The following is an 89,685-nucleotide window of genomic DNA, read 5'->3' on the forward strand; positions in this document are numbered from 1 at the left end:
CCCACCCCCCCCCCCCCCCCCCCCCCCCCCCCCCCCCCCCCCCCCCCCCCCCCCCCCCCCCCCCCCCCCCCCCCCCCCCCCCCCCCCCCCCCCCCGGCCCTGCCGCTTCGCGGCTTCGTCGGGCGATGGGCCAACTGTTCATCGTGCTGCTCGGCCGCCACCTCGGCTGGTTCGCCCTCTCCTGCCGCTCGGGTGGCTCGCTCGGGGTGTCACTGCCCGCGCCACTCCTGCTCCTGGCACCCGGAGCAGGGATGGCGGTCGTCCGCTGCAGGCAGTGCAAGCACCGTCAGGCCTTCCGTACCCGCACCGGTCGCACCGGCCCCGTGCTCTCCCGCTCGATGAGCCGTGGCAACGGCACCTGCACCGTCGCCGCGGGACCGTCGTCGAGCAGGGCCAGGAGCTCGCGGGCCGCCGTGCGGCCGAACGACACCGTGTCCCGGGACAGGGCCGTCAGCCACGGATGCACCATGCGGCACAGCGCCGAGTCCTCCCAGGCGACCACCGAGACGTCGTCGGGGACCGCGAAGCCCAGGGAGGACGCGGCGGCGACGCCGGCGACGGCCATCACGTCGTTGTCGTACACGAGCGCCGTCGGCGGCTCCGTGGACTCCAGGACCCGGCGGGTCACCGCGGCGCCCTCCGCGTCCGAGTAGTCCGTCGTCACCGAACGCACCCCCGAGAGGCCGCGGCCCGTGGCCTCGACGCGCAGCGTACGGATGCGGCGCTCGGTGTGCGCGAGCCCCCGCAGGCCGGCGATGTGCACGATGCGGCGGTGACCCAGCGCGTGCAGATGGCCCACGACCGACGCCATCGCGCCCGCGTCGTCCGCCCACACCGTGGAGAGTCCGGGGTGCCCCGCGTCCGGGTCCGGCACCCCGCCCGTCACCACCGCGGGCAGCCCGAGCGCGTCCAGGAGTGCGGGGCGGGGGTCGTCCGTGCGCGGGTCCACCACCAGGACGCCGTCGACCCGGTGTTCGGCCCACCAGCGGCGGTAGACCGCGCACTCGGCCTCGACGTCCTCCACCACCTGGAAGAGCAGGCCCAGGTGCCGTTCCGCAAGGACCTCCTGGATGCCCGAGATCAGCTGAAGGAAGAACGAGTCGACGCCCAGGGTCGCCGCCGGGCGTGCCACGACCAGGCCCACCGTCGCCGACCCCTCGCCGGAGAGGGCGCGTGCCGCCGTGCTGGGCCGCCAGCCCAGCTGTTCCGCGACCCTGCGCACCCGGTCGCGGGTGATGTCGGAGACGCCGGGCCGGTCGTTGAGCGCGAAGGAGACGGCGCTCTCGGAGACCCCGGCGCGGCGCGCGATGTCCTTCATGGTCGGCCGGCGCGCCGGTGACCGCTTGCCTTGCACCCGTTGCCCCTTTCCTGGCTCCCGTTTCCTGGCCCACGGATACTAATGCGCTTGAGCTGTCCGACTCTAAAGCGCATTAGTCATCTGCCGCAAGGCCTCCAACAGGCCGCTCTGACCTGCAAAGTTGGTCGGATGATCGACCGATCTTCGATTTCTTTCCCGCGAATCCATTGACTTTGCGCCACCGTTCCATGCAGGGTCTGCCTCGGCGTGGATTGCCCGGCTTGGACGGTTGCAGTCACCGCCGTCTCACGCTGGGCCGAGCAAAGGAGCCGTTTCACCGTGCGTATCTCCCGCATCCCCCGCAGAGCGGTCGCCGCAGGCGCCGTCCTCGCCGTCCTGCTGCCGTTGAGCGCCTGTGGCGACGGAGGCGACGACGGCGGTTCCACGGACGCGTCCGGGAAGATCGAAGGCGACATCACCTTCCAGACCTGGAACCTGAAGGCCAACTTCAAGCCCTACTTCGAGGGTGTGGTCGACGAGTTCGAGAAGAAGTACCCCGGTACGAAGGTCAACTGGGTCGACCAGCCCGGCGAGGGCTACGCCGACAAGATCAGCGCCGATGCCGCGGCGGGCACGCTCCCGGACGTCGTCAACGTCTCGCCCGACCTGGTCGCGCCGCTCGCCAAGGCGGGCATCGCCCTCGACCTCGGCAAGGCCGCGGGGAAGTACGAGAAGGAGTACCTGCCGGGCGCCTGGAAGAGCCACCAGATACCGGGCACGGACGGCACGTACGCCTTCCCCTGGTACCTCAACACCGGCCCGCTCTTCTACAACAAGCGCCTCTTCAAGGACGCCGGCCTCGATCAGGACAAGCCGCCGAAGACGTTCGGCCAGCTCTTCGACAATGCCCTGGCGCTGGCGAAGAAGAGCGACGGCAAGGTCGCCACGCTCGCCAACGTCCCCACCGTCGAGGACTTCGGCCGCTACGGCGTCCCGCTGATGAACAAGGAGGGCACCGGCTTTACGTTCAACGACGCCAAGGGCGTCGAACTCCTCACCAAGTACAAGGAGTTGTACGACGCCAAGGCGCTCGACGGGCAGGCGCTGACCGCCACCCCGGAGTCCACGGGCAAGAAGTTCCTCACCGAGGCCGTGGCCATGAACCCGGGCAGCGCGCTCGACCTGGAGAAGTTCAAGAAGGACGCGCCGAAGCTCTACGAGAACATCGGCATCACCCCGCAGATCAGCAACACCGGCAAGGACAACATGTACGTGATGGGCGTGATGGTGAACGCCCGCACCAAGCAGACCCCGGCCGCCGTCGCCTTCGCGCACTTCGTCACCGACGCCCGGCACCAGATGGAGTTCGCCAAGAAGGTCGCGATCTTCCCCAGCACCAAGGGCTCCCTCGACGACCCGTACTTCACCAAGCAGGACGGCAAGGAGGAGACCCGGGTCCGCGTCGCCGCCGCGAAGTCCATCAAGACCGCGGTGAACTACACGCCCGTGCTGTTCAGCGAGCAGATGAAGGTCGAGCTGCGCAACTCCGTCGCCAAGGCCCTGCAGGGCAAGGAGAGCCCCAAGGAAGCGCTTGACAACGCTGTCAAGAACTGCGACCGGCTGCTCCAGCAGAGCTGACCGCAGAGCTGAGCGGCCCAGCGCAGAGCTGAGCCGCGCCGAGCCACGACCCGGGAACACCAGCCATGAAGAGTCCCACCGCCACCAAGGCGACCTCGTCCGACATCAGCACCGCGGGCCCGGCGCTCAAGCGCCTGCCCGCCGGCGGCCGCAAGGGCGCGGACGGCACCCGCATCCGGCGCCAACTGCCCACCAGCCCCTGGCTCTTCGCGGCCCCCGGGCTCGTGATCGTCGCCGTGTTCATCCTCTATCCGTTCCTCAGCACGCTCAACAACTCCTTCACCGACAAACGGACGTTGATGCCCGGCGGGTACGTGGGCCTCGCCAATTTCCGTGAGCTGCTGCACGACGACATGTTCTGGATCGGCCTGCGCAACAGCACGATCTACGTCCTCGTGGTCGTTCCCGCGCTCGTCCTGCTGCCCCTGCTGCTCGCGATGCTCGTCCAGAAGCACATCCCCGGCATCACCTTCTTCCGGTCCGCCTTCTACACCCCGGTGGTCGCCTCGATCGTCGTCGTGGGTCTGATCTGGGTGTGGATGCTCGACGAGCGCGGCCTGGTCAACGCGGTCCTCGAGGCGGTGGGCGTCGGCAAGGTCGGCTTCCTCAGCGACCAGTGGCTGCTGCTGTTCAGCGCGATGGCCGTCACGGTCTGGAAGGGCCTCGGCTACTACATGATCATCTATCTCGCGGCGCTCGCCAACGTGCCCCGCGAGCTCCACGAGGCGGCGGCGGTCGACGGCGCGGGAGCGTTCCGGCGCTTCCTCACCGTCACCGTGCCCGCCGTGCGCTCCACCATGGTGCTGGTCGGCGCGCTCTCCTCGGTCGCCGCCTTCAAGGTGTTCTCCGAGGTCTATCTGATGGCGGGCCCCACCGGCGGCCCGGCCGGCGAGGACACCACGCTCGTGATGCTGGTGCAGCGCGTCGGCACCGGCCTGACCGGGCGGGTCGGCTACGCCTCGGCCATCTCGGTCGTCGTCTTCGTCGTCACCGTCGCGCTGATGCTGCTCGTGCTGCGGGCGGACCGGAAGGAGGACGCGTGAGCATCTCCGAGAACCAGGCCCGTCCCAAGGACGGCACGCGTCCCGCGCCAAGCGGGCGCCCCAAGGCCCGCCGCGGGCGCCTCACCGACGAGCACGGCCGCCGGATGCCCGTGTGGGAGATCGTCCTGCGCTACGGCCTGCTGCTCGCCGTACTGGCGTTGATGATCGGCCCGTTCCTCTGGCAGCTGTCCACGTCCCTGAAGGGCCCGCACGAGAACATCTTCAGCTCCCCGCCGAAGTTCCTGCCCTCCGACCCGACCTTCCACAACTACGAGCGGGTCGCCGACACCATCCCCGTCTGGGACTACGCGCTCAACTCCCTGAAGGTCGCCGCCGCCAACGTCGTCACCAACTGCGTGGGCGCGACGCTCGCCGGTTACGCCCTGGCGCGGCTGCGCTACCGCGGCCGCAAGGCAGCCACGGTCGTCTTCATCCTGGCCATGCTGGTGCCCGTCGAGGGAATCATCATCGCCCAGTTCACGACCATGCGTGAGCTCGGCCTCAACAACACCCTCATCGGTGTGCTGCTGCCCGGCTGCGTCTCCGCGCTCAACGTCCTGCTGATGCGCAACGCCTTCCTCAACGTGCCCTACGAGATCGAGGAAGCCGCGTTCGTGGACGGCGCGAACGTCTGGCAGCGCTTCCTGCGCATCGCGCTGCCCGCGGTCAAGGGCACCCTCGCGGTCGTCGCGATCTTCGCCTTCATGGGCGCCTGGGACGACTTCCTGTGGCCGCTGATCGTGCTCAGCGACCCGGACCGGTTCACGCTCACCATCGGCCTGAACTACCTCCACGGCACCTTCGCCAACGACGAGCGCCTCGTCGCCGCGGGCACGGTCATCGCCGTGCTCCCGCTGATCGTCCTCTTCGCCTGCCTGCAGCGGTACTTCTTCCGCGGTGTGGGCGAGGGCGCGGTCAAGGGCTGAGCGGCACCACCCCGAACTCCGAAGAACCAGGATCCGCACTTGCCTTCCGCATCGCCTTCCCCGTCGCCTTCGGGCACGCCGCGCTTCGGCGCCAACTACACACCCGGCCAGGGGTGGTTCCACCACTGGCTGGACTTCGACATCGACGCCGTACGCGCCGACCTCGACGCGATCGCCGGGCTGGGCCTCGACCACATCAGGGTCTTCCCGATCTGGCCGTACTTCCAGCCCAACCGCACCCTGATCCGCCCCCGCGCCGTCGACCAGCTCGTCCAGCTCGCCGACGCCGCCGCCGAACGCGGCCTCGACGTCAACGTCGACGGACTCCAGGGACACCTGTCGAGCTTCGACTTCCTCCCCGCGTGGACGCAGACCTGGCACCGGCGCAACATCTTCACCGACCCGGACGTGGTGTCCGGGCAGGCCGAGTACCTGCGCACCCTCGCCGCCGCCCTCGCCGACCGGCCGAACTTCATCGGCATGACCATCGGCAACGAGATCAACCAGTTCTCGGCGGGCCCGCACCCCGACCCGGACCGCATCACCGAGGAGCAGGCCGAGACCTGGCTGCGCACGGTGCTGGCCGCCTGTGAGGAGGGTGCCCCCGGCAAGCTGCACCTGCACGCCGAGTACGACGCCGCCTGGTACCAGGACGACCAGCCCTTCACCCCCGCGCAGGCCGCCCGCCTCGGCGCGGTGACGGCCGTGCACTCCTGGGTGTTCAACGGCACGGCCCAGCGCCACGGACGGACGGGCACGGCGACCCGTACCCATGCCGCGTACATGATCGAGCTCTCCAAGGCCTGGGCGCTCGACCCGGGCCGCCCCGTCTGGCTCCAGGAGGTCGGCGCGCCCGCGCCCCTGATCCCCGCCGAGCACGCCGCGGCCTTCACCGAGGACACCATCGAGGCGGCGCTCGACTGCCAGGACGTGTGGGGCGTCACCTGGTGGTGCTCCCACGACGTCTCGCGCGACCTCGCGGATTTCCCCGAGCTCGAGTACAGCCTCGGTCTGCTGACCAACGAGGGGAAGGTCAAGCCCGCGGGCGCCGCGATCAGCCGGATCGTGCGGGAGTGGCGCGGCCGGACGTACGCGCCCGCGGTCCGTACGACGGCGCTGGTCGTCGAGGACGACACGACGAAGCGTACGGAGTGTGCGCCCGGGGGAGCGGTGTTCGAGGCGTTCGCCCGCCTCGTCGCCGACGGGGTGCGGCCGACGGTCGTCCTCGCGAGCCGGGGCGCCGACGCGGAACATCTCGCTGCGCGGGGCATTGGCGACGTCGTGTTGCCCTCGGACGTGGGGTAGGCGCCCGTCCGCCGACCGGCACGGGCCTCCGCCCAGGGCCCCGCTCCTCGAACGCCGGAGGGGCTGATATCCCCAACCTCAGTCCCCAATCCCCAGTCCCCTGACTACTGACAGATTCACCGACCGACCCTCCCGGGAGACCCCTCATGCATGACGACCGCACCCTGGTCGAAGCCCGTCTCAAGCGCGTTCTGGACGAGCGCATCAGGCCCGCCGTGTATCCCGTGTCCGTGCCGCTCGACGTGGCGGTGTGGGACGCGCCCGGCGAGCCCGTTCCGGTGAGTGAAGGGCTCGCCGCCGAGCCGTCGCCCACCGCGGTCGGCGAGCGGTGGGGTGCGCCCTGGGGGACCAGCTGGTTCCGGGTGACCGGGACCGTGCCGCAGGAGTGGGCGGGCAGGACCGTCGAGGCGATCCTCGACCTCGGCTTCGACGAGAACATGCCGGGCTTCCAGTGCGAAGGCCTGGTCTACCGGCCCGACGGCACGCCCGTGAAGGGCCTCAACCCGCGCAACCAGTGGGTGCGGATCGCCGCCCCCGCCGAGGGCGGCGAAGAGGTGCGCCTGCACGTCGAGGCCGCGTCCAACCCCGTCATCCTCGACTACCACCCCTTCCTGCCCACGCAGCTGGGCGACAAGGAGACCGCCGGCAGCGAGCCCCAGTACAAGCTGGAGCGCATGGACCTCGCCGTCTTCGACGAGACGGTGTGGCAGCTCGTCATCGACCTCGAAGTCCTCGGCGAGCTGATGCAGGAGCTGCCCGAGAACTCCGGGCGGCGCTACGACATCGTCCGCGCGGTCGGCCGCGCCCTGGACGCCGTCGACCTGCAGGACGTGAACGGCTCGGCCGCCGCCGCGCGTGCGCTGCTCGAAGGGGTGCTCACCACGCCCGCCGAGCCCTCCGCGCACCGCATCAGCGCCGTCGGCCACGCCCACATCGACTCGGCGTGGCTGTGGCCGCTGCGCGAGACGGTGCGCAAGGTGGCGCGTACGACGTCGAACATGACCGCCCTCATCGAGGACGAGCCGGACTTCGTGTTCGCGATGTCGCAGGCCCAGCAGTGGGCGTGGATCAAGGAGCACCGCCCCGAGGTGTGGGCGAAGGTCAAGAAGGCCGTCGCCGACGGACGGTTCGTGCCCGCGGGCGGGATGTGGGTCGAGTCGGACACGAACATGCCGGGCTCGGAGGCGATGGCCCGTCAGTTCGTGCACGGCAAGCGGTTCTTCCTCGACGAGTTCGGCGTCGAGAACGACGAGGCGTGGCTGCCCGACACCTTCGGCTTCGCCGCCGGCCTGCCGCAGATCATCAAGGCGGCCGGCTCCAAGTGGCTGCTCACGCAGAAGATCTCGTGGTCGCAGACCAACCGCTTCCCGCACCACACCTTCAACTGGGAAGGCATCGACGGCACCCGCATCTTCACGCACTTCCCGCCCGTCGACACCTACAACTGCTCGATGAAGGGCAGCGAGATCGCCCACGCGGCGAAGAACTTCAAGGACAAGGGCGTTGCCCGGCACTCCCTCGCGCCCACCGGCTGGGGCGACGGAGGCGGCGGCACGACCCGCGAGATGATCGCCAAGGCGGGGCGCCTGCGCGACCTGGAGGGCTCGGCGACCGTCCAGTGGGAGACCCCCGCCGCCTTCTTCGAGAAGGCCGAGGCCGAGTACCCGAACGCCCCCGTCTGGGTGGGTGAGCTCTACCTCGAACTGCACCGCGCCACCCTCACCAGCCAGGCCGGCACCAAGCAGGGCAACCGTCGCAGCGAGCACCTGCTGCGCGAGGCGGAGCTGTGGGCCGCTACGGCCGCCGTCCGCGACACCGAATTCGCCTATCCCTACGAGCAGTTGGACCGCATCTGGAAGACGGTGCTGCTCCACCAGTTCCACGACATCCTGCCCGGCTCGTCCATCGCCTGGGTGCACCGCGAGGCCCGCGCGACCTATGCGGCGCTGGCCCAGGAACTGAACGGCATCATCGACAGGGCGCAGCGCGCGCTGGCGGGCGAGGGCTCCGGCGCGCTGGTCTTCAACTCCGCGCCGCACACCCGCGATGGCGTCCCCGCGGGCGGCGCCCGCGCCGCGGCGGTCGAGGGCCAGTCCGGCATCGCCTCGCGCGCGGACGGCGGTTTCGTCCTCGACAACGGCCTGCTGCGGGTGGAGATCGACGGGCGCGGCCTGGTCGTGTCCGCGTACGACCGGGTGGCCGACCGGGAGACCGTCGCCCCCGGGCAGCCGGCGAACCTGCCGCAGGTCCACGCCGACTTCCCCAACATGTGGGACGCGTGGGACGTCGACGAGTTCTACCGCAACACCGTCACCGACCTCGTCGAGGCGGACCGGGTCGAGCCGGGCGACGGTGCCTCCGTCCGGATCGTGCGCACCTTCGGCGGCTCGCGGCTCACGCAGGTGCTCTCGCTGGAGCCGGGCGTGCGGCGCCTGGACATCGACACCGAGGTCGACTGGCACGAGACGGAGAAGTTCCTCAAGCTCGCCTTCCCGCTCGACATCCACGCGGAGCGGTACGCGTCGGAGACCCAGTTCGGGCACTTCTACCGCGCGACGCACACCAACACGAGCTGGGAAGCCGCCAAGTTCGAGGCGTGCAACCACCGCTTCGTGCACATCGAGGAGCCGGGCTGGGGCGTCGCGCTGGTCAACGACTCGACGTACGGCCACGACGTGACCCGCGCGGTCCGCACCGAGGACTCCGGTACGACCACCACGGTCCGGGTCTCCCTGCTGCGCGCCCCGCGCTTCCCCGACCCGGAGACGGACCAGGGCGTGCACCGTTTCCGGCACGCGCTGGTGCCGGGTGCGGCGATCGGTGACGCGGTGCGCGAGGGCTACCGCATCAACCTGCCCGAGCGCCGCCTCACCGGCGGCTCCGACGTGTCGCCGCTGGTGACGGTGGACGACGACGCCGTGGTCGTCACGGCCGTCAAGCTCGCCGACGACGGCAGCGGAGACGTCGTCGTCCGCTTCCACGAGTCGCGCGGCGGCCGGGCCAGGGCCACGCTGACGGCCGGGTTCACGGCGGGCTCGGTCGCGGTGACCGACCTGCTGGAGCGGCCGCTCGACGGGGTGGCGGCACCGGAGCTCGCGGGCGATGCGGTGACGGTGCCGCTGCGGCCGTTCGAGCTGGTGACCCTGCGGTTCACGCGGGGCTGACGTCCGGCGCCGAGCCCCCTCACCCGTCGGTCCGCAGCCACACGCGCAGCGGGCCGACGGGTTCGAACCCCTGACGGACGGCGGCCGCGAGGTCGTCGCCGCCCTCGTACCCGACGACCGGCACACCCGGCCACAGCCGGTCCGTGGCCGCCAGGCAGGAGCGCCAGGCGGCGTCCAGGTCGTCGTCGGCGGCGAAGAGGTTGGAGACGCCGACCACGGAGGCGGCGGGGTAGGCGACGGCGCCCGCCGTGATGTCTCCGCCGACGGTGGCCGCGAGGAAGATCGCGCCGTCGTCGAGCAGGGCGGGCCGGAACAGTCCGTCGCTCGTCCCGTCCCCGTTCCACGCCTTCTCCCAGGCGACGAGCGCGTCGGCCCCCTCGACGGCCTCCCAGCCCCCGTCCCCGGGTTCCCGCCGGTGTGCTGTGGCGGCACGGTGGATCCACTGCGCCTCGAACAGCACCTCGAAGCCGGCCGCGGAGAGGTCGAGCGAGCCGAAGCTGTCCTTGACGGACGCGCCCGGTGACGTGACGTCGATACGGGGCGGCACGTCCTCGGGTGTCACGTCGGGCGAGAGCGTCACGGCGTCGGGGTACAGCGGGGGAGTGCGCACGGAACTGGCCCACAGGTCCCCCTCGACGGTCCCCGCCACTCCGTGGGAACGGCAGACGGCAGCGCACCACTCGGCGTTGTTGCGTACGGCCGAGGTCAGGGACGGGGTGTTGCGCGGGTCAGTGATCACCAGGGGATGGTGCCAGAAGGGCCCTCCGCGTGGCGCCTGCTTTTCTCCGCCTCCCCCCGACCTCAGGCGGATTCGAGGACCGGACGGATCTCGATCGTCTCCGGGGTCGTCCAGCCACCTCCTCACCCGCACAGCCGCGAAGTCGCCCGCACAGCCGTGCCCTCACCCGCACAGCCGCGCCCTCACCCGTCCAACTGCGACCGCAGCCACTCCTCGACCTCGCCCACGTGTGCCGCCGCCGCGGCCCGTGCCGCCTCCGGGTCGCGGGCCAGCAGGGCGCGGTGGATGCGGGCGTGCTCCCTGCGGGTGCGTTCGAAGGCGCCCTCCTCCTGGTAGCCGCGCCACACCCGGGCGCGGAAGGTGCGCGAGGAGAGGCCCTCCAGGATCGCGGCCATCGTGTCGTTGCCCGCCGCGAAGGCGATCGTGCGGTGGAACGCCAGGTCGTGGGAGAGGATCTCCTCCGGGTCTTCGGTGGCGTTCATCGCCTCCAAGTGTTTCTCGACGTCGGCCAGTTGGTCCGCGGAGATCCGGGCCGCCGCCAGCGCGGTGGCGGTGGACTCCAGGACGCGGCGCACTTCCAGGAGCTCGACCAGTTGCGGTCCCCGGGACAGGTCCGCCACGACCCCGAAGGTCTCCAGGAGGTCGCCGGCCTCCAGTTGTGTCACGTAGATGCCGGAGCCGTGCCGGGCCTCCAGGACGCCGAGCACGGTGAGTGCGCGGATCGCCTCGCGCATCGAGCTGCGGGAGATGCCGAGCTGAACGGCCAGGTCCCGTTCCGTGGGCAGGCGCTGGCCCGGCTCCAGGCGGCCCTCGCCGATCATCGCCTTGATCTGCTCGATGGCCCGCTGCGTCACGGTGCCCTTCTGCGGGGCGGACTGGTCTGGCTGGTCCACGTAACGCTCCTCCACTGGCCGAGTGCGCCGCAGTCTAGCCAGAGATGTGGTCCGACCACTACGGCCGGAAAGCGCGAAAAGTTGACGACGAGGGGTGTTGTGGGCGCCAAGTGGTCTGATAAATATTCGCGTCATCAGGTCCCTGGGAACCGCTCGATCCCCCTTGATTCCCCTCGACCCCGTTCGCTCTCCACCGGTGAGGAGCCGTCAGATGCCCGGCAGGAATGTGCGCAACAGGCCCAGCAGGACGGGCACGTCGCGGGCGGTGCGCGCCGCGGCGGCGGCCGCCTGCGCGTCCCTCGTGCTCGCGGCGTGCGGCAGTACGAAGGACACCGCCGCATCGGGTGGTGGCGGGGGCGGCGAGGGCAAGGTCGGGGTGGTCCTTCCCCTGCTGACCTCGCCGTTCTGGCAGTCGTACAACGACTACGTGCCGAAGATGGCGAAGTCCGAGGATGTCGACGCGATGAAGACCGTCAACTCCAACAGCGACCCCTCGCAGCAGATCACCGACATCAATAACCAGCTCAACCAGGGCGTGAAGGGCCTCGTCGTGGCGCCGCTCGACAGCGCCGCGATCTCCGCGGGCCTCGACCAGGCCGACCGCAAGGGTGTGCCCGTGGTCGCCGTGGACGTCGCGCCCGAGGAGGGCGAGGTCGCGATGGTGGTGCGGGCCGACAACGTCGCCTACGGCGAGAAGGCCTGTGACTACCTGGGCGGTCAGGTCACGTCCGGAAAGGTCGTGCAGATCATGGGTGACCTGGCGTCCGTCAACGGCCGTGAGCGCTCCAAGGCCTTCCGCGACTGCGTGAAGAAGAAGTACCCGAAACTGAAGGTCCTGGAGATCCCCGCCAAGTGGGAGTCGGACACGGCCGCGGCCAAGCTGGACACCCTGCTCAACTCCAACCCCGACATCAAGGGCATCTACCTGCAGGCCGGCGGCGTGTACCTCGCGCCCACCCTGCAGACCCTCAAGTCGAAGAAGATGCTCAAGAAGGCGGGCGAGGAGGGCCACATCACCGTCATCTCGAACGACGGCATCCCGCAGGAGTTCGACGCCATCCGCAAGGGCCAGATCGACGCGACCGTCTCGCAGCCGGCCGACGCCTACGCCAAGTACGGCATGTACTACATCAAGGCCGCGATGAACGGGAAGAAGTTCCGGCCCGGACCCACCGACCACGACTCCGAGATCGTCAAGCTGCCCAACGGCGTGCTGGAGGACCAGCTGCCCGCCCCGCTGGTCACCAAGGAGAACGTCGACGACGCCAAGCTGTGGGGCAACACGGTCAAATGACTACCCCGACGACCAAGCCCCCCACCGGCCGGGCCGGCGCGACCCCGCTCGTCGAGGCGTCCGGCATCGTCAAGCGGTACGGACCCACCGTCGCGCTGCGGGACGGCCGCCTGACCGTCCTGCCCGGCGAGTCGCACGCCCTCGTCGGCCGCAACGGCGCGGGCAAGTCCACCCTCGTCACCGTCCTCACCGGACTCCAGGCCCCGGACGAGGGCACCGTCCGCTTCGACGGCGAGCCCGCGCCCCCGCTCACCGACCGTGACGCCTGGCGCCGCAAGGTCGCCTGCGTCTACCAGAAGCCCACCGTCGTCCCCGAACTGACGGTCGCCGAGAACCTCTTCATCAACCGGCAGCCCGAGGGTCGCGGCGGCTTCATCAGCTGGCGCAGGCTGCGCACCGAGGCGGCGCGGGTCCTTGAGACCTGGGACGTGCACGTCGACCCCGAGGCGCGCACCGCCGACCTGAAGGTCGAGGACCGCCAAATGGTGGAGATCGCACGGGCGTTGAGCTTCGGCGCCCGCTTCATCGTCCTCGACGAGCCGACCGCGCAGCTCGACAACCGCGAGATCGAGCGCCTCTTCACCCGCATGCGCGCCCTGCAGGAATCCGGCGTCACCTTCCTGTTCATCTCGCACCACCTCCAGGAGGTGTACGAGGTGTGCCAGACCGTCACCGTGCTGCGCGACGCCCGCTGGATCACCAGCGCACCCGTCGCCGACCTGCCGCGCGGCGCTCTGGTGGAGGCCATGGCGGGTGAGGTCATCACCGAGCAGGCCGAGGCCGAGCGGGCGGTGGCGCGCACCGGGGCCCCCGCCGACGCGCCGGTCATGCTCGACGTGCGGGGCCTGACGAGCGAGTCGTACACCGGTATCGACCTGAGCGTCCGCAAGGGCGAGGTCGTCGGTCTCGCCGGGTCCAGCGGCAGCGGCAAGATCAACCTCGCGGAGAGCTTCGCCGGACTGCACACCCCGACCGCGGGGTCAGCCCAACTGGACGGTCTTGCCCTGCCGTTCGGCGACGTGAGCGCCGCCCTGCGCGCCGGGGTCGGCTGCGTCCCGCGCGACCGCCACGACCAGGGCCTCGTCTTCGGCATGACCATCGGCGACAACGCCACGATGAGCGTCCTCGACCGGCTCGGCCGCCACGGCTTCATCGGCACCGACACCAGGCGCCGCTTCGCCGACGACCTCATCCAGCGCCTCGACATCCATGCACAGGGCCCCGACCAGCCCGTCTCCGACCTCTCCGGCGGCAACGCCCAGAAGGTCGTCATGGCCCGGGCGCTCGCCACCGACCCGCGCCTGCTGGTCCTGATCAACCCGACCGCGGGCGTCGACGTGAAGTCCAAGGAGTCCCTGCTCGCCCGCATGGACCACGCCCGCGAGGACGGCACCGCCGTCCTGGTCGTCTCCGACGAACTGGACGACCTGCGCCGCTGCGACCGCGTACTCGTCCTCTTCCACGGCCGGATCGTCGCGGAGCACGCGGCGGGCTTCCACGACCACGAGCTGATCGCCTCCATCGAAGGGGTCACCGAACAACAAACTGAGGGAGTTGACCGAGACCGTGGCTGACATCAAGGCCCCGACGGCCGCACCGGCCACCCGGGACGCGGGACCCGCCAAGACCGACAACGCACGCGCCCAGGCGCGTGCCGTCCTGTTCCGCCGCGCCCGTGAACTCGCCCTCGTGCCCGCCCTGTTGCTGCTCATCCTGCTCGGCGCGCTGGTCAACGACTCGTTCCTGACCGAGCGCAACCTCATCTCCATCCTCGGCGCATCCGCCGCGCTCGCGATGGTCGTCCTCGCCGAGTCGCTCGTCCTGATCACCGGCAAGTTCGACCTGTCCCTGGAGTCGGTCGTCGGCATCGCCCCCGCAGTCGGCGCGCTCCTCGTCCTGCCCGCCGCCCAGGCCGGCTTCGGCACGGACCTGCCCGCCTTCGTCGGCATCCTCGCCATCCTGCTCGTCGGCGCGGCCATCGGCGCCTTCAACGGCATCCTCGTCGTGAAACTCAAGCTCAACGCGTTCATCGTGACGCTCGCCATGCTGATCGTGCTGCGCGGCCTGCTCGTCGGCGCCACCGAGGGCAAGACCCTGTTCGGCATGCCCGACGCCTTCTACACCCTGGCCACCTCCACCTTCCTGAGCATCCCGATGTCGGTGTGGCTCGCGGCGGCGGCCTTCGGCATCGCGGGCTTCGTCCTCAAGTACCACCGGGTGGGCCGCGCCCTGTACGCCATCGGCGGCAACCCGGACGCGGCGCGCGCCGCCGGTATCCGCGTGGAACGCGTCATGCTCGGCGTGTTCGTCGTCGCCGGGGTCCTCGCCTCGGTCGGCGGACTCATGCAGACCGGATACGTCGGCGCCATCAACGCCAACCAGGGCCAGAACATGATCTTCACCGTGTTCGCCGCCGCGGTCATCGGCGGCATCAGCCTCGACGGCGGCAAGGGCACCATGTTCGGCGCCCTCACCGGCGTCCTGCTGCTCGGCGTCGTACAGAACCTGCTCACCCTCGCCCAGGTCCCGTCCTTCTGGATCCAGGCCATCTACGGCGGAATCATCCTGGTCGCCCTGATGATCGCCCGCGTCACCACGGGCCGCGCACAGGACTGACCGCCCGGCGCTCCGTCCTGCCCGCGGCCCCGCCCCTTTCCGGAAAGGCCTCCTGTGTCCCCGACCCCCGCCCGCATCACCGCGGTAGACACCTTCGACATACGGTTCCCGACCTCCCGGGAGCTGGACGGGTCCGACGCCATGAACCCGGACCCCGACTACTCCGCCGCCTACGTCGTGCTGCGCACCGACGCCGGGGACGGCCTGGAGGGGCACGGCTTCACCTTCACCATCGGCCGCGGCAACGAGGTCCAGGTCGCCGCGATCCAGTCCCTGCGCCACCACGTGGTCGGCCGCCCGCTCGACGAGCTCTGCGCCGACCCCGGCACCGTCAACCGCGACCTGATCGGCGACAGCCAGCTGCGCTGGCTCGGCCCCGAGAAGGGCGTGATGCACATGGCCATCGGCGCCGTCGTCAACGCCGTCTGGGACCTCGCCGCCAAGCGGGCCCGCAAGCCGCTGTGGGAGCTGCTGGCCGACGCCACGCCCGAATGGCTCGTCTCCCAGGTCGACTTCCGCTACATCGCCGACGCCCTCACCCCCGAGGAGGCCCTCGGTCTGCTGCGGGCCGGCCGGACCGGCGCGGCGGAGCGCACCGCGCTGCTCAGGGAGCACGGCTTCCCCGGCTACACCACCTCGCCCGGCTGGCTCGGCTACAGCGACGAGAAGCTCACCCGCCTCGCCCGCCAGGCCGTCGCCGACGGCTTCACCCAGATCAAACTGAAGGTCGGCGCGGACCTCGCCGACGACATCCGCCGCTGCCGCACCGCCCGCGAGGCGATCGGCCCCGGCATCCGCATGGCGATCGACGCCAACCAGCGCTGGAACGTCGACGAGGCCGTCCGCTGGACGCGCGCGCTCGCCCAGTTCGACCCCTACTGGGTGGAGGAGCCCACCAGCCCGGACGACGTCCTCGGCCATGCCGCGATCCGCGCCGCCGTCACCCCCGTCAAGATCGCCACCGGCGAGCACGTGCAGAACCGCATCGTCTTCAAGCAGCTCCTCCAGGCCGGCGCCATCGACATCCTCCAGATCGACGCGGCACGCGTCGGCGGCGTCAACGAGAACCTCGCGATCCTGCTGCTCGCCGCCAAGTTCGGCGTCCCCGTCTGCCCGCACGCCGGCGGCGTCGGCCTCTGCGAGCTCGTCCAGCACCTGTCGATGTTCGACTACGTGGCGCTCGCGGGCACCACGGAGAACCGCGTCATCGAGTACGTCGACCACCTCCACGAGCACTTCACCGACCCGGTCGTGGTGCGCGCGGGCCACTACGCGGCCCCGACCGCACCGGGATTCTCGGCGACCATGCGGGCCGAGTCCGTCGCCGAGTTCACCTACCCCGGCGGCACCTTCTGGGCCGCCGACCTCGCCCACCGGACGCACGAGAAGGGAGCCGCGGCATGACGCTCGCGCAGGACACGGTCGCCCAGGACTTCGAGGGGCTCACGGCCCTGGTCACCGGCGGCGCCTCCGGCATCGGCCGGGCCACCGCCGAACTCCTCGCCGCACGCGGCGCCCGCGTCGCCGTGCTCGACCTCGACCCGGGCGGCGTGGCGAAACCGCTGCACGGCTACACCGCCGACGTCGGCGACGACGTGTCCGTGCGGGCGGCCGTCGCGTCGGCCGCCGCCGACCTCGGCGGCCTCGACGTCCTGGTCAACAACGCGGGCATCGGCGCGCAGGGCACCGTCGAGGACAACGACGACACCCAATGGCACACCGTCCTCGACGTCAACGTCCTCGGGATCGTCCGCACCACCCGCGCAGCCCTGCCCCACCTGCGGGCCTCCTCCCGCGCGGCCGTCGTGAACACCTGCTCCATCGCCGCGACCGCGGGCCTCCCGCAGCGCGCCCTGTACGCGGCGTCGAAGGGAGCGGTGCTCTCCCTCACGCTGGCGATGGCCGCCGACCACGTGCGCGAAGGCGTACGAGTCAACTGCGTCAACCCCGGCACCGTCGACACCCCGTGGGTCGGCAGGCTCCTGGACGCCGCCCCCGACCCGGACGCCGAACGGAGCGCACTGGCGGCCCGCCAGCCCACCGGCCGCCTGGTCTCGGCCGACGAGGTCGCGGGCGCCATCGCTTACCTGGCGAGCCCCCTGTCCGGCGCCACCACCGGCACCGCCCTCGCCGTCGACGGCGGCATGCAGGGCCTGCGCCTGCGGCCGGTGGGCCGGTGAGCGGCCTGGCGCGGCGGCGCCTCGGACCCGGCGGCGTCGAGGTGACCGAGCTGTCCTTCGGCGCCGCCGGCATCGGCAACCTCTACTCGCCGATCACCGACGCGGAGGCGGCCACCGCCCTCGACCACGCCTGGAACGCCGGCATCCGCTACTTCGACACCGCCCCGCACTACGGCCTCGGCCTCTCCGAGCGCCGCCTGGGCCAGGCCCTGCGCGGCCGGGACCGCTCCTCGTACGTCATCTCCACCAAGGTCGGCAGGATCCTGGAGCCGGTGGACGAGGTGTCCGGAGACGACCTCGCCGACGGCGGCTTCGCCGTGCCGAGGACGCACCGCAGGATCTGGGACTTCAGCGCGGACGGCGTGCGCCGCTCCATCGAGTCCAGCCTCACCCGCCTCGGCGTCGACCGCGTCGACGTCGTCTTCCTGCACGACCCCGACCACCACGGCGAGGAAGCCTTCCGCGAGGGCTACCCGGCCCTGGAGAGACTGCGCTCCGAAGGTGTCGTCGGCGCGATCGGCGCGGGCATGAACCAGGCGGAGATGCTCACCCGGTTCGTCCGCGACACCGACGTCGACGCGGTGCTCTGCGCGGGCCGTTACACGCTCCTCGACCATCAGGCCCTCACCGAGCTGCTGCCCGCGGCGAGCGTGCGCGGCGCGTCGGTCGTCATCGGCGGCGTCTTCAACTCCGGGCTGCTCGCCGACCCCAAGCCAGGGGCGCGGTTCGACTACACCGAGGCGCCGCCCGCACTGCTGGCGCGCGCCCGTGCCCTGCACACCCTCGCCGGGCGGCACGGCACCACGCTGCGGGCCGCCGCGCTGGCCTTCCCGTTCGGCCATCCGGCGGTCGCCAGCGTGCTCGTCGGCATCCACGCGCCCGAGCAGGTCACCGACGCCGCCGAACAGTTCGCGGCCGAGGTGCCCGCCGCCTTCTGGCAGGAGGCACGGGAGGAGGGGCTGCTGCCCGCGGAGGTGCCGGTGCCCGCAGAAGGCACGCGGGTACCGGCCCCCAGAGACGGGCGGGACGACATACCGGGTGCCGTACGGGGAAAGGACGGCCTGTGAGGACCGGAAGGGACCGCCTGTGAGGATCGCCCTGCACACCAAGGTCCGCGCCGACCGCGTGGACGCGTACGACGCCGCGCACCGTGAGGTGCCCGCCGAACTGGTCGCGGCGATCCGTGCCGCGGGCGCCTCCTCGTGGACGATCTGGCGGAGCGGCACCGACCTCTTCCACCTCCTGGAGTACGAGGACTACGCCAGGATGCTCGCCGAGCTGGACGGGCTCCCGGTCAACATCGCCTGGCAGGCCCGCATGGCGGAGCTCCTCGACGTGGTGCACGACTACTCCGCCGAGGGCGCCGGCGCCGGCCTGCCCGTGGTGTGGGAGCTGCCGTGACGGGGCCCCTCGTCGACGCGCACCACCATGTGTGGGACCTCTCCGTCCGCGACCAGGACTGGATCACCGGCGACGCGCTCGCGCCGATCCGCCGGGACTTCTCCCTGGCCGACCTCGCGCCCGAGGCCCGTGCGGCGGGGGTCGGCGCGACGGTCCTCGTCCAGACCGTGACCGTTCCGGAGGAAACGCCGGAGCTGCTGGCCCTCGCGGCGGACAGCGACCTGGTGGCCGGTGTCGTCGGCTGGACGGACCTCACCCGCCCGGACGTCGCCGACACTCTGGCCGCGCTGCGTGAACTCCCCGGCGGACAGCACCTCGTGGGCATCCGCCACCAGGTGCAGGGCGAGGCGGACCCGGAGTGGCTGCTGCGCCCGGACGTCCGCAGGGGCCTCACCGCGCTCGCCGCGGCGGGCCTCGCCCACGACCTGGTCGTCCTGCCCCACCAGCTGCCCGCCTGCGCCAAGGTGGCGGCGGAGCTGCCCGAACTCACCTTCGTCCTGGACCACGTGGGCAAGCCGCCCATCGTGACCGGGGCCCTGGAGCCCTGGGCGTCGGCGGTCCGCGCGTTCGCCGCCCGCCCCAACACCATGTGCAAGCTCTCCGGCATGGTCACCGAGGCGGACCACAGGACGTGGACGGTGGACGGCCTGCGGCCCTACGCGGACACGGTCCTGGAGGCTTTCGGGCCCCGGCGGCTGATGTTCGGCTCCGACTGGCCGGTCAGCACGCTCGCGGCGCAGTACACCGAAGTCCTGGACGCGGCACGGCTGTTGACGGGCTCCCTGGGCCCGGACGACCTGGGTGAGGTCTTCGGCGGCACGGCCCGGCGCGTCTACGGCTTCTGAGCCGGCGTGTCGAGCCGGGTCGGCGGCAGGAACTCACGGATGTACGTGCGCTCCCAGCAGGCGCCCGTCCCGCGCAGCTCGCGCCAGGTCGTGTACCGGTAGCGGTAGAGCCGGGCGCGGACGTACGCGGGCGGGGCGTCGGGCGGGAACGGTGAGCCGCGCAGGAGCCGCAGCGTGTCGCGGTCGCCGTCCAGGAGTCGCTCCACCAGCGGTCCGAACCACGACCCGGCGTACGCGGGGGAGAGCGCGGCGAACCACATCATCCAGTCGAGCCGCAGGTGGTGGGGCGCGAACTGGCGCGGCCACCGCCGTACGTCACCGGGCTTGCCCTTGAACTCGTACGCCCGCCAGTCGGACTCCTCGCGCGGCACCGGATCCGCCGTGCCCTCGACGACGATCTCCTGGCGGACACGGCCGACGCTGCCGAACGCGCCGTACGCGTTGACGAGGTGCAGCGGGTCGAACGAGCGGTTCATGACCTGGCGCCGGGACAGCAGATTGCGCACCGGACGGTAACTCAACGCCAGCAGTGCCACGGCGGCGCCGGTGACCACCACCTCGTACCAGAGGGGCGTGGTGCCCACGTCGGGCGGCGTGCCCCAGGAGGAGAGGTCGAGGGCGGAGGCCGCGAGCACGATGGTGAGCCAGTTCAGCCAGGCGAAGTTGCCGGACAGGACCAGCCACAGCTGGGTCGCGATCATCAGTGAGGCGGCGACCGTCGCTCCCGGCTGCGGCGCGAACAGGAGGAAGGGCACGATCAGTTGGGTGATGTGGTTGGCCGCGACCTCGATGCGGTGCACGGGCCGCGGCAGACGGTGGAAGAACCAGCTGAGCGGGCCCGGCATCGGCTGCGTCTCGTGATGGAAGTCCAGGCAGGTGAGCGTGCGCCAGCACGCGTCACCGCGCATCTTGATCAGCCCCGCGCCGAACTCCACGCGGAAGAGCACCCAGCGCAGGAGGAAGAGCACGAGGACCGGCGGGGCCACCCGGTCGTTGCCGAGGAGGACCGCGAGGAAGCCGACCTCCAGGAGCAGTGACTCCCAGCCGAAGCCGTACCACGTCTGCCCCACGTTGACGATGGAGAGGTAGAGGACCCAGGGGACGAGCCACAGCAGCATGGCTCCCCACAGCGGCAGTTGGGCGTCCGCCCCGGCGAGCAGCGCCAGCGCGACCACGAAACCCGTCCAGGCGCAGAGCGCGAAGAACCGGTCCGAGTAGTGGAGCTGGAAGAGGCTCGGGGCCCGCAGGAACGGGACCCGCTCGACGTACCGGGGCACCGGCAGCATCCCGCGCTCGCCGATGAGCGCCCGGAACTGCAGGGCGGCCCCCAGGAAGGCGACGGCGTAGACGCCGGCGAGGGCCCGCTGGAAGACCAGCCGGCTCACCCAGTACGCGTCCGCCGTGAACCACTCCACCCACCCATTGTGCCGCCGGTCGGGATCTTCACCCGGCCGGGCAGGCGGTGACAGTGGGTGACCGGCGTCGGCTTGCGGGCCCGCCGCAACCCCTGCAGACAATGACAAAACGCCCCGAGCGACCGGGGGCGCACGGCACGGCAACGGCGGGAGAACCGGTGCGCACACCCACCAGGACCCACGCGATCGTCCTCGCGGTGTCCGCGGCCCTCGTGGTCGCGGGCTGTTCCGGCGACGGCGACAAGAAGGCGGCCGGCGGCGACGGTGAGCTGTTCATGCAGCCGGTCGCCGCACAGGGCCCCGACCCGTTCACCGAGTCCACCGCGAAGAGCGACGCGTCCCCGCCGCCCGTCACCCGTTCGCCGCATCCCTCGCCCACCGGATCCGCCACCCCACAGGGAACCCGGACCGTCTCGGGCGGCACCCCCGGGCTGTACGGCGGCACGCACGCCGTCGGCAGCTGCGACGTCGGCCGGCAGGTGCGCTTCCTCTCCGCGGACCGGGCCAAGGCGCGTGCCTTCGCGCAGGCGTCCGGCATCGAGGTGGCCTCCGTGTCGAGCTTCCTGCGCGGGCTGACGCCCGTCGTGCTGCGGGCGGACACGCGCATCACCAACCACGGCTTCCGGGCCGGCTCCGCGACGAGCTTCCAGTCGGTCCTGCAAGCGGGGACGGCCGTCCTCGTGGACGACCGCGGCCTGCCCCGCGTGCGCTGCGCGTGCGGCAACCCGCTGAAGCCGCCGGTCGCCCTCAAGGGCTCGCCCCGGCACAACGGACAGGCGTGGAGCGGCTACCGGCCGACGACGGTCGTCGTGGTGACCCCGGCGCCGCGGCCGATCACCAACATCACCATCGTGAACATCGTCAACAACACCTGGATCGAACGGAAGATCGGTGACGAGGACGCGGACCAGGACCGGGCGACCAAGCCTCCGGCGCCGCCCAGGCCGACGCCCACGAAGCCGACCCCGCCGACCTCCACGCCGCCCACGAGCACGACGCCCACGGACCCGGACGAGTCGGAGTCCGACGCGACGGACCCGGGCGAGACCGAGCCGGACGAGACGGGCTCAGGCGACACCCCGGGGCGGCCCACCGGCCCCGGCCAGGACCAGGACCCCGACGGCTCGTCGACCGAGTGCCCGAGCGGCAGCGGGACGCCGAGCGACCCCGCATCGCCGCTCCCCGACGGCTGCCCGCCACCGGTGCCGCCCCCGTCGACGGACACGCCGTCGGCGCCCGATCCGCCCACGGAGCAGGACCCGGACAGTCTCGTGCCCGACGACCCGAACCTGTCCGAGAACCCGCTCACCGACAGCGATCCCGGCACCTTCGACAGCTGACGGGACCGGGCCCGACCGGGACGGCCCAGGACCGTGCCGAGGCCGTCAAGCGCCTGGGCCGAGGCGGCGCTGCGCTTCGGCGAGATCGGCCGCACCCTGCTGCGGCTGCTCGACCTCCGCACGATCAGCAGGGAGGAGGGGGACCAGATCATCGAGACGGTCCCGCCGCACTGCCGGGGCATCGTGGCCTACCTCCTCGCCGGGGAGAGCGCCGAGATGTGCACGGAGGTGGCCGTGCGCGTACAGAGCGAGGTCGCGGAGACGGCGCAGTGCCCGCCCGGTGGGCGGCGACGGCTCCGGCGCGTACCGGGCCCCCGCGGCACCGGGAACCCGGTACCGTCCCGCTGTCCCGCTGTCCCGCTGTCCCGCTGTCCCGCTGTCCCGCTGTCCCGCTGTCCCGCTGTCCCGCTGTCCCGCTGTCCCGCTGTCCCGCTGTCCCAGTGGGCACGGCCCGCGGTGGGACAGGCCGCTGCCGCCCGCCCGGGGCCCGGACACGGCGCCGGGCAGGCCCCGCACGGCGCTTCCCCCACATGCGGGCACGGGGGCCTCCGCCTAGCGTGGGCCCATGGAGCACGACCCGGCGGGGCACTGCCGCTGTGGACAGCCGGCCGGGGAACCGGCCGGCTGTTTCCTCGCGCTGTACGGGGCAGCGCTGCGCATGGGCCGTTTCGACTGGGATCTGGACACGGGCCGGATGCAGATGGACGCCACCGCTCACGAGGTCTTCGACGTGCGCCCCGACGAATACGACGACCGGCCCGAGACCCTGGCCGTCCGGGTGCCGACCGGCGAGGCACACCGTCTGGACCTGACGGTCTCGCACGCCCTGAAGGACGGCAGCGACACGTACGGCGTGTACTTCCGCATCCGCTGCCGGGACGGCGCGCTGCGCTGGACCCACACCCAGGGCTGCATCGAGCGGGACGCCACGGGCCGTCCGCGCCGCATCGTGGGCCTCGTCAGGGACGCCACGCGGGAGCTCGGCGACAGCCCGGCCGCGCTGTGCGAGCGGGCCGACGAGGAGGCTGAGCGGCGCCGTACGACCAGCATCGTGCAGGGCACCACGGCGGCCCTCGCGCACGCCCGCACGGTGCGGGACGTCATCGACGTCCTCAGGGACACCCACGGCCTCGCGCACCTGGGGGCGTCGAACCTCGTCATGGGGCTCGTGGAGGCCGGACGGATCAGGCTGGTCGCCGAGGGGCCCGTGGGGAGCTACGTGCCCGGCACGCGCCTGACCGGCGTCGACGAGGAATATCCCATGAGCGAGGTGGTCCGCACCCTCGCGCCGCGCTACATCGACACGGCGGACGACTTCGCGGAGTCCTACCCGCTGCTGTGGCCGCACATCGACGAGCTGGGCATCACCGCGGCCGCCTATCTCCCGCTGATCGCCCAGGCCCGCCCCATCGGCGTCCTCGGCCTGCTCTACCAGGACAAGACCGGCTTCACCGACGAGGAGCGCAACGTCCTGGTCGCGCTGAGCAGCAGCATCGCCCAGAGCCTGCAGCGCGCCATGTTCTACGAGCAGGAGAAGGACCTCGCCCAGGGCCTCCAGCAGGCCATGCTGCCGCGCTCCATCCCCGGAGTGCCCGGCGCGGAGATCGCCGTCCGCTACCGCTCGGCGGCGCTCGGCCGGGACATCGGCGGCGACTGGTACGACGTGATCCCACTGCCCGGCGGCCGGCTCGGCGCCGTCATCGGGGACGTGCAGGGCCACGACACGCACGCGGCCGCCGTCATGGGCCAGCTCCGCATCGTGCTGCGTGCCTACGCGGCCGAGGGCCACACGCCCGCCACCGTCATGGCCCGCGCCTCCGGCTTCCTGCACGAGCTGGACACCGACCGCTTCGCCACCTGCCTGTACGCGGAGGCCGACCTGTCCACCGGCGTCGTGCAGTTCGTCCGGGCCGGCCACCTCGACCCGATCCTCCAGCTCACCGACGGCTCCTGCCGAAGGGTGCCGGTGGACGGCGGCCTGCCGCTGGGCCTCTCCGCCGAGTTCGGCCGCCTGGAGTACCCCGTCACCACCCTCGAACTCGACCCGGGCCAGACCCTGTTGCTCTGCACCGACGGCCTCGTGGAGGAGCCGGGCGCCGACCTCGACGACGGCCTGCGGGCTTTGGCGGAGCTCGCCGTCGATGGCCCCCGCGATCTGCAGAAGCTCGCCGACCGGCTCTGCGGCATCGTGGACGGCCGCGGCGGGGACGACGACGCCGCGCTGCTCCTGATGCGCCGCCGCATGATCGACGCTCCCCAGTCGGGCGGCCGGCTCCAGCAGCACGTCGCACCGAGCGACCCGGAGGCGCTCGCCGAGGCCCGGCACATGATCCGGGCGGCGGTGCGGGCCTGGGGCGCGGGCGAGCGCGCCGACGAGATCGAGCTGGTCGCCGACGAGATGATCACCAACGCCCTGATGCACACCGACGGTTCGGCCATCGTGACCCTGCGGGTCCTGAGCGGCACCGACCGGCGGCTGCGCGTCGACGTCGAGGACTCCTCCAGCGCCCTGCCGCGCCGCCGCGACGCGGGCGAGTCCGGGGTGTCCGGCCGAGGACTGCTCCTGGTGGACCGGCTCGCGGACGCGTGGGGCGTGGACGCGCGCGGCAGCGGCAAGTGCGTGTGGTGCGAGTTCGTCGTGCCCGCCAGAGAGAGCCGGGGTTGAGGGGAAGCGATGCCTGAACTGCCCGAAGTCGAAGCTCTGCGCGCGTTCCTGACGGACCATCTGGTGGGCCGCGAGATCGTGCGCGTACTGCCCACCGCGATCAGCGTCCTGAAGACGTACGACCCGCCGCTCACCGCTCTGGAGGGCCGCACCGTCACCGCCGTGCAGCGGTACGGCAAGTTCCTGGACATCGACGCCGACGGGACGCACCTCGTCACCCACCTCGCCCGCGCGGGCTGGCTGCGGTGGCACGACCGGCTCCCCGACGGCGCCCCTCGCCCCGGCAAGGGCCCGCTGGCGCTGCGCGTGGCCCTGGAGACCGGCGAGGGCTTCGACCTCACGGAGGCGGGCACGCAGAAGCGGCTCGCGGTGTACGTCACCGAGGCGCCCTCCCGGATCCCTGGCATCGCACGGCTGGGCCCGGATCCGCTGGCCGCCGACTTCGACGAGGAGCGGTTCGCCCACCTCCTGGCGGGCGAACGGCGGCAGATCAAGGGGGCGCTCCGCGACCAGAGTCTGATCGCGGGCGTCGGGAACGCGTACAGCGACGAGATCCTGCACGCGGCCCGCATGTCCCCGTTCCGGCTCACGTCGAGCCTCACGAAGGAGGAAGTCCATGGGCTGCATGTGGCGCTGCTGGCTACGTTGAACGAGGCGGTGGAGCGCTCGCGCGGTGTCGCGGCGGGCCGTCTCAAGGCGGAGAAGAAGAGCGGCCTGCGGGTGCACGGCCGCACCGGCGAACCGTGTCCCGTGTGCGGTGACACGATCAGGGAGGTGTCCTTCGCCGACTCCTCGTTGCAGTACTGCCCGACGTGCCAGACGGGCGGCAAGCCGCTCGCGGACCGGAGGATGTCGCGGCTGCTGAAGTAGCGGCCGCGACGCTCACCCGCGCCGCAGGCGACGCTCACCCGCGCCGCAGCGTCAGGAGCGCCTTTCCGTCGGCCGTGCGCACCTCGTACCGCGCGGTCCGCGCGAGGTGCAGGGCCGCGGCACCCTGCGTCCGCACGGCCCGCGCGGGGTCCCGCCAGGTCGTCACGGTCTGCTCGGAGCCGTCGGTGCCGACGGCGACCAGCTCGCAGACCCGTCCGGCGGCGGCCGTGCCACGGACCGTGAGCCCGACCTCGGTACCGGTGGCGCGGTCCCGCGCGGTCAGGGTGGCGGAGACCCCGCTGCGCGCGTCCCGCGCGCTGATCCGTACCGGGCCGGGGCCGTGTGCCGTCAGGAAGGCCGCGGCGGGTGCGCCGACGGCCAGCACCACGGCGACGGCGACGGCACCCAGCCGTCGCCCGCGCCGCAGACGACGCAGGCCTCCGCTCTCCCGTAGAAGGCGGTCCAGGAGGCTCGCGGAGGGCGCGGCGAACCGCTCCACGGGGGACGGTGTCGCACACCCGTAGATCTCCAACTGGCAGGTGGTGAGGCGCAGTTCGGCGAGGGTGAGGAGGCAGGCGGGGCAGTCCGTGAGGTGATCCTCGAAGCGGAAGGTATCCGCCTGGTCGAGGACGCCGAGCGCGTAGGCACCCGCGTCGCGATGCCGCTCCAGGGGCCTCATGGCGTTCCTCGTCGTTCCGTGTCGGCGCGGGTTCCGTACGTCCTCCGGTACGCACGGGACGGCCGAATCATTCAAGGGCGGGCAGGGGATCAGGGGCCGGCGGGGCGTCAGAACAGATGGATGGCCAGGTGCCCCAGCGGCAGCCCGAGCCGCCACGCCGGGGTCCACACCTTCGGCCCGTCCTCCTCGCCCTGCCCCGCGCCGCCGGGCACCGCGTCCAGGTCCGGTGCCAGCAGCTCGGTCTCCTGCAGCCAGCGCCAGGCCCGGTCGGCGAGTTCCAGGTCGGGCGCGGGACCGCTCGCGGACGCGGCCTCCCGGGTGCGCAGCTCCATGCCCTCGCGGACCCAGTCCTGCCAGGGCTGGCCGTACGCGGTCAGGGTCAGCCAGGTCTCCAGCTGAGAGATCACCCGGATACCGGACAGCTCGCCCTCGCTGTCCGACAGGAAGATCGTCAGGGCGAGGGCGTCACGCCCTGCCCGGTACTCGAAGGAGGTGGGCGGCATCAGGTCGCCGGTGCGCAGCAGCTCGTCGGCGATGTACTCGGCGTACAACCACGCCATCGGGACGGCCAGTTCGTCGCCCTGAGGGCCGCCCGTGTTTCCTCTGCTTCCGTGTCGCATCCGCTCCGCCTTCCTCCGGTCCGCGCGCGTCACCGGTCTTTGGCCCCCCAATCCGGCACACGGTGAGGACAGCCGATTACCCGGAGGGGGTGCTGAGCAAGGCGCTTTGCGGAGCCTTGACCCGGCCCCCGGTTTCACCGCAGGTGAGCCGCCCCGTGTTGTTCGCGTCACATGCCTCGTTGAGTGACTCCTTTTCAGGTACTGCGACGGTAATGGTCCTTGATTTGCCGTTAGCTCCGCATATGGATTCGTCTGGCCGAATATCACCCCCATCCACGGAGTCCGACCATGACGCAGCGCGCACGGACCACACGGCACACACCGACCTCATCCACCCCACCGAGCCCACGGCGCAGCCCGCGCCCGCGTCCCGCGGCGGTCGCTGCGGCGGCTCTCCTGATCGCGGGCGTCGCGGGTGCCGCGGCCTGCTCTCCCCAGTCCGCGGCGGACCGCACGGATCCCGCCCAGCGGCACGCGCCGAAGGACGCGCACGGCCGCGACTCGGGGCCGGCGCCCGCGCACTCCCCGGCCGGCGGGGGAGCGGCGCAGAAGCGCGGCTTCACGCTGGTCGCGTCCGGTGACGTCCTGCCGCACGCGTCGATCATCCGCCAGGCCGCCGCGGACGCGGGCGGCGACGGCTACGACTTCGCGCCGATGCTCGCGGGCGCCAAGCCCGTCGTCGCCAAGGCCGATCTGGCGATCTGTCACATGGAGACGGTCTACGGGGCCGACGGCGACTACAGCGGCTACCCCAGCTTCAAGTCGCCGCCCCAGGTGGCCCGGGCCCTCAAGGCCACCGGCTACGACTCGTGCTCGACCGCCTCCAACCACACCCTGGACGCCGGTTCGGCGGGTGTGCGCCGCACCCTGGACGCGCTCGACAAGGCGGGCGTCAAGCACGCGGGCTCGGCCCGCTCGGCCGCCGAGGACAAGACCCCCGCGTGGCTGCGGGCGGGCGGCGCGAAGGTCGCGCAGCTGGCGTACACCTACGGCACCAACGGTTACCCGGTGCCGAAGGACAAGCCCTGGTCGGTCGACCTCATCGACCGCGGCAAGATCGTCGCGGACGCCCGGGCGGCCCGCAAGGCGGGCGCCGACGTCGTGGTCGTCAGCCTGCACTGGGGCTCGGAGTGGCAGGACGAGCCCGACCGGCAGCAGGTGAGCCTCGGCAAGCAGCTCACCTCGTCCCGCACGGCCGGCCGCCCGGACATCGACGTCCTGCTGGGCACGCACGCGCACGTGCCGCAGGCCTACGAGAAGGTGAACGGCACCTGGGTCATCTACGGCATGGGCGACCAGATCGCCGGCGACATGATCAACCACGAGGGCGCGCACGACCCGCGCGGCAACCAGGGCTCCATCGGCCGCTTCACCTTCGCCCCGCCCGCGCGCCCCGGCGCCCGCTGGGAGGTGAAGAAGGCCGAGTTCATCCCGATGTGGTTCGACACCGATCCCGGCCGCGTCGTCAACCTCAACAGGGCGCTGGACCGCGGCGCCGCGGTGGGTGACGTACGCGACCGGATCCGCCGCGTCGTCCTCAGCCGGGGTGCGGCCAAGGACGGCCTCGTCATGGGGAAGTAGTCCCGCCGGCGGGTGACTCGATCCGCAGCAGCCAGCCGCGTCCCGGGGCCACCGGGACCGGCTCGCCCGCGGTGAACTCCCGCTCCGGCTGGAACCCTTCGATCGCGGGCGCGTACGCCGCGACCGGGACCGACTCCGTGGCCAGGACGACCTCGACGGGCTCCGCCGCCCAGGACGCGAGCGCCGTCGCCGTCCCGCCGGGGCCCCGCCAGGTCGTCGCGAGCACGTCGTCCCGCCCGGTCCGCACCGGCGGCCCGCCCGCCCACCACCCGGTCATCTCCGCCTCCGGCAGCCGCAGCAGGTCGACGGCACGCCACAGCGGCCGTACGTCGGTCATCGGGGCCCGCGCCGTCATGCCGAAGACCAGGCCGCGCCAGGGATTGCCGCCGCCCTGAAGCATCTCGCCCATCAGGCCGAACGGGATGCCCGACATCTCGACCAGCCAGTAGGCGGGGTCGGCGCCGTCCGCGCGGTCCCCCTCGCCGGTGCCGTCGTAGTCGAAGAGCTCGCCGAGCCAGAGCCGGTCGACGTAGGGCAGCAACTCCGCGTAGAGGTTGGCGCTGGAGGCGAAGCCGTCCGGCTCCCTGAACTGGTTGCACGAGTGCAGGTCGACGAGCGGCGCGGATTCCCCGGACCCGGCGAGCGCCTTGCGGACCCGCTTCATGGTGGTCCTGTCGTACGCGACATCGTCCAGGTAGAGCCCGTCCACGCCGACGACCCGGCGCAGCCGCTCGATGCCGCACACATAGGAGTTGTGCCACCGCGAGTCGCCGGACGTGACGACCGCGACGTCGCCGATGTCGGGGGCCACCCAGCCCGGCACGTAACCGCTGCCCATGTGCTCCCGCAGCCAGGCGTGGCCGCCGCCGGGCCCGGGCGCGAAGATCTCGTCGCCGAGCGCGGCGAGTACCGGCAACTCCGGGGTGTGCCGGGTGAGTTCGCGCACCGTGTCGTACACCTTCACACGCACGCCGAGCCGGTGTGCCTCGTCGGTGTAGGCGCGCAGTGTCTCCGCGGCGAGCAGCGGGTCGTTGATGTAGGGGTTGGGCGGCGTCGCGTGGTGCAGGTTCACGACGTTCGCGCCGTACGCCGCCACCTCGTCGGGCGAGGCGTACGCGTGGAAGTACCGCTCGGTGAGCTGGCGGGCCGGGTCGAGCGGCTTGAACGGGGTGAGCAGCAGCCGGAACTCGAAGCGGCGGCTCTCGCCCGCCCGCAGCCGCAGCGGCCCGCTGAACGCGGTGAGCCCGCGCACCCCGCCGGCCGTGCGCAGCCGCACGCCGCCACCCCCGTCGCCCGCCCAGGAACGGGGGGTGACCAGGGGCTTCTCCCGGTAGTAGTTGGTGTTCAGCGGCCGCGCGTAGTGCTCGTCGCGCAGCGAGAGCTGCAGACCCGCCGCGGGCTCCCCGAGCCACAGGGCGTCCTGGTTGCGGGTCGGGGTCTGCCAGGTCCAGTCGTACGTCGCCGGGCACGCGCGGCCCGTCAGGCCGAGCCCCATCGCGTACCGCGCCACGTCCTCGCGCAGCGGCACGTCCAGCGTCACGTCGAGTTCGGTGTCGGCGGTGGCCTCGACGGTCGCCCGCACGACGAGGAAGCCGTCGGCCTCCAACTCGCCCTCGGTGCGCAGAAGTACGTCCGCTCCGGTGGCCGTCGTCGACCAGCGCACGCGCGCGGGTCCCGGCTGGTCGAGGGTGAGCGGCCCGTGCTCCAGAGGGCGGCCGACGCCGAACGTGACCGGTGCGGCCAGCAGGGGGCGCTCGGGCCCGTCGGTGCGGGTCCCGGCTGGGGTGAAGGTGGTGGCGAGCCGGTGCGGGAGTCCGTCGGGGCCGAGTTCGACGGTGCGGCCGAGGATCGCGAGGCGCTGCCCGTCGACCTGCACGGGTGTGAAGGGCGGGACCACCTCGTCGTCCTGGGCCAGCGTCGAGTCCAGCCAGCGCAGCCGGGCGAGCCGCTCCGGTTCGCCCGCGCCGTGGTCGGCGACGACGGCTTCGCCGACGTCGAGCAGCAGGGGCAGGACGCGCTCCGGGGCGCCCTGCGCACGGACGGCGATCTCCGCCTCGTACCGGCCGGGACGCGCCTCCTCGGGCACGTCGATGCCGATCCACAGTGCGCTCACCCCGCCCGCACCGACCTCGACGTGCCGCCGGAAGGTCTCCCCGCGCGCGTCGGTGCCGCCGGTGCTCAGGCACCGCACGGGGAAGGGCAGGCCGCGCACGTCGGCGCGCACGTCCGTGAGGTCGGCGAGCGCGTACACGCCGACCTGCACCGCGTAGAACTCGCCGCGGTCCGCCGCACCGGTGAAGGGGGCGCCGGCAGGGGCGTGCGCCCAGCGTGCGGGCAGCCTTCCGTACCGGCCGAGGGGGTGCGCCCGGTCCTCGCCGAAGAGCACGAACGGCTCGTCCGCGTGCGCTTGTCGAACGGCCAGACACTCGTCGGCGGTCGCCGCGAAGCCCATCGGCGCGAACGAGTCGACGGCGCTCGCCGCCTCGTAGCGGAACGCCTCGGCGCGCGGAAGCCGCTCCCAGCCGCCGCTCGACCCGCTGTGGACGGACCCGTCGAGCCCGGCCCCGTCGAGGCCGCAGCGGTGCGCCCAGCCGGGGTCCGCGCTCCGGGTGGGCGGGCGGTAGGCGGCCTGGGGGTAGTACGGCTTGCCGGTGTGCGCGTACGGCAGGTAGTGCACCGCGTAGGCGCCGGGGCCCTCCACCGGCTCGAAGGCGATGCGCCCGCGCTCCTCGGTCACCTCCACGGCCACCGTGTTGTGCACCCGCAGGCCGGACGGGGCGAGGACGATCACGTCCACATCGCCCACGACGGAGCGCACGTCCAGGTCCTGGCGGCGCCACGGAAGGTCGGCCGCCACCGCGGGCGCCGCCGCCGTCACGTCCACCAGCAGGCGATGATGTCCGTAGACGTCGTGATCCCAGAGGCCGACACCGCACTCCAGCTCCGGATGGCCGGCCCGCGGTTCTGTCTCACCCATCTGTGCTCCCCAAGGGCGCTGTTTATTAGGTAAGTTTCTCAATCGCTCCGGGTCACCCTGAGAGCAACCGATCTTGCTGTCAAGGGGGAGGGACCCATGAGTGGCGACCCGTTGAGTGGCGATCCGTCACTGCTGCGGCGGCTCAACGCGGCGGCCGCCCTGCGCGTGCTGCGCGAGCGCGACGAGATCACCGCGCCCGAGCTCGCCGCGCTGATCGGCGTCTCGAAGCCGACGGCCCAGGACCTGACGGCCCAACTCCTGCGCCAAGGGCGCCTGGTGGAGCTGCCCTCGGGCAGCGGCGGCGGGGTCGGCAGGCCGGCCCGCAGATTCCGGTTCCGCGCCGAGGCCGGACACGTCATCGGGGTGGACATCGGCGCGCACAAGGTCCTGGTGATCGCCGCCGACCTGCTCGGCCGCACGGTTGCCACCCGGCGCGTCGCCGTCACCCCCGAACTCCCCGCGGCCGAACGGCTCGACGCCGTGCGCTCCGCCATCACCGGCTGCCTCGCGGCGCCGGAGGCCGCCGGGGTGCGCCCGCTCGCCACCGGCGTCGGCACCAGCGGCATGGTCGACACCGCGGGGCGGGTGGCGGTGAGCGACTCGCTGCCCGGGTGGAGCGGCCTCGACCTCGCCAGGGAACTCACCGGCGCCGCCCGCGGCCCCGTGGTCGTCGGCAACGACATCCAGCTGGCGACCCTGGCCGAGTGCACCGGCGGAGTCTCCGTCGACGTGCGCGACTGCGTCTACCTGTACGTCGGCAACCGCCTCGGCATCGGCCTGTGGCTCCGCGGCGAACTGCACCGCGGCCACCACGGGGCGGCCGGCGAGATGGTCGCCGGGGACGGCTGGGAACTCTCCTACCAGCGGCTTCTCGACTGGTTCGCAGGGCACCAGGGCGCCGAGCGGCCCACCAGGGAGAACGCGGCACGCGCCGTCGTCACCGCCGCGGCCGCGGGCGACGGCGGGGCCCGCTACACCCTGCGCGCCTTCGCCGAGTGCCTCGCCGACAGCCTCACCCGACATGTCGCCGTGCTCGATCCGCGCGCGGTCGTGCTCGGCGGCGGCATCTCCCGGGCGGGCCTCCTGCTGAGCGAGCCGTTCGCCCGGCGCCTGGCCGAACGCTGCCCGTACGCGCCCGAGATCCGCACCTCCGTCCTGGGTGAGGAATCGACCGCAATCGGGGCAGCCCGTCTCGCACTGGACCACTTGGAACAGATGGAGCAGACCGACCGCGCCGCGCAGAAAAGTCCAACCCCTTAACTCTCACAAGTGGTTGACGGGCGCGAGCGGCCCTTCCATGATGTGGCTCACTTTCGGCAAGTTGGCTTCTTAACTAAGTCCTTCCGAGGACGCCCCGAGATGCCCGCTGTCGGTGCCCCCATTCCGTCGTGCCGCCAGGCCAGGGAGAACGAGTGACATCCCCTGCAACGCGACGCAGGCCACAGGCCGCGTCACCGCCCGCGTCCGTGTCGAAGTCGACGTCGAAGCCCCCCTCGGGGGACCCCGGTGCGAAGCTGCGCATGCGCGCGCCACTGCGAGTCCGGCTGCGCAACAACTGGGTGATGCTCGCCCTCATGACCCCGGGCGTGCTGTTCTTCATCGGGTTCTTCTACGTGCCGATGCTGGGCAACATCATCGCCTTCCAGGACTACCAGCCCTTCATCGGCTTCAAGGACAGCCCGCTGGTCGGCCTCGCCAACTTCCAGGAACTGTTCGCCGATCCGGCGTTCTGGGAGTCGGTCCGCAACACCCTCGCCTTCGCGGCCCTCCAGCTCATCTTCTTCTTCCCGGCCCCGCTCGCCCTGGCGCTGCTCATCAACAGCCTGGTCAGCCCGCGCGTCAAGAAGTTCGTGCAGAGCATCGTGTACCTGCCGCACTTCATCTCGTGGGTCCTGGTCGTCGCGCTCTTCCAGCAAGTCCTCGGCGGCGCGGGACTGTTCAGCAACTACCTCCGCGACCACGGCATGTCGGCGCTCGACGTCATGAGCGACCCCAGCACCTTCCCGCTGCTGATCACGGGACAGGTGATCTGGAAGGACATCGGCTGGGGAATGATCATCTACCTGGCGGCGCTCGCCGGCGTCGACCAGAGCCTGTACGAGTCGGCGGCCGTCGACGGCGCCGGACGCTGGCGCCGCATGTGGCACGTCACGCTGCCCGCCGTGCGCGGCGTCACGATCATGCTGCTCGTCCTCCGCCTCGGCGACGTGCTCTCCGTCGGCTTCGAGCAGTTCCTGCTGCAGCGCGACGCGGTCGGCGCCCGCGCCGCGGAAGTCCTCGACACGTACATCTACTACCACGGTGTCGTCTACGGCGACTGGGGCGTCGGCGCCGCGGCCGGCCTGGTCAAGGGCGTCATCGGGGCCTTGATGATCTGGGGCGCCAACAGGGTCGCCCATGCCTTCGGAGAGCACGGGGTGTACAGCAAATGAGCAGCTTCGGATTCCCCCTGCGCACCCCGCGGCACCGCGAGGAGCGACCCGCCTGGGAGGAGCCGCCGACGAAGATCGGCTCGGCCGCCAAGGCCGTCGTCATCACGGTGATCTGCGGCGTGATGATCCTGCCCTTCCTCACGGTGCTCTCCACGAGCCTCGCCTCCCGCAAGGAGATCACCGAGTCCGGCGGCTTCGTCCTCTTCCCCAGCGAGCCGACCCTGGAGGCGTACCGCACGATCCTGTCCGGCGGTATCGTCTCCCGCGCGGTGATCGTGAGCGTCCTGATCACCGTGGTCGGCACGGCCCTCTCGCTCCTGACGACGATCGCCCTCGCGTACGCCCTGAGCAAGCGCGGGGTGCCGGGCAGCAAGCCGATCCTGCTCCTGGTCCTGTTCACGCTGCTTTTCGCGCCGGGCATGGTCCCGATGTACGTCGTCGTCAAGGAGCTCGGACTCCTCGACTCCTACTGGTCGTTGATCCTGCCGGTGCTGATCAACGCCTTCAACCTCGTCGTCCTGCGGGCGTTCTTCATGAACATCCCCGACGAGCTCTACCAGGCGGCCCGCATCGACGGCGCGGGGGACTGGCGGATCCTCACCCGCATCGTGCTCCCGCTCTCCAAGGGCGTCGTCGCCGTCGTCGGGCTCTTCTACGCGGTGACGTACTGGAACGCCTTCTTCAACGCGATGCTGTACCTCAACGACTCCGGCAAGTGGCCCATCCAGCTGGTCCTGCGCACCTACGTCGTCCAGAACAAGTCCATGACGAGCGACCAGCTCGGCATCGCCCACATGCCGCCGCAGCAGTCCCTGTCCATGGCCGTGGTCATGATCGCGCTGCTGCCGATCCTCGCGCTCTTCCCCTTCCTGCAGAAGTACTTCACCAAGGGCGTGCTCACCGGCGCCATCAAGGGCTGACCCCGCGCCGCACGTTCCTCATCACACGACCTCTTTTGCGGAGATTCCCCATGCCTGGCATGTCCCGACGCAGCTTCCTCAGCCTCTCCACCGCCGTCGCCGCGGGTGCGGCCGTCACCTCCCTGACCGGCTGCGGCTCGTCCGCCAAGAAGACGGGTGAGGCGGCGTCGTCGAAGGTGAAGCTGCCTTCGCACGTCCCCTTCAACAAGATCAAGCCCGATCTCGCGCCGAACGCGAAGGGCCTCTCGGCGGGCTTCCTCTCCTACCCCAAGGACCTGGTCCGCAGCGTCGCGAAGACCCCCGGCGACGGCTCGGAGATCACCATGCTCACGGAGATCTGGACGCAGCCGCCGACGCCCAAGGGCTCCAACGCGTACTGGAAGAGGCTCAACAAGGAACTCGGCGTCGACCTCACCGCGATCCTCGGCACCGACCCCGGCTACGAGGAGAAGTTCTCCGCGACGATCGCCGGCGGCGACCTGCCCGACCTGCTGTGGATACCGCCCAACCAGGGCATCCAGCACGTCGCGGAGCTCTTGGAGGCCAAGTGCGCGGACATCACGGAGTACGTGTCGGGCGACGCGGTGAAGACGTACCCGAACCTGGCCGCGATGACCCCGGCGCACTGGAAGACGGCGGTCGTCAACGGCAAGATCTGGGGCGCTCCCGTACCCTACCCGGCACTCGGCCAGGTCTACGCGGGCAACCCGCGGGTCTGGGACAAGGCCGACGGCATCCGCTCCGCCGGTCCCGAGGAGTTCCTCGCCAAGTGCAAGGAGGTCACCGGTGGCAAGGTCTGGGCCCTTGAGCCCATCTACGTCAACGCCGCCAGCGTACTGAGCCAGTGTTTCGGCGCACCGAACAAGTGGCGCCAGAACAAGGACGGTTCGCTCACCTGGTTCCAGGACACCGACGAGTACGAGGAGACTCTGAACTTCGTCCTGAAGCTGAAGAAGGCGGGCGTCTTCTACCCGGGCAACCCCAAGATGGCCGACGCGTACATCAAGATGGCGCAGGGCACGATCGGCGCCACCGTGCACGCCAACCCCTTCAACGCGCGCAGGGACATCCGCGTCCAGGACCCGGGCGTCGCCGCGGAGATCCTGATCCCGTTCGGCGCCGGCGGCAAGAAGCCCAACCACCACTACCACCTGGGCACCATCGGCTACACCGCCATCAAGAAGGGCGACGAGAAGCGGGTGCGGATGCTGCTGCGCGTCCTGGACTACCTGGCAGCGCCGTTCGGCAGCAAGGAGCGCGAGTTCCTGGAGTACGGCACCGAGGGCGACGACTTCACGTACGACAAGAACGGTTTCCCCGACCGCACCAAGCAGGGCAAGCAGCAGGTCGAGGGCCTCTCCAGCGGACTGCAGACGGTGACGACGTCGCCCTTCGCCCTCATCGCGTCGACGTTCCCGGGCACGGAGCGGGCCCAGGACGTCAAGGACGTCTACGCCGCCGAGCAGAAGCTCCTGGAGACCGCGGTGCGCAACCCGACGGTCGGCCACTACTCGGACGCGTACACCCAGCACTACGGGCGCATGTCCACCGAGGCGACCGACCTGGTCAACGACATCGTCAGCGGGCGCAAGAAGCTCAGCGAGTGGCGGCCGTTCTGGGCCGAGTGGAAGAACAAGGGCCTGGAGCAGATGGCCCGCGAGTTCCAGAAGTCGATCGAGCAGAGCTCCTGACGGACGTCAGGCCCCCGTGCCCCGGTCGGCCTTGGCGAGCTCCGACTTCCGGTAGGAGTACCCGAAGTAGACGCCGAGGCCGATCAGGAACCAGACGGCGAACCGCACCCAGGTCTGCCACTGCAGGAACGTGATCAGCCAGATGGAGAAGACCACGCCCAGCGCGGGCACCACCGGCATCCCGGGGCAGCGGAACGTGCGCGGCAGCTCCGGCCGCTTGTAGCGCAGCACGATCACCGCGATGCACACCACGACGAACGCCAACAGGATGCCGATGTTGGTCAGTTCGGCCGCCTCGCCGATCGGCAGGAACCCGGCGATGGCGGCCGACGCGAACCCGACGATCCACGTCACGCGCGTCGGCACCTGCCGCGTCGGGTGGGTCTTGGCGAACCACTTGGGCAGGAGGCCGTCCCGGCTCATCGAGAACCACACGCGCGTGCAGCCCAGCATGAACGTGAACATCACGGTGAGGATGCCGATGATCGCGCCCACCGCGATGACGTCCGCGAGACCGCCGAGCCCCACGGACTTGAAGGCCGTGGAGAAGCCGCTCTCCGGGTCGACGTCCTGGTAGCTCTGCATGCCGGTCAGGACCAGGCACGCGAGGACGTACAGCACCATCGAGATCGCCAGGGAGTAGAGGATCGCCTTCGGCATGTGGCGCTGCGCGTCCTTGGACTCCTCGGCCGCGGTCGACATGGCGTCGTAGCCGAACACGGCGAAGAAGACGGTCGCCGCACCCGTGAACGCGCCGCTGACCCCGTAGGGGAAGAACGGGTCGTAGTTGCCGGTCTCGATGTGGAAGAAGCCGACCGCGATCACCACGAGCACCACGATCACCTTCAGCACGACCACGATCATCTCGAAGCGTGCGGCGTTCTTGATGCCGAGGGTGAGCAGGTAGGCGATGAACAGGCAGAGCACCGCGGCGAACAGGTCGACCTTGTGGCCGTCACCGGTGCCGGGTGCGCCCATCATCCAGTTCGGCAGCTCGGCACCCATCTCCTCGACGAGGAAGCCGAAGTAGCCGGAGATGCCGATCGCCACGACGGCGACGATCGCGGTGTACTCCAGGAGCAGGTCCCAGCCGATGAACCAGCCGGTCAGCTCGCCGAGCACCACATAGCCGTAGGTGTACGCCGATCCCGCCTTCGGGATCATGCCCGCGAACTCGGCGTAGGAGAAGGCGGCGGCCGCGCTCGCGACCCCCGCGATCAGGAACGAGACGAGCACCGCGGGTCCCGCGGTGCCGTTGGCGACGGCCCCGGCGAGGCTGAAGATGCCGGCGCCGATGATGCCGCCGACCCCGATCGCCGTGAGCTGCCAGAGCCCGAGGGACTTGGCGAGTCCGCCGCCCCCCTCGGTCTCCTGGATGTTCTCGATGGGCTTGCGGCGCAGTACGCCCTGCCCCATCCGCAGTCCCGACATGAGCTCCACCTCTTCGCAGACGGCAGTCGGCCGATGGCGGATCATGATGGCCCAGCCAGGGCCGCGACGGAAGACGCCACACCCCGGCCGCCCGCAGGCGGGGCGCGACGGGGGCCATTCAGGGCAGTGCGAGGGGACGGTCGCCGGTTACGGGACCACGGTGACCGGCCAGCGGCCGGCCTTCACCAGCCGGACGGCGACCGAACCGACGATGCGGTGGCCCGCCTGCTCGGACGCGCCGACGACGACGGCGTCCGCCTTCAGGTCGTCGGCGGCGGTCACCAGGCCGGTGTACGGGTCGCCGCGGAAGGTGTGGAACTCCCACCGGACATCGAATATGTCCTTCACGCGCTCGGTGGCCGCGCGGATCTCCGTGATCAGCCCCTCGGCGATCTCGTCGGTGGTCTCCGCGACCGGGGCGCCGAATGCGGCGCCCGCCGCCATCACCGGCTGGACGTAGACGACGGCGAGCAGTGCCCGCTGCCTCCTGGCCATGCCTCCGGCATATGCCGCCGCCCGCAGGGACGAATCGGAGCCATCGACTCCGACGACGATCACCTTCGGCCCGTCGGTGCCGCGTTCAAACTGCTGGGACTGGTCTGCGCTCACGCCGAGAGATTAGCGGAGGCCCTCCTACCGCCTGTGTCCCGGGCAGGCGGCCGTACCCCGCCCGTCCCCCTGCCGTCGCTCTCGACGGGCGTGGTGGCGCGGCCCTTCCTAGAGTCGTGACCATGACTGTCAGTACGGAGGAAACCGAGGCCAGAGGGCAGATACGCAACCGGGGCGGCTTCCTCGGACGCGTCCCGGAGGGGTTCGCCGCCTTCTTCGGCACCCTCGGCGTCTTCTGCGCGGTCCTCGCGGTGATCGCCCCGCTGCGGCGCCTGCTCCTGCCCGTCATCCGCGCCCTGGACCTCGTCACCGTCCCGGTCAGCGCCAACCTCGCCTACGCCGTCTTCCTCTTCCTGCTGGCCGCCGCCACGGCCGCCCGCAAGAAGGTCGCCTGGTGGCTCGTCGTCAGCTATCTCGGCCTGCTGCTCGTCTTCGACATCCTGGGCGCCGCCCTCGGCTTCTGGGCCGACTCGCTGCCGTCCTTCGTCGTCTGCGGCGTCGCCTTCGTCCTGCTGATACTCGCCCGCAAGCAGTTCTCCGCCGACTCCCGGCGCGGCGCCGTCTGGCGGGCCCTCGCGGTCCTGGCCGCGGGCCTCGGTGTCGCGATCCTGGTCGGCTGGGGCCTGGTCGAACTGTTCCCCGGCACGCTGCCCCGCCAGGAACGCCTCCTGTGGGCGGCCAACCGCGTCTGCGGCGGGCTGATCCACGGCGGCGACTACTTCGACGGCTCGCCGCCCCGCGCCCTCTACTTCTGGCTCGGCCTGTTCGGCGCGCTCGCCCTGCTGAACGCCGCCGCCACGCTCTTCCGCTCCCAACGCATGGAGGCGGCGCTGCACGGCGACGAGGAGCCCCGCATCCGCGCGCTGCTCGGCGCGTACGGCGCGCAGGACTCGCTCGGCTACTTCGCCACCCGGCGCGACAAGGCCGTCGTCTTCTCGCCCAGCGGCAAGGCCGCCGTCACCTACCGCGTCGAGGCGGGCGTCTGCCTGGCCAGCGGCGACCCCGTCGGCGACCGCGAGGCCTGGCCGCACGCGATCGGCGCCTGGCTCGACGTGGCACGGCGGTACGCGTGGCAGCCCGCCGTCATGGGCGCCTCCGAGGACGGCGCCACGGCGTACGCCCGCGCGGGACTCGGCGCGCTGCAACTCGGCGACGAGGCGATCCTGCACGTCGCCGACTTCGACCTGGATGGCCGCGACATGCGCGTCACCCGCCAGGCCGTCAACCGCGTCCGCCGCACCGGCGCCACCACGCGCATCCGCCGCCACTCCACCCTCAGCGACGGGGAGATGGAGGAGATCATCGACAAGGCCGACGCCTGGCGGGACACCGAGACCGAGCGCGGCTTCTCCATGGCCCTGGACCGCCTCGGCGACCCCGAGGACGGCGACTGTCTCCTCGTCGAGGCACTGGACGAGGACGGCAAGCTCCGGGCGCTGCTCTCCCTCGTCCCATGGGGCAAGGACGGCATCTCCCTGGACCTGATGCGCCGGGACCGCAGCGCGCCGAACGGCGTCATGGAGTTCATGGTCGCCGAACTGTGCGCCGCGGCGGGCAAGTTCGGCGTGCGGCGCATCTCCCTGAACTTCGCGGTGTTCCGCTCCGTCTTCGAGGAGGGCGGCCGTATCGGGGCGGGCCCGGTGCTGAGGCTGTGGCGCAAGCTGCTCCTGTTCTTCTCCAAGTGGTGGCAGCTGGAAGCCCTCTACCGCTCGAACGCCAAGTACCACCCCGAGTGGTACCCGCGCTTCATCTGCTACGGCGACAGCGGCGCCCTCGCCCGCATCAGCCTGGCGTCCGGCATCGCCGAGGGGTTCGTCTCCGTGCCGTCGCTGCGCAAGCTCTGGGGCAAGGGACGCAGGACCTGGGGCGTCACCCAGCCCGCCACCACCGAGGGCCTGCCCCCGATCGCCGCGCTCGGCCTCGCGGGCCAGGGCGAGGCGGCCGACGCCGACCCCACGGCGGACCTCCCCGAGCAGATCCGCATCCGGCACCGCAAACTCGACCGCCTGCGCGCGCAGGGCGTCGACCCGTACCCGGTGGGCCTCGCCCCGCGCACCCACGAACTCGCCTCCGTCACCCGGGACATGGCGACCGGGCCGGTCACGGTCGCCGGCCGCGTCATGCTCGTACGCGATTTCGGCGGCATCGTCTTCGCCGTCCTGCGCGACTGGTCGGGCGACCTGCAGCTCGCCCTCACCCGCGACACGTCGGGGCCCGACGTCCTGGACCGCTTCACCGCCGGCACCGACATCGGCGACCACATCACCGCCACCGGCACGGTAGGCACCAGCGACCGGGGCGAGCTCACCGTCTTCGTCACCGACTGGCGGCTCACCGGCAAGTGTCTGCGCCCGTTGCCCGACAAGCGCCGCGGGCTGACCGACCCCGAGGCCAAGGTCCGGCGCCGCTACCTCGACCTCGTCGCGAGCCCCGGGGCTCGCGACGTCGTGCGGGCCCGCTCCACCGCCGTACAGGCGCTGCGCCAGGGCTTGTTGGACCGCGGGTACCTAGAGGTCGAGACGCCGATGCTCCAGCAGATCCACGGCGGTGCCAACGCCCGCCCCTTCACCACCCACATCAACGCCTACGACCTCGACCTGTATCTGCGCATCGCCCCCGAGCTGTACCTGAAGCGGCTCTGCGTCGGCGGCATGGAGAAGGTCTTCGAGATGGGCCGCACCTTCCGCAACGAAGGCGTCTCCTACAAGCACAACCCCGAGTTCACGATGCTGGAGGCCTACCAGGCCTTCGCCGACTACGACGTGATGCTCGACCTCACCCGCGAACTCATCCAGGGCGCGGCGACCGCCGCCTTCGGCTCGCCCGTCGCCCGCAAGGCCGATGCCGACGGCAGGCTCGTCGAGCACGACATCTCAGGGCCCTGGCCGGTGAAGACCGTCTACGGGGCGCTCTCCGAGGCGCTCGGCGACGAAGTCGACGCGGACACCCCGCTGGAGTCGCTGCACCGGCTCTGCGACCGGGTCGCCGTCCCGTACACGGCGGACGACGGGCGCGGTGACGTCGTCCTGGAAATGTACGAGCGGCTCGTCGAGGAGAAGACGAAGCTGCCCACCTTCTACAAGGACTTCCCGACCGACGTCTCCCCGCTGACCCGCCAGCACCGCACCGACCCGCGCCTCGCCGAACGCTGGGACCTCGTCGCCTTCGGTACCGAACTGGGCACCGCGTACTCGGAGTTGACCGACCCCGTGGAGCAGCGTCGGCGGCTGACCGCGCAGTCGCTCCTCGCCGCCGGGGGAGACCCGGAAGCCATGGAGCTCGACGAGGACTTCCTCGACGCCCTGGAGTACGCCATGCCGCCCACCGGCGGCCTCGGCATCGGCGTCGACCGGCTCGTCATGTTCCTCACCGGCCTGACCATCCGGGAAACCCTGCCCTTCCCCCTCGTCCGCCGCGTCTGATCGGGTGTTTTCGGGGGCCGTCCCGGCGTTGATGTGCCGCGTGGGCCTTCGGCCATGCGACGGATTAGTCATGAAAGATGATCAGCTGACTCCAGGGCGTCGCGTCCTGCTCCGCGCCGCCGCGGTGCTCGGTCTGGGCGCGACCGCGGGCTGTGCGGGCACGGAGAGCCCTTCCGTCCCCGGCCCCGCCGGCACCGCGGGCGCGCCCGCCGCCGGGGGCCCGCAGGCCGCACGCGCCTTCAAGCCCTCCGCGTACCGCCTGCAGCCCATGGCGGGCAGCCCCCAGCGCGCGGCACGGGCCCTGCCCCGCGTGCGCAAGGAGCCGATCCTGCGCATGCCGGGGCGCGACCGCTCGATGGTGCTGACCTTCGACGACGGGCCCGACCCCCGCTACACCCCGGACATCCTGCGGACGCTGCGCCGGCACGACGTGCGCGCGATGTTCTTCGTGTGCGGGGAGATGGCCGTCGACAACAAGGACCTGCTGCGCGAGATGGCCGACGACGGGCATCTGATCGGCAACCACACCTGGGACCACCCGCTCCTGCCCCGCCTGGACAAGAACGCCGTGCGCCGGCAGATCGAGCGGACCTGCGACGTCATCGAGGACGCGACCGGTGAACCCCCCTCCTGGTTCCGCGCGCCCTACGGGGCGTGGAACCGTCACGCCTTCCACCTGGGGGCCGAGCTGGGCATGGAACCCCTCGCCTGGACCGTCGACACCCTCGACTGGACCGAACCCGGCGCGGCGACCATCGTGCGGCGCGTGCGCGCGGGCGCGGGGCCCGGTGTCGTGGTGCTCTCGCACGACGCGGGCGGCGACCGCTCGGGCAGCGTCACCGCGCTGCGGAGCTACCTCCCCGAGCTGCTCGAATCCGGCTACCGCATCACGCTGCCGAGCCGCTACATGTCCTGAGGCGCGCCCCCGTTCACCCCACCGCCTGGTCCCGTGTCAGCGCACGGCGACCAGGCGGGCGAAGACGACGACGTTCCCGTCGTATCCGGACTGCTTCGAGAATCCGCCGCCGCAGGTGATGACACGCAATTCAGGAGTTCCATCGTTGCCGTACACACGCTTGCCCGGGAAGCCATCTTTCTCGAAAACTTCAATTCCGTAGATCTGGAAAATCGCCGTCTTCTTGTCCTTCCGCCTGATCTCGACGTGATTACCCTTCTTCAGGGAACCGAGGCCGTAGAAGACGGCGGGGCCCTGCTGATTGTCCACGTGGCCGACGACCACGGCCGTGCCCTTCTCGCCGGGCGACACGGCGCCGGTGAACCAGCCCGCGAGGTTCGGGTCGTCGGGCGGCGGCGCGTCCACCCAGCCCTCCGAGTCCAGTCCCACCTGCATGATCGGGGCGTCCACCTGGATCCCCTTGATGCGCACGCGCTCGGCGGGCGAAAACGTCAGCGGCGCGGGGGCGCCCTCGCCCGCACGGGGTGCCCGGTCCGCGGCCGCGGCGGAAGCGGGCTGCGGCGGACCGACGTCGAATTCACCGGAACCATTTCGGATCAGTGCGAGGCCGGTCAGCAGGACAAGCGCCATCACACCCCACGGGGCGCGCTTCTTCTGCTTCTCCTCCTCCTGCATCTCCTGGAATTCGAATTCGTCGGCCGGATGGGACGAAGGCATTCTCTATCCCCTCTCAACGCGGCACGGGAGCCACGTCCGTTGCGCGTAACAGCACGCTAAGCGCGGGGCGCGCGGCGTGCGAAAGGGCGGAAGCGAACGGGTGGCGCCGGGATCGGGGTGCGCCATCCGAGTCGCGCCGGGCAGGAAATTTCTGACGGTCCGTGACCTGCGGCGATGTCGGGTTGCGCGGACGCGCTTCGGCGTGTCGTCTCACCAGGACGGCCGATCGCCGAAATGCGGGGCCGCGCACCGCATCTGAGGGTCAGTCTGGGAGGCGCTCTCGCCGATCGACCGGGGACGGTATCCCCGGGGCGTCTTCCGCGGAGGATTGCCATGCGTACTTCTCGTATGCGGACCACTCGTGCCCTCGCGGTCGCCGCGGCGGCCGTCGGGGCCGTCGGGCTCGCCGCCCCGACCGCGTCCGCGTGGGCCGACCCGACCAACATCGTGGCGATGCCCAGCGTGATCCCGAAGGGTGGCCATCTGACGGTCACCGTCGACGGATCGTCCTGCCAGGCGTCCGGCAGCAAGGTCACGTCGCCCGCCTTCCCCGACACGAATCTGCAGGGCATCCCGGGCGGCACCACGGCGAGCGCCACCGCGATCATCCACTCCCACGCCCGTCCGGGCGCCTACGACATCACGGCCCACTGCGGCGGCAAGACGCTGACCCGCCCCGCGGCCTTCACCGTCATCCACGGCGGTGTGCGCGGTGGCATCGGCGGTGCCACGACCTCCGGCGCGACCAGCACCGACATGGCGATCGGCGGTGCCCTGGTCGCCGCCGCGCTGGTGGGCGGCGGGGTCTTCTGGATGCGGCGCAGGACCGAGAACGCCGAGAACAGGGTCTGAGGCCGCAGGCCGGGACCGGAGCGGCCCCCTTCCGCCCCGCGCCCGGCACGCCGTCGCGCACCGCACGTGAGCGCGCCTCGCCCCCGGGATCTGGAGACGTCCCGGGGGCGAAGCGCTGCCCGGGGGTGCCTCAGGAGTTGTCCTCGCCGGTGCGGCGCCGCGTCTTGTGGTACGCCACGCCGACGGTGCCCAGGATCAGGGCGCTGCCGAGGGCGATCTCGTGCAGGTCGAGGCCGCCGAGGCTGCCGCCGATGCCGGCCTTCACGCCCTTGTGGTGCTCGGGGTGGTGGGTGTTGTTGTCGGGGCGTCCGGTGGCGATGGTCAGGTCGGTCTTGTCGCTGCCGGGGTCACTGCCGTTGCAGGTGAACGTCACCTCGTACATCGCGCCCGGCTTCGCGTCCCAGAACACCTGGGCCGTGGCGGACTTCTGGCCCTTGGGGATGGTGGTGTCCTCGAAGACGCCGGAGGTCACCTTGGTCTCGCCGTCGCAGCCGTCGACGTTCAGGGTGACCTGGCCGCCCGCGGCGATGGTCGTGGGGGAGACGCTGAACCCGAAGGCGGTCACGTTCTCGTCGGCGGGGGCGAGCGCCGATGCCGACGGGGCGGCGAGGGTGAGGGCGGAAGCGGTGAGCAGAGCGGCCGAGGCGACGCGTATCGCGTGCATGGTGGATCCTCCCGGGTCCCCGAGGAGCAGCTGCGGAGCTTCTTCCGCTGACGCCTGAAATGCACCTCGATGCCCGAAACGCTAGGTACGGTCGTGCGGTGCCGCGATCCGTGTCGCGCGAACGGGGCAATCGTGTGGGCCGGTCGGGGGAACGAGGCGGCGTGGCGCCCCGGTCGGCACCCGATGGTGTGTCAGGGCGCGGGAGGCCGCCGGGGCGCGTGGCGGAGGGGCCGGGGGCGTTGGGGCGTCAGGGTGTCAGGCCGATGTGCGACGCCAGCCACGGCAGCTGCTTCGCCAGGCCGGGACGCCACACCTGCCAGCTGTGCCCGCCCGGGAGCTGGACGAGCTCGGCCTGCATCCCTGCCTTCTGTGCGGCCGCGTACACCTTGAGCGCCTGCGGACGGTACGTCGAGTCGTCGGTCCCCGCGACGAACACGCCCGCGGTGTCGGGGAACTTCTTCCGTGCCATCACGTCCACCGGGTTGACCTTCTCGAACGCGGCCTCGTCCCCGCCGAACGCCGCGTCCACGGTCTTCTTGCGGTCGCCGAGCGTCGGCTCGTCCTGCCCCGAGATGTCGACGAACGCGCCGTATCGGCCTGGCGCATTGACCGCCAGCTGCAGGGCGCAGGTGCCGCCGTTGGAGAGCCCGGAGACCGCCCAGTGCGCCCGGCCCCCGGCCGCCTGGAGGTGGCCGGCCGCCCAGGCCGGGACGTCGTCGGCGAGATACGTCTGCACCTTGCCGAGCTTGGAGTCCATGCACAGCGGATTGTCGAAGGAGGAACCCAGCGGGTCGACCACCAGGACGATGGGCGCGAGCCCGTCGTGCCCGGCGGCGAAGTCGTCCATCATGTCCGGCAGCTGACCGGAGGTGATCCAGTCCTGCGGGGCGCCGGGCTGGCCCGCCATCAGGACGAGCACGGGAAGCAGCGGCCGGGGTGAGGCGCGGTAGGCCGGAGGCAGGTAGACGTACGCGTCGCGGGCCTTGAACCCCGATTTCGTGCCCGGGATCGAGGCGGTCGAGACGGTGCCCTTGGCGGGCAGCCCGGCCGGCGCCTTCCACACCTGGGACAGCGCCTTGCCCTCCGGCACGTCGAGGGTCGGCTCTTTCCTCCCCGTGGCGTCCTTGAGGCTGACGGTGTCCTGCGGGCCGAGCATGGTGCGTACGGTCGGGTAGTTGTCGTAGTGGATGTTGACCTCGCTGAGGCCGAGCACCACGACGAGCGCGCCCGAGAGCAGGGCGCCCGCACGCCCGCGCCAACGCAGCGTCGGCATCCGGAACAGGGCCAGGCACACCCCGAGGACGGCCACCCCGATCCACACCACGACATCGCCGGGGAGCTTGTCGGGGAAGGGCTGCCACCAGTCGTCGACGGTGAGCTTGACCAGCAGGGTCAGGAGCGCGGCCAGGACCACCGCGAGCGGGAGCAGCCGGGTCCACCAGCGCCGGTCGCGGGAGAAGAGCAGCAGGGCGAGCGCCACGCAGCCGAGGATCTGTACGACGAGCGGCACCGCCCCGTCGACCAGCGACCAGTCCAGTGGCCCCCCGGCCATCGGCACCCGCTCCACGTGCGTCCCCGTTCCGTTCGGTTCCCTGTGACACGGACCGGGGGCCGGCCAGCAGGCCGGCCCCCGGTGGAGGTAGGTGAGCGGGCCGCTCTGCCTTGAGCTACAGCCCCGCGCAGTGGAGCTGGGTGGACTTGAACGCACCATCTGCCCGCTCACCCAAAACGATAGCAATCGGCGCAAAACTGGCAAATCGGGCGATAAGAGGGCGCTGGGCCCGCGCCGGGCGTCCTCAGCCGTTCGGCCATCCGTGTGGCGCGCCCCGCCACTCGACGAGGTGTGGGTCGTCCAGCGCGATGTCGGCCTCGCCGATCCCCGCGCCCCGCAACAGCTCCACCAGGTCCCGGTCGCCGTGTGCGACGCCGGCGTCCTGTCCGCGCACGGTGATCCGCCGCCCGCCGTCGGCGGTGGGCGGGTGGACGACGATCGGTGATTGCCAGGCCATGGCACCAGAGTGCGCCGTACGGCGGCGTCGCGCAGCGGGGTTCACGGCCAACGCGGCGTCCCGTGCTGCGGGCGGCCTGCCTGGAGGCCGTGGAGGACCACCCCGTTGAGGCCGCGGTACGGCCGTCGGGGCGCGGAGGAGTGACGGCCCTCCGCGCCCCGACGGCCATTGGCCGGGGGCGGCGCGCCCGGCCTCGGGGAACTGCCCCGTCCCGGGCAGTCAGCCTCCCAGGCCGGGGAACAGCGCCTTGAACGGTTCGGCCGTCGCCGCGACGCCACGGCTGTAGGGCGCGTCGAGGTCCCAGATGAGGAAGAGCAGGAAGGCGAACAGGGCGGAGAAGAGCCCGGCGAGGATGAGTTCGCGCGGGGTGCGGCGGATCTGCAGGGCGAAGATCATGCCGATGGTGACGAGACCGCCGATGATCAGGCCGAACCAGACCACGCCGGGCATCGTCGCCCCGACGCTGTCCGCGCGGGCACTGCGCGCGTCGTCCGCGGCGGCCACCGAGTCCACCAGCGGCTGGTACGCCTGCGCCTCGAAGTCCGACTTCGGCTGGTAGTCGGTCACGTCGTGCCGCACCCGGGCCAGCAAATCGTCGCCTCGGTCGGTGAGTTCCGCCTTGGACTTCATCGTGTCCCACTCCGTGGTCACGACATGGCTGACATAGGTGTGGACGTCGGCGCGAATGCGGTCCCTGACATCCTCCGGGTAGATCCGCGCCCGCTCCGAGACCTCGTGCAACGCCTGTGCCTCCAGGCGCACATGTTCCTGCGCGGCGCCCCGTGCCTCCCAGACGCCCGCGATGGCCAGGCCCAGGACGATGGCGTAGACGACGCCGATCATCATCGTCATGTACTCGATGACGTCCGGTGTCTCCGACGCGTCGTAGTCCGCGCCGGTCTTTCGGTGGCGCAGCAGGGTCACGATGAGCACAACACCGCAAGCGGCCACCATCGCGAGGGTGAGAACAAGCCATTCCGACATGGAGACCTCCGGCGGTCAGCGCGGGCGGAGCGCGGCGACGGCGAGCACCGCGGGTGCCGTGATGAGCAGGGTGAGCGAGACGAGGGACGGGCCTCCGCGCGGCCGTTGCTTGCGGGGCGGGGCGTGATACTCCGGATATGCCACGGGCGCGGGTGTGACCTCGGGGCTGGCGGAGGGTTTCGGTTTAGGTTTCGGCTTGGGCGCGGGCTTGGGCGCAGCCTTGACGACGGGCTCGGGGGGTGGCGGCGGAGGCGGCGCACTGGGCTGGACGGTCGGCTCGGGCGGTGCGGGAGCCGGCGGCGGTGGGGGCGGTTCGGGGGCGGGCGGCTTCGGCGGAGGAGGGGGCGGAGGCGGAGGTGGTGGCGGTGGTTTGGGCGGAGGAGGGGGTGGCTTCGGACGGTGTGTGGGCCCGGCGTGGCAGTCGACGCCGTCACCCGAGACGGCCACGGTGTCGCCGCTCGACGCACCACCGTTCTGCGAGATCGAGGCGTACGCGCAGTCGTCGGCGGAGGCCGCGCCGACCGCCGAAGAGGCGCCGAGCAGCAGGGCCAGGGCGACGAGCGCCAACACACGTGTGACTAGGGGCGACATGACCCGAGAAGTTCTGTGCACGACGGGGATCATGGGCCGCTCGCACGCCCGGCACGCCGGAGAAGCCCCGGAATGACCCGAAGGAAGGAAGCGCTCCCGGCCGGGGTTTGGCGGCGCGCACCCCGCTCCTGCCGGGTCCCTTCCCCCGCAAAGAATCTTGCCGCGCGGTTGAACGGGGCGGCTGCCGCGCCCCGTACCTAGGGCCATGTGTGACGCAAACAGGCGCCACAACACCTCTGCGGACAGTGGGAGTCAGGAATGCTTCATCCAAGTGGGGGTTCCCCCCGGGCCTGGCGGAGCGCCTCGCTCGTGGCGACAGCTGCGGCCCTGCTGGCGCTGACGACGGCGTGCGGTCAGGACAAGGGCGACCAGTCCCCGAACGGTCAGAGCGTGGGCAACGAGGCGCCCGCCAAGAGCGACGACTACGGCGCGGACGACGGCTACGGAACGGACTCCGACGCCGCCGACAAGGGTGCGGGCGCCAAGGCGAAGCCCGCGGGCCAACTCGCGGTGTGGGACAGCAAGAAGCTCGGCAAGGTCGTCACCGACAGTGCCGGGTTCACCCTCTACCGGTTCGACAAGGACACCGCCCAGCCGCCCGAGTCGAACTGCGACGCGGCTTGTCTGAAGGCCTGGCCCGCCGTCGCCGCCGACGGCGCGAAGGCCGCGCCGGGTGTCGACGAGTCCCTGCTCGGCGAGGTCACCACCGCCGACGGGACCAAGCAACTGACCGTCGACGGCTGGCCGATGTACCGGTATGCCCAGGATGCCAAGCCCGGCGACGCCAAGGGGCAGGGCGTGGGCGGCACTTGGTACGCGGCGGCCCCCGACGGCAAGAAGGCCGCACCCGCCGCGGCCGGCGCCGCCCCCGTCGCCTCCGCGGGCCTGTCGACCCGCAAGGACCCGAAGCTCGGCGAGATCGTCGTCGACAAGAACGGCATGACCGTCTACCGCTTCACGAAGGACTCCGCCTGGCCGATGAAGTCGGCGTGCACCGGCGCCTGCCTGGACAAGTGGCCCGTGGTGGCGCCGGTCGGCAAGAACGACACCCAGGGCATCCTCAAGAAGGGCTTCGTGGTCTTCGACCGACCCGACGGCAACAAGCAGCAGACCATCGACTGCTGGCCCATGTACACCTTCTCCGGCGACAAGAAGCCCGGCGACACGAACGGACAGGGCGTGGGGGGAACTTGGTACGCCGCGAGCCCTCAGGGGAAGCCGGTGGGCGCCCCCAAGTAGGCCCCGTGGCTCATGGCCGCCCCGGCGCATGGCGCCCTACAGCCGCAGGCGGTTCCAGGAACCCTCAAGCGGCTCCAAGAAGTGACGGCGACGCGGGGACAGACCGGCCCGTCTCCTCCCATACCACGGGGAGGGGGCGGGCCGGTCGGCGGTGTGGGATAGGGCACTTGCCAAAGGCAGTGACCGAGAACGGACGGCCAATTTCCGTTTTGACTCGCTCCCTTGGCGGACGATCAGTAGCCTCACCCTCGAACACCGGATCGCCCGCGCCACCCCCTACGCCTTGGAGTCTTGATGGAGCGTCCCGCCTGGGCACCGCCCGGCATCGACATCTCGATGCCCAGCGTGTCCCGGATCTACGACTACTACCTGGGCGGCTCGCACAACTTCGAGGTGGACCGGGAGGCGGCCCGCAAGGCGATGGAGTTCATGCCGGGACTCCCGAAGGTCATGCAGGCGAACCGTGCCTTCATGCGGCGCGCGGTGCGCCACGCGGTCGAACGGGGGGTCACCCAGTTCCTCGACATCGGCTCGGGGATCCCGACCTTCGGCAACGTCCACGAGGTGGCGCAGCAGGCCAGCCCCGAGGCCCGTGTCGTGTACGTCGATCACGATCCGGTCGCCGTGGCCCACAGTCGAGCGGTTCTCGAGGGCACGGAGCGCACCGCGGCCGTCGCCGGTGACCTGCGCAAACCCCGGGACATTCTGGGCAGTTCGGAGGTCGCCGCGGTCCTGGACACGGGCCGCCCCGTGGCTCTTCTCCTCGTCGCCGTCCTGCACTTCGTCGAGGACGCGTACGATCCTTACGCGGCGGTGGCGGAACTGCGGGACGCACTCGCGCCCGGCAGCCTCGTCGTCGTCAGCCACGCCTCGTACGAAGGGATTCCGGTTCCCCCCGAGCAGGCCGGCCGGACGGTCGGTGTATACAAGGACATCCGCAATCCACTGATCATGCGCTCGCGCGAGGAGATCGCGCGGTTCTTCGAGGGGTACGACATGGTGGAACCCGGCCTGGTGCCGATGCCGCACTGGCGGCCCGACACCGCGCCCGAGGAGGAGGATCCGTACTCCTTCTCGGGATTCGCTGGCGTGGGACACAAGCGTTGAGCGGCGAGCAGGACGGACCCGAAGGAAGACTTCGCCGGTTCGCCACCATCTGGAGCCGTGCGATCTTCCCCGTGACGGCCACCTCGCTGACCCGTCCCGAATTCGAACAGCAATTGGTGCCGCTGGCCCGACGGTTGAACGACGCGCTCCGCGAGCGGGTCTTCGACTCGGCGGAGAGCCAGGCCGTCGGCGCCGCGCTCATCGGCACGCACTGCACGGACCCCGAGGCGCTCAGCCGCACGCTCGACTGCGTGGATGCCTACCTCGTCCTGTACTGCGGCGGTGAAGGCCCGCGGGAAGAGCTGCGGGCCCGTTCCGCGCGCATCCAGCACGCCATGGCCGCCGGCTTCGCGCAGGCGCTGCGGGAACGCACCCTCGTCGAGCAGGAGGCGATCTCGCGGGCCGCCCTCAGCGCGCGCAGCGCCGTCGCCGAGGCCCTGCACGCCAGCGAGGCACGCTTCCGGGCCGTCTTCCACGGCGCCGCGATCGGCATCGGCATCGCCGACCTCGACGGCACGGTCCTCGAGGTCAACGACGCGCTGATCCGCATGTTCGGCGGCCTGGAACACCAGCTGCGCGGTCGGAACGTCGGGGAGTGGACGCACCCCGACGACTCGCCCCACGTCTGGAAGCTGTACGAGGAGCTGGTGCGCGGCGAGCGCGAGCACTACCGGGTGGAGAAGGCCTTCTACCGCCCCGACGGCACGGTCCTGTGGACCAATCTGACCGTCTCGCTGCTGCGCGACGCGGACGGGATCCCGCAGTACCAACTGGCGCTGATGGAGGACACCACCGAGCGCCGGCTGCTCAACCTCCGCCTGCGCTACGAGGCCACGCACGACGCGCTCACCGGACTGCCCAACCGCACCCTGTTCTTCGAGCGCCTGGAGAAGGCCCTCGCGGCGGGCGCGGGCGCCCGGTTCGGGCTGTGCTACCTCGACCTGGACGGCTTCAAGACCGTCAACGACAGCCTCGGGCACGCGGCCGGCGACCGGCTGCTCGTCGAGGTCGCCGACCGGCTGCAGTCCTGTGCGACCGCACCCGGCGAGATGGTGGCCCGGCTCGGCGGCGACGAGTTCGTGGCGCTCACCACAGGACCCGACACCGAGACCGAGGTGGACGAGCTCGCGGGACGCATCATGAACGTCCTCGCCTCCCCGATCCGCGTCGACGGCCGCGAACTGACCGTGCGCGGCAGCATCGGCATCGTGGAAGGACCGGCGGGGGAGCGCGGCGCCGCCGAGGTGCTGCGCAGCGCCGACATCACGATGTACCGCGCCAAGTCCGCGGGCGGCAACCGCTACGAGCTCGCCGACCCCGAGGCGGACGCCCGCGCCATCACCCGGCACGGTCTGACCACGGCGCTGCCCGCGGCCCTGGAGCGCGGCGAGTTCTTCATCGAGTACCAGCCGCTCGTGCACCTCGGCGACGGCAGTGTGCGCGGCGCCGAGGCACTGGTGCGGTGGCTGCACCCGCAGCACGGCGTCATCGGCCCGGACCGGTTCATTCCGCTCGCCGAGCACACCGGCCTGATCGTGCCGCTCGGCCGCTGGGTCCTCGAGGAGTCCGTACGCCAGGCGCGCCTGTGGGAGGCACGGCACACCGACGCGGGGCCACTGCGCGTCAACGTGAACCTCTCGCCCATGCAACTCACCCACCCGGGCCTGGTGTCCGACACGGTCGACATCCTGGAGCGCGAGGGCCTGGAGCCCGGCGCGCTCTGCCTGGAGGTCACCGAGTCCGCGCTGATAGGAGCCGACGACGACCTGCTCAAGCCGCTGCGCAGGCTCGCCGAGATGGGCGTGGACATCGCGCTCGACGACTTCGGCACCGGCTACTCCAACCTCGCCAACCTGCGCAGGCTGCCGGTGAGCGTGCTCAAGCTCGACCGCTCGTTCACCCAGGGCATGCAGCACTTCCCGGCCGACCCCGTCGACCTGAAGATCGTCGAGGGCATCGTCGCGCTCGCCCACAGCCTGGACCTCGCGGTCACGGTCGAGGGCGTCGAGACGGGTGCGCAGGCGGACCAGCTGCGCGAGCTCGGCTGCGACACGGCACAGGGCTGGTACTACGCCCGGCCTGGCCCGCCCGACCGCCTCCATGAGCTGGCCCTCGCGGACGCGACGAGCTGAGCCGTGATCCATTGGGCGTACGCCTTCGTCGACCGGCCGCGGGACCGCTTCGAGGAGGCGTGTGCCTTCTGGACGGCGGTCACCGGCACGCGGCTGTCCGCCCCGCGCGGACCGTTCGGTGAGTTCGTGACGCTGCTGCCCGGCGGATCCGCCGACCCGTGCCTGAAGGCGCAGGCGGTGGACGGGCCGGGCGGCGCGCACCTCGACCTCGTGGTGGACGACGTCGCCGTGGCGGCGGCCTGCGCCCGCGCGCTCGGCGCGACCTGGGTCTTCTCCGAGGAAGGCCTCGAAGTGCTGCGTTCCCCCGGCGGCCTGCCGTTCTGCCTGGTCCTCCGGGGTGGCGAGCGGTCCCGCCCGGCACCCGTCGCCGCGCCCGACGGGACGGTCAGCCGCCTGGACCAGGTGTGCCTGGACGTGGCCCCGGACGCGTTCGACGACGAGGTCGCCTTCTGGACGGCGCTCACGGGCTGGGAGTCCACGGCGGGCCTGCACCCCGAGTTCCACGTGCTGCGTCCGCCCGCGGACCTGCCGATCCGTGTCCTGCTCCAGCGCCTGGCCGTGCCGGGACCCCCCGGTGCCCACATCGACCTGGCCTGCGCGTCCCCGGACGCGACCCGGACCTGGCACGAGAGCCAGGGCGCGACCTTCGCGTCCCACGGCGCGAACTGGCTCGTCATGCGGGACCCGGCGGGCGGAACGTACTGCTTGACGGGGCGTGACCCGGTCACGGGGCTGGTGACACGGGGGAGTGCGGGGTGACGAGCCATATCGGGAGTCGGTCCGGCTCGGGATACGCGCGGAGAACACACGCCTCGGCGGACTGACACCAGGCTCGCGCTGCGTCCTGGACGGCCGGAACGGAGACCTTGCGGTGACGGCCGGCTCGGACGGAACCCCGGAGCCGGCCCGGCGGCAGGGCCAGATGCCGGCGCTCAACGCGGGCTGCGCCGACTCCGGTAGGCGGCGACGCTGGCCCGGTGCGCGCAGGTTCGGGTGCAGTACTGCTTCGAACCGTTGCGCGAGAGGTCCACGAACGTGGCCCGGCAGGTCGGCCCCGCGCATACGCCGAGACGAGCGGGACCGAGCGTGGCGATCACGGAGGCCAGTGCGCTGAGCGCAGTCGCGGCAAGGTGTGCCGAGCGGCGGTCGGTGTCGGAGGTCACCTCGGTCCACCAGCGGTCGTCCTCGTACCGCAGTACCGGGGTGGCGCGGCTGCGCCGCAGTCCGTCGTTGATCAGAGCCGCGGCTTCGTCCGCGTCCGCGTTCGCCCGTTCGAGCACCGTCCGCAGCGTCTCGCGCAACGCGCGGACTTCCGCCAGGTCGGCGCGGGTGAGAGGGCGCGGACCGGTCCCTGGGCTCGCGGCCGAACCGGGAGGCTCAGCCGCGGGATGGTCTGCAAGGAAGTCCCGGAGCTGCTCCACGGTCTCGAGCGCGTCCTCTCCCTTGACCGGCCGCAAGGTGTTGGCCAGGTCGACGGCCGTCTGGACCACCGATGGGCTGTAATACGCATCCTGCATTTGACGTATCTCCTCACCGCTCCGTAATGTGACACCCAAAGGAGCTTTAGCATGTCACAACATGCCCGGCAGGGGACGACGCCGCAGACGGTCCCCTCTGGAAGGGACCCGATACCGGACCCCGTACCGGAGCGAACCGACGCCCCGGACGGGCGTCGGCTGGGGCTGACTCTGGGGATGCTGGTGCTGCCGATGTACGTGGCACTGGGAGCGCCGTCGGTCGCCCTGCCGGCCATCGGCCACGCACTCGCGGTGCCGTTCGGTGCCACCGCGTGGATTCTCGCCGCGTGGTCGCTGACCTCCGCGCTCGCGATGCCGGTCGCGGGTCGGCTGCTGGTCCGCTGGAGCCCCTTCCAGGTACTCGTCGCCGGGGTCGTGGGGCTCGCCGCGGGTTCCGTGCTCGCCGGAGCCGGGCCGACACTGTCCGTCGTGATCATCGGCCGACTGATCGGCGGCGCCGGGGCGGGCGCGACCGTGATCGCCGTCTTCGCCGCGGCCGCCGCCCTTCCCGGGCGGCAACGGATCCGCGCCCTGGGAATCATCGCGGCCGCCGGTGCGACGGCGTCGGGGTGCGGGACGCTGCTGGGCGGAGCGGTGACCGCATGGCTCGGGTGGCGTGCCGTGCTCGCGATCCCGGTCCTCGCGCTGCCCCTCCTGCTGGTCGCATGGCCGAGCAGGCGCGCGCTGGCGCGGAGCGGCAGCGGCGGGCGAAACGGCTCGACCGGGCGACTCGACATCGTCGGCGCGGCCGTGCTGTCGGTACTCGCCGGCTCCCTGATCACGCTGCTGCAGGCACACTCGGTCGGCCTGTCCGCTCCGGTCACGCTCGTCGTGGCCGGAGCCGGGACGCTCGCCGCCGTCGGCCTGTGGTGGCGCGTGCGCGGCACGCCCGACGGGTTCGTGCCTCGGCGGGTGATCGCCTCCCACGGCTTCCTGGCCGCCGGGCTCATCGGCGGGACCGTCTTCGCCGGCTACTACGGGGTGCTGTTCCGCGCCCCGGCCCTGATCGAGCAGGCCACGGGCGGTGGCCCCCTGGAAGCCGGCGTGCTCCTGGTCCCGGCCGCCGCCTGCTCGGTGCTGACCGGGCGGCTGGTCGGCACCTTGACCGACCGGTTCACCGGCTGGCAGGTGTCGGCAGGGCTCGCGGCCCTCACCGTCGTCGGCGTGCTCGTGGTGGCGGTCTTCGCCGGCCCGGTCCCCATCGTCGTCGGCACGGCGTTGACCGTGTGCGGGTTCGCCGGCACCACGGCCGTACTGGTGAGCCTCGCGCCGGACCTGGTCGCCGCGGGCGACCGCGACACCGCGCAGGGCCTGCTCAACTTCATGAACGCCCTGGGGGGCGGGATCGGTCCGGCCGCTGTCGCGGGGCTGTCGGGCATCGTGCCGGCGCCGGTGGCCCTCGCCGTGCTCGCGACGCTCCCCCTGGCCGGACTCGTCCTCGGCCTGACCCGGCGCCCTGCCGCCGCCCCCGGCCCGACGCCATGCGTGGGAGCCCGCGATGACGGTCCCCCTGCGTCTGATCCGATATCGCCTTGACCAGTAAGGAGCCTTGCCATGTCCGCCGAGCCGTTCGAGGCCAGCATCACCGAAGCCGAGATCGCGGAGCTGCGTGCACGACTGCGACGGACGCGGTGGCCCGAGCGCGAGCCGGTGGACGACTGGTCGCAGGGTCTGCCGCTGGCGTACGCGCAAGAGCTCTGCCGCAGCTGGGCCGAGGGCTACGACTTCGGGTTCGCCGAGCGGCTGAACGTGTTCCCGCAGTACCGCGACACGATCGACGGGCTGGGCATCCACTTCCTGCACGTCCGCTCGCCGGAGCCGGACGCGTTCCCGCTCGTGCTCACGCACGGGTGGCCGGGTTCGGTGCTGGAGTTCCTGGCGGTCCTCGGCCCGCTCACCGACCCGCGCGCGCACGGCGGTGACCCGGCGGACGCGTTCCACGTGGTCGCGCCGTCGTTGCCCGGCTACGGCTGGAGTGACAAGCCCGCGACGACCGGGTGGGGCGTCACCCGCACCGCGCGGGCCTGGGACACGTTGATGGTCTCGCTCGGATACGAACGGTACGGCGCGCAGGGCGGTGACTGGGGTTCGGCGGTGTCCGCGGTGCTGGGCGAGGTGGCGCCCGAGCGGGTCGCCGGCGTGCACCTGAACCTGGGATCCGTGGCGGCGGGCACGTTCGACGACCCGACGCCCGCGGAGCTGGCCAATCTCGAGGCCGAGAAGGAGATGCGGCGCACGGGCCGGGGGTACTCGGCGATCCAGGCGACCCGGCCGCAGACGCTCGGCTACGGCCTCACCGACTCCCCGGCGGGGCAGGCCGCCTGGATCGCCGAGAAGTTCTGGGCGTGGACGGACAACGACGGCCGTCCCGAGGACGCGTTGTCGCGGCAGGCGATCCTCGACGAGATCTCGGTCTACTGGTTCACCGCGTCGGCCACGTCGTCGGCGCGCCTGTACTGGGAGAGCTTCGCCCACTTCCGGGACAAGGTGACCGCGCCGTCCGGGCTGTCGGTCTACCCGCGCGACATCACCCGCCCGTCGAGGCGGGAAGCCGAGCTGCGGTTCACCGACCTGCGCTGGTTCGAGGAGCTGCCGCACGGTGGCCACTTCGCCGCGCTGGAGCAGCCGGAGTCGCTGGTCGAGCAGGTGCGCGGGTTCTTCCGCCTGTTCCGCTGACCGCCCGTGCCCCCTGGGGGTCCGCGCCCGGGGGACGGTCCTGCCCGTCTTCCGGGGTACCGGTCGCACCACCCGTGCGGCTGAGGGTTCTCCCGCTCGGTGAGCGTCTCTGTTGACTCTGCGCCTGTGGAGCCTGTGACCTGCGAATCGGCGGATTCCTGCAGGTGCGGGCGGCTCAGCGCGCCAGCAGCATCCGCTGGAGTTCGCGCGCCGCCCTGGGCGGTGCCACGTCGCTGCGGTGGGCCAGCGCGATCGTGCGGTGCAGACTCGGCTTGGCGAGGGGAGTCATGCGCAGGTCGGGGCCCGAGCGCTCCGCGACCATGCGCGGCACCACCGCCACGCCGAGCCCCGCGCGCACGAACCCGAGCACCGCGTCCATCTCGCCGCCCTCCACCGCGAACTCGGGGTCGAAGCCTTCCGCGCGGCACGCGGTGACGGTCAGTTCGCGCAGGTCGTAGCCGTGCCGGAACATGACGAGCCGCTCACCCTGGAGGTCCGCGATGCGTACCGAGGCGCCCAGGCCCCGCGAGTCGGGTGACGAGACCACCACCAGGTCCTCGCGCAGCAGCTCGACGGTGGTGAGGGCGGGGGACGGGCTGGGCAGGGGGAGCACGACGAGGGCCAGGTCCAGGGCGCCGCGCGCCAGTTCGCGGACGAGGTCGTGGGAGCCGCCCTCCTCGATGAGGAGCTGGATGCCGGGGTGCCGGTCGTGGAAGGCGCGCAGGACGTCGGGGAGCAGGCCCGTGCACACGCTCGGGGTCGCGCCGAGGCGGATGCGGCCGCGGCGCAGCTGTGCCAGCTCCTGCACCTCGATCCGGGCGGTGTCCGCGTCGGCGAGGATCCTGCGGGCCAGCGGCAGCAGCGCCTCGCCCGCGTCGGTCAGCGTGATGTTGCCGCGCGCCCGGCTGAAGAGCTCCGCGCCCAGCTCCTTCTCCAGCGCCCTGATCTGTTGCGAGAGCGAGGGCTGGGAGACGTGGACCTCCTCCGCGGCCCGGGTGAAGTGCCGGGTCTCCGCGACGGCGACGAAGTAGTGCAGCTGCTGCAGTTGCATACGGGCAGGCTACGTCGCCCGATAGGGAAAGGCTATCGAGATGAGCAGAACCATCTCTTGGACTGATCGGGACTTTCGGCCGTAGCGTCCCTGACATGGCTCTGGCAACGCGGACGGACAAACGGCCGTCCATGACCCGCACGCTGTGGGACTCCACCATCGGCAAGAAGACGGTGATGGCGGTGAGCGGCTTGATCATGCTGCTCTACCTGTTCCTGCACATGATCGGGAACCTGAAGATCTTCTTCGGCCCGGCGGAGATCAACCACTACGCGCACTGGCTCCGCACGCTCGGCGAGCCCTTCATGCACTACGAGTGGAGCCTCTGGCTGTTCCGCGTGGTGCTCGTGGCCGCGGTCGTCGCGCACGCCGTCTCCGCGTACCAGCTGAGCCGTCGCGACATCAAGGCGCGCCCGACGAAGTACGTGCACACAAGGCGCGAGGCGAGCTTCGCCACCCGCACCATGCGCTGGGGCGGCATCATCCTCGCGCTGTTCATCGTCTGGCACATCCTCGACCTGACGACCGGCACCGTGCACCCGGGCGAGTACCAGCACCTCAAGCCGTACCAGAACATCATCGACACGTTCTCCACCTGGTACGGCAACGTCATCTACATCGTCGCCGTGGTCGCCGTCGGCTTCCACGTGCGGCACGGACTGTGGAGCGCCGCTCAGACCCTGGGCGTGGGCACCGCGGCCCGCGACCGCGTCCTCAAGCCCCTCGCGAACGGCCTCGCCGTGGTGCTGACCCTGGGCTTCGTCTCCGTACCCGTGGCCGTCATGACCGGACTGGTGAGCTGACCCATGAACTACTCCAGTGAGTACTCCGCGTACGAGACGGGGGAGCCGCTCGTCGACGGGAAGGCTCCCGAAGGGCCGATCGCCGAGCGCTGGGACACCCGCCGCTTCGAGGCGAAGCTGGTCAACCCCGCCAACCGCCGCAAGCACACCGTCATCGTCGTCGGCACCGGCCTGGCCGGCGGCTCCGCCGGGGCCACGCTCGCCGAACAGGGCTACCACGTCGTGCAGTTCTGCTATCAGGACTCGCCGCGCCGCGCCCACTCGATCGCCGCCCAAGGCGGCATCAACGCCGCGAAGAACTACCGCAACGACGGCGACTCCGTCCACCGCCTGTTCTACGACACCGTCAAGGGCGGCGACTTCCGCGCCCGCGAGTCCAACGTGCACCGCCTCGCGCAGATCTCGGTGGAGATCATCGACCAGTGCGTCGCGCAGGGCGTCCCGTTCGCCCGCGAGTACGGCGGCCTCCTCGACACCCGGTCCTTCGGCGGCGTGCAGGTGTCCAGGACCTTCTACGCGCGCGGGCAGACCGGGCAGCAGCTGCTGCTCGGCGCCTACCAGGCCCTCAGCCGCCAGATCGCGGCCGGCAACGTGGAGATGCACCCGCGGACCGAGATGCTCGACGTGATCGTCGTGGACGGACGGGCCCGCGGCATCGTCGCCCGCGACCTGATCACCGGCAAGATCGACACGTACTTCGCGGACGCCGTGGTCCTTGCCTCCGGCGGCTACGGCAATGTCTTCTACCTGTCGACCAACGCCATGAACTCCAACGCCACGGCCGTCTGGCGGGCCCACCGGCGCGGCGCGTACTTCGCCAACCCCTGCTTCACCCAGATCCACCCCACCTGCATCCCGCGCACCGGCGACCACCAGTCCAAGCTCACCCTGATGAGCGAGTCACTGCGCAACGACGGCCGCATCTGGGTGCCCAAGGCCAAGGGCGACGACCGCCCGGCGCACCGGATCCCCGAGGACGAGCGCGACTACTACCTGGAGCGCATCTACCCGTCCTTCGGCAACCTCGTGCCGCGTGACATCGCCTCGCGGGCCGCCAAGAACGTGTGCGACGAGGGCAGGGGAGTGGGCCCCGGCGGGCAGGGCGTCTACCTCGACTTCGCCGACGCGATCGAGCGGATGGGCAAGAAGAAGGTCGAGGAGAAGTACGGCAACCTCTTCGACATGTACGAGCGGATCACCGCGGAGAACCCGTACGAGGTGCCGATGCGGATCTACCCCGCCGTGCACTACACGATGGGCGGCCTCTGGGTCGACTACGACCTGCAGACCAGCATCCCCGGGCTCTTCGCGGTCGGCGAGGCCAACTTCTCCGACCACGGCGCCAACCGCCTGGGCGCGAGCGCCCTCATGCAGGGCCTCGCCGACGGGTACTTCGTCCTGCCCTCGACCATCAACGACTACCTCGCACGCCACCCGCACAAGGACGAGGTGGGCGGCGACCACCCCGTCGTGCAGGAGGTCGTCGCCGAGACCGAGGACCGGCTGAACCTGCTCCTGTCGGTCGACGGCGACCGCACCCCCGACTCCTTCCACCGCGAACTCGGCGAAGTCATGTGGGAGTTCTGCGGCATGGCCCGAACGGAGAGCGGACTGCGCAAGGCCCTGGAGCGCATCCCGCAGATCCGCGAGGAGTTCTGGCGCCGCATCAAGGTCCCCGGCACCGGCGAGGAGTTCAACCAGTCCCTGGAGAAGGCCAACCGCGTCGTCGACTACCTGGAGCTCGCCGAGCTCATGTGTCTCGACGCCCTGCACCGCGCCGAGTCCTGCGGCGGCCACTTTCGCGAGGAGTCCCAGACCCCCGACGGTGAGGCCGCCCGGCACGACGAGGAGTTCTCCTACGCCGCCGCCTGGGAGTTCACCGACACCGGCCGGGCCCCCGTCCTTCACAAAGAAGACCTCGTCTTCGAGTACGTCCACCCCACTCAGCGGAGCTACGCATGAAGCTCACCCTGCGCGTCTGGCGCCAGAAGAACGCCGACGCCGACGGCGCGATGTCCACGTACGAGGTGGACGGCATCTCCACCGACATGTCCTTCCTGGAGATGCTCGACACCCTCAACGAAGAGCTCATCGTCAAGGGCGACGACCCCGTCGCCTTCGACCACGACTGCCGCGAAGGCATCTGCGGCGCCTGCTCGCTCGTCATCAACGGCGACGCGCACGGCCCCGAGCGCACCACCACCTGCCAGCTCCACATGCGGTCCTTCGAGGACGGCGACACCATCGACATCGAGCCGTGGCGTGCCGCCGCCTTCCCGGTCGTCAAGGACCTGGTGGTGGACCGCTCGGCCTTCGACCGGATCATCCAGTCCGGCGGTTACATCAGCGCCCCGACCGGCTCGGCGCCCGAGGCACACGCCGCGCCCGTGCCGAAGCCCGACGCCGACTCGGCCTTCGAACACGCCGAGTGCATCGGCTGCGGCGCCTGCGTGGCCGCCTGCCCCAACGGCTCGGCCATGCTGTTCACCTCGGCCAAGGTCAACCACCTCAACGTCCTCCCGCAGGGCGCACCCGAGCGCGAGACCCGCGTCCTGGACATGGTCGCGCAGATGGACTCGGAGGGCTTCGGCGGCTGCACCCTGACCGGGGAGTGCGCGACCGCGTGCCCCAAGGGCATCCCGCTGCCGTCGATCGCGGCGATGAACAAGGAGTGGCTGCGCGCCACGAGGAAGGTGAGCCGCTAGAGGCTCCGGGGCCTGCGGGTCCTCCCGGGGCACCAGGGGAAGTGGCGCATACGTGGGTCGTTCGTGGCCTGCCGCGCGGTTCCCCCTGCCTGGCCGGGGCGCGTACCTTCGCGGCATGTACCCGGGAGCGTACGACCCCGACCGGCCGGCCGTCGTCAGCGCCGACGGCACACGGGCCCTCACCTACGGACAGCTGGAAGAACGTTCCCTGCGGCTCGCGGATCATCTGCGGGCCGCGGGCCTGCGCCGAGGCGACCACCTCGCCCTCCTCTGCGACAACGACCCGCGCGCCCTGGAGGTCTCCTGGGCAGCCATGCGCTCCGGGCTCTATCTCACCGCCGTCAACCACCACTTGAGCGCCGACGAGGCCGCCTACATCGTGCGTGACTGCGGGGCGGGCGCGCTGATCGTCTCGGGGTCGCTCGACGAACTGGGGGCGCGGGTACGGGAGGTGGCGGGCGGCCCCGCGTTCGTGCTCGGTCTCGACGACGGGACGTACGAGAAGGCCCTGGACGACGCCAGCCCCGTGCCGCCCGACCGGCAGCCCCTCGGCGCCGACATGCTGTACTCCTCCGGCACCACCGGGCGTCCCAAGGGCGTGCGGCCTGTGCTCCCCGAGGGGGACGTGCGCACCCGGCCCACCACGTACACCGTCGTCTTCCAGACCATGTACGGCTTCGACGAGGACACCGTCTACCTCTGTCCCGCACCGGTCCACCACGCGGCGCCACTGCGCTTCTGCGGTGTGGTGACCGCACTCGGCGGCACCGTGGTCCTGATGGACTCCTTCGACGCCGAGAGGGCTCTGGAAGCCGTGCAGCGGCACCGGGTGACGCACAGTCAGTGGGTGCCGACCATGTTCGTCCGCATGCTGAAGCTGCCCGCCGAGGCCCGCGAACGCTACGACCTGTCGTCGATGAGGATCGCCATCCACGCCGCCGCGCCCTGCCCCGTCGAGGTCAAGCGGCGGATGATGGAGTGGTGGGGGCCGGTCCTGTACGAGTACTACTCCTCGACGGAGGGCAACGGCATCACCTTCATCTCGCCGGAGGAGTGGCTGCGCAAGCCCGGCTCGGTCGGCCGCGACGGGTTCCTCGGGATCCTGCGCATCTGCGACGAGGAGGGGCGCGTCCTGCCGCCCGGGGAGACCGGCACGGTCTACTTCGAGCGCGATGAGACGCCGTTCCGCTACCACGGCGACGAGGCCCGCACCCGCGAGGCACAGCACCCCGAGCACCCGAACTGGACGACCACCGGGGACATCGGTCACGTCGACGAGGACGGTTACCTCTTCCTCACCGACCGCAAGGCCTTCATGATCATCTCGGGTGGTGTGAACGTATACCCGCAGGAGGCCGAGGACGCGCTCGTCCTGCACCCGGCCGTCGCCGACGTCGCGGTCGTCGGCGTGCCCGACCCCGAGCTGGGCGAGGCGGTGAAGGCCGTCGTCCAGGTCGAACGGGGCATCACGCCCGGACCCGAACTGGCGCGTGAGCTCATCGACTTCGTGCGCGAGCGCATCGCCCACTACAAGGCGCCGCGCTCCGTCGACTTCGCCGACGCGCTGCCCAGGACGCCGACCGGGAAGCTGGCCAAGTCCGGGCTGCGCGCGGCCTACTGGGAGTGACGCGGGGGAGCGGCGTGGTCTCAGATGGTCGCACTGCCCGCCAGGACGGTCTCGCGGAACGACGCCACCACCGGCCGCAGATCGATCCGGTGCCAGGCCGCCCACAGGTGAACGGACGCCTCATACCAGGGCAGTTCGCGTACGGCGACACCCTCCGTGGTGCCCCGCACCATGCTCTTCTGGATGAGCGCGAGGCCGAGCCCGGAGGCGACCAGGCCGAGCGCGGTCAGCGGCTCGGCGGCGTCGAGCCTGATGTCGGGGGTGAAGCCGGAGGTCACGCAGGAGGCGAGGATGGCGTCGCGCCAGGCCGCGTCGAGGGAGTCCTCGACCGCGATCCACGGCTGGCCGTCCAGGTCGGCGGGGGTCACGTCCGTCCGCGCCGCGAGGGGGTGCTGCGCGGGCAGCGCGAGCAGCAGCGGATCCTCCAGGAGGGGCGCCGCGACCAGGTCCGGGTCGTCCCCCGCCGGCGGCTCCTGGACGAGGGCGATGTCGAGGCTGCGCTGGCGCAGGCCCTCGAACTGCTCGGCCGTGGAGAGGCTGTAGAGCGCGACATGGATGCCGGGGCGCTCGTCCTGGAGGGTGCGCAGCGCGCCGGGCAGGACACCTGTGTGCATGGCGTCGGCCACGTAGCCGATGCACAGCCCGCCCTCCTCGCCGCGGCCGAGGCGGCGGCCCAGGTTCTCGAGCCGGTCGGCGTGGCGCAGCAGGGCGCGGGCCTCGCTGAGGAAGACCCGGCCGTCGGAGGTCAGCCGGATGCGCTGCTGGCTGCGCTCGAAGAGGCTGAGGTCGAGCTGCTTCTCCAGCTGGGCGATCTGACGGCTGAGCGGCGACTGGGAGATGTGCAGGGCCTCCGCGGCCCTTCCGACGTGTTCCGTCTCGGCGACGGCCACGAAGTAGCGGAGTTGTCGCAGGTCAAGCATGTAAGACCTCGGAGGACTCAAGTGTGTCCAAGCGAGTCTTGGACAGTCTCAAGCATCGATCCTAACCTCGACAACGCAAGGCCGACGGATCCCTCCCATCGGGAGCAACCGTCCGAAAACCACCACCACAAGGATCGCCCCGTGAGCATCACCTCCCTCCTCCCCGGAGCCCTCGGCTTCGGCACCGCCCCGCTCGGCAACATGTTCCGCGCCATCCCCGACGACGAGGCATCGGCCACCGTCGAGGCCGCCTGGGACCAGGGCATCCGCTACTTCGACACCGCCCCGTTCTACGGCGCCGGACTCTCCGAGCTCCGCCTCGGCGAGGTCCTGGCCCGGCACCCCCGCGACGCCTACGTGCTGAGCACGAAGGTCGGCCGCGTCATCCTCGACGAGGTCGAGGACCCCGCCGCCCGCGACCTCGGTGAGAAGGGCGGCCTGTTCGAACACGGTCGCCCCAACAAGATGGTCAACGACTACACGGCCGACGCCACCCTCCGCTCCATCGAGGACAGCCTGAAGCGGCTGCGGACCGACCGCCTCGACATCGTCTGGGTGCACGACGTCGCCCAGGACTTCTACGGCGACGAGTGGCTCGCCGCGTACGAGAGCGCCCGCACCGGCGCCTTCCGCGTACTGGACCGGCTGCGCGAGGAAGGCGTCATCAAGGCCTGGGGCCTCGGCGTCAACCGGGTGGAGCCGCTCGAACTCACCCTCGACCTCGACGAGCCCAAGCCCGACGCCTTCCTGCTCGCGGGCCGCTACACCCTCCTCGACCACGACCGCGCCCTGCAGCGCCTCCTGCCGGACGCGGCCGCCCAGAACGTCGACATCGTCGTGGGCGGCCCCTACAGCTCCGGCATCCTCGCGGGCGGCCGGCACTTCGAGTACCAGGAGGCGCCCGCGGAGATCATCGCCAAGGTCGGCCGCATCAAGGCGCTCGCCGAGCGGCACGGCGTCGGCATCAAGGCGGCCGCGCTGCAGTTCTCCCTCGCCCACCCCGCGACGGCGGCGGCGATCCCCGGGGCCACCAGGCCCAGCCGGATCGCCGAGGACGTCGCCGCGCTCGGCGAGCCGGTCCCCGCCGCGTTCTGGGCCGACCTGCGCGCGGAGCGGCTGATCGCCCCGGACGCGCCGGTGCCGGCCGTCTGACCCTGCGGCCGGCGCGTCGGCCCCGACCGCCGCGCCACTCCTCCGTACACCCACGACCCGCAACCCCGACGACCCGTCAGGAGAATCCCATGGCCTCCACCGCCGCATCCCTCGACATACCCGCGCCCGCAAACCGCGTCTGGCAGCTGATCGGCGGCTTCGACGCGCTGCCCGACTGGCTTCCCTACATCCGTTCCAGCGAGTCCAGCGAGGGCGGCCGCGTCCGCAGCCTCACCAATGCGGACGGTGGCGTCATCGTCGAGCGCCTGCGGACCTTCGACGACACGGCGCGTACCTACAGCTACACGATCCTGCGGGCGCCCTTCCCTGTCACCGACTACACGGCCACCCTCACGGTGCACGACCTGCCGGGCCAGGGCGCCTCCCGGGTGGAGTGGTCCGGCGTGTTCACGCCCGTCGGCGTCGGCGACGACGAGGCCGTCACGCTGTTCCACGGCATCTTCAGCGACGGACTCGCGGCGCTGAAGCAGACGCTGACCGCGTGAATGATCTACTGAACACGGACCGTACGGACGCCACGGCACGACCTGGCAGGCCGCAGCAGGAGGTAAGCAACATGCTCGTCGATCTCTCCGGAAAGACCGCTCTCGTCACCGGTTCCACCCAGGGCATCGGGGCCGCCATCGCGGTCGGCCTGGCCCGGGCGGGCGCCCGGGTGGCGGTGAACGGACGGAGCGCCGCCTCCGTGGACAAGGCGGTCGAGCGGCTCGGCCAGGAGTGTGCGGGCGCCGAGTTCCTCCGGGCACCCGGTGACATCTCCACCGACGAGGGCGCAGGGCAGGTCTTCGAGGCCGTGCCGCAGGTGGACATCCTCGTCAACAACCTGGGCATCTTCGGTGCCGAGCCCGCCCTGGAGATCAGCGACGACGAGTGGCGGCGCTACTTCGAGGTGAACGTCCTGACGGCGGTGCGGATGATCCGGCACTACCTGCCCGGCATGAAGGACCGCGCCTGGGGACGGGCCCTGAACATCGCCAGTGACTCGGCGATCGTCACGCCCGCGGAAATGATCCACTACGGCACGTCGAAGACGGCGCTGCTCGCGGTGTCCCGGGGCTTCGCGAAGGAGGCCGCGGGGACGGGCGTGACCGTCAACTCCGTGATCGCGGGGCCCACCCACACCGGCGGTGTCGAGGACTTCGTGTACGAGCTGGTGGACCGCGCGCTGCCGTGGGAGGAGGCTCAGCGGGAGTTCATGATCAAGCACCGGCCGCAGTCGCTGCTCCAGCGGCTGATCGAGCCCGAGGAGATCGCGAACATGGTGGTCTACCTCAGCTCTCCGCTCGCCTCCGCGACGACGGGCGGCGCGGTACGCGTCGACGGCGGGTACGTGGACACGATCGTCCCGTAGCCGATGACCTCCGCCACCGCGCCCCGCGCGGGACTGCTGCTCGGCATCGACATCGGCACGTCCTCCTCCAAGGGCGTCCTCACCCGCTCCGACGGCACGCTCGTCGCCCGGGCGCAGCGCGAGCACCCGACGTCCACGCCGCGCCCGGGATGGTCCGAACACGAGGCGGACGACATCTGGTGGGCCGACTTCCGTTCCCTGGCGCGGGAGTTGGTCGCCGGGCTGCCCGCGGGGGAGACGCTCGCCGCCGTGGGCGTCAGCGGCATCGGCCCCTGCCTGCTGCCCGTGGACACGGCGGGCAGGCCGCTGCGGCCGGCGATCCTGTACGGCGTCGACACCCGGGCCGGTGCCGAGATCGCCGAACAGAACGAGCGCTACGGCCCCGACGAGATCATCGCCCGCTGCGGCTCACCCCTGACCAGCCAGGCCGTCGGGCCGAAGCTGGCCTGGCTGCGCGCCCACGAGCCCGCGGTGTACGAGGCCACGGCCCGCTGGTTCATGGCCAGTTCGTACCTCGTGCACCGCATCACGGGACGCTACGTCCTCGACCACCACTCGGCGAGCCAGTGCGCCCCGCTGTACGATCTGGCGGCCCGCGCGTGGATCACCGGGCGCTGCGAGGAGATCGCGCCGGGCATCGAGTGGCCCGAACTCGTCTGGCCCACCGAGGCCGTGGGCACCGTCACCCCGTGGGCGGAGGCCCGCACCGGCATCCCCGCGGGCACCCCGGTCGTCGCGGGCACCGTCGACGCCTGGGCGGAGGCGGCGGGCGTCGGCGTGGCCGCGCCCGGCGACCTCATGCTGATGTACGGAACGACGATGTTCCTGGTCGGTATCGTGGAGCGGCCGCTGACCAGCCCGCACCTGTGGGGCACGGCGGGTGCGTTCGAGGGAACGTACTGCCTGGCCGCGGGCATGGCGACGTCCGGCGCGATCACCGGGTGGCTACGGGACCTCACTGGCGCCTCCTACGAGGAACTCACCCTGGAGGCCGAGCGGTTGCCGCACGGCGCCGAGGGTCTGGTGATGCTGCCGTACTTCGCGGGGGAGCGCACCCCGCTCTTCGACCCGGACGCCCGGGGACTGGTCCACGGCCTGACGCTGCGGCACGGCCGAGGTCATCTCTACCGGGCCGCGCTGGAGGCCACCGCGTACGGCGTGCGCCACAACCTGTCCGCCCTGCGCGAGGCGGGCGCCCCGGCCGACCGCCTGGTCGCGGTCGGCGGCGGCGCACGTGCGCTGTGGACGCGGATCGTCTCCGACGTCACCGGGCGCGAGCAGCAGCTGCCGAGGCACACGATCGGCGCCGCGTACGGGGACGCGTTCCTCGCCGCCGTCGGTGCGGGGCTCGCCTCGCCCGGCGACATCGCGCACTGGAATCCGACGGTCGAGACGGTCACCCCGGACGCGACCGCCTCGGCCGCCTACGACGAGCTCTACGGTCTCTACCTGGACCTGTATCCGTCGACCCGTACGGCCGCACACGTCCTGGCGGCCCGTCAGTACGAGGACGCCGCGCGCCGGGAGGTGTGACGCGCGGCGCATCAACCGCCGTGCGCTGCCTAGTTGTTGGTGGACACGTGGACGTAGTCGACGACGAGCTGCTGCGGGAAGTTGGTGCTGCCGTCCGGGTCACCGGGCCAGTAGCCGCCGACCGCGAGGTTCAGGATCACGAAGAACGGCTTGTCGAAGACCCACTGCTTGCCGCCCAGGTCGGCCGGGGTGCGGGTCTGGTAGACGGTGCCGTCGACGGACCAGGTGACCTTGTTCGGCGACCAGTCCACCGCGAAGGTGTGGAACTTGTCGGCGAACGCCTCGCCGCCCGGCAGTGTGTAGCCCGCGCCGATGCCGCCCGATCCCGAGTAACCGGGGCCGTGCAGCGTGCCGTGGACGGTCCCGGGTTCGAACCCGACGTTCTCCATCACGTCGATCTCGCCGCTCTGCGGCCAGCCCACGTTGCCGATGTCGGCGCCGAGCATCCAGAACGCGGGCCACATGCCCTGGCCGCGCGGCACCTTCATCCGTGCCTCGACGTGGCCGTACGTCTGGGTGAACTTGCCGGCGGTGTTCAGGCGGGCCGAGGTGTACTCGCACCGGCCGTACCAGCACTGGTAGTTGCCGGGATTCTCCTTGCGGGCGGTGATGACCAGGTTGCCCTGGCCGTCGAGCGCGGCGTTCTTGTTGCCGGAGGTGTACCACTGCCGTTCGTGGTTGTTGACGTTGTCGCCCGTCTCGATCTGCCACTTCGAGCCGTCGACGGCCGACCCGGCGGGGCCGTTGAAGTCGTCGGTGAACGTGGCGGCCTTGGCGGCGGGGGCGCGGGGTGCGGGTTCGGCCGACGCGCCGGAGGGGAGCGCGATCAGGGAGGCGGCGCAGCAGGCCAGGGCGGCGGCGGTGAGTGCCGTCCGGCGGCGGATGGAGGTGTGCACTGTCATCACATCGCTTCGCGTGGGGGCGGTGGTGCGTGGGGGACCGGCGGCCCGGCGGAGTGGCAGGCCGGAGCGTCGGCAGGGCATGCGCATGACAAGCAGGTGTCGAGAACTGAACGCGACGGGCGACCGGTCGCCCCGCTTTGTTCAGTACTTGATTTAAGGCAGCCCCCGAGGCGCCGTCAAGGAGTTGGTGCGGACCAACCTGACGGGTTCGGCGCCAGCGCCCGCGCCAGATACGGCGCCGTACGGCTCTCCCCGGCCCGCGCCACCACCGCGGGCGGCCCCGACGCGACGATCCTGCCGCCCTGGTCGCCGCCGTCCGGCCCCAGGTCGATCACCTGGTCCGCACCCGCCACGACCGCCATGTCGTGCTCCACGACGACCACCGAGTTGCCCGCGTCGACCAGCTCGTGCAGGCGCTGGGTGAGGATCTCGACGTCGGCCGGGTGCAGGCCCGTCGTCGGCTCGTCCAGCAGATAGAGCGTGTGGCCGCGCCGGACCCGCTGCAACTCGCTGGCCAGTTTGATGCGTTGGGCCTCCCCGCCGGACAGCTCCGTGGCCGGCTGGCCGAGCCTCAGGTAGCCGAGGCCGACGTCGAGGAGCGTGCGCAGGCTGCGTACGACGGGCGGGGTGTCGGCGAAGAACTCCGCGGCGGCCTCGACGGTCAGGTCGAGGACCTCCGCGATGTTCCGTCCCTGGTACGTCACTTCGAGGGTCTCGGGGTTGTAGCGGGCACCCCCGCAGTCCGGGCACGGCGCGTAGGTGCTCGGCAGGAAGAGCAGCTCGACGCTGACGAAACCCTCGCCCTGGCACGTCTCGCAGCGCCCGCCCGCCACGTTGAAGGAGAACCGGCCGACACCGAAGCCGCGCTCCTTCGCCGTGTCCGTGGCCGCGAAGACCTTGCGCACGACGTCGAAGAGACCGGTGTACGTGGCGAGGTTCGAGCGGGGCGTGCGCCCGATCGGCTTCTGGTCGACGCGGACCAGCCGGCCGACGCCCGCGAGGTCCTCGGTGATCTCGCCGACGAGCGTGGACTTGCCCGAGCCCGACACGCCCGTGACGGCGGTGAAAGCGCCGAGCGGGATCTCCGCCGTCACCTCGCGCAGGTTGTGCCGGGTGACGGGGCCGATCTTCAACCAGCCCTCGGGAGTGCGCACGTCGCGGCCCGGGGGCGGGGCCGGGTCGAAGAGGAAACGGGCCGTCGCCGACTCCCCCGCGCCCGCGAGCCCGGCCACCGGTCCGCTGTGCAGCACCCGCCCGCCGTGCTCTCCCGCCTGCGGGCCGACGTCGACGAGCCAGTCCGCGTGCCGTACGACATCGAGGTGGTGCTCCACCACGAAGACGGAGTTGCCCGCGGCCTTCAGCCGGTCCAGGACCGTCAACAGGGCCTCGGTGTCCGCCGGGTGGAGCCCCGCGGACGGTTCGTCCAGGACGTACACCACGCCGAACAGCCCCGAGCGCAGCTGCGTCGCGAGCCGCAGCCGCTGCAGCTCGCCCGCCGACAGGGTGGGCGTGGCACGGTCCGGGCTGAGATAGCCGAGGCCGAGCTCGGTGACGGTCGCGATGCGGGCGAGCAGGTCCTCGGTCAGTACGCGCGCCGTCTGTGACGAGTCCGCGGCCCCCGCGAGGACCTCGGCGAGTTCGGACAGCGGCAGCGCGGCGAGCTCGGCGATCGTACGGCCCGCGAACGTGACCGCCATCGCCTCGGGGCGCAGCCTGCTGCCCCCGCACGCCGGGCACGGCGCGCTCGCCAGGAACCGCTCGGCCTTGGCCCGAAGCGTCTGGCTCTTGGAGTCCGCGAAGGTCTTCATCACATAGCGCCGCGCGCTCATGTACGTGCCCTGGTACGGCCGGTGGATCCGGCCGGCCTCCCGCACCGGGTGCACGGTCACCACCGGCTGCTCGTCCGTGAACAGGATCCAGTCACGGTCCCGCTGCGGCAGCTCGCGCCACGGGCGGTCCACGTCGTGGCCGAGGGCGTCCAGGACGTCGCGGAGGTTCTTGCCCTGCCACGCGCCGGGCCAGGCGGCGATGGCTCCCTCGCGGATGGACAGCGACGGGTCGGGGACCAGCAGCTCCTCGCTCGTACGGTGGACACGGCCCAGACCGTGGCACTCCGGGCACGCGCCGGCCGCCGTATTAGACGAGAAGGCGTCCGAGTCGAGCCGCTCGGCGCCCGCCGGATAGCTGCCCGCGCGCGAGAAGAGCATCCGCAGGGAGTTGGAGAGCGTGGTGACCGTGCCGACGGAGGAACGGGAGGTGGGCGCCGAGCGGCGCTGCTGGAGCGAGACCGCGGGCGGCAGCCCGGTGATCTCACCGACCTGCGGCGCGCCCACCTGGTGGATCAGCCGTCTGGCGTACGGCGCAACCGATTCGAAGTAGCGCCGCTGGGCCTCGGCGTAGATCGTCCCGAACGCGAGCGAGGACTTCCCCGACCCGGAGACGCCGGTGAAGACGGCGAGGACGTCACGCGGAATGTCCACGTCAACGCCTTGCAGGTTGTGCTCCCGGGCACCCCGGACACGTACGAACGGATCATGAGGGCTGTGCATGGGCAGGGCTCCGTACGCGGCTCGGGGACAAACCCCACGATTCTAGGCCGCGGGGAAATGCGCGAGTCGGGGCAGGGGGCCGGGGGGCGCTGCCGGCCCGCCGGCGGGCGCCCGTGTGACCGTTCGGGCAACGGCGCTGCCCCCGTCAACCGCCCTTCTTCCCTTCACTCACCCCACTCCCGCCCCCCAGACTGGGGAGATGCGTACGCAGACACCGGTCCAGGGCGAGGACCTCCGCACACCCGCCGCACGGCCGCAGCGCTCGCGGTCGGGGAGCGCCTACGTACCCGTGACCGTGCCGCCGCACGTGGCGGCCATCCAGCGCAGCGCGGGGAACCAGGCGTTCAATGCCGTGGTCCAGCGGGCCGAGGACGAGACGGGGACGGCCAAGCCCTGGGTGGTGTTCGGTGTGGACGGCAAGAGCCAGGACCAGCTGAGGTCCGCCGTGGACGTCGGCTACCGCCGCTTCGACTGCGCCGAGAGCTACGGCAACACCCCGGTGCTCGCGGCCGAACTCGCCGCGCTGGCACGGGAGTCGTACGAGGTCATCTACAAGTTCGACGTACGGGCCGGTGAGCGGCCTGAGGAGTTGCGGGCGCGGCTGACCGCGGTGGCCAGGCTCTTCGGCGGGCGGCTCGACGGGCTCGTCATCCACAACATCGGCGGGGACGAGCAGGCGGCGCGGACGGCCTGGCACGTGCTCACCGAACTGAAGGGTGAGGGGGCGGCCACGGGGATCGGCGTGGGCAATGTCGGCGTCACGCACGCCGACCTGCTGGGCGAGCTCGGGGACACCGCACAGATCGACATCGTGGAGAACTCCCTCGAGTCGATCCTCACCGATCCGGCCCTGCAGGAGCTGGTGAAGGACACGGGCGCAGCGCTCTACTACTACGGCGCCCAGACAGTGGCCCAGCAGGTCGCGGGCGACGGCGAGACGGATGTGACCGAGGCCCTGAAGGCGGCGGCCGAGACGGTGAACGGACTGCACGGGGCGGGGCGCGAGGGACTCACCTCGATGATCACCAGCAGCGGCAGCAAGGAGCGCCAGGGCAAGAACCTCGAGCGGTTGAGCCTCAGCCCGGACTCGCTCGACTTCGAGGTGGACTACGGCGCGTTGGGCGCGGTGGACCAGTGGCGCAAGAGCAACAACTCCTGCACGGAGAACGACTCCGCCTTCGAACTCCCTGCCCCGGTGGAGGCTTTCCTCCAAGAGGTGGCCGGCAACCAGGACGCGCTGCGCGCCGCACTGGCCGAGGAGAACGCGACCCCGGACCGCCAGGCGGTGGCCGACTGGGTCCACGGCCGGTGGAACATCGATCCGGCCACGCTCGACACCGTGACGGTGCCCAGCAGGAAGGGGCTGAAGAAGCGGTTCCTGCGGATGCCGCTCGGCGTGGTGCTCGCCGGGCTCTTCGGGGCGAAGAACTGCGACCACAAGTGGTCGATCGAGCTGGTGCAGCTGCTGCTGGCCGACGTCGGCATGTGGGACGACGTGGCGCCGTTCCTGGGGGAGATCACCGACTGATGACCGAGAAGCGACACCAAGCGTCAACTGCTGGTTGACGATCCTCATGCGTCAACTTACGGTTGACGCATGAGTCCACTCGACATCAGCCTCGCCGACCTGATCGCCCGGCTCGACGAGGAACTTCCCGAAGCCGACGAACTGTCCCGCATCAGCGAGGCGCGACTGCGCGCCCAGACCCTGTCCGACCTCGGTGACCAGCTCATCGACCACTACGTCAGCAAGGCCAAGCGGACCGGCGCCTCGTGGACCGAGATCGGTGACGCCATCGGCGTGTCCAAGCAGGCCGCCCAGCAGCGCCACGCACCGGGACCGTTCGAGCGGTACACCGATCTGAACCGGCACAGCATCGTGCTCGCGCAGGAAGCGGCCCGGACGCACAAACACGACTTCATCGGCACCGAACACCTCCTGCTCGGCCTGCTCGGCGAACGGCAGGGCCTGGCGTACGCGGTGCTGACGGCGAAGGCCGGGTCGGAGCAGCGCGTCCGGGACGCGATCGAGGAGGCGATGCCGCCGGCCGGCCAGAAGGCGCTGCGGGGACACATCGCGTTCCGGCCGGAGAGCAAGGAGGCCATCGAGCAGGCGGGCCGCGCGTCGGCCGACCTCGGCCACGACTGGGTCGGCACGGAACACGCACTGCTGGGCCTGATCCGCACCGAGGAGAGCCCCGCCGCGCAGGTCCTGCGCGACCTCGGCTTCACCTCCGAGGAACTGCGCGAGAGGGTCAGGACCGAGGTCGCCGAGCGGTCCGCCGCGCGCGACGAGGAGTAGCGCTACGGCCGCCCCCCTTTCAGGCGGAGGTGACCTCGGGCGCCGCGCTCGTGTCGTGATGGCGCGGGGCGCGGGCGGTGACCAGGGTGAAGGCGACGACGGAGGCCGCCAGCATGATCCCTGCCGCCCACCCGGTGGCGACGGTGAAGCCGTGCACCACACCGGAGTTGACGATCTCCGACTTCTCCCGCGGATTCAGCCCGCCGGTACGCGCCGCGTCCGACAAGTGGGAGGTGATGTACGTGGCGGTGGTCGTCGTGGCGATGGTGTTGAGCAGGGCGGTGCCGATGGAACCGCCGATCTGCTGGGCCGTGTTCACGCTCGCGGAGGTGACACCGGCGTCCCTCGGGGCGACGCCGGTGGTCGCGGTGGACATGACGGGCATGAAGGTCAGGCCGAGGCCGAGACCGAGCAGCAGGATGCCGGGCAGGACGTGCGCGGCGTAACTGGAGTGCGTGTCCAGGAACGTCAGGGTGAACAGTCCGACCGCGCCGAGCAGCAGCCCCGGGCCCATCAGCAGCCGCGGGGGCACGTGATGGAGGAGGCGGGCGGAGATCTGGGTCGAGCCGATGATGATCGCGACCGACATCGGCAGGAACGCGAGGCCCGTCTTCACCGGCGAGTAGCCCAGGATGTTCTGCAGGTAGTAGGTCATGAACAGGAACAGGCCGAACATGCCGATGGTCGCCAGGGCCATGGTGAGCATGGAGCCGCCGCGGTTGCGGTCCCTGACGATGTGCAGCGGCAGCAGCGGATGCGTGGTGCGCGTCTGCCACCAGGTGAACACGGCCAGCAGGACGACGCCGCCGATCAGCAGGGTGAGGACGAGCGTGGAGGTCCAGCCGTCCGCTTCGGCCTGGCTGAGTCCGTAGACGACGGCGACAAGGCCGCCGCAGCCCAGGATCACGCCGGGGATGTCGAGCCTGGCGTCCTTGTGCCCGGTGCGGTCGTGCAGGAGCTGCACGGCGCCGGCCACCGCGAGGACGGCGATCGGCACGTTCACGTACAGGCACCAGCGCCAGTCCAGGTACTCGGTCAGGATGCCGCCCAGGAGCAGACCGATCGCGCCGCCCGCGCCCGCGATCGCACCGTAGATCCCGAACGCCTTCGCGCGTTCCTTGCCGTCGGTGAAGGTGGTCGTCAGCAGCGAAAGGGCGGAGGGCGCGAGCACGGCGGCGAACACGCCCTGCAGCGCGCGGGCGGCGAAGAGCAGGCCGGGCCCGGTCGCCGCACCGCCGAGCGCGGACGCCGCGGCGAACCCGACCAGGCCGATGATGAAGGTGCGCTTGCGGCCCACCAGGTCCGCGATCCGACCGCCCAGCAGCAGCAGACCACCGAAGGCCAGCGTGTACGCGGTGATGACCCACTGCCGGTTTCCGTTGGTCAGGCCCAGTTCGCGCTGCGCCGACGGCAGGGCGATGTTCACGATGGTGGCGTCCAGGACGACCATCAGCTGCGCCAGCGCGATCACGGCCAGCGCCCACCAACGGCGGCTGTCGGGCTCGGTACCGGTTCCTGAAGCAGAGCCTTGACCTGCGGAAACGTGATCGGCTGAACTACTCATACCCAACAGGACACCACGAACCGAGGGGGAGTGCCCGTCCGCTGACCGGTCCGTCCGCCGGCCACCCCGTCGGCACGGCCGTGCTGCAGGACGTCCGGTCGAGGCCGCGTCCGAGGAGGTGGGCGCCTTCGCGCACTCAGTCGAGGCAGAACTCGTTGCCCTCGATGTCCTGCATCACGATGCAGGACTCGTTGACGCCGTCGGCGCGCATGACCCGCACGCACACCGCGCCGAGCGCGACGAGCCGCGCGCACTCGGCTTCGAGCGTGGCCAGCCGCTCCTCGCCCACGAGCCCGGTGCCGGCCCGCACGTCGAGGTGCACCCGGTTCTTGACGACCTTGCCTTCGGGGACGCGCTGGAAGTACAGCCGAGGGCCCACCCCCGAGGGGTCGCCGCAGGCGAACCACGCGTCCCGCTCCTCGGGAGGCAGGGAGCGGTTGAAGTCGTCCCACGTGCCGAACCCCTCGGGCGGCGGGGGCGCGACATAGCCGAGCGCCTCGCACCAGAAGCGGGCGACGCGCTCGGGTTCCGCACAGTCGAAGGTGACCTGGACCTGCTTGATCGAAGACATCGGCGCACGATAACAGGGGTCCCGGCCGCTCGGCTCCGGGGTATTCGGTCCCGGGCACGGGTCATCGATTGGCCGGAGGGGAGCGCCATCGCGGCGGCGGTCAGATTCTAGGTCGCAGGCGGTCGTGGAGCACTGCGAAGGCCGTGCACGTGAGAGGAAGCGACAGGGCTGCCGTGACCAGGATGCCGACGATGACGGGGGCCAGGATGCCGGCGTAGTAGGCCGCGAAGAAGTTTCCCGTGGCCTGTTCGAGGAGGCTCCGCACGAGGGGGCGCAGCGGCAGGGCGACCTGCACGACCAGCCGCAGGACGCCGGCGGTGAGTGCGGCCAGCGGGAGGGCGAGCGCGAGGACGCGCGCTCCTCCGGCGCACGTCCAGGTCAACGACCAGGAGCGGCGCAGGGCGGCGAGGGGGCCGAGCCCGTTGGCAGCGGCGGCCGGGGCGAGGGTGAGCGCGAGGCGCAGCAGTACGGCGACGAACGCGGCGACTGCCGGGGAGTACTCGACGAGTGTGTACTGCCACGATCCGCGTTCCAGGGGCAGCGGGGTGTCGAGGTGGTAGCCGGTGAGACTGTCCGCCCAGACGGCGACGAGCAGCGGCAGGGGCCACACGGCCAGGCCGCGCAGGGCGTACACGGCGAGCACCGGTCGCAGCCGGGGGCGGAGCGGGTCACGCAACCGCCGCTCACCCGGCGGCGCTTGACTCCCTGCCGCGACGGCCCGGGAGCACACGCCCTGCAGGGCCGCGCTGCCGATGCCGAGAAGGAGCAGGAACAGTGGAAGCGTCCACAGGGCGACCTGCACCAGATCGCTGGGGTCGTGCAGGTAGGGGTCCTCGTTGTAGTGGTACCAGATGCGTTGGTTGCGCATGTGGGTGAACAGGGGCCAGGCGAGCGCGAATATCGTGGCGGTGAGCAGCAGCCCGACCAGTCCGGCGAGGCCGACGACGCGCCCGGTCGCGCCGGTCAGTGTCCTCGGGTGCCGTCGCAGGACGGCGAATGTGGAGACTGTGACGCCGTGTTGTCGGTCCTCGTGCGTCGGTGGGACCGTGCGGTCGTGCCGGGTGGTGCGTGTCACGGGGCGAGCCTTCTGTACGTTCCGTTGCGGATCTGTTCGGTCCGGATCTGTTCGGGGGAGGACGCGCGGTGGGGCGGGTGTGGTTCTGCGGACGTGTTCCCGTCCCGGTGTGTGGACGTGTTCCCGTCCAGGTCTGTGGACGTGCTCTTGCCCGCGAGGGGCTTGCGCACGGTGACGGCGCGGGCGAGGAACGGCTGCGTGAGGGACAGCACGGGGCAGGCTCCTGACGTGACGAGCCACGGCGTCGTCGCTCCCGTGCGGTGCAGCAGTCGGGTGCCGAGCACCGGGGCCACCGCGCTCGCCCTCGCCATCGGGACTGAGCCCGCGGCCGGGTCGGTTGCAGGGCTTTGGTCCCTGGCGGACGGTACGTAGAGGCTGTCTGTCGGGGTCGTCGGTCACGACCTCGTGCTGGTGGCGGTCCGTGTCGGCGTGCCGGTCGTAGCCTCGAAGGTGTCCCCTTCCTGTCCGACTTCCTGCCCGCTTTCCTGTCCGATTGGATCAGCGCCATGACTACGTCTTCGATGCCGGCCCGCAGGATCGGCCGACGGGTCAGTGCCGCGCTCCGGATTCCGTTGCGGGCGCTGCTGGTCGAGTCCGACGACCTGCTGGTCGCGGAGCCTGCCGAAGGTGCGGTCTGGGTGCGGGGGAGCCGCCAGAGAGTGGTGTGGTACTTCACCGCGGGCGCCAAGGACACGGTCGCCATCGAGCTGGTCCAGATGGAGGGGCTGCAGGCGGTCAGCCGCGCGGTCCTCGCCGAGGCGGTACCGGAGAGCCGTACGAACTGGGTGGTGACCGTCCCGGATCTCCCCGAGGCCGAGTACCTGGTCCAGATCCGCGCGCACGGAATCCTTGACGCCTTCAGCGCTCCGGTCCGCGTCTCAGCCGCTTGACGGTACGGGTGAAGGCCCTGGCCGACAGCTTCGAGCGGTCCGTGACGACTTCGCGCGGCCCGTGGAGCCGTGAACCGCGTCAGAGTCCGATCAGGAGCAGACGGGACAGGCCGGTCAGCTCCTCCGCCAGGCGGGGGCGGGCGCGGAAGCGGCTGATCCTGAACACGTCGTTGATCATCCCGAGCGCGGCGTGCACCGTCAACTGGACCCCCGTCTGGTCCAGTTCCGGGCGGATCCTGGAGAGAAGTCCGACCCACTCGGCGACGAACTCGTGCTGGACGCGGCGGATCGTGTGGCGCTGGTCGTCGGGGAGGTGAAGCACCTCGGTGACCAGCGCGCCGATCAGGTCGGTGTGTTCGCCGCACATCTCCACGTAGCCGCGCACGAGCGCGTCGAGTGCCTCCTCCGGTGTGCGTGCCGTGGACATCGCCCTGGTCACTCCGACCTGCAGCACGCCCGCGCCCCGGTTCAGCATCTCGAAGAGGATCTCGCCCTTGCTGGAGAAGTGCTTGTAGACGCTCGGCCCCGCGATGCCCGCGGCCGCGCCGATGTCGTGGAGGCTGACCTGATGGAATCCCCGGCTGCCGAACAGCTTGGTGGCCGCGCCGACCAGGGTCTCCCGGCGTGAGGCCAGGGCAAGACCGCCGCCCGTGGCGGGTGCGGGGGCGGCCGGGGCGTCCTCGTGCACGGTGCCGTGGCGCAGTACCGTGACCGAGAGCTCCGCGATCTGCTCCCGGAGCCGGCCCGCGGAGCACACCGCTCGGTGATGACGTCGGCAAGGCCGCGCAGCACGTCCTCCGCGCTGCCTGCGGTGTCCGCGACGCCCTGCAGGCGGCCGTAGGTGTCCGAGAGGACCTGGGCCAGGAGGTCGGGCTTGCCGGTGAAGTGCCGGTACGTCGCGCTCAACTTCGCCATCGGCGGGTTCGACGCCAAGGGGGCACCGGTGGCCCGGCGTTCGCAGGCGGACCCGCGCGCGCTGACGGCGGCGTACCGCAACGACCAGCTCAACAGCATGCGGCTGGGTCTGCGCAGCACGCCGATCATCGACCACCGCGTCCACCTGGACCGGGTACCGCTCGACGTCCACACCGCCCAGTGGTCGTACGTCACCCGGGCACGGTTGAAGGCGGCCAACGGCACCTCGGCCAACCAGGTGATCATCGAGAGCAAGCCGGACCTGACGGGTGAGGCGCAGACCGCGGACGCCTACGTACTGAAGTCGATGGACCGGTGGCTGACCAGGATCGCGGCCGACGGATCCTCGCGCGACAAGCAGGCGAAGGTCATCGCGAACAAGCCCACCGACCTCTCGGACGGGTGTTACCTGACCCCCGACAAGCTCGTCCACGCTCCGCTGACCTACCCGGCGAGCGGGCCGTGCGCGGACGAGTACCCGATCGGCGCGGACCCGCGCCTGCGAGCCGGCGAACCGCTGGCCGAGTCGACGCTCAAGTGCGCCCTGCGGCCGCTGGACTTCGGTGACTACCAGGTGCACTTCACCCGGACCGAAAGGGCGCGCCTGCACAAGGCCTTCCCGAAGGGCGTGTGCGACTGCACGCGACCGGGCCCCGGCCAGAACGAGCGGCCCCGCACCTGGATCGACTACAGCGGTCGGTGACGGGCCCCGAGGTCGGATCCCGCGGGTCACGGCTCGGGCGTCACGGCACGGGCGGGGAAGCCCGCCGGCCGCTGCCCCTGGCTCGCCGCGGTGAGGGCGTCCTCCAGGGTGGGGACCGGCCGCAGCAGCCGGTGGAGTCCGGCCGCCGAGTGGATCCGCAGGTGCCAGGGCCGGACGCAGACCACGACCAGGAGCCCGCCGGACGCCCGTGCCCGGCGGCGGGTGCGGCAGAGGAGTCCCAGGGTGGTGCAGTCGAAGAACTCCGCAGGGCGCATGTCCACGACCACCTGGGCTCCCGGCGGGGCGGCAGCGGCGTCCAGATGCGCCCGTACGTGGTGGGCGGTCGCCATGTCCAGGGTCCCCCGGAGCTCGACGACGGTGACGGTGTCCAGCGTGTAGGTACGGACGACGGCGGGGGATTCGGGCGGCGCTTGCGGAGGAGAGAGGGTCATGACGTTTCCCGAGGCGACGGTCCCCGCGGTGGCGGGGGGAGGCGATGCGATCATCGGCGGGTCGCCGGGGGCCGGGGCAACGCCTTCCACCTTAGGAAGTATCCCCGTGCAGAATCGTTCAGGCTCTCAGCGGTTCACTCGTGTGAGTGATGGCCGATTGTGGGTGCCCCGCAGTCATCCCGCTCTCTCAGCGAAGGCCGTCGAGCGTGGCCCTCTTCGCCGGCGTCGGAGTCACCGCCCTGTCCGTGGCTTTTCAGGGCGTTCCGAATCGCGCCAGGTAGTGCCAGACCTTCTTGACCGCCTGCGGGTCGTGGCGGTCGGCACGTGCGGCGTCCCCGACGATCCGGGGGTCGAGTACGCCGTCGACCGCGATCCGCGCGCCCAAGTCGACGTACTCCTGGCCTCGGTAGCCGGGATGACGCCGGAGTTCGTCGACCCCGAGACGGAAGCCGGGGTGCCACTCCACCGCGCAGTCGAGCCGCAGCGCTGCCGCTTCGACCGTGGTGCCTCGGTAGCAGGGGTCAAGGACCAGCGCCTCCACCTGACCGTGGTGCAGCCGGACCGGCCCGTGCACCTGTGCCTCGATGTAGTCGTCGAGGTCGTCCTGGCGGTCGGCGAGCGCAAGCTCGACGAGCCCCATGCGGGCTTCGACGCCGAAATCCGAAGGTTCGAGGAAGCTGTCCGGGTAGCAGAACGTGGTCCGCGCCAACGTCCCCGCAGTCAGCCGGAAGTGGGCCGAGCCGAACCGTGGCGCCGCGCCGACCGGCTTGCGACGGAAGTTCAACGCGCCGTAGACGGGCCGCTCCTGAGCGACCGCTCCGTCGTACGCCCCGTCGAAGATCCGGCTCTCCCAGCGCCACCGGTCGCCGCCCGGATGCGCGGTCAGTCCGCCGTTGCTGGTCCCCGTGACGAACTGCGAACGGTAGACACCGTCCCCGGCCATGGCGTCCAGGATGGGCATGCCGTGCAGCAGACGGTCCGGGTGGAAGTTGAGGGTCACGCGCAGCGCCGGGTCCATCGGAGGGCCCGACGCCAGTCCGGTGACATGCCGAAGGGCTCGTTCCTGCGATGTCGGGGTCGCCGCGGTGCTCATCGGCACAGTGTTCCCCGGCGTGATCAATCGGCGCACGTGGATTTTCGCTGCTCACCGTGTGCCGTGTGCCGGGTGGCCGGGGTCCGCTCGACGAGGCGCACGCGCGTGGCCGTGCGGGGCGACGCCCGTGGCCTGAACGGCCGTTGCGCGGTTCCCGGGGCTCCTGCGAGGCTGGCGGCAGGTACGACCGGAACGGAACGCTCAGTGAAACGGATCCACTTCACGGCCGAGGACATCGCACGTACCCGCTTGGGCCCGACGATCGGTGCGGCGGCGGAGACCCTGGACAGCCTCAAGATTCTCAAGGACCGTGACTCCCGCCGGGCGTTCGGCCCGTGGCGCGCGTCGCTGGGGAACCGTCTCGCCGACCGGATCGGGCCGCTGACCGCGCTGATGCCGGCGCACGGCCCCTCCGTGGACGTGGCGAGCCTCGCGGGAGACTCCGCGGACATCGACGAGGCGGTGGAGACCCTCCTGTCGGCTCCCCGCGCCCTGCTGCGCGCCGAGTTGGAGGACATCCTGTTCGACCGGGCACACCTCCGCTGGGCGGGGCTGCTGGCCGACGGTGATCGCGAGGTCCTGCGGGAGCTGTCCTCGGCGCTCCGGGCCTGCCACGGCGTCACGGTCGCGCCCTACTGGCAGCGCATCCGGTCCCATCTCGCGGCGGTCCGGTCGGCGCAGGCGCGTACGCTCGGCGAGGGCGGAGTGGAGCGGTTGCTCGCCACGCTCCACGGGCCGTCCTTGCGCTGGCGGCCGCCCGTCCTCGAAATGAGGCATCCCCGGGACGCCGACGTGCATCTGGGCGGGCGGGGCCTGGTGATCACACCCACGATGTTCTCCTCACCACAGGTCGCGTTGTTGGTGGCCCCGCTGGACCCGGACCGCGCACCGGTCCTCGCCGTGCCCGCCCCGGTCGACGCCGCGTCCGCGGGAGACCTGTGGGCCGTCGAAGGGCCGGGCGGCGGGTCGCTGGGCGACTTGTTGGGGCGTACGAGGGCGGAGACGCTGGAGGCGACGGTCGGCGGATGCAGCACGCTGGAGCTGGCGCGACGGCTCAACGTCTCCGCTGCGGCCGCGAGTTACCACGCGAAGGTGCTGCGCAACGCCCGTCTGATCACCACGACCCGTGAGGGCAAGGCCGTGCTGCACGCGGCTACGTCCCTGGGCATCAGCCTTCTGGAGACGCACGCCCGGCACGGCTGACGGGACCGGTTTCACGCGGTGAGCGCTGCCCCGGGCGCCGGTGCGGAGACGCCCTCCGGGCCGCGCACCGCTCAGCGAGCCGCGCACCGCCCGGAGGGCGTACGGAGACGGCCTGTGCGGCGCCGCCGGCCGGCGTACGGTCCCCCGCACCGCGCGCCGTTCCTCCGCGCACATCGTCCACCAACCGGCCCGGGCCCGGCCATGTATTCAACGCTGATCAAAAGGTTGGACGCGCGGGTGTGGCAGTGCGGATTCTCGTTCCCGTCGCACTCTTCTGGGAGGTACAACCATGAGGTCCACGCACAAGTCCGGTACACGCACGCGTAGGACGGCCGTCTGCCTGGCGGCCCTGGTGACGCTCGGCGGCGCCATGACCGCGGGTACCGCCCACGCCCAGGGCACCACCGTGGCTCCGGCGTCCGTGACGGCTGCCGCCGGCGTCTCCGGATTCTTCACGGCCAGCGGCGTGAACATCCGCACGGGGCCCTCGACCAGCTACCAGAGCCTCGGACACGGGCAGAAGGGGCAGGCGATCACCATCCACTGCACCGCGAACCCCTGGTGGCGCATCACCAACAGGGTGACCGGTGTGAGCGGATGGGTGTACTGGCCGGGCAACGTCCTGATCGACTCCGGCGTGGGGGAGCCCCCCACCTGCTAGACCGTCTCGTACGAAGCGGGCGGGTCCCCGGATCCGGTGACCGGGGACCCGCACGCCTCACGGCACGGAGAGGACGACCTTGCCGTGGGCCCGGTGGGAGCGGAGTCGCTCCGCGGCCAGGGACGCTGTGTCGAAGGACAGGGCCGTGTCGATCAGTGGCCGTACGCGCCCGTCGGCGACGGCGGGCAGGAGGGCGGCGCCGGCCTCGGCGATGACGGCGCCCAGTTCCGCGGGCCGGGTGAAGCCGAAGGAGACTCCGGCGACGCGCAGGTGCCGGTAGGACAGGGCGTCGAGATCGATGGTGGACGCTGCCCCGGCCAGCCGGCCGATGTTGACGACGGCGCCGTCGGTGCGGGTGGCGGGAAGGCAGGCGGCGAACGTCCGGCCGCCGACGTGGTCCAGGGCGACGTCGACGCCCTCGCCGCCGGTGAGGTCCAGTACGGCCCGGGTGAGGTCCCGTTCGTCGGTGGCCACGACCTCATCGGCACCGGTCCCGCGCAACAGGTCGGCCTTCGCGCCGGTGCGCGTGGTGGCGACGATGGTGCTTGCGCCCAGGGCCCGGGCGATCCGTACGCCGATCAGGCCGATGCTGGAGGTCGCACCGGTGATCAGCACGCTCCGGCCGGGCCGGAAGCCCGCCACGGTGAGAGCGCCGTGTTCGGTGAGCAGACCGGTGGGCAGCGCGCACGCCTCCACGTCGTCCACGCCGTCGGGGACGAGCAGCACGTGCCGGTGGTCGGCGAGAACGTACTGGGCGAAGCTGCCCGGCGTGGTTCCCATGACCCGGCTGCCGACGGCGGGCGCCTCGACTCCTTCGCCGAGCGCGGTGACCTCGCCGGCGAACTCGAAGCCCGCCCGGTAGGGAGCGCCGGTGCCGCCGGCCGCGGGGTCGGCGTCGGCGAGCATGGCGATGTCGGCGTTGTTGAGAGCGACGGCGTGGGCGCGCACCACGATCTGGCCCGGCCCAGGTGCGGGCACGGGGATCTGCCGCGGAGTCCAGTGGGGACCGTGGCCGCCGAACAGTGCGGTCATCGTGGCGGTCATGACGATGTCTCCTCTCCGGTTTCCGGAGTGGTCAGTGGCTTCGGGTGCGCGGCGCGCGGTACTGGGCGTCGCTGACGTGTTCGAGCCAGGTGGTCTCGGGCCTGTCGTCGTCGGGAGCGGTGCCGTCCCACAGGGCCAGGTGCTGCATGAAGTGCTCTTCGTCGGCGCCGTGCCAGTGCTCCTCCCCGGGCGGACAGGTCACGGTCTGGCCGGGGCGGGCCTCGTAGACGGTGCCGTCGCGCGTGCCGACCAGCGCGGTCCCCGCGACGACGTGGAGGGTCTGTCCGACGGCGTGGTGGTGCCAGGCGGTGCGGGCGCCGGGTGCGAAGCGCACCATGTTGGCCCGGATGCGGGAGGGCTCCTCGCCGGCGTGGATGACGTCGAACCAGACGTCTCCGTTGAACCAGTCGGCCGGTCCCTTTCCGGTGGGCTTGGCCTTGACGAATTCCATGGTGTGCCGTCCTTTCCGCTGAATTCCACCTTGGCAAACCGCCGTAAGCGCGCCAAGAGGAGAGTTTCCTCCCGGGAGGAGAACATCCTGGGAGAGTTTTCTCCCCCTCACGCGGACAGCCGGTACTGCGAGACTGGACGCATGAGTGGGACACCGCATCTGAACGAGCTCGGCGAGTTCCTCAAGGCGCGCAGGGCCGAGCTGAGCCCGCGCGCCGTCGGCCTGCCCGACAGCACGGGGCCCCGCCGGGTGAGCGGGCTGCGTCGCGAGGAGGTCGCGCAGCTCGCGGCGATCTCCACGGACTACTACACCCGCCTGGAGCAGGGACGGATGCCGGCCTCGGCGCCGGTCCTGCAGTCGGTCGCCGAGGCCCTGCAGCTCGATGAGGACCAGCGGCGCTACCTGTACAGCCTGGCCGGAAAGGAGACCGCCCGGCCGCGCCTGCGGTCCGCGCAGAAGGTCCAGCCGCAGCTGCGCCGGGTCCTGGACGACCTCTCCTCGACTCCGGCGATCGTCATGGGCCGCCGGATGGACGTCATCTCCTGGAACCCGCTCGCCGCCGCGCTGATCACCGATTTCTCGGCCGTTCCTGAAAAGCACCGAAACTATCTGCGGATCCTTTTCACGGACCCCGTGATGCGGACGCTGTATGCCGACTGGAAGAGCGTGGCGCGCATGGCGGTCGCGCAATTGCGGATGGAGGCGGCGAAGAATCCGGGCGATCCCCGGCTGACCGCACTGGTCGGTGAACTCTCGGTCCAGGACGCGGACTTCCGGCGCTGGTGGGCCGAGCACCGGGTGGCCACCCGCAGCGTGGGCACGAAGGTGCTCACCCATCCCGTGGTCGGGGAACTGTCGCTGGACTGGGACACCCTGACGGCGACCACCGACTCCGACCAGCAACTGGTGGTGTGGACGGCCGAAGCCGGCTCGTCCACCCACGACAGGCTGCGGATCCTGGCCTCCTGGGCCGCCGAGCAGCACCTGCCCGTCCCGGATCCGGCCGACTGACGGCACGGGCGCCAACCGGACCATCCGAGACCCCGAGCGGGGCACTCTCGTCGCCGCTCGGAGCTGTCGTCACTCCAGGTCGGCGAGCAGTGCCACGCCGATCCCGGTCAGGTGGCCGGCCAGTGTCTCGATGTCGTCATGTCGTCCGCCATGCCGCGTTGCAGCCGGTCCGGCCGCGCACACATACCCGCGCGAAATCCATGTGCTCGATCACATCCCGCTGACCGGTGTCGGGAAACTCGACCGCAAGGCGCTGCGTTCCGGAGCCCGCAGGGCAGACACGCAGGCGCACAATTCCGGGATCTGAGCCCTCGGCCGCGAGATTCCGGACCTTCTTCCAGCTGTCTTGAGGACTTTCGCCGCCCATTTCGCGCTCTGCTTCTGGTAGAGCGGCACGGAAAGCATCTTGTCGGAGCTGCCAGGGCCCACGACAACCGAATATGAATGGTTAGGTTAGCCTTTCTTCATGTTCAAGCGTTCGACATCTTCCTCACGGCCGACTGCCCCGTCCTCGCGCTCTCGGCGCCTCACCGCGGTGACGGTGGCGGTCGCCGCCACCCTCGTGGTCGCGGGCTGTTCGTCGGGCTCCGGCGCAGGCAGCAACGACGGCGACACCGGTGCGGTCGCCAAGGGGAACTTTCCCGCCAAGGTCGCCACGAAGTTCGGTCAGGTCACCGTCAAGGAACAGCCCCAGCGCGTCGTCGCGCTCGGCTGGGGCGACGCGGAGACCGCGCTGGCCCTGGGCGTGCAGCCGGTGGGAGCCAGCGACTGGCTCGACTTCGGCGGTGACGGCGTGGGGCCCTGGGCGAAGGGCAAGTACGACAAGAGCCCCACGAAGATCGGTACCCTTGAGCCCGAGTACGAGAAGATCGCGTCGCTGCGTCCCGACCTGATCCTCGACACCAAGTCGAGCGGTGACCCGAAGCGGTACGAGAAGCTCAGCAAGCTCGCGCCCACGGTCGGGGTGCCCAAGGGCGGTGACCAGTACCTGACGGACTGGCAGGACCAGACCGAGATGGTCGCCGACGCGCTGGGCCTGCACGACAAGGGCCAGGAACTCATCGCCAAGACCAAGGCCAAGTTCACCGCGACGGCCAAGGCGCACCCCGAGTTCAAGGGGAAGACGGTCACGTCCGGTTCGCTGACGTCCGACGGCTTCGGCGCCTACGTGCGGGGCAGCGGCCGCGTGGACTTCCTGGAACGGCTCGGCCTCAAGAACAACCCCTGGGTCGAGAAGCAGGGCGGCGACAGCTTCTACATCAGCGTCGCCCGCGAGAACGTGAACAAGCTCGACGCCGACCTCATGGTCATGGAGCCCATCGGCATGTCGGCGGCCGAGGTCGGCAAGGACCCGCTGTTCAAGAAGGTACCGGCGGCCAAGGCCGGACACGACGTGATCCTCGATCCCAAGTCGCCGTCCGGCAAGGCCTTCGCGACCGACTCGGTGCTCTCGGTGAACTACACCCTGGACGAGGTCGTGCCGGAGTTCGCGAAAGCGCTGAAGAAGTAGCCGGAGGGCTGCCCGGCAGCGGCCCCCGAGGGGCGGGCCGGAGTGCGTCGACGGGCCGGTCCCGCCCACGCGGCACCACGAGCCTCCGGCCGCCCCCTATGCACGGCTGAACCGCTCGTAGAGCCTTGCACCATGACCCACACGGCAAGTGACCCGGTGAGCGCTTCGGCCCCTGAGATCAGGGCGCTCCTCTCCGCCCTGGACGGACAGCGGCGCCACGTCCTCGGCATCCTGGACGGCCTCGACGACGGCGCGCTGCGACGGCCCGTCCTGCCGTCCGGATGGAGCTGCCTCGGACTCGTCCAGCACCTGGCGCTGGACGTCGAACGGTTCTGGTTCCGTGCCGTCGTCGCCGGGGAGGAGAGCGTCATCTCCGCCCTGGCGGAGATCGATGACGCTTGGCGGATGGGGGCCGATGTGCCGGCGGCCGAGGTCGTCGACCGGTACCGCCGGGAGATTCAGCTCTCAAACGCCTCTGTCTCCGCCACCCCCGCCGACGCCCCCTTGGCCTGGTGGCCCCACCACCTCTTCGGCGAACCGCACCTGCACACCCTTCGGGACGTCCTGCTGCACGTCATCACCGAGACCGCGTGCCACGCCGGACACCTCGACGCGGCACGGGAACTCATCGACGGCCGACGCTGGCTGGTCCTGACCTAGGGCGTATCCGCACACTCGCTTCGCCGCACGGCATGCCGACATCGGACGTGGCGTCAGTCGCGGCCACCAAGGGCCGAGCTGCGCGCGACGGCCGAAAGCAGCGAGCCGATGGCCACGCCGATGACGAGGTACACGGCGGCGGTCCCCACCCTGGTCTCGGTGGTCAGCGACGTCGCGAACGGCAGCAGCACCAGGACGGCCGTGGCCAGGGCGACGATCCAGGTGAAGAACCGGCCGGGCTGCGGAGTGGTGAGGACGAGGAGGTGCAGGAGGCCGGTGGCCACCAGCGCGGCCACGGCCGCGCCGCCCGCCAGCAGCCCCGTCGACGCGTCGCCCAGGGCGCCCTCGCCGTCCGGCGCGAAGACGGCGATGCCCAGGATGCCGCGGACCAGCAGAACGGCGACGACGGCGGTGAGCGCCGCGACGACGGCCGTCATCACGCCACCCGCCCACAGGCGCGCGGCGTCGACGCGGCGCGGAGTCCGTGGCGGCGCGGTCGCGTCGCCCCCGTACACGGACGTGGACTGCTGGTCGTAGGGCGATCCGGGCGTCTTCACGTGTGCTGCTCCTTGACGGGTGTCGGGTGCGGGAGATGGCGGATCGGTGGGCCCGGGCGGCCGAGGTGTCAGGTCAGGGAGTGGCGGGCGGGCCGGGAGAGGCGGGCGGCTGCGATGCCGGGTCCGTCTTCTCCTGAGCCGCCTTTCTTGAGCCGCCCGCGCCATGGTGCCGCCCGCGGCACCCACCGCGGTGTGGCTCACGGCCTGGTGCAGCTTGCACTTCGCCGGGAAACGCCGGCACGACGAACTCGACGGGACCCATTGCGCACCCATATCCCCAGACGGCGTTGACGTACGCAATGAATCGGATCATGGCTCGGCAGAGCGCGCATCCGCGACGGCGCCGTGTGCCGGGGGGCGGGGGAAGGCACCGCACCGGGCGAGCGGGCTACCGGCCGGAGCTTCGACCGGCGGGTGCGGCGGGTGCGGCGGATGCGGCGGGCACGCGGTCGCGCCACGGCCGGGGCCGGTGGGCGTCGACGGTGGTGGTCGTCTTCCAGGCAGGCTCGCCTGCCGTCGCGGGCTTGCCGCCGGGACACGGCGAAGGCCCGGTGCTCTCAACACGTTCAACGCCCCCGCCGGAGAGCGGCACGGTCGCCCCCGCGACGGCGGGCACCTAAGGAGACATGACACCTTCGCGGCAGATACCTTCCCGGATGCCTGTTCACAAGTACGGGCGGTACGAGCAGGTGGACATTCCCGACCGGACGTGGCCGGACCGGCGGATCACGGTGGCGCCGCGCTGGCTGTCCACGGATCTGCGGGACGGCAATCAGGCGCTGATCGATCCGATGTCGCCGGCCCGCAAGCGGGCGATGTTCGATCTGCTGGTACGGATGGGTTACAAGGAGATCGAGGTCGGTTTCCCCTCGTCGGGGCAGACGGACTTCGACTTCGTGCGCTCGATCATCGAGGATGAGGACGCGATCCCCGAGGACGTGACGATCTCGGTGCTGACGCAGGCGCGTGAGGAGCTCATCGAGCGCACGGTGGAGTCGGTGAAGGGCGCGCG

Annotated in this window: 77 protein-coding genes and 1 pseudogene; 48 read left to right on the forward strand and 30 right to left on the reverse strand. The window is 71.4% G+C overall.

Annotated elements, in window-relative coordinates:
* Window positions 1-286 precede the first annotated feature (286 nt).
* Window positions 287-1,318, reverse strand: coding sequence for a LacI family DNA-binding transcriptional regulator (locus tag ACZ592_RS36425; RefSeq protein ID WP_471586093.1), 1,032 nt, complete (start codon window positions 1,316-1,318; stop codon window positions 287-289).
* Between the two features lie 318 nt (window positions 1,319-1,636).
* Between ACZ592_RS36425 and ACZ592_RS36430 the strand changes: the two genes are divergently transcribed.
* The 5 genes from ACZ592_RS36430 to ACZ592_RS36450 all read left to right on the forward strand — a co-directional run bounded on the left by ACZ592_RS36430 (window position 1,637) and on the right by ACZ592_RS36450 (window position 9,373).
* Window positions 1,637-2,935 (forward strand): extracellular solute-binding protein, encoded by a 1,299-nt coding sequence (locus ACZ592_RS36430; protein WP_471586019.1) that lies wholly within the window; start codon window positions 1,637-1,639, stop codon window positions 2,933-2,935.
* A gap of 65 nt (window positions 2,936-3,000) precedes the next feature.
* Window positions 3,001-3,978 (forward strand): carbohydrate ABC transporter permease, encoded by a 978-nt coding sequence (locus tag ACZ592_RS36435; protein WP_471586020.1) that lies wholly within the window; start codon window positions 3,001-3,003, stop codon window positions 3,976-3,978.
* A gap of 2 nt (window positions 3,979-3,980) precedes the next feature.
* Window positions 3,981-4,904, forward strand: coding sequence for a carbohydrate ABC transporter permease (locus tag ACZ592_RS36440; RefSeq protein ID WP_471586094.1), 924 nt, complete (start codon window positions 3,981-3,983; stop codon window positions 4,902-4,904).
* Between the two features lie 39 nt (window positions 4,905-4,943).
* Window positions 4,944-6,209: a glycoside hydrolase 5 family protein gene (locus tag ACZ592_RS36445; RefSeq protein ID WP_471586021.1), complete on the forward strand. Its 1,266-nt coding sequence runs from the start codon at window positions 4,944-4,946 to the stop codon at window positions 6,207-6,209.
* Window positions 6,210-6,355: 146 nt separating this feature from the next.
* Window positions 6,356-9,373 (forward strand): alpha-mannosidase, encoded by a 3,018-nt coding sequence (locus tag ACZ592_RS36450; RefSeq protein WP_471586022.1) that lies wholly within the window; start codon window positions 6,356-6,358, stop codon window positions 9,371-9,373.
* A gap of 19 nt (window positions 9,374-9,392) precedes the next feature.
* Here ACZ592_RS36450 and ACZ592_RS36455 read toward each other — a convergent pair whose 3' ends face one another.
* Both ACZ592_RS36455 and ACZ592_RS36460 read right to left on the reverse strand, forming a co-directional pair.
* Complete coding sequence (locus ACZ592_RS36455; RefSeq protein ID WP_471586023.1) at window positions 9,393-10,112, reverse strand: hypothetical protein; 720 nt, start codon at window positions 10,110-10,112, stop codon at window positions 9,393-9,395.
* Window positions 10,113-10,294: 182 nt separating this feature from the next.
* On the reverse strand, window positions 10,295-11,005 hold the full coding sequence (locus tag ACZ592_RS36460; protein WP_471586024.1) for a FadR/GntR family transcriptional regulator: 711 nt from the start codon (window positions 11,003-11,005) through the stop codon (window positions 10,295-10,297).
* A 211-nt stretch (window positions 11,006-11,216) separates the two neighbouring features.
* On the opposite strand from ACZ592_RS36460, the gene ACZ592_RS36465 reads away from it, so the two are divergent.
* From ACZ592_RS36465 to ACZ592_RS36500, 8 genes are read left to right on the forward strand one after another with little or no spacing between them, the layout of a single operon-like run.
* Entirely contained in the window at window positions 11,217-12,299 is a 1,083-nt protein-coding gene (locus ACZ592_RS36465) for a sugar ABC transporter substrate-binding protein (RefSeq protein WP_471586025.1), read from the forward strand.
* Window positions 12,296-13,873 carry a sugar ABC transporter ATP-binding protein gene (locus tag ACZ592_RS36470; RefSeq protein ID WP_471586026.1) on the forward strand — a complete coding sequence of 526 codons (1,578 nt, stop codon included), beginning with the start codon at window positions 12,296-12,298 and terminating at the stop codon, window positions 13,871-13,873. The genes ACZ592_RS36465 and ACZ592_RS36470 overlap by 4 nt, the downstream gene beginning before the upstream one ends.
* A complete protein-coding gene (locus ACZ592_RS36475; protein ID WP_471586027.1) occupies window positions 13,866-14,915 on the forward strand; it encodes an ABC transporter permease in 1,050 nt (349 codons plus the stop codon). Before ACZ592_RS36470 ends, ACZ592_RS36475 begins: the two co-directional genes overlap by 8 nt.
* 54 nt (window positions 14,916-14,969) lie before the next feature.
* The gene (locus ACZ592_RS36480) at window positions 14,970-16,319 is read left to right on the forward strand and encodes an L-fuconate dehydratase (RefSeq protein WP_471586028.1); all 1,350 of its coding nucleotides are present in this window, start codon (window positions 14,970-14,972) and stop codon (window positions 16,317-16,319) included.
* Window positions 16,316-17,095, forward strand: coding sequence for an SDR family NAD(P)-dependent oxidoreductase (locus tag ACZ592_RS36485; protein ID WP_471586029.1), 780 nt, complete (start codon window positions 16,316-16,318; stop codon window positions 17,093-17,095). The genes ACZ592_RS36480 and ACZ592_RS36485 overlap by 4 nt, the downstream gene beginning before the upstream one ends.
* The gene (locus ACZ592_RS36490; RefSeq protein ID WP_471586030.1) at window positions 17,092-18,162 is read left to right on the forward strand and encodes an aldo/keto reductase; all 1,071 of its coding nucleotides are present in this window, start codon (window positions 17,092-17,094) and stop codon (window positions 18,160-18,162) included. Before ACZ592_RS36485 ends, ACZ592_RS36490 begins: the two co-directional genes overlap by 4 nt.
* A gap of 19 nt (window positions 18,163-18,181) precedes the next feature.
* On the forward strand, window positions 18,182-18,496 hold the full coding sequence (locus ACZ592_RS36495) for an L-rhamnose mutarotase (protein WP_471586031.1): 315 nt from the start codon (window positions 18,182-18,184) through the stop codon (window positions 18,494-18,496).
* The gene (locus ACZ592_RS36500) at window positions 18,493-19,341 is read left to right on the forward strand and encodes an amidohydrolase family protein (RefSeq protein ID WP_471586032.1); all 849 of its coding nucleotides are present in this window, start codon (window positions 18,493-18,495) and stop codon (window positions 19,339-19,341) included. Before ACZ592_RS36495 ends, ACZ592_RS36500 begins: the two co-directional genes overlap by 4 nt.
* Here the strand turns inward: ACZ592_RS36500 and ACZ592_RS36505 are convergent.
* Window positions 19,329-20,756, reverse strand: a complete 1,428-nt coding sequence (locus ACZ592_RS36505; protein WP_471586033.1) for a lipase maturation factor family protein — start codon at window positions 20,754-20,756, stop codon at window positions 19,329-19,331. The genes ACZ592_RS36500 and ACZ592_RS36505 overlap by 13 nt on opposite strands.
* A gap of 158 nt (window positions 20,757-20,914) precedes the next feature.
* Here ACZ592_RS36505 and ACZ592_RS36510 point away from each other — a divergent pair, with 158 nt between their 5' ends.
* The 3 genes from ACZ592_RS36510 (at window position 20,915) to ACZ592_RS36520 (ending at window position 25,631) form a co-directional block, all read left to right on the forward strand.
* The gene (locus ACZ592_RS36510) at window positions 20,915-22,096 is read left to right on the forward strand and encodes a DUF6777 domain-containing protein (protein ID WP_471586034.1); all 1,182 of its coding nucleotides are present in this window, start codon (window positions 20,915-20,917) and stop codon (window positions 22,094-22,096) included.
* 565 nt (window positions 22,097-22,661) lie between these two features.
* Entirely contained in the window at window positions 22,662-24,761 is a 2,100-nt protein-coding gene (locus tag ACZ592_RS36515; RefSeq protein ID WP_471586035.1) for a SpoIIE family protein phosphatase, read from the forward strand.
* A gap of 9 nt (window positions 24,762-24,770) precedes the next feature.
* Window positions 24,771-25,631, forward strand: coding sequence for an Fpg/Nei family DNA glycosylase (locus tag ACZ592_RS36520; protein ID WP_471586036.1), 861 nt, complete (start codon window positions 24,771-24,773; stop codon window positions 25,629-25,631).
* A 34-nt stretch (window positions 25,632-25,665) separates the two neighbouring features.
* Here the strand turns inward: ACZ592_RS36520 and ACZ592_RS36525 are convergent, their stop codons facing one another.
* Together ACZ592_RS36525 and ACZ592_RS36530 are read right to left on the reverse strand one after the other, a co-directional pair.
* Window positions 25,666-26,310 carry a zf-HC2 domain-containing protein gene (locus ACZ592_RS36525; RefSeq protein WP_471586037.1) on the reverse strand — a complete coding sequence of 215 codons (645 nt, stop codon included), beginning with the start codon at window positions 26,308-26,310 and terminating at the stop codon, window positions 25,666-25,668.
* Window positions 26,311-26,417: 107 nt separating this feature from the next.
* A complete protein-coding gene (locus ACZ592_RS36530; protein ID WP_471586038.1) occupies window positions 26,418-26,930 on the reverse strand; it encodes a hypothetical protein in 513 nt (170 codons plus the stop codon).
* Between the two features lie 288 nt (window positions 26,931-27,218).
* On the opposite strand from ACZ592_RS36530, the gene ACZ592_RS36535 reads away from it, so the two are divergent.
* Window positions 27,219-28,511 carry a CapA family protein gene (locus ACZ592_RS36535; protein WP_471586039.1) on the forward strand — a complete coding sequence of 431 codons (1,293 nt, stop codon included), beginning with the start codon at window positions 27,219-27,221 and terminating at the stop codon, window positions 28,509-28,511.
* Here ACZ592_RS36535 and ACZ592_RS36540 read toward each other — a convergent pair.
* Window positions 28,498-31,488 carry a glycoside hydrolase domain-containing protein gene (locus ACZ592_RS36540; RefSeq protein ID WP_471586040.1) on the reverse strand — a complete coding sequence of 997 codons (2,991 nt, stop codon included), beginning with the start codon at window positions 31,486-31,488 and terminating at the stop codon, window positions 28,498-28,500. The two genes, ACZ592_RS36535 and ACZ592_RS36540, sit on opposite strands and share 14 nt — an antisense overlap.
* 96 nt (window positions 31,489-31,584) lie before the next feature.
* Here ACZ592_RS36540 and ACZ592_RS36545 point away from each other — a divergent pair, with 96 nt between their 5' ends.
* From ACZ592_RS36545 to ACZ592_RS36560, 4 genes are all read left to right on the forward strand, one after another.
* Complete coding sequence (locus ACZ592_RS36545) at window positions 31,585-32,748, forward strand: ROK family protein (RefSeq protein ID WP_471586041.1); 1,164 nt, start codon at window positions 31,585-31,587, stop codon at window positions 32,746-32,748.
* 260 nt (window positions 32,749-33,008) lie between these two features.
* Window positions 33,009-33,920, forward strand: a complete 912-nt coding sequence (locus ACZ592_RS36550; RefSeq protein WP_471586042.1) for an ABC transporter permease — start codon at window positions 33,009-33,011, stop codon at window positions 33,918-33,920.
* Window positions 33,917-34,840, forward strand: a complete 924-nt coding sequence (locus ACZ592_RS36555) for a carbohydrate ABC transporter permease (protein WP_471586043.1) — start codon at window positions 33,917-33,919, stop codon at window positions 34,838-34,840. The genes ACZ592_RS36550 and ACZ592_RS36555 overlap by 4 nt, the downstream gene beginning before the upstream one ends.
* Window positions 34,841-34,899: 59 nt before the next feature.
* Complete coding sequence (locus ACZ592_RS36560) at window positions 34,900-36,531, forward strand: extracellular solute-binding protein (protein ID WP_471586044.1); 1,632 nt, start codon at window positions 34,900-34,902, stop codon at window positions 36,529-36,531.
* A 6-nt stretch (window positions 36,532-36,537) separates the two neighbouring features.
* Here ACZ592_RS36560 and ACZ592_RS36565 read toward each other — a convergent pair whose 3' ends face one another.
* Both ACZ592_RS36565 and ACZ592_RS36570 read right to left on the reverse strand, forming a co-directional pair.
* Window positions 36,538-37,962: an amino acid permease gene (locus tag ACZ592_RS36565; protein ID WP_471586045.1), complete on the reverse strand. Its 1,425-nt coding sequence runs from the start codon at window positions 37,960-37,962 to the stop codon at window positions 36,538-36,540.
* A 147-nt stretch (window positions 37,963-38,109) separates the two neighbouring features.
* Window positions 38,110-38,571, reverse strand: a complete 462-nt coding sequence (locus ACZ592_RS36570) for a universal stress protein (protein WP_471586046.1) — start codon at window positions 38,569-38,571, stop codon at window positions 38,110-38,112.
* Window positions 38,572-38,693: 122 nt separating this feature from the next.
* Here ACZ592_RS36570 and lysX point away from each other — a divergent pair, with 122 nt between their 5' ends.
* Window positions 38,694-41,993: a bifunctional lysylphosphatidylglycerol synthetase/lysine--tRNA ligase LysX gene (lysX, locus tag ACZ592_RS36575; RefSeq protein WP_471586047.1), complete on the forward strand. Its 3,300-nt coding sequence runs from the start codon at window positions 38,694-38,696 to the stop codon at window positions 41,991-41,993.
* A gap of 70 nt (window positions 41,994-42,063) precedes the next feature.
* Entirely contained in the window at window positions 42,064-42,909 is an 846-nt protein-coding gene (locus tag ACZ592_RS36580; protein WP_471586048.1) for a polysaccharide deacetylase family protein, read from the forward strand.
* 36 nt (window positions 42,910-42,945) lie between these two features.
* On the opposite strand, the gene ACZ592_RS36585 is transcribed toward ACZ592_RS36580, so the two are convergent.
* The gene (locus ACZ592_RS36585; protein WP_471586049.1) at window positions 42,946-43,626 is read right to left on the reverse strand and encodes a class F sortase; all 681 of its coding nucleotides are present in this window, start codon (window positions 43,624-43,626) and stop codon (window positions 42,946-42,948) included.
* Between the two features lie 348 nt (window positions 43,627-43,974).
* On the opposite strand from ACZ592_RS36585, the gene ACZ592_RS36590 reads away from it, so the two are divergent.
* On the forward strand, window positions 43,975-44,478 hold the full coding sequence (locus ACZ592_RS36590) for a hypothetical protein (RefSeq protein ID WP_471586050.1): 504 nt from the start codon (window positions 43,975-43,977) through the stop codon (window positions 44,476-44,478).
* A gap of 130 nt (window positions 44,479-44,608) precedes the next feature.
* Here ACZ592_RS36590 and ACZ592_RS36595 read toward each other — a convergent pair whose 3' ends face one another.
* From ACZ592_RS36595 to ACZ592_RS36615, 5 genes are all read right to left on the reverse strand, one after another.
* Window positions 44,609-45,142: a hypothetical protein gene (locus ACZ592_RS36595; protein ID WP_471586051.1), complete on the reverse strand. Its 534-nt coding sequence runs from the start codon at window positions 45,140-45,142 to the stop codon at window positions 44,609-44,611.
* A 247-nt stretch (window positions 45,143-45,389) separates the two neighbouring features.
* The gene (locus ACZ592_RS36600) at window positions 45,390-46,694 is read right to left on the reverse strand and encodes an alpha/beta hydrolase (RefSeq protein ID WP_471586052.1); all 1,305 of its coding nucleotides are present in this window, start codon (window positions 46,692-46,694) and stop codon (window positions 45,390-45,392) included.
* A 244-nt stretch (window positions 46,695-46,938) separates the two neighbouring features.
* Window positions 46,939-47,151 carry a hypothetical protein gene (locus ACZ592_RS36605; RefSeq protein WP_471586053.1) on the reverse strand — a complete coding sequence of 71 codons (213 nt, stop codon included), beginning with the start codon at window positions 47,149-47,151 and terminating at the stop codon, window positions 46,939-46,941.
* 219 nt (window positions 47,152-47,370) lie between these two features.
* Window positions 47,371-48,135, reverse strand: coding sequence for a bestrophin-like domain (locus ACZ592_RS36610; RefSeq protein ID WP_471586054.1), 765 nt, complete (start codon window positions 48,133-48,135; stop codon window positions 47,371-47,373).
* Between the two features lie 15 nt (window positions 48,136-48,150).
* A complete protein-coding gene (locus tag ACZ592_RS36615; RefSeq protein WP_471586055.1) occupies window positions 48,151-48,279 on the reverse strand; it encodes a hypothetical protein in 129 nt (42 codons plus the stop codon).
* Window positions 48,280-48,984: 705 nt separating this feature from the next.
* On the opposite strand from ACZ592_RS36615, the gene ACZ592_RS36620 reads away from it, so the two are divergent.
* The 4 genes from ACZ592_RS36620 to ACZ592_RS36635 all read left to right on the forward strand — a co-directional run bounded on the left by ACZ592_RS36620 (window position 48,985) and on the right by ACZ592_RS36635 (window position 53,963).
* Window positions 48,985-49,965 carry an SCO0930 family lipoprotein gene (locus tag ACZ592_RS36620; protein ID WP_471586056.1) on the forward strand — a complete coding sequence of 327 codons (981 nt, stop codon included), beginning with the start codon at window positions 48,985-48,987 and terminating at the stop codon, window positions 49,963-49,965.
* 294 nt (window positions 49,966-50,259) lie between these two features.
* Window positions 50,260-51,072 (forward strand): SAM-dependent methyltransferase, encoded by an 813-nt coding sequence (locus ACZ592_RS36625; RefSeq protein WP_471586057.1) that lies wholly within the window; start codon window positions 50,260-50,262, stop codon window positions 51,070-51,072.
* Window positions 51,069-53,204: a putative bifunctional diguanylate cyclase/phosphodiesterase gene (locus ACZ592_RS36630; protein WP_471586058.1), complete on the forward strand. Its 2,136-nt coding sequence runs from the start codon at window positions 51,069-51,071 to the stop codon at window positions 53,202-53,204. Before ACZ592_RS36625 ends, ACZ592_RS36630 begins: the two co-directional genes overlap by 4 nt.
* Before the next feature lie 3 nt (window positions 53,205-53,207).
* Window positions 53,208-53,963: a VOC family protein gene (locus tag ACZ592_RS36635; protein WP_471586059.1), complete on the forward strand. Its 756-nt coding sequence runs from the start codon at window positions 53,208-53,210 to the stop codon at window positions 53,961-53,963.
* A gap of 173 nt (window positions 53,964-54,136) precedes the next feature.
* Here the strand turns inward: ACZ592_RS36635 and ACZ592_RS36640 are convergent, their stop codons facing one another.
* Entirely contained in the window at window positions 54,137-54,721 is a 585-nt protein-coding gene (locus ACZ592_RS36640; RefSeq protein ID WP_471586060.1) for a CGNR zinc finger domain-containing protein, read from the reverse strand.
* 51 nt (window positions 54,722-54,772) lie between these two features.
* Between ACZ592_RS36640 and ACZ592_RS36645 the strand changes: the two genes are divergently transcribed.
* Both ACZ592_RS36645 and ACZ592_RS36650 read left to right on the forward strand, forming a co-directional pair.
* The gene (locus ACZ592_RS36645; RefSeq protein WP_471586061.1) at window positions 54,773-56,257 is read left to right on the forward strand and encodes an MFS transporter; all 1,485 of its coding nucleotides are present in this window, start codon (window positions 54,773-54,775) and stop codon (window positions 56,255-56,257) included.
* A gap of 18 nt (window positions 56,258-56,275) precedes the next feature.
* Entirely contained in the window at window positions 56,276-57,397 is a 1,122-nt protein-coding gene (locus ACZ592_RS36650) for an epoxide hydrolase family protein (RefSeq protein WP_471586062.1), read from the forward strand.
* Window positions 57,398-57,572: 175 nt separating this feature from the next.
* On the opposite strand, the gene ACZ592_RS36655 is transcribed toward ACZ592_RS36650, so the two are convergent.
* Entirely contained in the window at window positions 57,573-58,448 is an 876-nt protein-coding gene (locus tag ACZ592_RS36655) for a LysR family transcriptional regulator (protein ID WP_471586063.1), read from the reverse strand.
* Window positions 58,449-58,543: 95 nt separating this feature from the next.
* Between ACZ592_RS36655 and ACZ592_RS36660 the strand changes: the two genes are divergently transcribed.
* The 4 genes from ACZ592_RS36660 to ACZ592_RS36675 all read left to right on the forward strand — a co-directional run bounded on the left by ACZ592_RS36660 (window position 58,544) and on the right by ACZ592_RS36675 (window position 63,583).
* Window positions 58,544-59,251 (forward strand): succinate dehydrogenase, encoded by a 708-nt coding sequence (locus ACZ592_RS36660; protein WP_471586064.1) that lies wholly within the window; start codon window positions 58,544-58,546, stop codon window positions 59,249-59,251.
* Between the two features lie 3 nt (window positions 59,252-59,254).
* Window positions 59,255-61,213, forward strand: a complete 1,959-nt coding sequence (locus ACZ592_RS36665) for a fumarate reductase/succinate dehydrogenase flavoprotein subunit (RefSeq protein ID WP_471586065.1) — start codon at window positions 59,255-59,257, stop codon at window positions 61,211-61,213.
* Window positions 61,210-61,956 carry a succinate dehydrogenase/fumarate reductase iron-sulfur subunit gene (locus ACZ592_RS36670; RefSeq protein WP_471586066.1) on the forward strand — a complete coding sequence of 249 codons (747 nt, stop codon included), beginning with the start codon at window positions 61,210-61,212 and terminating at the stop codon, window positions 61,954-61,956. The genes ACZ592_RS36665 and ACZ592_RS36670 overlap by 4 nt, the downstream gene beginning before the upstream one ends.
* A 115-nt stretch (window positions 61,957-62,071) precedes the next feature.
* Window positions 62,072-63,583 carry an acyl-CoA synthetase gene (locus ACZ592_RS36675; protein ID WP_471586067.1) on the forward strand — a complete coding sequence of 504 codons (1,512 nt, stop codon included), beginning with the start codon at window positions 62,072-62,074 and terminating at the stop codon, window positions 63,581-63,583.
* Between the two features lie 20 nt (window positions 63,584-63,603).
* Here the strand turns inward: ACZ592_RS36675 and ACZ592_RS36680 are convergent, their stop codons facing one another.
* The gene (locus ACZ592_RS36680; RefSeq protein ID WP_471586068.1) at window positions 63,604-64,503 is read right to left on the reverse strand and encodes a LysR substrate-binding domain-containing protein; all 900 of its coding nucleotides are present in this window, start codon (window positions 64,501-64,503) and stop codon (window positions 63,604-63,606) included.
* Between the two features lie 141 nt (window positions 64,504-64,644).
* On the opposite strand from ACZ592_RS36680, the gene ACZ592_RS36685 reads away from it, so the two are divergent.
* The 4 genes from ACZ592_RS36685 to ACZ592_RS36700 all read left to right on the forward strand — a co-directional run bounded on the left by ACZ592_RS36685 (window position 64,645) and on the right by ACZ592_RS36700 (window position 68,560).
* Window positions 64,645-65,655, forward strand: coding sequence for an aldo/keto reductase (locus ACZ592_RS36685; protein ID WP_471586069.1), 1,011 nt, complete (start codon window positions 64,645-64,647; stop codon window positions 65,653-65,655).
* Window positions 65,656-65,744: 89 nt separating this feature from the next.
* Window positions 65,745-66,161 carry an SRPBCC family protein gene (locus ACZ592_RS36690; RefSeq protein WP_471586070.1) on the forward strand — a complete coding sequence of 139 codons (417 nt, stop codon included), beginning with the start codon at window positions 65,745-65,747 and terminating at the stop codon, window positions 66,159-66,161.
* Window positions 66,162-66,232: 71 nt separating this feature from the next.
* Window positions 66,233-67,027 (forward strand): SDR family NAD(P)-dependent oxidoreductase, encoded by a 795-nt coding sequence (locus tag ACZ592_RS36695; protein ID WP_471586071.1) that lies wholly within the window; start codon window positions 66,233-66,235, stop codon window positions 67,025-67,027.
* A 3-nt stretch (window positions 67,028-67,030) separates the two neighbouring features.
* Window positions 67,031-68,560, forward strand: coding sequence for an FGGY-family carbohydrate kinase (locus tag ACZ592_RS36700; protein WP_471586072.1), 1,530 nt, complete (start codon window positions 67,031-67,033; stop codon window positions 68,558-68,560).
* 29 nt (window positions 68,561-68,589) lie between these two features.
* Here ACZ592_RS36700 and ACZ592_RS36705 read toward each other — a convergent pair whose 3' ends face one another.
* Both ACZ592_RS36705 and ACZ592_RS36710 read right to left on the reverse strand, forming a co-directional pair.
* Window positions 68,590-69,462, reverse strand: a complete 873-nt coding sequence (locus tag ACZ592_RS36705) for a glycoside hydrolase family 16 protein (protein ID WP_471586073.1) — start codon at window positions 69,460-69,462, stop codon at window positions 68,590-68,592.
* Window positions 69,463-69,638: 176 nt separating this feature from the next.
* Window positions 69,639-72,011 (reverse strand): ATP-binding cassette domain-containing protein, encoded by a 2,373-nt coding sequence (locus tag ACZ592_RS36710; RefSeq protein ID WP_471586074.1) that lies wholly within the window; start codon window positions 72,009-72,011, stop codon window positions 69,639-69,641.
* 199 nt (window positions 72,012-72,210) lie between these two features.
* On the opposite strand from ACZ592_RS36710, the gene ACZ592_RS36715 reads away from it, so the two are divergent.
* A complete protein-coding gene (locus ACZ592_RS36715) occupies window positions 72,211-73,539 on the forward strand; it encodes an aldo/keto reductase (protein WP_471586075.1) in 1,329 nt (442 codons plus the stop codon).
* 69 nt (window positions 73,540-73,608) lie between these two features.
* The gene (locus tag ACZ592_RS36720; RefSeq protein ID WP_471586076.1) at window positions 73,609-74,313 is read left to right on the forward strand and encodes a Clp protease N-terminal domain-containing protein; all 705 of its coding nucleotides are present in this window, start codon (window positions 73,609-73,611) and stop codon (window positions 74,311-74,313) included.
* A 19-nt stretch (window positions 74,314-74,332) separates the two neighbouring features.
* Here ACZ592_RS36720 and ACZ592_RS36725 read toward each other — a convergent pair whose 3' ends face one another.
* The 4 genes from ACZ592_RS36725 to ACZ592_RS36740 form a co-directional block, all read right to left on the reverse strand.
* Window positions 74,333-75,877, reverse strand: coding sequence for an MFS transporter (locus tag ACZ592_RS36725; protein ID WP_471586077.1), 1,545 nt, complete (start codon window positions 75,875-75,877; stop codon window positions 74,333-74,335).
* Window positions 75,878-76,013: 136 nt separating this feature from the next.
* Window positions 76,014-76,448 (reverse strand): VOC family protein, encoded by a 435-nt coding sequence (locus ACZ592_RS36730; protein ID WP_471586078.1) that lies wholly within the window; start codon window positions 76,446-76,448, stop codon window positions 76,014-76,016.
* Between the two features lie 100 nt (window positions 76,449-76,548).
* A complete protein-coding gene (locus ACZ592_RS36735) occupies window positions 76,549-77,523 on the reverse strand; it encodes a hypothetical protein (RefSeq protein WP_471586079.1) in 975 nt (324 codons plus the stop codon).
* Entirely contained in the window at window positions 77,520-77,834 is a 315-nt protein-coding gene (locus ACZ592_RS36740) for a hypothetical protein (RefSeq protein ID WP_471586080.1), read from the reverse strand. The genes ACZ592_RS36735 and ACZ592_RS36740 overlap by 4 nt, the downstream gene beginning before the upstream one ends.
* Before the next feature lie 195 nt (window positions 77,835-78,029).
* Here ACZ592_RS36740 and ACZ592_RS36745 point away from each other — a divergent pair, with 195 nt between their 5' ends.
* Window positions 78,030-78,413 carry a Ser-Thr-rich GPI-anchored membrane family protein gene (locus ACZ592_RS36745; protein ID WP_471586081.1) on the forward strand — a complete coding sequence of 128 codons (384 nt, stop codon included), beginning with the start codon at window positions 78,030-78,032 and terminating at the stop codon, window positions 78,411-78,413.
* A 79-nt stretch (window positions 78,414-78,492) separates the two neighbouring features.
* Here the strand turns inward: ACZ592_RS36745 and ACZ592_RS36750 are convergent, their stop codons facing one another.
* On the reverse strand, window positions 78,493-79,170 hold the full coding sequence (locus ACZ592_RS36750; RefSeq protein WP_471586082.1) for a TetR/AcrR family transcriptional regulator: 678 nt from the start codon (window positions 79,168-79,170) through the stop codon (window positions 78,493-78,495).
* A 123-nt stretch (window positions 79,171-79,293) separates the two neighbouring features.
* Here ACZ592_RS36750 and ACZ592_RS36755 point away from each other — a divergent pair, with 123 nt between their 5' ends.
* Window positions 79,294-80,031 (forward strand): DUF6351 family protein, encoded by a 738-nt coding sequence (locus ACZ592_RS36755; protein ID WP_471586095.1) that lies wholly within the window; start codon window positions 79,294-79,296, stop codon window positions 80,029-80,031.
* Window positions 80,032-80,057: 26 nt separating this feature from the next.
* Here ACZ592_RS36755 and ACZ592_RS36760 read toward each other — a convergent pair whose 3' ends face one another.
* Complete coding sequence (locus ACZ592_RS36760) at window positions 80,058-80,483, reverse strand: anti-sigma factor antagonist (RefSeq protein WP_471586083.1); 426 nt, start codon at window positions 80,481-80,483, stop codon at window positions 80,058-80,060.
* Between the two features lie 253 nt (window positions 80,484-80,736).
* On the reverse strand, window positions 80,737-81,576 hold the full coding sequence (locus tag ACZ592_RS36765) for a DUF3626 domain-containing protein (protein WP_471586084.1): 840 nt from the start codon (window positions 81,574-81,576) through the stop codon (window positions 80,737-80,739).
* Window positions 81,577-81,780: 204 nt separating this feature from the next.
* Here ACZ592_RS36765 and ACZ592_RS36770 point away from each other — a divergent pair, with 204 nt between their 5' ends.
* Window positions 81,781-82,779: an ArsR/SmtB family transcription factor gene (locus ACZ592_RS36770; protein ID WP_471586085.1), complete on the forward strand. Its 999-nt coding sequence runs from the start codon at window positions 81,781-81,783 to the stop codon at window positions 82,777-82,779.
* A gap of 289 nt (window positions 82,780-83,068) precedes the next feature.
* Complete coding sequence (locus ACZ592_RS36775; protein ID WP_471586086.1) at window positions 83,069-83,440, forward strand: SH3 domain-containing protein; 372 nt, start codon at window positions 83,069-83,071, stop codon at window positions 83,438-83,440.
* A 57-nt stretch (window positions 83,441-83,497) separates the two neighbouring features.
* Here the strand turns inward: ACZ592_RS36775 and ACZ592_RS36780 are convergent, their stop codons facing one another.
* Both ACZ592_RS36780 and ACZ592_RS36785 read right to left on the reverse strand, forming a co-directional pair.
* Window positions 83,498-84,484 (reverse strand): quinone oxidoreductase family protein, encoded by a 987-nt coding sequence (locus ACZ592_RS36780; protein ID WP_471586087.1) that lies wholly within the window; start codon window positions 84,482-84,484, stop codon window positions 83,498-83,500.
* 31 nt (window positions 84,485-84,515) lie between these two features.
* Complete coding sequence (locus tag ACZ592_RS36785; RefSeq protein WP_471586088.1) at window positions 84,516-84,935, reverse strand: (R)-mandelonitrile lyase; 420 nt, start codon at window positions 84,933-84,935, stop codon at window positions 84,516-84,518.
* 141 nt (window positions 84,936-85,076) lie between these two features.
* Between ACZ592_RS36785 and ACZ592_RS36790 the strand changes: the two genes are divergently transcribed.
* The 3 genes from ACZ592_RS36790 (at window position 85,077) to ACZ592_RS36800 (ending at window position 88,116) form a co-directional block, all read left to right on the forward strand.
* Window positions 85,077-85,946: a helix-turn-helix domain-containing protein gene (locus ACZ592_RS36790; RefSeq protein ID WP_471586089.1), complete on the forward strand. Its 870-nt coding sequence runs from the start codon at window positions 85,077-85,079 to the stop codon at window positions 85,944-85,946.
* 466 nt (window positions 85,947-86,412) lie between these two features.
* The gene (locus ACZ592_RS36795) at window positions 86,413-87,456 is read left to right on the forward strand and encodes an iron-siderophore ABC transporter substrate-binding protein (protein WP_471586090.1); all 1,044 of its coding nucleotides are present in this window, start codon (window positions 86,413-86,415) and stop codon (window positions 87,454-87,456) included.
* 132 nt (window positions 87,457-87,588) lie between these two features.
* On the forward strand, window positions 87,589-88,116 hold the full coding sequence (locus tag ACZ592_RS36800) for a DinB family protein (RefSeq protein ID WP_471586091.1): 528 nt from the start codon (window positions 87,589-87,591) through the stop codon (window positions 88,114-88,116).
* Between the two features lie 53 nt (window positions 88,117-88,169).
* Here ACZ592_RS36800 and ACZ592_RS36805 read toward each other — a convergent pair whose 3' ends face one another.
* Window positions 88,170-88,673 (reverse strand): DUF6069 family protein, encoded by a 504-nt coding sequence (locus ACZ592_RS36805; RefSeq protein WP_471586092.1) that lies wholly within the window; start codon window positions 88,671-88,673, stop codon window positions 88,170-88,172.
* Window positions 88,674-89,299: 626 nt separating this feature from the next.
* Between ACZ592_RS36805 and ACZ592_RS36810 the strand changes: the two are divergent.
* A pseudogene (locus tag ACZ592_RS36810) lies at window positions 89,300-89,685 on the forward strand (2-isopropylmalate synthase); the annotation flags it as partial.

The sequence above is a fragment of the Streptomyces sp. NPDC040622 genome (assembly GCF_055593965.1).

Bases quoted from the DNA above. Each gene is read 5' to 3' on its own strand.
- ACZ592_RS36450 (WP_471586022.1), top strand. From the start codon at position 6,356: ATGCATGACGACCGCACCCTGGTCGAAGCCCGTCTCAAGCGCGTTCTG.
- ACZ592_RS36600 (WP_471586052.1), bottom strand. From the start codon at position 46,694: ATGGCCGGGGGGCCACTGGACTGGTCGCTGGTCGACGGGGCGGTGCCG.
- ACZ592_RS36590 (WP_471586050.1), top strand. From the start codon at position 43,975: ATGCGGACCACTCGTGCCCTCGCGGTCGCCGCGGCGGCCGTCGGGGCC.
- ACZ592_RS36425 (WP_471586093.1), bottom strand. From the start codon at position 1,318: ATGAAGGACATCGCGCGCCGCGCCGGGGTCTCCGAGAGCGCCGTCTCC.
- ACZ592_RS36730 (WP_471586078.1), bottom strand. From the start codon at position 76,448: ATGTCTTCGATCAAGCAGGTCCAGGTCACCTTCGACTGTGCGGAACCC.
- ACZ592_RS36695 (WP_471586071.1), top strand. From the start codon at position 66,233: ATGCTCGTCGATCTCTCCGGAAAGACCGCTCTCGTCACCGGTTCCACC.
- ACZ592_RS36665 (WP_471586065.1), top strand. From the start codon at position 59,255: ATGAACTACTCCAGTGAGTACTCCGCGTACGAGACGGGGGAGCCGCTC.
- ACZ592_RS36515 (WP_471586035.1), top strand. From the start codon at position 22,662: ATGGAGCACGACCCGGCGGGGCACTGCCGCTGTGGACAGCCGGCCGGG.
- ACZ592_RS36800 (WP_471586091.1), top strand. From the start codon at position 87,589: ATGACCCACACGGCAAGTGACCCGGTGAGCGCTTCGGCCCCTGAGATC.
- ACZ592_RS36465 (WP_471586025.1), top strand. From the start codon at position 11,217: ATGCCCGGCAGGAATGTGCGCAACAGGCCCAGCAGGACGGGCACGTCG.
- ACZ592_RS36640 (WP_471586060.1), bottom strand. From the start codon at position 54,721: ATGCAGGATGCGTATTACAGCCCATCGGTGGTCCAGACGGCCGTCGAC.
- ACZ592_RS36610 (WP_471586054.1), bottom strand. From the start codon at position 48,135: ATGTCGGAATGGCTTGTTCTCACCCTCGCGATGGTGGCCGCTTGCGGT.
- ACZ592_RS36535 (WP_471586039.1), top strand. From the start codon at position 27,219: ATGACGCAGCGCGCACGGACCACACGGCACACACCGACCTCATCCACC.
- ACZ592_RS36745 (WP_471586081.1), top strand. From the start codon at position 78,030: ATGACTACGTCTTCGATGCCGGCCCGCAGGATCGGCCGACGGGTCAGT.
- ACZ592_RS36765 (WP_471586084.1), bottom strand. From the start codon at position 81,576: ATGAGCACCGCGGCGACCCCGACATCGCAGGAACGAGCCCTTCGGCAT.
- ACZ592_RS36525 (WP_471586037.1), bottom strand. From the start codon at position 26,310: ATGAGGCCCCTGGAGCGGCATCGCGACGCGGGTGCCTACGCGCTCGGC.
- ACZ592_RS36690 (WP_471586070.1), top strand. From the start codon at position 65,745: ATGGCCTCCACCGCCGCATCCCTCGACATACCCGCGCCCGCAAACCGC.
- ACZ592_RS36625 (WP_471586057.1), top strand. From the start codon at position 50,260: ATGGAGCGTCCCGCCTGGGCACCGCCCGGCATCGACATCTCGATGCCC.
- ACZ592_RS36675 (WP_471586067.1), top strand. From the start codon at position 62,072: ATGTACCCGGGAGCGTACGACCCCGACCGGCCGGCCGTCGTCAGCGCC.
- ACZ592_RS36520 (WP_471586036.1), top strand. From the start codon at position 24,771: ATGCCTGAACTGCCCGAAGTCGAAGCTCTGCGCGCGTTCCTGACGGAC.
- ACZ592_RS36545 (WP_471586041.1), top strand. From the start codon at position 31,585: ATGAGTGGCGACCCGTTGAGTGGCGATCCGTCACTGCTGCGGCGGCTC.
- ACZ592_RS36725 (WP_471586077.1), bottom strand. From the start codon at position 75,877: ATGAGTAGTTCAGCCGATCACGTTTCCGCAGGTCAAGGCTCTGCTTCA.
- ACZ592_RS36655 (WP_471586063.1), bottom strand. From the start codon at position 58,448: ATGCAACTGCAGCAGCTGCACTACTTCGTCGCCGTCGCGGAGACCCGG.
- ACZ592_RS36550 (WP_471586042.1), top strand. From the start codon at position 33,009: ATGCGCGCGCCACTGCGAGTCCGGCTGCGCAACAACTGGGTGATGCTC.
- ACZ592_RS36620 (WP_471586056.1), top strand. From the start codon at position 48,985: ATGCTTCATCCAAGTGGGGGTTCCCCCCGGGCCTGGCGGAGCGCCTCG.
- ACZ592_RS36700 (WP_471586072.1), top strand. From the start codon at position 67,031: ATGACCTCCGCCACCGCGCCCCGCGCGGGACTGCTGCTCGGCATCGAC.
- ACZ592_RS36485 (WP_471586029.1), top strand. From the start codon at position 16,316: ATGACGCTCGCGCAGGACACGGTCGCCCAGGACTTCGAGGGGCTCACG.
- ACZ592_RS36760 (WP_471586083.1), bottom strand. From the start codon at position 80,483: ATGACCCTCTCTCCTCCGCAAGCGCCGCCCGAATCCCCCGCCGTCGTC.
- ACZ592_RS36795 (WP_471586090.1), top strand. From the start codon at position 86,413: ATGTTCAAGCGTTCGACATCTTCCTCACGGCCGACTGCCCCGTCCTCG.
- ACZ592_RS36595 (WP_471586051.1), bottom strand. From the start codon at position 45,142: ATGCACGCGATACGCGTCGCCTCGGCCGCTCTGCTCACCGCTTCCGCC.
- ACZ592_RS36530 (WP_471586038.1), bottom strand. From the start codon at position 26,930: ATGCGACACGGAAGCAGAGGAAACACGGGCGGCCCTCAGGGCGACGAA.
- ACZ592_RS36740 (WP_471586080.1), bottom strand. From the start codon at position 77,834: ATGGCGAGGGCGAGCGCGGTGGCCCCGGTGCTCGGCACCCGACTGCTG.
- ACZ592_RS36790 (WP_471586089.1), top strand. From the start codon at position 85,077: ATGAGTGGGACACCGCATCTGAACGAGCTCGGCGAGTTCCTCAAGGCG.
- ACZ592_RS36565 (WP_471586045.1), bottom strand. From the start codon at position 37,962: ATGTCGGGACTGCGGATGGGGCAGGGCGTACTGCGCCGCAAGCCCATC.
- ACZ592_RS36645 (WP_471586061.1), top strand. From the start codon at position 54,773: ATGTCACAACATGCCCGGCAGGGGACGACGCCGCAGACGGTCCCCTCT.
- ACZ592_RS36650 (WP_471586062.1), top strand. From the start codon at position 56,276: ATGTCCGCCGAGCCGTTCGAGGCCAGCATCACCGAAGCCGAGATCGCG.
- ACZ592_RS36710 (WP_471586074.1), bottom strand. From the start codon at position 72,011: ATGCACAGCCCTCATGATCCGTTCGTACGTGTCCGGGGTGCCCGGGAG.
- ACZ592_RS36780 (WP_471586087.1), bottom strand. From the start codon at position 84,484: ATGACCGCCACGATGACCGCACTGTTCGGCGGCCACGGTCCCCACTGG.
- ACZ592_RS36720 (WP_471586076.1), top strand. From the start codon at position 73,609: ATGAGTCCACTCGACATCAGCCTCGCCGACCTGATCGCCCGGCTCGAC.
- ACZ592_RS36785 (WP_471586088.1), bottom strand. From the start codon at position 84,935: ATGGAATTCGTCAAGGCCAAGCCCACCGGAAAGGGACCGGCCGACTGG.
- ACZ592_RS36680 (WP_471586068.1), bottom strand. From the start codon at position 64,503: ATGCTTGACCTGCGACAACTCCGCTACTTCGTGGCCGTCGCCGAGACG.
- ACZ592_RS36585 (WP_471586049.1), bottom strand. From the start codon at position 43,626: ATGCCTTCGTCCCATCCGGCCGACGAATTCGAATTCCAGGAGATGCAG.
- ACZ592_RS36670 (WP_471586066.1), top strand. From the start codon at position 61,210: ATGAAGCTCACCCTGCGCGTCTGGCGCCAGAAGAACGCCGACGCCGAC.
- ACZ592_RS36580 (WP_471586048.1), top strand. From the start codon at position 42,064: ATGAAAGATGATCAGCTGACTCCAGGGCGTCGCGTCCTGCTCCGCGCC.
- ACZ592_RS36605 (WP_471586053.1), bottom strand. From the start codon at position 47,151: ATGGCCTGGCAATCACCGATCGTCGTCCACCCGCCCACCGCCGACGGC.
- ACZ592_RS36540 (WP_471586040.1), bottom strand. From the start codon at position 31,488: ATGGGTGAGACAGAACCGCGGGCCGGCCATCCGGAGCTGGAGTGCGGT.
- ACZ592_RS36715 (WP_471586075.1), top strand. From the start codon at position 72,211: ATGCGTACGCAGACACCGGTCCAGGGCGAGGACCTCCGCACACCCGCC.
- ACZ592_RS36555 (WP_471586043.1), top strand. From the start codon at position 33,917: ATGAGCAGCTTCGGATTCCCCCTGCGCACCCCGCGGCACCGCGAGGAG.
- ACZ592_RS36560 (WP_471586044.1), top strand. From the start codon at position 34,900: ATGTCCCGACGCAGCTTCCTCAGCCTCTCCACCGCCGTCGCCGCGGGT.
- lysX (WP_471586047.1), top strand. From the start codon at position 38,694: ATGACTGTCAGTACGGAGGAAACCGAGGCCAGAGGGCAGATACGCAAC.
- ACZ592_RS36705 (WP_471586073.1), bottom strand. From the start codon at position 69,462: ATGACAGTGCACACCTCCATCCGCCGCCGGACGGCACTCACCGCCGCC.
- ACZ592_RS36470 (WP_471586026.1), top strand. From the start codon at position 12,296: ATGACTACCCCGACGACCAAGCCCCCCACCGGCCGGGCCGGCGCGACC.
- ACZ592_RS36775 (WP_471586086.1), top strand. From the start codon at position 83,069: ATGAGGTCCACGCACAAGTCCGGTACACGCACGCGTAGGACGGCCGTC.
- ACZ592_RS36660 (WP_471586064.1), top strand. From the start codon at position 58,544: ATGGCTCTGGCAACGCGGACGGACAAACGGCCGTCCATGACCCGCACG.
- ACZ592_RS36435 (WP_471586020.1), top strand. From the start codon at position 3,001: ATGAAGAGTCCCACCGCCACCAAGGCGACCTCGTCCGACATCAGCACC.